Annotated in this window: 72 protein-coding genes and 2 pseudogenes; 44 read left to right on the plus strand and 30 right to left on the minus strand. The window is 43.8% G+C overall.

Going from position 1 to position 84,533, the window contains the following annotated elements:
- Positions 1 to 144 precede the first annotated feature (144 nt).
- From AB6E08_RS06955 to AB6E08_RS06965, 3 genes are all read right to left on the minus strand, one after another.
- Positions 145 to 1,506 carry an L-serine ammonia-lyase gene (locus tag AB6E08_RS06955; RefSeq protein ID WP_009847036.1) on the minus strand — a complete coding sequence of 454 codons (1,362 nt, stop codon included), beginning with the start codon at positions 1,504 to 1,506 and terminating at the stop codon, positions 145 to 147.
- Between the two features lie 120 nt (positions 1,507 to 1,626).
- Positions 1,627 to 2,880 (minus strand): aromatic amino acid transport family protein, encoded by a 1,254-nt coding sequence (locus tag AB6E08_RS06960; protein WP_009847035.1) that lies wholly within the window; start codon positions 2,878 to 2,880, stop codon positions 1,627 to 1,629.
- A gap of 309 nt (positions 2,881 to 3,189) precedes the next feature.
- Complete coding sequence (locus AB6E08_RS06965) at positions 3,190 to 3,789, minus strand: CoA pyrophosphatase (protein WP_009847034.1); 600 nt, start codon at positions 3,787 to 3,789, stop codon at positions 3,190 to 3,192.
- 324 nt (positions 3,790 to 4,113) lie between these two features.
- On the opposite strand from AB6E08_RS06965, the gene AB6E08_RS06970 reads away from it, so the two are divergent.
- The 3 genes from AB6E08_RS06970 (at position 4,114) to AB6E08_RS06980 (ending at position 7,150) form a co-directional block, all read left to right on the plus strand.
- Positions 4,114 to 4,656, plus strand: a complete 543-nt coding sequence (locus AB6E08_RS06970) for a heme NO-binding domain-containing protein (protein ID WP_017096742.1) — start codon at positions 4,114 to 4,116, stop codon at positions 4,654 to 4,656.
- A gap of 1 nt (position 4,657) precedes the next feature.
- Positions 4,658 to 6,355 carry an ATP-binding protein gene (locus tag AB6E08_RS06975; protein ID WP_017101485.1) on the plus strand — a complete coding sequence of 566 codons (1,698 nt, stop codon included), beginning with the start codon at positions 4,658 to 4,660 and terminating at the stop codon, positions 6,353 to 6,355.
- Between the two features lie 150 nt (positions 6,356 to 6,505).
- Positions 6,506 to 7,150, plus strand: a complete 645-nt coding sequence (locus AB6E08_RS06980; protein WP_012604211.1) for a porin family protein — start codon at positions 6,506 to 6,508, stop codon at positions 7,148 to 7,150.
- 121 nt (positions 7,151 to 7,271) lie between these two features.
- On the opposite strand, the gene pabB is transcribed toward AB6E08_RS06980, so the two are convergent.
- Positions 7,272 to 8,678 carry an aminodeoxychorismate synthase component I gene (pabB, locus tag AB6E08_RS06985; RefSeq protein WP_372063714.1) on the minus strand — a complete coding sequence of 469 codons (1,407 nt, stop codon included), beginning with the start codon at positions 8,676 to 8,678 and terminating at the stop codon, positions 7,272 to 7,274.
- A 254-nt stretch (positions 8,679 to 8,932) separates the two neighbouring features.
- On the opposite strand from pabB, the gene AB6E08_RS06990 reads away from it, so the two are divergent.
- The 8 genes from AB6E08_RS06990 to AB6E08_RS07025 all read left to right on the plus strand — a co-directional run bounded on the left by AB6E08_RS06990 (position 8,933) and on the right by AB6E08_RS07025 (position 16,931).
- On the plus strand, positions 8,933 to 10,450 hold the full coding sequence (locus AB6E08_RS06990; protein WP_029222862.1) for a fumarate hydratase: 1,518 nt from the start codon (positions 8,933 to 8,935) through the stop codon (positions 10,448 to 10,450).
- A gap of 164 nt (positions 10,451 to 10,614) precedes the next feature.
- On the plus strand, positions 10,615 to 10,800 hold the full coding sequence (locus AB6E08_RS06995) for a hypothetical protein (protein ID WP_004734731.1): 186 nt from the start codon (positions 10,615 to 10,617) through the stop codon (positions 10,798 to 10,800).
- 223 nt (positions 10,801 to 11,023) lie between these two features.
- Positions 11,024 to 12,397 (plus strand): YcjX family protein, encoded by a 1,374-nt coding sequence (locus AB6E08_RS07000; protein ID WP_372063716.1) that lies wholly within the window; start codon positions 11,024 to 11,026, stop codon positions 12,395 to 12,397.
- A 14-nt stretch (positions 12,398 to 12,411) separates the two neighbouring features.
- Positions 12,412 to 13,464, plus strand: coding sequence for a YcjF family protein (locus AB6E08_RS07005; RefSeq protein WP_372063718.1), 1,053 nt, complete (start codon positions 12,412 to 12,414; stop codon positions 13,462 to 13,464).
- Positions 13,465 to 13,651: 187 nt separating this feature from the next.
- Positions 13,652 to 15,196: a transcriptional regulator TyrR gene (gene tyrR, locus AB6E08_RS07010; RefSeq protein ID WP_102249796.1), complete on the plus strand. Its 1,545-nt coding sequence runs from the start codon at positions 13,652 to 13,654 to the stop codon at positions 15,194 to 15,196.
- A 71-nt stretch (positions 15,197 to 15,267) separates the two neighbouring features.
- A complete protein-coding gene (gene rimJ / locus AB6E08_RS07015; protein WP_372063720.1) occupies positions 15,268 to 15,861 on the plus strand; it encodes a ribosomal protein S5-alanine N-acetyltransferase in 594 nt (197 codons plus the stop codon).
- 114 nt (positions 15,862 to 15,975) lie between these two features.
- Positions 15,976 to 16,449, plus strand: a complete 474-nt coding sequence (locus tag AB6E08_RS07020) for a DUF2947 domain-containing protein (RefSeq protein ID WP_260810775.1) — start codon at positions 15,976 to 15,978, stop codon at positions 16,447 to 16,449.
- A gap of 266 nt (positions 16,450 to 16,715) precedes the next feature.
- A complete protein-coding gene (locus AB6E08_RS07025; protein WP_009847023.1) occupies positions 16,716 to 16,931 on the plus strand; it encodes a hypothetical protein in 216 nt (71 codons plus the stop codon).
- A gap of 172 nt (positions 16,932 to 17,103) precedes the next feature.
- Here AB6E08_RS07025 and AB6E08_RS07030 read toward each other — a convergent pair whose 3' ends face one another.
- From AB6E08_RS07030 to AB6E08_RS07040, 3 genes are all read right to left on the minus strand, one after another.
- Complete coding sequence (locus AB6E08_RS07030) at positions 17,104 to 19,944, minus strand: Hsp70 family protein (protein ID WP_372063723.1); 2,841 nt, start codon at positions 19,942 to 19,944, stop codon at positions 17,104 to 17,106.
- Between the two features lie 138 nt (positions 19,945 to 20,082).
- On the minus strand, positions 20,083 to 22,077 hold the full coding sequence (locus AB6E08_RS07035) for an Hsp70 family protein (protein ID WP_372063725.1): 1,995 nt from the start codon (positions 22,075 to 22,077) through the stop codon (positions 20,083 to 20,085).
- Complete coding sequence (locus AB6E08_RS07040; RefSeq protein ID WP_009847020.1) at positions 22,077 to 22,709, minus strand: DUF2760 domain-containing protein; 633 nt, start codon at positions 22,707 to 22,709, stop codon at positions 22,077 to 22,079. The genes AB6E08_RS07035 and AB6E08_RS07040 overlap by 1 nt, the downstream gene beginning before the upstream one ends.
- Positions 22,710 to 23,057: 348 nt before the next feature.
- Here AB6E08_RS07040 and AB6E08_RS07045 point away from each other — a divergent pair, with 348 nt between their 5' ends.
- The 6 genes from AB6E08_RS07045 (at position 23,058) to AB6E08_RS07070 (ending at position 28,199) form a co-directional block, all read left to right on the plus strand.
- Positions 23,058 to 24,596 (plus strand): sensor domain-containing diguanylate cyclase, encoded by a 1,539-nt coding sequence (locus AB6E08_RS07045; RefSeq protein WP_102258584.1) that lies wholly within the window; start codon positions 23,058 to 23,060, stop codon positions 24,594 to 24,596.
- A gap of 87 nt (positions 24,597 to 24,683) precedes the next feature.
- Positions 24,684 to 25,214 (plus strand): exonuclease domain-containing protein, encoded by a 531-nt coding sequence (locus AB6E08_RS07050; protein WP_372063727.1) that lies wholly within the window; start codon positions 24,684 to 24,686, stop codon positions 25,212 to 25,214.
- Positions 25,215 to 25,561: 347 nt separating this feature from the next.
- Positions 25,562 to 25,918, plus strand: a complete 357-nt coding sequence (locus AB6E08_RS07055) for an antibiotic biosynthesis monooxygenase (RefSeq protein ID WP_004734744.1) — start codon at positions 25,562 to 25,564, stop codon at positions 25,916 to 25,918.
- Between the two features lie 16 nt (positions 25,919 to 25,934).
- Entirely contained in the window at positions 25,935 to 26,630 is a 696-nt protein-coding gene (locus AB6E08_RS07060) for a hypothetical protein (RefSeq protein WP_004734745.1), read from the plus strand.
- Between the two features lie 418 nt (positions 26,631 to 27,048).
- Positions 27,049 to 27,759, plus strand: a complete 711-nt coding sequence (locus tag AB6E08_RS07065) for a transcriptional regulator (RefSeq protein WP_372063771.1) — start codon at positions 27,049 to 27,051, stop codon at positions 27,757 to 27,759.
- Between the two features lie 2 nt (positions 27,760 to 27,761).
- Entirely contained in the window at positions 27,762 to 28,199 is a 438-nt protein-coding gene (locus AB6E08_RS07070) for a hypothetical protein (protein ID WP_372063728.1), read from the plus strand.
- Positions 28,200 to 28,232: 33 nt separating this feature from the next.
- Here the strand turns inward: AB6E08_RS07070 and AB6E08_RS07075 are convergent, their stop codons facing one another.
- The 3 genes from AB6E08_RS07075 to AB6E08_RS07085 form a co-directional block, all read right to left on the minus strand.
- On the minus strand, positions 28,233 to 28,682 hold the full coding sequence (locus AB6E08_RS07075; protein WP_372063730.1) for a TerB family tellurite resistance protein: 450 nt from the start codon (positions 28,680 to 28,682) through the stop codon (positions 28,233 to 28,235).
- A gap of 113 nt (positions 28,683 to 28,795) precedes the next feature.
- Entirely contained in the window at positions 28,796 to 30,841 is a 2,046-nt protein-coding gene (locus tag AB6E08_RS07080) for an alkaline phosphatase family protein (protein WP_372063732.1), read from the minus strand.
- Positions 30,842 to 30,865: 24 nt separating this feature from the next.
- Complete coding sequence (locus tag AB6E08_RS07085; RefSeq protein WP_017101161.1) at positions 30,866 to 31,351, minus strand: hypothetical protein; 486 nt, start codon at positions 31,349 to 31,351, stop codon at positions 30,866 to 30,868.
- 81 nt (positions 31,352 to 31,432) lie between these two features.
- Between AB6E08_RS07085 and AB6E08_RS07090 the strand changes: the two genes are divergently transcribed.
- From AB6E08_RS07090 to AB6E08_RS07100, 3 genes are all read left to right on the plus strand, one after another.
- Positions 31,433 to 32,746, plus strand: a complete 1,314-nt coding sequence (locus AB6E08_RS07090; RefSeq protein ID WP_372063734.1) for a MipA/OmpV family protein — start codon at positions 31,433 to 31,435, stop codon at positions 32,744 to 32,746.
- Between the two features lie 227 nt (positions 32,747 to 32,973).
- Complete coding sequence (gene hrpA / locus AB6E08_RS07095) at positions 32,974 to 37,041, plus strand: ATP-dependent RNA helicase HrpA (RefSeq protein ID WP_372063736.1); 4,068 nt, start codon at positions 32,974 to 32,976, stop codon at positions 37,039 to 37,041.
- Positions 37,042 to 37,184: 143 nt separating this feature from the next.
- Positions 37,185 to 37,679 carry an outer membrane beta-barrel protein gene (locus tag AB6E08_RS07100; RefSeq protein ID WP_009847008.1) on the plus strand — a complete coding sequence of 165 codons (495 nt, stop codon included), beginning with the start codon at positions 37,185 to 37,187 and terminating at the stop codon, positions 37,677 to 37,679.
- Positions 37,680 to 38,027: 348 nt separating this feature from the next.
- On the opposite strand, the gene AB6E08_RS07105 is transcribed toward AB6E08_RS07100, so the two are convergent.
- Together AB6E08_RS07105 and AB6E08_RS07110 are read right to left on the minus strand one after the other, a co-directional pair.
- Entirely contained in the window at positions 38,028 to 38,804 is a 777-nt protein-coding gene (locus AB6E08_RS07105) for a hypothetical protein (protein WP_372044118.1), read from the minus strand.
- Positions 38,725 to 39,504: a hypothetical protein gene (locus AB6E08_RS07110; RefSeq protein ID WP_102579977.1), complete on the minus strand. Its 780-nt coding sequence runs from the start codon at positions 39,502 to 39,504 to the stop codon at positions 38,725 to 38,727. The genes AB6E08_RS07105 and AB6E08_RS07110 overlap by 80 nt, the downstream gene beginning before the upstream one ends.
- Before the next feature lie 207 nt (positions 39,505 to 39,711).
- Here AB6E08_RS07110 and AB6E08_RS07115 point away from each other — a divergent pair, with 207 nt between their 5' ends.
- The 7 genes from AB6E08_RS07115 to pheT all read left to right on the plus strand — a co-directional run bounded on the left by AB6E08_RS07115 (position 39,712) and on the right by pheT (position 49,554).
- Positions 39,712 to 39,894, plus strand: a complete 183-nt coding sequence (locus AB6E08_RS07115; RefSeq protein ID WP_372044116.1) for a hypothetical protein — start codon at positions 39,712 to 39,714, stop codon at positions 39,892 to 39,894.
- Positions 39,895 to 40,117: 223 nt separating this feature from the next.
- Positions 40,118 to 40,903, plus strand: a complete 786-nt coding sequence (locus AB6E08_RS07120; protein ID WP_017099755.1) for a TetR/AcrR family transcriptional regulator — start codon at positions 40,118 to 40,120, stop codon at positions 40,901 to 40,903.
- Between the two features lie 120 nt (positions 40,904 to 41,023).
- A complete protein-coding gene (locus tag AB6E08_RS07125) occupies positions 41,024 to 43,636 on the plus strand; it encodes an RND family transporter (RefSeq protein ID WP_372044115.1) in 2,613 nt (870 codons plus the stop codon).
- A gap of 44 nt (positions 43,637 to 43,680) precedes the next feature.
- Entirely contained in the window at positions 43,681 to 44,502 is an 822-nt protein-coding gene (locus tag AB6E08_RS07130; protein WP_372044114.1) for an outer membrane lipoprotein-sorting protein, read from the plus strand.
- A 9-nt stretch (positions 44,503 to 44,511) separates the two neighbouring features.
- On the plus strand, positions 44,512 to 45,744 hold the full coding sequence (locus tag AB6E08_RS07135; RefSeq protein ID WP_372044113.1) for a hypothetical protein: 1,233 nt from the start codon (positions 44,512 to 44,514) through the stop codon (positions 45,742 to 45,744).
- Between the two features lie 387 nt (positions 45,745 to 46,131).
- Positions 46,132 to 47,115, plus strand: a complete 984-nt coding sequence (pheS, locus tag AB6E08_RS07140) for a phenylalanine--tRNA ligase subunit alpha (RefSeq protein ID WP_004734764.1) — start codon at positions 46,132 to 46,134, stop codon at positions 47,113 to 47,115.
- Between the two features lie 18 nt (positions 47,116 to 47,133).
- The gene (gene pheT, locus AB6E08_RS07145; RefSeq protein ID WP_372063740.1) at positions 47,134 to 49,554 is read left to right on the plus strand and encodes a phenylalanine--tRNA ligase subunit beta; all 2,421 of its coding nucleotides are present in this window, start codon (positions 47,134 to 47,136) and stop codon (positions 49,552 to 49,554) included.
- Positions 49,555 to 49,889: 335 nt separating this feature from the next.
- Here pheT and AB6E08_RS07150 read toward each other — a convergent pair whose 3' ends face one another.
- Both AB6E08_RS07150 and AB6E08_RS07155 read right to left on the minus strand, forming a co-directional pair.
- On the minus strand, positions 49,890 to 52,028 hold the full coding sequence (locus AB6E08_RS07150; RefSeq protein ID WP_372063742.1) for a glycoside hydrolase family 3 N-terminal domain-containing protein: 2,139 nt from the start codon (positions 52,026 to 52,028) through the stop codon (positions 49,890 to 49,892).
- A 419-nt stretch (positions 52,029 to 52,447) separates the two neighbouring features.
- Positions 52,448 to 54,118 (minus strand): P-loop ATPase, Sll1717 family, encoded by a 1,671-nt coding sequence (locus tag AB6E08_RS07155; protein ID WP_108083334.1) that lies wholly within the window; start codon positions 54,116 to 54,118, stop codon positions 52,448 to 52,450.
- A gap of 414 nt (positions 54,119 to 54,532) precedes the next feature.
- Here AB6E08_RS07155 and AB6E08_RS07160 point away from each other — a divergent pair, with 414 nt between their 5' ends.
- On the plus strand, positions 54,533 to 55,405 hold the full coding sequence (locus AB6E08_RS07160; RefSeq protein ID WP_372063744.1) for an alpha/beta fold hydrolase: 873 nt from the start codon (positions 54,533 to 54,535) through the stop codon (positions 55,403 to 55,405).
- A 299-nt stretch (positions 55,406 to 55,704) separates the two neighbouring features.
- Complete coding sequence (locus AB6E08_RS07165) at positions 55,705 to 56,631, plus strand: hypothetical protein (protein ID WP_372063746.1); 927 nt, start codon at positions 55,705 to 55,707, stop codon at positions 56,629 to 56,631.
- Positions 56,632 to 56,745: 114 nt separating this feature from the next.
- Here the strand turns inward: AB6E08_RS07165 and AB6E08_RS07170 are convergent, their stop codons facing one another.
- A complete protein-coding gene (locus tag AB6E08_RS07170) occupies positions 56,746 to 58,254 on the minus strand; it encodes a DUF3360 domain-containing protein (RefSeq protein ID WP_012604176.1) in 1,509 nt (502 codons plus the stop codon).
- A 412-nt stretch (positions 58,255 to 58,666) separates the two neighbouring features.
- Here AB6E08_RS07170 and AB6E08_RS07175 point away from each other — a divergent pair.
- Both AB6E08_RS07175 and AB6E08_RS07180 read left to right on the plus strand, forming a co-directional pair.
- Positions 58,667 to 59,118 (plus strand): annotated as a pseudogene (locus tag AB6E08_RS07175) (hypothetical protein).
- 335 nt (positions 59,119 to 59,453) lie between these two features.
- Complete coding sequence (locus AB6E08_RS07180) at positions 59,454 to 60,326, plus strand: patatin-like phospholipase family protein (RefSeq protein WP_029222870.1); 873 nt, start codon at positions 59,454 to 59,456, stop codon at positions 60,324 to 60,326.
- Here AB6E08_RS07180 and folE read toward each other — a convergent pair.
- From folE to folK, 3 genes and pseudogenes are all read right to left on the minus strand, one after another.
- Positions 60,324 to 60,476: pseudogene (folE, locus tag AB6E08_RS07185) on the minus strand (GTP cyclohydrolase I FolE); the annotation flags it as partial. The gene AB6E08_RS07180 and the pseudogene folE sit on opposite strands and share 3 nt — an antisense overlap.
- Positions 60,477 to 60,486: 10 nt before the next feature.
- A complete protein-coding gene (gene folX, locus AB6E08_RS07190; RefSeq protein ID WP_017102704.1) occupies positions 60,487 to 60,864 on the minus strand; it encodes a dihydroneopterin triphosphate 2'-epimerase in 378 nt (125 codons plus the stop codon).
- 142 nt (positions 60,865 to 61,006) lie between these two features.
- The gene (folK, locus tag AB6E08_RS07195) at positions 61,007 to 61,504 is read right to left on the minus strand and encodes a 2-amino-4-hydroxy-6-hydroxymethyldihydropteridine diphosphokinase (RefSeq protein WP_372063749.1); all 498 of its coding nucleotides are present in this window, start codon (positions 61,502 to 61,504) and stop codon (positions 61,007 to 61,009) included.
- Positions 61,505 to 61,675: 171 nt separating this feature from the next.
- Here folK and AB6E08_RS07200 point away from each other — a divergent pair, with 171 nt between their 5' ends.
- A complete protein-coding gene (locus AB6E08_RS07200) occupies positions 61,676 to 62,014 on the plus strand; it encodes a hypothetical protein (protein WP_009846986.1) in 339 nt (112 codons plus the stop codon).
- Positions 62,015 to 62,205: 191 nt separating this feature from the next.
- Here the strand turns inward: AB6E08_RS07200 and AB6E08_RS07205 are convergent, their stop codons facing one another.
- A complete protein-coding gene (locus AB6E08_RS07205; RefSeq protein WP_372063751.1) occupies positions 62,206 to 63,213 on the minus strand; it encodes a tetratricopeptide repeat protein in 1,008 nt (335 codons plus the stop codon).
- A 285-nt stretch (positions 63,214 to 63,498) separates the two neighbouring features.
- Positions 63,499 to 63,954: an Lrp/AsnC family transcriptional regulator gene (locus AB6E08_RS07210; protein ID WP_012604166.1), complete on the minus strand. Its 456-nt coding sequence runs from the start codon at positions 63,952 to 63,954 to the stop codon at positions 63,499 to 63,501.
- A 142-nt stretch (positions 63,955 to 64,096) separates the two neighbouring features.
- On the opposite strand from AB6E08_RS07210, the gene AB6E08_RS07215 reads away from it, so the two are divergent.
- Positions 64,097 to 65,908, plus strand: coding sequence for a PLP-dependent transferase (locus tag AB6E08_RS07215; protein ID WP_372063753.1), 1,812 nt, complete (start codon positions 64,097 to 64,099; stop codon positions 65,906 to 65,908).
- A gap of 140 nt (positions 65,909 to 66,048) precedes the next feature.
- Here the strand turns inward: AB6E08_RS07215 and AB6E08_RS07220 are convergent, their stop codons facing one another.
- Complete coding sequence (locus tag AB6E08_RS07220; protein WP_012604164.1) at positions 66,049 to 66,552, minus strand: YcxB family protein; 504 nt, start codon at positions 66,550 to 66,552, stop codon at positions 66,049 to 66,051.
- Between the two features lie 280 nt (positions 66,553 to 66,832).
- On the opposite strand from AB6E08_RS07220, the gene AB6E08_RS07225 reads away from it, so the two are divergent.
- The gene (locus AB6E08_RS07225) at positions 66,833 to 67,279 is read left to right on the plus strand and encodes a NifB/NifX family molybdenum-iron cluster-binding protein (RefSeq protein WP_372063755.1); all 447 of its coding nucleotides are present in this window, start codon (positions 66,833 to 66,835) and stop codon (positions 67,277 to 67,279) included.
- Positions 67,276 to 67,473, plus strand: coding sequence for a (Na+)-NQR maturation NqrM (gene nqrM / locus AB6E08_RS07230; protein WP_009846971.1), 198 nt, complete (start codon positions 67,276 to 67,278; stop codon positions 67,471 to 67,473). Before AB6E08_RS07225 ends, nqrM begins: the two co-directional genes overlap by 4 nt.
- 64 nt (positions 67,474 to 67,537) lie before the next feature.
- On the opposite strand, the gene AB6E08_RS07235 is transcribed toward nqrM, so the two are convergent.
- Positions 67,538 to 67,816, minus strand: a complete 279-nt coding sequence (locus AB6E08_RS07235) for a DUF134 domain-containing protein (protein WP_372049571.1) — start codon at positions 67,814 to 67,816, stop codon at positions 67,538 to 67,540.
- A 44-nt stretch (positions 67,817 to 67,860) separates the two neighbouring features.
- On the opposite strand from AB6E08_RS07235, the gene AB6E08_RS07240 reads away from it, so the two are divergent.
- On the plus strand, positions 67,861 to 68,334 hold the full coding sequence (locus AB6E08_RS07240; RefSeq protein ID WP_372063757.1) for a PaaI family thioesterase: 474 nt from the start codon (positions 67,861 to 67,863) through the stop codon (positions 68,332 to 68,334).
- Here the strand turns inward: AB6E08_RS07240 and AB6E08_RS07245 are convergent.
- The 4 genes from AB6E08_RS07245 to AB6E08_RS07260 all read right to left on the minus strand — a co-directional run bounded on the left by AB6E08_RS07245 (position 68,315) and on the right by AB6E08_RS07260 (position 70,368).
- Positions 68,315 to 68,518: a hypothetical protein gene (locus AB6E08_RS07245; protein WP_012604160.1), complete on the minus strand. Its 204-nt coding sequence runs from the start codon at positions 68,516 to 68,518 to the stop codon at positions 68,315 to 68,317. The genes AB6E08_RS07240 and AB6E08_RS07245 overlap by 20 nt on opposite strands.
- A 317-nt stretch (positions 68,519 to 68,835) precedes the next feature.
- Entirely contained in the window at positions 68,836 to 68,979 is a 144-nt protein-coding gene (locus tag AB6E08_RS07250; RefSeq protein WP_009846967.1) for a hypothetical protein, read from the minus strand.
- A 26-nt stretch (positions 68,980 to 69,005) separates the two neighbouring features.
- Entirely contained in the window at positions 69,006 to 69,281 is a 276-nt protein-coding gene (locus AB6E08_RS07255; protein ID WP_009846966.1) for an HU family DNA-binding protein, read from the minus strand.
- Positions 69,282 to 69,672: 391 nt separating this feature from the next.
- On the minus strand, positions 69,673 to 70,368 hold the full coding sequence (locus AB6E08_RS07260; protein ID WP_372063760.1) for a VC0807 family protein: 696 nt from the start codon (positions 70,366 to 70,368) through the stop codon (positions 69,673 to 69,675).
- A 435-nt stretch (positions 70,369 to 70,803) separates the two neighbouring features.
- Here AB6E08_RS07260 and AB6E08_RS07265 point away from each other — a divergent pair, with 435 nt between their 5' ends.
- Positions 70,804 to 71,520, plus strand: coding sequence for a DUF1826 domain-containing protein (locus AB6E08_RS07265; RefSeq protein ID WP_372063773.1), 717 nt, complete (start codon positions 70,804 to 70,806; stop codon positions 71,518 to 71,520).
- 87 nt (positions 71,521 to 71,607) lie between these two features.
- Here AB6E08_RS07265 and AB6E08_RS07270 read toward each other — a convergent pair whose 3' ends face one another.
- On the minus strand, positions 71,608 to 72,231 hold the full coding sequence (locus AB6E08_RS07270) for a cytochrome b/b6 domain-containing protein (RefSeq protein ID WP_372063762.1): 624 nt from the start codon (positions 72,229 to 72,231) through the stop codon (positions 71,608 to 71,610).
- A gap of 168 nt (positions 72,232 to 72,399) precedes the next feature.
- On the opposite strand from AB6E08_RS07270, the gene AB6E08_RS07275 reads away from it, so the two are divergent.
- From AB6E08_RS07275 to AB6E08_RS07285, 3 genes are all read left to right on the plus strand, one after another.
- Positions 72,400 to 72,915: a cytochrome c gene (locus AB6E08_RS07275; protein ID WP_372063764.1), complete on the plus strand. Its 516-nt coding sequence runs from the start codon at positions 72,400 to 72,402 to the stop codon at positions 72,913 to 72,915.
- A 72-nt stretch (positions 72,916 to 72,987) separates the two neighbouring features.
- Positions 72,988 to 73,131 (plus strand): hypothetical protein, encoded by a 144-nt coding sequence (locus tag AB6E08_RS07280; protein ID WP_017102713.1) that lies wholly within the window; start codon positions 72,988 to 72,990, stop codon positions 73,129 to 73,131.
- 477 nt (positions 73,132 to 73,608) lie between these two features.
- Positions 73,609 to 75,495 carry a methyl-accepting chemotaxis protein gene (locus AB6E08_RS07285; RefSeq protein ID WP_029223812.1) on the plus strand — a complete coding sequence of 629 codons (1,887 nt, stop codon included), beginning with the start codon at positions 73,609 to 73,611 and terminating at the stop codon, positions 75,493 to 75,495.
- A gap of 106 nt (positions 75,496 to 75,601) precedes the next feature.
- Here AB6E08_RS07285 and AB6E08_RS07290 read toward each other — a convergent pair whose 3' ends face one another.
- Complete coding sequence (locus AB6E08_RS07290; RefSeq protein ID WP_017096972.1) at positions 75,602 to 76,003, minus strand: ACT domain-containing protein; 402 nt, start codon at positions 76,001 to 76,003, stop codon at positions 75,602 to 75,604.
- A 521-nt stretch (positions 76,004 to 76,524) separates the two neighbouring features.
- On the opposite strand from AB6E08_RS07290, the gene AB6E08_RS07295 reads away from it, so the two are divergent.
- The gene (locus tag AB6E08_RS07295) at positions 76,525 to 77,340 is read left to right on the plus strand and encodes a TauD/TfdA family dioxygenase (RefSeq protein WP_017096971.1); all 816 of its coding nucleotides are present in this window, start codon (positions 76,525 to 76,527) and stop codon (positions 77,338 to 77,340) included.
- 271 nt (positions 77,341 to 77,611) lie between these two features.
- Complete coding sequence (locus AB6E08_RS07300; RefSeq protein WP_017096970.1) at positions 77,612 to 79,660, plus strand: response regulator; 2,049 nt, start codon at positions 77,612 to 77,614, stop codon at positions 79,658 to 79,660.
- Between the two features lie 153 nt (positions 79,661 to 79,813).
- Here AB6E08_RS07300 and cqsA read toward each other — a convergent pair whose 3' ends face one another.
- Together cqsA and AB6E08_RS07310 are read right to left on the minus strand one after the other, a co-directional pair.
- On the minus strand, positions 79,814 to 80,995 hold the full coding sequence (cqsA, locus tag AB6E08_RS07305; RefSeq protein WP_012604149.1) for an alpha-hydroxyketone-type quorum-sensing autoinducer synthase: 1,182 nt from the start codon (positions 80,993 to 80,995) through the stop codon (positions 79,814 to 79,816).
- Positions 80,996 to 81,308: 313 nt separating this feature from the next.
- Complete coding sequence (locus AB6E08_RS07310) at positions 81,309 to 82,691, minus strand: PLP-dependent aminotransferase family protein (protein ID WP_372063767.1); 1,383 nt, start codon at positions 82,689 to 82,691, stop codon at positions 81,309 to 81,311.
- A gap of 103 nt (positions 82,692 to 82,794) precedes the next feature.
- On the opposite strand from AB6E08_RS07310, the gene AB6E08_RS07315 reads away from it, so the two are divergent.
- Entirely contained in the window at positions 82,795 to 83,688 is an 894-nt protein-coding gene (locus AB6E08_RS07315) for an EamA family transporter (protein WP_372063769.1), read from the plus strand.
- A gap of 468 nt (positions 83,689 to 84,156) precedes the next feature.
- Positions 84,157 to 84,453 (plus strand): integration host factor subunit alpha, encoded by a 297-nt coding sequence (gene ihfA, locus AB6E08_RS07320; protein WP_004734853.1) that lies wholly within the window; start codon positions 84,157 to 84,159, stop codon positions 84,451 to 84,453.
- Positions 84,454 to 84,533 lie beyond the last annotated feature (80 nt).

Raw genomic sequence — 84,533 nt, forward strand, 5'->3', positions numbered from 1 at the left:
AAATACCCAGCAACTCGCTGCAAAAATCAGCTCGAAAGATCAACACGCCCTAGTCACCAAGCTTTAGCGACAAAAGCTTAAGATACAAAAAAAGGAACGCATCGGCGTTCCTTTTTTATTATCGGTTTATTAATTCAGAAATGATTAACAAACAACCTTAACTGCCAAACCACCTTGAGAAGTCTCACGGTATTTAGCGTTCATGTCTTTACCGGTTTCTAGCATTGTTTCGATAACTTTATCTAGAGAAACAGTAGGAGCCGAAGAACGACGAAGTGCCATACGAGTCGAGTTGATTGCTTTAACTGCAGCAATACCGTTACGCTCGATACATGGAACTTGTACTTGGCCAGCAACTGGGTCACACGTTAGACCTAGGTTGTGCTCCATGCCGATTTCTGCAGCCATACATACTTGCTCTGGGCTACCACCCATAAGCTCAGCAAGACCAGCAGCAGCCATAGAACACGCCACGCCAACTTCACCCTGACAGCCAACTTCAGCACCAGAGATAGAAGCGTTACGCTTGTAAAGACCACCGATCGCGCCAGAAGCTGCGAAGTAACGGATGTAGTCTTTCTCTGTCACTGTTTGAATGAACTTATCGTAGTAAGCCAATACAGCAGGGATGATGCCACATGCGCCGTTTGTTGGTGCCGTTACTACACGACCGCCAGCTGCGTTCTCTTCGTTTACTGCGAAAGCAAACATGTTCACCCAGTCAACAACCGTCATTGGATCGTTAGTTGTTTTTTCTGACGTGATCAGTTGTTGGCGAAGTGCTGCTGCACGACGAGGTACACGCAGTGGACCAGGCAGGATACCTTCAGTATTCATACCGCGATCCATACACTCACGCATCGTTTTCCAGATGTTAGCGAAGTAAGTGCGAGACTCTTCGTCTGAGTGGAAAGCCGCTTGGTTTTTCATAACCAGTGTACTGATAGAAAGACCACTTTCTTTACACTGATTAACCAGCTCTTCCGCTGTTGTGAATTCGTAAGGTGCTTTAATTGGGTTTTCTTCTTCTTTGCCGAAGTTCTCTTCGTCAACGATGAAACCACCACCAATTGAGTAATACGTTTTTGAATATGCGACTTCGTCATCAACCCAAGCATGAATGCTCATGCCATTCTCGTGCAGAGAAAGGTTGCTAGTGTGGAAGTTCATTCCGCCGTCGCGAGGGAACGAAACAGTATGACAGTGCATACCGACAGGTAGACGTTCAGTTTCTTCTACTCGAGCAATGAAGCCTGCAATAGAATCGATATCAACACGCTCAGGAGTATTGCCAGCAAGACCCATGATGATTGCGATATCTGTGTGGTGACCTTTCCCTGTCAGTGATAGTGATCCATATACGTCCACGGTGATTTTAGTGATGTCGCGCAATTTTCCCATTGAACGTAGGTCATCAATAAATTCTTTACCCGCTTTCATTGGTCCAACTGTATGTGAGCTCGATGGACCAACACCGATTTTATAGATATCAAATACACTAATCATAGCGATTACCTCAAAAAGAGAGCCTCCCAAGGGGAGTAGGGAGGCTCATTTATTATCATTATATTTTTTGTCTAACCTCGCCATATAAGATGAATGTCATCTTATAAAAAGGGCTTGAGATTAAAGAGCGCCGTAGATTACAGAACTAATAGCCGCTAGACCACATAAAGCTGTAAAGATTTGCACAGGTGCTGAAGTTTTGTACTTAGCCATAGCTGGTACTTTGTTCATTGCGAATACAGGCATTAGGAACAGGATAGCTGCAATCATTGGAGCACCCATTGTTTCAATCATACCTAGGATGCTTGGGTTAACTACCGCAACAATCCAAGTTGTAACAACGATGAACGCTAGAGAAGCTTTCTCAATCGTGCTGATTGAAGAACCAGAGCGAGACTTGATTAGACCAACAAGACCTTCATGAGCACCTAGGAAGTGACCGAAGTAGCTAGAAGTGATTGCTGCGAACGCTACTAGAGGACCCATGTAAGAGATAAGTGGAGACTCGTGAACGTTAGCTAGGTAAGAAAGTACAGAGATGTTTTGAGATTGCGCTGTTGCTAGTTGCTCTGGAGATAGAGAAAGTACTACAGAGAAAACGAAGAACATTACAAAACCCATCAGCATCATTGCTGCGCCACCAGTGATCGCGTCAGTTTTCTTAACCGCGTCTTCACCGTACACACGACGTTGCTCTTTAGAGAACTGTGAAATGATTGGGCTGTGGTTGAAAGAGAACACGATGATTGGAATCGCAAGCCAGATAATAGAAGGCATTGCTGACCATTCTGGGCTTGTTTCCATCATTGAAGTGTTCCAATCAGGAACTAGGTAGAAAGACAATGCTAGTAGGATGAATACTAGTGGGTAAACCATTGCTGAAGTTGCTTTAAGCATCAGCTCTTTACCGAATACAACACCTGCTGTCATAGCAAGGATAAGTGCACCAGAAAGAAGAGGACGAGGAATAGATTCCATGCCCATTTGGTTTACTAGGAAAGAGTCAACTGTGTTTGTAATACCAACACCGTAGATAAGAACGATTGGGTAGATAGCGAAAAAGTAAGCGAAAGTAATAAGGTTCGCGCCAGTCTTACCGAAGTGTTCTTCAACTGTGTCTGTAATATCTGCTTCTGGGTTCTTAGAAGACAGTACGAAACGAGCTAGAGATTTGTGTGCGAACCAAGTCATTGGTGCCGCGATTAAAGCTAGGATAACTAGTGGCCAAAAACCACCCGCACCAGCTTTGATTGGAAGGAATAGTACACCAGCGCCAACTGCTGTACCGAATAGTGATAGACACCAGGTAAAATCTTTATAGTTAAACTTGCTTGTATCTGTAACGGCATTTGCCGAAGAAGTTGTTGTGTTCATGTTAAATTACTCATTTTTTGGGAACAGGAAATAAGTCGGGGCTAATTCTGCAGAATTTTCTTCTACAAAAAATAGATCTAAATCATGTAATGAAACGGCGTGTCACATGATATGCGAAAAACGGATTTTTGATCACGAAAATAGCGTGCCACAGGTGATTTATGTTTATGCGTGCTATTAGTTTATCTTATGCGAAAGGCGGGGTTGTACAGAATTATACCAGGGAAACGTTTGCGTAAAATTGGATTAATAAATCTGTTCCATGGAAAAGGCTGTGTTTGTTAACAAGGATTAAACAAAACGTAGTTTCTATGTAATTTGTTGCACTACGTGTTGCTGCAGTGATTGGATGATTTGAGCCGTAACGCCCCAAATTAGGTGCTCTTGGAAGGGCATGGCAAAAACACGATGCTTGATTTTTTTTAAGTTAACAGTGTGGCTGTGTAACTTGGCTTGGTCTAAAACATAGGTGGCGGGCACCTCAAAAATCGAAGCAACTTCGTTCTCATCGATGATGGGTTTATAGTCCGAATCGACCACTACAACAATCGGTGTAACTAAAAATTTACTAATGGTACTCAAAGTGGGTAATTGCCCAACAATTTTAACCTGATCCGATCGAATTCCGACCTCTTCGTGAAGTTCTCTAAGTGCGGTGAATTGCATAGAAGGATCGGAGAGTTCGTGTTTCCCTCCAGGAAAGCTGATTTGACCAGGGTGATGTTTTAAATGAGCGGCTCTTTTCGTAAAAATAACATGTAAACCATCCTCTCGTTCCACTAAGCCGACTACCACTGCTGCTTTACGCAATTGATCGTCATTGATGTGTGAAACGCGCTCAACGGATTCTGGGTGATAGCCAACGGTAGAGTTGAGCTGGAATTGTTGAAGGAAGTTATCTTTGTTCATATAAAGCCAATATATTGATTATTATGATTTTAAGTATAGTCATAACCGTGTGTTGATTACCAATTTCGAATTTGCCTTCACTTTCCTCCGTTAGTACCGGCAATAACTGGAAATAAGAAGGGACTGGGTAGCGGCGTTTTTCAAGGTAAATGTTCCCAATCTTCTAAGAGTGACGGATTTTGCTATATTTGAATATGTGTACTTCTACTAGTAAGCGTTATCCATGTCATAAATTGGGTGATGAAACGTACATTTTCTGTTTAAGAATTTGATAACAATGACTTAGTGGACCATTCTAAAAAGAAATAGAAGAAAAGGTATGAAATGAAAGGAATCATATTCACCGAATTTTTAGAGCTTGTTGAAGACAAGTTTGGGTTAGAGCTTTTGGAAGAAGTTCTAGAGATGTCAGAAGATGAAGGGATCTACACATCAGTCGGAAGTTACGACCACAAAGATCTTGTTCGATTGATTATAAACTTGAGTAAGAAAACCGATATTGATGCAGCGAGCCTGCAACGTGTTTTTGGACAATCGGTTTTTAAGAACTTACTGGCCTCATTACCGAATAAAGCGAGCCTCGCCCATAGCAACACCACTTTTCAATTTATTCAGCACGTAGAGCGTTACATTCACGTAGAAGTGAAGAAGCTCTACCCAGATGCTGAGCCTCCACAATTTAGCTTTATCACCACGACCGAAGCGCAACTTGTTTTTGACTATAAAAGCGCACGATGTATGTCTCACGTTTGTTTGGGATTAATCGAGGGGTGTGCTGACTATCATGGTGAAACCATCGTGGTAGAAATGACACCTCAGAATGATGACCAAAGTGTGGTTAGGTTTAATCTCAAAGTAGAAAAGTGATATGGATCTGGCATCTGCCCAAGAGAAAAAACTTAAACGTCAAATAGCAGCACGGAAAGCGGCTGAAGCCTTGTTGGAGCAAAAGAGTCTCGAGCTGTTTGAGGCCAATCAACAGCTTGAACTTGCGTTGCGCCAATTAGAAAAGCGTTCAAATGCGAATATTCGACGGATTGAATTCCAAGAACAAATCGACAACCTGTTGATTGATTTCGGACGCGCGTTTCTGAGGAGTGATCTCGATGATGTGATGTTGTCCCAATTGACGGCGAGTGTAACTAACAGTTATCTAATTGAAGCCAGTCGCTTGGTTTTACCCCCCAATCTAATACCTCAGTTACAAACCCATGACTATGGTGATGAAACAGTCGAGGTAATAGAGAAAGATATTCAAGAACCTCATTGGCAAGGTTGCTTGCTTACCGTGCCATTAGAGGTCGAAAAAGTGAGTGTGGGCGCGTTAATCGTTCAGGTCAGGTTGTTAGATCAAGACTACGAATTCATCCAAAGCCAACTGTTGTTAGTGACGGACCTTATCTGCAGTGCGTTAACTCATCAACTTGCGATTAACCGAAATATAGAATCACGTAAACGAGCGGAAGAGTCCGAAAGGGCAACGCGTGACTTTGTCGCCATGATTAACCATGAATTGAGAACCCCACTCAATGGTCTTCTTGGTAGTGCGGAGTTGATTAGCGACACCGAACTGAGCAGTTCTCAACGTGAGATCGTGAATAACTTGAGCCAATCCGGTGAGTTTCTTAGAACCATCATTAATGACCTTCTCGATTACAGTAAAATCAATGCGGGTATGCTGGAATTAATTCCCAAAACATTTGCACTCCAAAATTTGAAAAATACCATTGATAGTATTTTTACCAATCGAGCGATTGAAAAGCAGATCCAGTTTGATGTCAATGTAACCGATGGGGTACCCAGTCACTTCTACGGTGACTTAGAGCGTATTACTCAATTGTTCGTGAACTTAATCGGCAATGCAATTAAATTCACCGATCAAGGCCATGTGAGCGTAGAGATAAAATGGCTTAACGACCAATTTATTTTTTCTGTTGAGGATAGTGGCGTTGGTATTGCTCAATCTGCTATTAAGACACTGTTTGAACCTTTTACACAGGCCGATAACTCAAGTAGCCGAAATTACGAAGGGACAGGGCTTGGTTTAGCGATTTGTCGCAAGCTAGCTGCGTTAATGAGGGGAGACATTGAGGTGAGCAGTATTGTTGGTTCGGGTACGACATTTACCATTTCACTCCCTCTTCAAGTTGTCGATACACTGGCTGAGCGCGATAGTGTCGCCAAAGGTTTTGAGTCTGAGGTTGAATTGACATTGCTTAAAGTGCTGGTGGTTGATGATATTAAGATGAACCAGATCATCATCCAACAAATGCTACGCAAATACGAAATAGAGCCAGCGATTGCCGGTAATGGTATAGAAGGGTTGGAATTAGCGTCGAATAATGAGTATGACATTGTGTTTATGGATTGCCGGATGCCAGTCATGGATGGTTTTGAAGCGACGAAGAAACTGCGAAGTTCAGGATATAGCCAACCAATTATTGCATTAACCGCTGGTACGACAAAAGAAGAGCGAGAGTTGTGTATTGAATCTGGTATGGACGATATATTGAGTAAACCCTATACCGCTAACGACTTAGTGATAATGCTGAATAAGTGGGGCTAATAAATATCATTGCCTTTGTAGTGAGTGAATATGCAACGTTATTGATTTGTCTCTAATGTCTTGAGTATATTGTCAATGTAACAAGTGAGCTGACAATGCTATACGTTCACTTACTTTATTGGTCGCTTTTATTAATTATATTAAGGAGGTTTGAAAAACTATAAAAATGGATTCGATATGAAAAAAATGATAGTGACGCTTGCTCTAATTGCACCTTTATCTGCAGTGGCTGCACAAAAAGACCCAAATGGTTTCTATATCGGAGTAGGAGCTGGTTCAACTGAACTTGATGATGGTGGTTTTGGTAAGGCCATAACTCGCAAAACCACAACAACTGAAACTGAATCACCTTCTTATAAACTCATTGCCGGTTATCAGATCAACCGTATTATTGGTATCGAAGGCCAATATACTAAATATGGAACGTCTACAACAAAAGTAGGCAGTTCAAAAGCATTCACAACAGACTTTAGTTCAATTAGCGTTGCTGCGAATGTTGGTTATACGTTCGATATTGGTCTTCGACCTTATGCACTTTTAGGTTATAGCTTTTTAAATTCAGAAATTGAAAACAGTGGTAATAATAAATACTTTGCGACTAAGTCATCAACCGTATCTGGTATAAAAATGGGGGTGGGCGTAGAGTATGCAATTCCTGCTGCACCAGCTCTAGCATTACGTGCAGGTATTGATTGGGAAGCAGCTGATATCAAAGTGAAAGATGAAAAGAACAAAGAGTTATCTAACGTTCACACGCTAGGCTCATTCTATTTGGCTACAACATACACCTTCTAGGCTAGTGTTATTGAAAAGCTAAGTAGGTGATTGCCCACTTAGCTTTTTTAATATTAAAGTACTTTCCAGATTGGCTTTTTAGCTGTTTTTAATAACCCGTTTTAATAAATCTAGATTAAATTTATCTATCAGCCAGTACAGGCAATATTCTACTCAGCTTATCAAGAGTCTCTTGGTACTCAGAAGTACAATCACTATCAAATACTACACCTCCTCCAGCCCAAGCATAAAGTGTATTGTTTTCTGCCACTAACGTACGAATCGTAATGCTGGTGTCCATTCTGCCATTACGGCTGATATAACCAATGCTACCGCAATACGCCGAGCGACGATGAGGCTCTAGCTCCTCAATGATCTGCATCGCGCGAACTTTTGGAGCGCCGGTAATCGACCCCCCGGGAAAGCAAGCCCTTAATAGGTCATGTGCTGAATGATGGACATCAAGCTCTGCCCTTATCGTGCTCACTAAGTGGTGCACAGCAGGGAAACTCTCTATATCGAATAGCTTTGGTACATGAACCGATCCCGGCCTTGCGACTCGGCCAATATCATTACGAAGCAGGTCGACGATCATCAGGTTTTCTGCCTGATCTTTCTCAGCATTCAACAGGTCTTGAGCATTGGCGTCATCAATCATGGAATTTTCAGAACGAGGACGTGTCCCTTTGATTGGCTTGGTTTCAATGGTGCCACTATTGAGCTCTAAAAAACGCTCAGGTGAGACACTGAGAATGGTGCAGCCTGCTAAACGGATAAAACCAGAGAATGGAGCTGAGTTGTACTTCTCTAACTTTTCATAAGCGAGCCATTCACTGCCTTGGTATTGGGCATTGAAGCGCTGAGCAAGGTTTATCTGATAACAGTCACCCGACAACAAGTACTCTTGAACGCTATCGAATTTATTGGCATAACTTTGTTCAGTCATATTGGATTGCCATGGGGTGGTTAATCCAAACTTCTGATGAGTTCGTTCTGCTTGTTCTGCTTGTTCTGCTTGTTGGCTTGGCGATTGTTGTTGAGTTAACCAATCCCAATGGGTATCAATGTTTTGCCCAACAAGGAACGCAGCTTTAAGCTTATGATCAACAATCACAGCCCATTCATACAATCCAACCGCCATGTCTGGTGCAGAAATATCACGCTTAGCAAGAGAGGGAAGAGCTTCTACTCGTCGCCCTAAATCGTAACTAAAATACCCTAAAGCACCACCAACGAAAGGCAGTTCAGGGTGCTCACTGATTGCGGGTAGTAATTGCTGCTGATATTGGTCGAGTAGTTCGAAAGGGTCTGACTCTGAAACCTCGCACGTCTCGTTAACATTAACGGTCGTTTTTACACCGATTGTCTCAAAGGTGGCGATGGGTTGAGCAACTAAAATGTCGTATCGACTATCAACGTGGCTTTCTGAGGCCGACCGTAATAGCATTGCCCACGGCACGCTTTCAATATGAGAAAACAGCTGTTTAGCTAAAGTTGATTGATATTCAAGCTGCTTGATTTGGATAGAGCGAAATTCGTTGTTATTCATTTGTTTAATTTGTGACAAAGAGTTCGATCACTGCATGGCGTGTGAGAGGAAGCAAGAGTATCATAAATTGAAAATAAAATGGGTTCTTGATTAGAACGGAGTAATCCAAGTGGTTTAGTTTACAGCTATGCAAGCGATTGCTAAAGCAACTAAATACAGCTCAACACAATAAAAGGCTAAACCATCTAATCCGATTCGGCACACATAGCCAAACAATGAACCCACATGGAACCAGAACAATAAAGAGGCATGCAATGACGGTTATTCGTAAGCAAGATGTGATCAGCAGTGTCGCTGACGCACTTCAGTACATTTCTTATTATCACCCTTTAGACTTTGTCCAAGCCCTAGAAAAAGCGTACGAGAAAGAAGAGAGCCAAGCAGCTAAAGATGCTATTGCTCAGATTCTTATCAACTCACGCATGTCTGCGGAAGGCCATCGTCCAATTTGTCAGGATACGGGTATTGTTACTTGTTTCGTGAACATCGGTATGGATGTTAGGTGGGAAACGGATCAAACAGTACAACAGATGGTTGATGAAGGCGTTCGTCAAGCTTACAACAATCCAGATAACCCATTGCGTGCATCTGTCCTAATGGACCCTGCAGGTAAGCGTATTAATACCAAAGACAACACACCAGCGGTTGTTCACATTAATATGGTTCCAGGCAACAAAGTTGAAATTCAAATCGCGGCAAAAGGCGGCGGTTCTGAGAACAAAACCAAGATGGTAATGCTTAACCCTTCTGATGATATTGCAGAGTGGGTAGAGAAGACGCTACCAACAATGGGCGCGGGCTGGTGTCCACCGGGTATGCTAGGTATAGGTATTGGCGGTACGGCGGAGAAAGCCGCGGTACTCGCTAAAGAATCTCTGATGGAACACATCGATATCCAAGAGCTTATCGACAAAGGCCCAGAGAACGCAGAAGAAGAGCTTCGTTTAGATATCTTCAACCGTGTAAATAAACTGGGCATTGGCGCACAAGGTCTTGGCGGTCTAACGACAGTGGTTGACGTGAAAATCAAAACAGCACCAACGCACGCAGCCTCTAAGCCTGTTTGCTTGATCCCGAACTGTGCGGCAACGCGTCACGTACACTTCACTCTAGACGGCAGCGGCCCTGCAGAGCTAACACCACCTAAGTTAGAAGAGTGGCCAGATATAACTTGGGAAGCAGGCGCAAATACACGCCGTGTTAACCTTGATGAAATTACTAAAGAAGACGTTCAAGATTGGAAGACCGGCGAAACGGTTCTTCTATCAGGAAAGATCTTAACGGGTCGTGATGCAGCGCATAAGCGTATTCAAGGCATGCTTGAAAGTGGTGAAGGTTTACCAGAAGGCGTCGACCTGAAAGGTAAGTTCATTTACTACGTTGGCCCTGTTGATGCTGTGGGTGATGAAGCGGTAGGTCCTGCTGGCCCGACAACGTCTACTCGTATGGATAAGTTCACCGACATGATGCTAGAAGAAACTGGCATTATGGGCATGATTGGTAAAGCAGAACGTGGCCCTGCGACCGTTGAATCAATCAAACAACATAAGTCAGTTTACCTAATGGCTGTTGGCGGCGCCGCTTATCTTGTTGCAAAAGCAATTAAGAAAGCACGTGTGGTTGCGTTTGAAGATCTCGGTATGGAAGCGATCTACGAGTTTGAAGTTGAAGATATGCCGGTAACGGTTGCGGTTGACTCTAATGGCGTGAACGCGCACCAGATCGGCCCTGACACGTGGAAAGTGAAAATTGCTGAAGCTGAAAAAGCATAATTAACCGACGCCAAAAAATTGTAATTGTCGCTAACTTCAGCGTTTGAATTGCAAATCTTGACAGAAAGTTGAAGACAAAAGTGCAGCATTATTTGCACTTTTGTCTTATTATCAATGATATAGTGATAAACACATAGTTTGATATAAGAACATAGGAGAGAGGAATGCCTCGTTTTATTCAGATCCTACAGATTATCTTGGCAGTGGTGATTGGTGCTTTTGTTGGTTACGACCTGATCTTGAAAGGGATCAGTATCTTTGATAATAAATACGTGACGATTACTTGTGCGCTTTGGCTAATTGCAGAGATTGCACTGTTTGTTATCTACAAGTTGATTGAAGACGATTAAGAGTCAGATACCGCAGACAAATTCTAAAGCCCCTGATTATGAATGTAGTCAGGGGCTTTTATTCATCTAGCATTGAGAATGGGTATTGCATACTCACCACTATTAGTAAAAGAACAAGCAAAAGAAAAAGCAAAAGCATACAAACAACCCTAATAGGGAAAGAACATAGGCTAGCCTATCTATTATCATAACCGACTGGCCTAATTATCACGGAGTCGTTCAAATGAAACACCTAACTCAAGAAATGAGTGACTTTATAAGCAGAGGAACGGATTCTCACATTCGAGTAGCGGTCACGGGGCTTTCTCGTGCGGGTAAGACAGCATTCATTACTTCGCTGGTTAATCAGCTTCTTCATACGTCTACCCACAAAAATCTGCCTCTACTTGCATCGGCGAGAGATGGCAGAATTATTGGCGCAAAGCGCATCCCGCAACAAAACATGATGATCCCACGTTTCTCTTATGATGAAGCAATGGAGTCGTTGAATGCACAACCACCAGAATGGCCAGTGCCAACGCGAGATGTTAGTGAGATTCGTCTAGCAATTAAATATAAGCCAGCTAAAGGCGCAAAGAAGCTGCTGAGCAAAAACAGCACCCTTTATCTCGATATTGTTGATTATCCGGGCGAATGGCTGCTTGATTTACCTTTGTTGGACATGGACTTTGATACTTGGAGTCAATCTCAATTTACCGCGTTGAAAGGCGATAGAGAAACCTACTCGCAACAGTGGAACACAATACGTGGCGACATTGACTTGCTAGCCGAAGCAGAAGAAAAGAAACTGGTCGCGATTGCCGATAGCTATACTCAGTACCTTCATACTTGTAAGGATAACGGATTGCACTGGGTACAACCGGGTCGATTCGTATTGCCGGGTGAGCTTGAAGGCGCGCCTGTGCTGCAATTTTTTCCGTGCGCTGCTCCCGAGGGTAAGTTCTCAAAAACCAGCAACTATGCGGTTTTAAAAGCGCGTTATGAAGAGTATCAACAGAAAGTCGTGAAAGCGTTCTACAAGAATCACTTTGCCACGTTCGACAGACAAATCGTGCTGGTGGATTGCTTACAACCACTTAACGCAGGCTATGACTCTTTCATGGACATGCGTGGTGCGTTAGAACAGTTATTGAAGAGCTTTAAGTACGGGCGAAGCAATATGCTAAGACGTTTGTTTGCGCCGAAGATTGACAAGATCTTGTTTGCTGCCACTAAGGCTGACCATGTGACACCGGATCAACATCCGAACTTGGTATCGCTGTTACAGCAGATGGTACACCCTGCTTGGCAACAGGCGGCGTTTGAACACATCGATATGAGTTGCATGAGCATTGCGTCTATTCAAGCGACCTGCGCGGGTTATATCTCGTCAGGTTCAAACAATGTTCCGGCGTTGCAAGGTGTGACTTTGGATAATATCCCTCAAACCATGTATCCGGGAGAGGTGCCGCGTAAACTGCCAAACAAACAGTATTGGGAAACCAACCAGTTTGATTTCACGAGCTTTAGGCCAATGGAGCAACACTCCGATGAGCCTTGTCAGCATCTAAGAATCGACAAGGTTTTAGAGTATCTCATTGGCGACAAGTTGAAGTAATTGAGGCAATCAAAATGAGTGAATTGAAAACGAAACAGGTCTTTGATGAACCGTTGAAGACCTCGTTCGATGAGCCGGATAAGAATGAAGTTACCCAAGATTTGGGTGCTCAAAAGTTATTCACGGAACAAGAGAAGTTTGTGCCCGTCGCTCCACAAGTGGAAACCGGCCTTGATGGTGACGCTGAGCAGCAACTGGAACAAGTGATTCGACCGAGTAAAAAGAAGAAGTGGTTTGGAACGGGCTTACTTGTCGCTTTCTCTGGCCTAGTCGGATGGCAGGCGATTGACTCTGTCATTACAGCTATTCAAACCGCTGACTGGCTAGCTTTAGGTTGGGCAGGTTTCATCGCTGCCATTGCTTCATTAGGTTTAGGCGCAATAGGCAAAGAGTTGTGGAAGCTGCGTTCGCTGAAAGACCATTTCAGTGTACAAGAGCAGAGTGAAGAGCTGTTACAAAGCCAGAGTGTTGGTAAAGGCAAAGCATTCTGTGAAAACATTGCCAAGCAGGGCGGTATTATTGCTGAGTCACCTTCGTACGATAAGTGGCGAAACAGCATTAACCCAGCGCACAGCGATGCTGAAGTGTTGGATATGTACGATGCGTTGGTCGTGAGTCAGCAAGATAAGGTCGCGACTCAGATCGTCACTAAGTTCTCGACCGAATCCGCGGCTTTGGTTGCTGTGAGCCCATTGGCGGCAGCAGATATGTTGCTGGTGGCTTGGCGAAATTTCACTATGATAGACAAGCTTGCTGATGTGTATGGCATTGAACTGGGCTACTGGTCTCGTATAAAGCTATTTAAACTGGTGTTAATCAACATGGCCGCTGCAGGAGCCAGTGAACTCGCGATTGATGCGAGTATGGATCTCGTCTCGATGGATCTTGCAGGTAAAGTCTCAGCTCGAGCAGGGCAGGGGCTCGGTGTCGGTATCCTCACTGCGAGACTGGGCTTAAAAGCCATGACATTGCTGCGTCCTATGCCTTGGCATAGTGAGCGAAAAGTAAAACTATCCGACCTTCGCAAAGCCGTCCTTTCTGAAATCAAGCGCATTACCTTAAAGTAAAGCGAAGTGCTCAAAATTGAAATGTAGGAAATAAAGCGAATTACTTTCCTATAAAGTCTATATACACAAGGAAGTTGAGTGATTTGCGAGCGAAGAGTAAACATATGTTTACTCTTCTTCTTGACTGAACTTAGAGCTTAATTCACACTACTGTCAACTTATCCTGACACCTATAATAGGACTATTTGTGCGTCTTGAAGTATTGTGTGAAGACAGACTCGGCTTAACGCGTGAGTTGCTCGATATCTTGGCCTCAAAAAGCATTGATTTACGAGGAATCGAAATTGATGTTAAAGGTATTATTTACCTAAATTGCCCGGATATTAATTTTGATGCTTTTAGTGAACTTATGGCTGAAATTCGCCGAATTTCAGGTGTGAAGGATGTACGTAAAATCCAGTTTATGCCAAGCGAAAGGCATAACACAGAGTTGATTGCCCTGCTGGCAAACCTACCTGATCCTGTGATTGCGATTGACCTTAAAGGCTCAGTCGACATGGCAAACCACGCTGCATTGAACCTCTTCAACAAACAAGAAGAAGAAGTGATCGGTGAGCCACTAGCGACCTTCGTCCCTAGCTTTAACTTCGCTCGTTGGATTGAAGGCGATGTAACGCGCCATCGTGAAGTCGTGGTGCTAGATGGCCTAGATTTCTCTATTGAAATTCTGCCTATTTATCTAGGTGGTGATGTCAACGAGGCGGTACTGGCGAGTGCAGTAATGACGATTCGTTCTTGTAACCAAGAAATGAACGCGCCAGACGCCATCCCTGAACAGAATAACCTAGGTTTTGAACACTTTGTTGGTGTCTCTAATCGCCATAAAGCCTTGATCAGTCAAGCTAAGAAACTGGCTATGCTAGATCAACCTCTGCTTATTGAAGGGGATACAGGTACGGGTAAAGAGATGCTGGCGAAATCGTGTCATAACCGTTCAAATCGATCTTCTTTTCCATTTTTGATTCTAAGCTGTGCATCAATGCCTGATGACGTAGCAGAAACGGAATTGTTTGGACATGCACCGGGCTCATTCAACCATGAGCAAGGTCATAAAGGCATCTTTGAACAAGCGAATGGCGGTACGGTATTCTTAGATGAAATCGGCGAAATGAGCCCGCATCTACAAATCAAACTGCTGCGTTTCCTACAAGATGGTTCATTCCGTCGTGTTGGTGAAGAAGAAGAGATGCACGCGGATGTTCGTATTATCGCATCAACGCGCCATCGCCTTTCTGAATTAGCCGACTCGGGCTCGTTTCGTGAAGATCTGTTCTACCGCTTGAACGTACTGACTTTGTCGATTCCTGCTTTGCGTGAACGTTCAAACGATGTTGCGCCATTACTGGAGCTATTCGTTGCAAAGTACGCACAGCAGTTAGGTATGTTGAAACCAAAGTTGACTCAAGAACTAATCGATCAATTAGGCAACTACCAATGGCCGGGCAATATTCGTCAGTTAGACAACATGGTTCTACGTGCACTAACAGAGTTGGATTCAGATACGTTAACGGTTGAGCAATTCCACCTGCCACAGCTTGACACTATGACTGCTGGAATGGCGAACTTAAGCTTAGACGGCTCGCTTGACGAGATCATGAAAGACTATGAATCTCAGATTTTAGAGAAGCTTTATCAGTCTTTCCCATCAAGCCGTAAGCTTGCTAAACGTCTGAATGTTTCTCACACCTCAATAGCGAATAAGCTTCGTGATTACGGTATCAGAAAGAGTTGATGATATTAGACTGCTAAATTCGGTAAGAGTGAGGCGGTAACGTAAAAAGAGACAAAAATAAGAACAAGACTATGGAAGATTCGAGTACGCAGCAACGTATTGATAAACGTGATGGCAACCTAATTTTACGAACGGCTGAGATCTATGATGCGAGCATGATCAGTGAGTACTTTCAGGTGAACAGAGAGTACCTTAAGCCTTGGGAACCGACCCGAGAGGATGCGTTCTTTGACAGAGCTGATTGGGCTCAACGGCTGATTAAGTTAAACGAACTCCATAAATTGGGGCTAGGCTATTATTGCTTGTTGATTAATGCCGATTCAAATGAAATGTTAGGTACCATATCGTTCAGTAATTTGTCTCGTTTCCCGTTCTACGCTTGTAATGTCGGTTACTCATTGGCGCAAAGTGCACAGGGCCACGGTTACATGCGCAGAGGCTTGAGCATGGCTAAAGACTACATGTTTGATGTGCAGAACATGCACCGCTTAATGGCGGGCTACATGCCTCACAACGAACGAAGTGCGGGTGTATTAGAGCATCTTGGTTTTGTTCGAGAAGGTTTTGCCAAAGATTACCTACAGATTAACGGTAAATGGGAAGATCACGTGTTGACGGCACTGGTAAACCCAAACTGGCAAGATAAACGCTCCGTGTCAGTGTAAAACATTGAATTTAGATACAGCGGAGAACATAAATAAAATGAAGTCATCGCTGTATCGAAAGAACATATAGGCATGGTAAGCCCATAAGCCTGAGAAGATATTTGAGGAATTTTGATGTCATATACAACTTTGGACGAATACCAAAGAAAATGGATTTTCACTCACCAGTCAATGCCACTACCCGCTGAAGATTTGGAAAAGATAAAACCAATGACACAGGCGAGAGCATCTCAGTTTTGGAAAGAGAACGTGAGCCCTCAAAGCCCGGATGCAGAAAGACTAAGTTCGCAAGATTGGCCAAGCAAAGCGTCGAACTGGAATGAAGAGATCAGCTGGATGGCAAATTGGGAAGCCGATGAGCCTGAAATGCCAGAAGAAATCCTTAACTTCATTGATTGGCAAGATGACGTAACTGTTTATTTTTGCTACGAAAAATACAATGTTCTTGAAACCAAATGGTCGATTTTCAAGAAGCATTGGAAAAACTTTTTGTTCTACGATGATGGCCCTATCTTACTCGGTCGCCGTCGTTCAGAAGCACTTTGGTTTGCTACAAATGGTACGGTTAAAATTGGTAACCGTGCTTAAGTTGGTTTGATTTAATCGTGCGAGTGTTGGCGATCCGATCAACAGATAGACAGACAAGAAGCGAGCATTAAGCTCGCTTTTTTTATACCTGATGATCTTTGAAGATCATGGGGAATACCCACTGTCTGAGCTCAATTGAAAATGAGCGCTTCCACTTTTTTAAAGTGGGCAAATTACGAAATTGAGATCGCTATCTCATTGGGTTAGTTGAAGTTTTGTGTGTTTGAGCTATCTTAATATTACTGCCTTAGTGGAGGTGAAGTATTATGATTTGGGATACTCTCGAACGTGTAAATAAACTTCGCAAGGAAGCAATGGAAGATCCAGAGTTTTTGGATTCAGCAAAAATGCATGAGGAATGGCTTTTAAGCGAAACTCATAATCAATTGAACCAAGGAGCTAAAGAGAAGAAACCGAAAAAGTTATCTGATATTTATGAAAATACGGATTTTCCTATCAACCCAACAGGTACGAAACATTAACAATGATGAACTGCAATACGGCTAAGGCTCTTAACCAAGATGCGATAAGTCGACTAAACATACCAGCCTTAAGCCACCAATAAAAAAGCCACTTTCAACGAATCGAAAGTGGCTTTTTCTTTTCTCGTTAGCTTCTTTACTCATTAACAACTAAAGCTAATCGTTTTTAAACCTAGTTATTAATCAGGCTTAACCCGCTTGGTAATGCATCACCAAATACGCGTTTAGACTCGCTCTCAGAAAGTTCAGTGACTTCACTCACTAGCGTTAGCCATGAATCAGGTACCTTGCTTTGCTTTAATTTATCAAGAACTTGAGCACGGTAGTCATCAGAGATATCGAACTGTCGGTCACCTGTCTTGCGGCAAATCATCACTGCCGCGAAGGCAATCATCTGCTCTTTCTGCCAATTTTGGTCAAGCAGCTTTGGTAACCACTGTTCTGCTTGCTCTCTTGGAATGACGCTGTGTTGGCTTCCGTATAAAGGTGTACGAGACGCTAAGCGACCCAGAGCCCACCAGTGAGCCTGTTCGAACTGATTATGGTTAATTGCTTTGCTCAAGAACCATGTAGCCAATAGAACTTTATCTTCCACCTCGAGTTGCTCAAGGGACGCTGCCAATCTCACCATGGCTTCATAGCCATTGTCTTGCGCATCTTTCGCTGTCTTAGGGTTCTTCATTGCACCTGGGTGAAGGTACTTCGCGATATCAGCCAAGATGGTTTCTTGCTGTTCTTGATTCAGGCCACCCGCAACACGACGCCAGAATACCCACCAGTCCGTCCAACCTTGGTGGTTCTGGAACTGAATGTTTTGTTGGTAAAGGCCCCAAATTTGTTCGATACGCCATGAGTCAGTCGGATCGCCAAAGCCTGGACGCATCGAGTAACCCGCCAAACGCAGCCAGTTCTTCTCGTGTGCTTCTGAACGACGACGGCGTTTACGACCTAATGAAAAGGTATCAAACAGATGGCGAAGGGTCGTGAAGTCCCATTCATCACGCTTACCGAGTCGTTTCTCAAGATCTTTCGATAGTGTTTTGATCTCTTTCGATTCAGCACTCTTCTTGTTGCCGCTGTACAGACGAGAAATCAATTCCTTACATTCATCCAGCCTTGGGTGAAGTTTAGCGGTATCAGACTCATCGCCTTGCTTGTTTCTGACTTCAAACTCGAGCAACCAACGTTTAGAGTCATCTTCTGTACTCACACACTCCATTTTCAGTGTGCCGACTTCTGTTAATTGACACGCGAGCAATACTTCGACGCGTTCTTTTTGGTTGGCTTGGAGCTCTGCAGTACCTGAACCTTCCAGTGTTGAAATATACGGTGGAAGAGGGGAGAACAAGTCAGCGTCGACATTGACCATCACACCATTTTGAATAGCGGTGTCATGAGCAATTTGATCGTGGGTTGAAGTCAGTAGATTAAATCGTACTGGCTCACCTAAAGTCAGCGAGAAACGACGGCTGTTTAAGCGTATCTCTTGGCCTTCTTCAGTACCTTTGGCAAGCAAACAAAGCGCTTTGCCCATCTTGTTCTTCTCTTGTAGATGCAAGAAGTAAGAACGAGCGGCACCGCCACCGATTTTCAGTTGTGCACCACGGCGTGCTTTACCAAAAGCTACAGCACCAAGGGCTACAGACCAGTCAGGGTGAGGGTTATCTAAGACGGTGATTGGTGCACCGTTCCAATTGCCAAGTAACTGAGTAATTCGCTCTGTTACCAGTTCACTGTTGAACACACCACCATTGAGTAGCACACCAACAGGAATTGCAGGTTTGGTATCATCAAACTCAACAGAGTCTGACTTTTCCAATGCGGCTTTAGATACTTGCTGGTGGGTCGCTAGGAATTCGGCAACGTGCTTACTTACAGCAGGATCTGCTGCGTAGGGTAGACCGAACTCAACCACCGCGCTACGTCGTTTGTCGGGTACTTCCGTAAACTCTGAAAGCGGGAAGAAACCTTCTAGTGCAATCTGATGAACTTCTTGTTTGGTTAAACCAATACTCTTCGTTCCGCCAAGCAGTTTTGAACCGCTGCCCAGCATGGTGATCTTCACATCGTCTGGCGCATTAGCAGAAAGCAGGCTCTCTTTTGCGGCGCGAGTCTGCTGAATAAGCTTGGTTAGGCTAGAAGCATTCAATTTTTTGTTTTGATTGAAGCGCTGCTCTGCAAGGTGGGCAAGCGCTAAATCGAGGTTATCACCCCCGAGCATCAAGTGTTCGCCAACGCCGATACGGTCGAGTGCGAGCTCTTGATTGCCACCGTTATCCGATTTGAAGCTCGCTTCGATCAAACTTAAATCGGTAGTACCGCCACCAACATCACACACTAGAATCAGCGGGATCTGTTGAAGTTCGTCTGTAGCGGTTTGTTGGTGACGGGCATACCAGTCATAACAAACGGCTTGCGGCTCTTCGAGCAATAGAATCTTACCTAAACCAGCAAGTGCTGCCGCTGCGAGTGTCAGCTTACGTGCTGTCTCATCGAATGAAGCAGGAACGGTGACTACAACGTCTTGGTCTTCAAGCTTATTGCTTGGGTTACGGTAGTTCCATGCTTGACGGATGTGGTTAAGGTAGCTTGCGCTTGCGACAACAGGAGACACCTTATCGACGTCAGTTGCGCCTGCCCAAGGCAGAATGTCGGAGTTACGATCAACCGCTTGGTGAGATAACCAGCTCTTTGCACTGGATACTTGGCGGCCTTCGACTTTTGCGCCCAGTTCGCGAGCCCATTCACCAACGATGACATTTTGAATATCGCCTTCAACTAAGCTCGGTTCCCAAGGCATGGTGAGATCGGAAGGGGAGATCTGACCTTGTGCGGGATGATAACGAAATGATGGAAGTAGAGGCTTGCGAACCACTTCACCGGGGCCGATGAGTTGGTCAATATCGAAAAGAGAAACGGGAGCATGTTGTAGGTCGTCGTTGATTTCACAGTAAGCGACAACAGTATTGGTTGTGCCTAAGTCAATGCCGACTAAAAAACGAGGAGATGCCATACAAAACCTTATTCTGCCAAAGTGATGACCAGTTAATGGATAATTTTGGTCTTATTATTGTCTTTGGAATGCTTTTAATACAGGGCTAGGGAATCGCATTGATAAAGTAACGGCACCCGCTAAGGTGCCGTTGATTCATTATGCTTCTACGTTTGAGTCGTTATTCGAGTCTTCACGAACGTCGAACTCAACATGCCATTTCTGACCATTGTCAGTGGCTATCGCTTCTAGGTATAACGTGCCTAATTCAGTAACACGAGACGCCAAAGTCACCGGAACCACTTCACCTTCGCGACGACCTTCAGAAACAGGCAGTGTCACTTGGATTTCAGGAAGCTCATCAAGATCTTCTGGAGCCCAGTGATCAAGGTGCGTACCTGCTTGGTCTTCACGACGTGTTGTTGAACCGAAGAATTGGAAGTGTACTGGCTGGCCAATCACTAGACCAAACTCTTGACTCGGAACTTGAACGCTTGAGCCTTCTTCCATGCCAAATGGTGCAACACACAGTGCTTCCATTGGAGGAGCCATACCTGGGATAGCTGGCATCGCGCTTTCAATTCCTACGTAATAAGAAGAAGCGATACCACCGCGGATACGAACGCCTTGGCCACGACGAACTGCGCCGTAGTATGAAGCGCCACTTGCAACCGCTAGGTCTAAGTCTAGGCCTGAAAGCTGTTTAGCGAATTCTGCGTCTGCATTAATTAGCCATTCATTGATCGTGTCTGAAAGACGATCAGCAAGTAGGTTAGATTTTAGAACACCACCATTGAACAGTACCGCTGTTGGTTTGATGAAGTCTGCTGCTGGCGCTTCTGTACCGGGCATACCGGGCATGTTTGCAAACGGGTTGAAATCTTGTTGAGCGGCTTCGCTATTTCCAGAAAGCGCATTGGCTTGCTTAGAAAGGAATGCAGCAATATGACGAGTAATACCCGCATCTTGAGCGTAAGGCAGACCCATTTGAGTCAGTGCACCACGAGTTTTCTGTACTGGGTGATCCGTTACAGCGACTTGTGGGAAGAAGCCATCAACCAATGTTTGTTGTACTTCTTGCTGAGTCAGTTCTGTTTTCAGTGTTGCGCCAAGTAGCTTAGAGCCACGGCTTGGAACAACGATCGGCACAGATTGGAGTTCTGCATCGTTTAGCAATGCTTCTTTCGCATCACGACATGCATGAGTCATCGCTTGAACCTGCCAAGGAGCCAGTTCTTTGCCTTCTTGAGCCAGCTTCATTTTCAGGCGGTAAGCGAGCGCTAAGTCCATGTTGTCGCCGCCAAGTAGGATATGTTCACCTACTGCGATACGGTTCAGACTTAGGTTGCCTTCATCTTGTGTTACTTCAACCAACGAAAGGTCAGTCGTACCACCACCGATATCGACAACAAGAACGATGTCGCCAACGTTCACTTCATCGCGCCAAGTATCGTTGCTGTTATCAATCCAGCTGTAAAGAGCTGCTTGTGGCTCTTCAAGAAGCGTTAGGTGAGTAAAACCAACATTACGCGCAGCTTCAGCCGTTAGGTCTCGAGCCGCAGGATCAAACGAAGCTGGAACGGTGATCGTTACATCTTGGTCTGCCAGTTTGTGTTCTGGGTTAGCGTGGTTCCAAGCATCTTTAAGGTGCTCAAGGTACAACTCAGTTGTCTTAAGCGGAGATACCTTTTCAACTTCTTCAGGGCTGCCTGCTGGAAGGAACGCATCACGACGGTTAACACCACCGTGGCATAGCCAAGATTTTGCACTTGCTACCAAACGGATAGGGGTTTTCGAACCTAGGTTACGAGCAATCGCACCGACTAGCGCTTTAGGTTCAGAAGACCAAGGAAGAACGCGAGAGCCCGCATTCATTTCATGTTCGTGCGGCTGGTATAGGAACGAGCCAAGTTGGCTGCGAGTTTCTACGGTACCTGGAGCCGTCAATTGAGGGATTGGCATCACCTCAACGCGAGCGTCTTCATTTGTTGTGTCGATGAAAGACAAAACACAGTGTGTAGTACCTAAATCGATACCGACACTGAACTTAGGCGCTTGCTGTTGCTCTTGAGAAGATAGCTCTTGTGAATGCGTCTGCGGCGTATGTTCTTGAGAAGAAGACTCGTGTGATGATGGCTGAGTTTGGTGTTCCATTATAGCTCCACCTCTGCCGGTGCAATCACAGATGCATCGTAGTTCTCAGCAAGCTTAGGCAGGTTCATGTCAGTTGCTTTCCAACCTTTGTGAACCAATGTGCCATTGAACGGTGCATTGCCCGTTACGTTGCCTGTTAGGCGAATTTCTTGTGGGTTGAAACCTTCAACAACCGTGATGCGCGTTTCTTCATCTTCAGTACGGATGTGAGAAAGCGTCACGTAATCGGCTAACACTTTTTTACCGCCAGTGTGAATTACACGTGCTGCTGCGCCAACTTCTTCGTCAGAGAATGAAGTTAGGTCTTCTTTTAGGAAGTCAATTAAACGAGCTTCTTGCTGCATGATAGACAGTAGCTGCATTGCAGAATCTGTTGGTGCTGTTGCCAGCTTAGATTCAACTTCTACGATTTTTTCGATTACACGTTCAACTTCAACAACTTTCTCTACTTCGACAATTTTCTCAACTGGCTTTTCAACTTCAACGATCTTTTCTACTGGCTTTTCTACGACTTTCTCAACCACTTGGGTTTTACGAGAAACGGCAATAAGCAGTAGTAAAACGCTTGATGCAGTTAGGCCTGCGTGAAGCATATCAAACGTTTGTGGGATTAGGTTCAAATCAACGATCATAGTGATTTCTCTTTAAAATTGATTTAACGGTATATTCGTCGGTTTAAAGGAATATACAGATTGGAAAGAAACTCGGTAGCACGAGACTGAAACGGTCGCTTTCAAGCTATAAATATGGGTGGATACTAGCATATTCAAGGCTTAAGAGGTGTATTTAATGTTTTCAAACAAGTGGCTTTTTAGTGTGTTAGCTTGAAATTTAGTCGAGATTTGTCTGGTTATTGGTCATGGGGGTCAGTAAAATTTACAAAATGCCCGTTTAATGTGACATTTAGGACTAAATATGAATGGAGCATTATTTCCGTCCGTTATATACTTTTCATTCAATAGAGCCTATTTGGAACCCGCATGCCCCAAACTACTGACCCACTAACAGGGTTGAAGAGACAAACTCTCCCGTTGGTCGTATTTTCGGTCAGTTTTTTGATTACTGTTTTGTGCTTTGTATTAGTCATGCTTAATCAAAAGCGTGCGCTGAATATGAATTTGGATAGTTTTGCTACTCACCAGACATTGAGCTTGGAAGCCTTTATAGATAATGATGTTGCATATATTGGGTCTGGTGCTAATTTTTTCTACGCAAATGACCCTGAAAATTGGGATAAGTTTGATCGCTTTGCTAAGCAAACCATAGATGATTCAAAGAGTTTAATTGCCTTGCAGTGGATGCAAAAAGTGCCCGCAGACGAGATAGCTGAGCACACTGCGAAAATGAAAGAAAAGTACCCATTCTTTAAGCTGTATACCATTCCTAAGAACCAAGCAAAAACCTATGGCTACATTTTGGATGGTCAGCCAGCTTTCGTTGCTAGCGATATTTTCCCCAATACAGAACCAAACAACAAAGTTCTTGGCTTTTACTCTTCTAGAGAGCGATTTGATCTCGTTCTAGATAATATCAAACAGACACGTAAGGCGAATATTTCAGACAAAGTTCGCTTGATACAAGATGGGCTAGATAAAGGCACAAAAAAGAGTGGCATGTTGGTGTATCACCCTGTCTTTGAGGGAGAGAGTGACAACTTACTCGGCGTTGTAATTGGTGTGGTTCGCACCACATACTATTTTGAGAACTTGCTGGCTTCGACGGTTGGGGATATGAATGTTTATGTCCGCGTTAGTGATGTCGGTTTTGAAGCCGAAGATGCACCTGTCTTGTTCGAAACGAAAGGTTATGAGGGTGTGACTGGACAACATATCACCAAGAAAATCACACTCACTAACCGTGAATGGGTTGTCGACTTCAAGATAGACTCATGCATTTCGTTTAATGGTTACCTGGTGTTGGCCGGGATTGCCCTCGTGGGCACGACTATTTCACTGTTGCTTTCTTATATCGTTAAACTGCAAGTCCAAGAAAAAGTACGCCTGTATAAAATGATTGATGAAAGAACGGAAGAACTCCGTTTTCTTGCCAATCATGACAGCCTCACAGAGATTTATAATCGACGAGCCTTTAATAAGGTGCTCGATAAAGCGATACAAGGTGACAAGCCGTTTAGCTTGATTGGATTTGATGTCGATAAATTTAAAGGGATTAATGATCAATTTGGCCACCCGGCTGGTGATGCCTTACTGGTTCATGTAATTCAGTTGATTTCAGGCAGTTTGAAAGAGGGCGATCATGTCTTCCGTATGGGAGGAGATGAGTTTGGTATCATTTCGAGCGTCATTGAACACGACGCACTGGCTCGTTATTTAGAATGCATTTTAGATACGGTGAGCGAGTCTCACTGTGAGCATAAAGGTCAACTATTGAGTTGTACTCTAAGTATCGGTGCTACCATCCGCAGTAAAGAAGACATCGAAGAACTCCTTCAAAAAACCGATAGTATGCTTTACCTAAGTAAGTCAAATGGCCGAAATCGCGTTACAATTGCAGGCTAAATGAGCACTTGATGCAACTAGGGTCGAGTTCTGTATTGGGCTCATGTACAATTTGACAAAATTTTTGACGAGAGAATTAGGCGACGTATGAATCACAATCGAGTGGTATGTTTCGATTTGGAAATGTGCTGTTGGAGCGAAGACGGTGTGGGAACAACAGGCGAGATCATTGAAGTTGGTCTTGCTGAAATTGATCTAGCATCTGGCACTATCGTCAAGCGCGCGCAATATTACGTTAAGCCCGAAAAAGACGAAGTCTCTCTATTCTGCGCCGAGTTAACGGGCATTACACCTCGTAAAATCGAAAAACAGGGTCGCCCATTAGAGTCTGTTATCAAGTCGATGATTAAGAACTTCGGTGGTCCAAAGAAAATCTATGCAGCGTGGGGACGCGACGATCTTATCTTACACAAAGAGTGTATTGAGAAAGGCATCGAACCTCCGTTCAGCGAGTTCTTGAATATCGCCACGCTTTATCGAGTTCAGAATCGATTGAAAGAGAAACGTATTGGTCACCGTGCTGCTCAAGAAGCGAAAAACATTGAGTGGGAAGGTCGTCAGCACTCTGGTTATATTGACGCTTATAACTTGGCAAAGCTTGCGCTGACGATGTTGTAATCGTTTGTATTTCAGAGAGGCGCTTGGCTAAATACTGAAAGGTTAAACACTTAAAGTTAGCCTGAATTTTGTGAGTCATTAAAATGAAGAGCCACCTACTTATTAGGTGGTTTTTTTGTGCCTGTTATTTGAGGGTAATGACGATCCAAATTGAGCGCAATGACTATTCCAAGAAACCTAATTTCAACAAGTGGTTTATCAATAGTGAATGGCTACATCGCTTATTTTACGAGTGAATAATATTCGTTTGAAATTTAGCTTTTTAATTAATATTAAATCTCAGGTCTCGACCTTGATTGGGTAGGGCTAGGTGGTAGCGTTAGCTCACCCAAAACAAGGAGAATAGGATGAAGAACATTATTAAGTATGGATTGGCACTGGGGGCGCTAAGCGTAAGTGCGTTGGTTTCGGCACAACCCGTTGTATTGATAAACACTTTTTCAGTCGAGCCAGCCCATGAAGCCGCTACGTTAACGTATTGGGAAGATGCGCGAGACGTATTGGTGAAGCAACCTGGATATATCTCTACCAAATTGCACCGCTCGTTAAGCTCGGATGCGACATACCGTTTTATTAATGTTGCAGAGTGGGAAAGCAAAAAGCATTTCCATGATGCGATACAAGCGATGAGAAAAGAATTACCACCTTTAAAAATTGAAGGGGTTTCTGCTGACCCTAACTTGTATGAAATTATTCGCGACTAATTAGGAAGCCACCACAATGAAAACAACTCTAGGAACCTTTTTAGCTATTTTTAGCTTTCTATTTTCAGCCATTCTTTTTTCAACCCATGCCCACGCAGCGGCATACGGCGTGTCAGTGGCTTGGAAAACCGATGACGCCCAAGCCGTATTTGAGGCAATGCCTCATCAGAAAAAAGCATTTGCCAACCTGATTGATGCGGGCTTGGTACACGATATGTTCGTATCACAAAGCTTTATTGGGGATAAAAAGTTTCCGATGATTAAGTTTGTGATTGAAGCGGACAGTGAGCAGCACGTTAGAGACTTGATTGGTAACTTACCATTCCAATTTAAAGAGCTTGTAGAGGTGACTGAAATCCGAGACATCGGTAATAAGTGGTTAAACACGGATGTCGCTTTCACAAACTACGCAGTAGAACTCGCTTGGAAAGAGCCTGAGAATCAATTCATTGTCGATGAGGTTATTAGCAAAGATTTACAAATGGTTGTCGATTGGAGTGCTCAAGGTGTGATTACGTCTGCTTACTTAAAACATCAAGAAATAGCAGAAGAGAAGCCAAACCAAAAAGCGATGATCAGGCCAGTCTATTCAATGGCAATATTGGCTAAAAACGAAGAGCAAGCGCGCGAAGTTGCTAATCAGTTGAATGCAGTAAAGCTAGGCTTCGCTGAAGTTATGGTAAGTGAACTTGGATTCAAACTGGAACTCTAATTTCGCTAGAACAGAATTGTGACCTCGTTTTCAGATAGCGTAACGACGAGGTCTTAATATAGGACCATGACAAGTTTAGAGTTAAACTTGGCTATGTTCATAGGTGAGTGAGTTTTCGTGACTGGCTCACCTTGTTGTTATTTTATCTTGTTACTTGCTGAGCTTATATTTGGCTTAATTATTGACTAAACTTATTACTCTTCTTTTCCATGTATGGTTTGGTATTAGCTCGACCAAATAAACACCTTTTTGATGACCTTTTATTTATGAACGCCTCGCCGAAATGAACGCCAATAGCCCTGATAAGATCACCTTAGACGCTTCGGGTATCGAATTGAATAACAATACTCTCATTAATTCGAGCTCTAACAAGCAGGTCACCTTGTCTTCATCCGAAAGTTTGATCCTTGAACATTTGGTGATGAATAGCCCGAAAGCGATTGGCCGAGACTTCCTTCTTGAACATTGCTGGCCTGGGCGGGTGGTGACAGGAAGCTCGCTAAACGTAGCGATAAAGAACATTCGTACAGCGTTGAATGAACTGAACTGTGAGTGCAAAATTTTAACGGTTCAGAAGCAAGGGTACAGTTTTAGCAGACCTCAACAGCTTGGTGGTTATCTATCAACACCCATTTCTGCTATTCAAACTCAAGTAGCTCAAGTTAATGTTCCTAATGAAACCGTTGAGCTAGAGGTTTTTAATACTGACAGTGATCGCAGTGATCGCAGTGATGACAGTAAAAGCGAGTCTGTATTACCCCAACAACGGGAACTTCATAAACAGCGAAGGGTTAAGAGTTTTCTCACTCGTCACCAATCTCGTATTGCCGGAATGGTAGTCAGCGCGCTTCTTCTCATGTTGTTTTATCAGTTTGCTTTTTTTATAGATAAGAGTGCCTACCGAGGTATGGATGTTTATCACGATAGTTTGAATTTTGATGAAGCCGTTATAAAAGAGCTGGATGCCGTGTCAGAGCTCGGTGTTGATTCGCTCTATCTGCATCGCATTGGTGTTGGGTGTCAAAATATCCAAGCCGTCGCCTTGATAAATGGACATTGGAAAGAGATAAGCCATCAGTTTAAAACTGTCTCTTGCGAAGGCGACAATAACAATGAGCGAGGGCAATAAATATGAATCGTAAGTTTTGGATGCCTATCTTATTGACGCTGTTTGTGATTCTAAATGTAGGCTTGATCTCTGGGCTCGCAACCAAAAGTACCTATCGATTTTCTGCGGAATACCCGATGGTTGGGTGGGAGAGAATCTCGCTCCGATTGGAAAATGGTCGAGTCAAAATGCAGTACATTGGTTACGATATCGATGGGAATATCGCTCAAACTAAGCAGATGTTTGGTGTGTTCTTGCGCTGGGGGAATCACTACTACCTTTATCAATTGGACCAAGATCAGGCCCAAGATAAGCAGACATTCAATATCAAACACTTATACATTCAACAAACGCAAGGCAAGCGCAGTGTGTTGGTATCGAATCAGCGCGGCCTTTATGTCACTAAGAAGGGCACGCCGTTAGAGCTCAAAGGCATCATGCATGGCGATCGATTACGCTGATACAAAGGCTTAACGCGAATAGAAAACCTTTGGTTAGCTTTTACCGAGTACGTTCAGCTTAGTCTTGATAAAGTCACTGTGGTCAACGTAGAGCAGCTCCGCTGTTTTACGGATCACAGAATCTTCGATAGGGTCAATTTCACCGTCTGCGTGCGCCACTTCCCACATTGCTTTGATTAAGTCGATTCGTACTGGCTGAGAAAGATCTCGCAGTTGAGAAGTGAAATCGTACAGAGAAACAGATTGTTCAACTTGAGGCTCAGCTTGTGTTAATAAAGCTTTTGATTCTTCATCGGTTATGTTCAGTAAACGCTGAAGTAAGTGCAGTTTGGCTTGTTGCTCTGATTCGTTGATCGCGTGGTCTGCACCAGCGACTTCGCATAACAAGCTGGCGATGGCTAAGTTAGGTGAGGCAGTGGGAGTTTTGCCTAAATCAGAGCCGTCAACTAATTGTTTAAATAACGAGGTAAGTGAGTTAAACATAAGAGCATTCCAGTTATGGTGAATATTATTACTATTGGGCCTACGGAGTGTGATCGCAAGCGTCTTTACTTAAAACTGACATTACGGTTAGGCGAGCGATAAGGAGCATTTTATCAATCGGGCTCTGGGAAGCGGGTGGTTTTACCGTCACCACTAAGTGTTGTGATCGACTGTGGTTTACCATCTTCATCTAGCCTTAATTCACCAATCGCACTTCGGTTTGAAAGGCGATAGAAGGTTTGATTGTCTGGGCTTCGCTTCTCGATCTTTAAGCGCTTTCGCTTGGTGAAATAGTTCAAAACTGAGCGAGGACTGTATAACAGGCGGTCCCACACATCACAGAATTTAAGCAGCGGCGCTGGGAATTGATTTTTAATGCCACTACAGGTGATTTGATAAATGTTCGGGCTATTTCGGCGGTATCTAAGCTTGATATCGTAAGCAAAGGAGTAGTGGACATCGCCCGAAAGCACCACGAAATTGGTCGGTGTTTTGGTATGGGTAAAGATACTGATCAGCGTATTGGCACTGCCCGGATGTGCCATCCAGTTTTCAGCGTCAATCACCAATGGCTTACCAATTGTAGTCGCCATCTTTTGCAATGTTTCAATAAACTTAACGCCGAACATTGGCGCAGCAGAAACAATCACGACTTTATCTTGATGCATCAATTGATGTTGAAATTCAATCAAGGCCTCCCAGTCCATCAAACCTGAAGGTTTATTCATACGAGATTCCGAACGCCAGCGACGGGTTCGGGTATCCAACACAATGACTTTGGGTGAAGTATCTATTGTGTAATGCCACTCCTCAAAGCGACTCAACATCTCAATGAAGGCTCGATGCTTGTTTGGCTCGATGTCGCTAACAGAGTGAGTAGTCGCGGCATCGCCGGTTTCACTGTTCGTTTGTTTAAGGTTGTCCGTTTGTTCAACGTCATGCGTTTGTTTAAGAACGCGCGGTTGATCGACAAAAAGCTGTTTTGCTTGCTCGATGAATGTCTCGTCGAAGCTCTCCGGTTTATTACCCCAGCCCTGACACATCCAGTAAGCCGCAAGGCCGTTACCAATGACTTGAGTTGCGAACTGGTTTTGGTCTACGGCATGTTCCCAACCCACGGTAAGGTTCCAATCATCGGTCACATCGTGATCATCAAAGATCATGTACGTAGGGATATGTGCGAACAGACGTTGTACTTGCGGTAAGCCAGCAATGAAATCATCCATGATGACGCTTTCATCACGCCACTGTTGCTGCTCAGTCGGTGTTAATTGGCGTCCACCTTGAGTGAAGTTATTCTCAATTAAGCGCTCTCGATTGACACACTGCCACAGTGTCGGCGACCAAACTAACAGGTACATCGCGATAAACTCAGACAGCGTGACCAAGTGGTTTTCACAATCGGTAGAGTTAAAAATCGGTACGCCACGATTCGGGAAGAACTTATCGAGCATGGATTCTGAAGTGGTGTGGTGTGGCAAGTACTGATCACGTTGATATAAGTGATATTCGCTCTCAAATAAGGCGTCACTGCTGTTGATTCGGTTAACTTGCGAGTCAGTCGGTAAGCTCTCTCCCACTAGGCCAAGCAATTGAATCACTTGCTGAATAGCATCAAGTGTTGGGCCTGCCACATGGTCAGCGTAGATCTGATCGCCGCTCATCATCAGCATATCGGGTCTTTCAGCGACGGTTTGATCGGCAATCTTGTTATCGGCTGCGACTAGGCTGTCTTTGCTTGGATGATGTGGATTACGGCAAGAGCCATGAAGAATGTAATCAGCCGAGGTCGATATCTTAAACTCAACGCGAGATTTACCGTTGTAAACAAGGTGAGGTGCGAGCTCTTTTAATGAGCCTGACTCTGTGTGAACGTCATACTCTAGAGGTGTATTCGTCGGGAACTCACCTTGTAAGCGGATGAGCGTTACCCACGCATGTGTACCGATTTGAATCGAATCATGATCTTCAAGCGATGAGGTATAAAACGGCTGGTCTTGTGCTGCTTCAGAATCGTCTATTTCTTGAGTATGAAGTTCGGCTCTGCCTGTCAGAGGCGAGCTGGTGGCTAACCAAAGTACGACTTCAGTTGCAGTCGTTTTTCTTAAAATGGGTCCGGCGAGTAACAGGGGAAGAGATGATGTCGTAGAGGGTTTCAATACGGTACCTAAAATCGTTGGTGGCTAGTCGTCGTGGTGTTGTTTTGTTTCGAGCTTGTTCGTTTCAGGCTCTGTTATGTCAGGCGCGATCATTTCAGACTCAGGTGTTTCAGAACCATCTGCTTCAAGGAGTTCGATAACTTCCGAGCTAGAAAGTTCATGGCCCATTAGAAATATTGCCAATAGGGCATCGGCTTTGGTCTTGGTATCGGATGTGTCATCTAACACTTGCTCCAGTTTTTCACGAATCATAGCAATTTCGTGTTCAACAAAACCACGGCCTTCTTCATCCCCTTGATTGTCTTCAGGGGCATTATCGAACTCAAGAAATAGCATGTCGCCGTCTAGGTTGGTATTCACCAAACGCTCGGGCAACCATGCCTCACCAATAACAATATCCGGATCGGAATCTTTGGGTAAGTGATCTATAATGTTTTGTAATTCGGAGACTTTCACAATGCTTTCATTTAACCGAGAATATTCTACATTGTAACGGTCAATGCCGCTCAAACCTAAAATTAGTTAGCCGTTATGGCTAATAAATGTCTATTCAGTAACACAAAATTTATTACAAAGAGTAATTACATAAGAATGAAGCTCAAATATTTACCGACTCTCGCTTCGTCGGGCGCGGTTTTCCTAAGTAGCATTTTTCTAAGTGCTAATGCGTGGGCTGCTGAAGAGCAAGAGTGGGGGATTGCCGCGATGTTTCGTACGGCAAGTATTCCTTACGACACGTCAGGTGGTGACCAAACGGTTAGCTCTTTTGTTCCAATGCTATTTTTCAAGAACGATTATGTGTTCATTGATGGGACTGAGATGGGGGCTTACCTTTACCAACCCGACGACGAGAAATGGTCTCTGAATGCTATATCTCGCCTGCGCTTTATTGACATTCCAGCTTCTGAACAGAACGCTATTGAAGGCGATACAGCGGACTTTGGTGCTCAACTGACTTACCAACTTGATGGGCCTTGGTCTGTTGAAACGGAGTTAATGAGCGACAGTGAATTCAATTTTCACGGTAACTTACGTGCGAAAGCTAAGTATGAAACCGGAGACTGGGAGTTCACTCCGCGTGCGACACTGCGCTATAAAAGTGCGGATTTCAACAGCGAGTATTACTCAGCAGCCAATGAAACCATCGGCGCAGGTGTGGACCTGAATGTCGGTGTAGAAGCGCGTTACCATGTGTTTTCGAACTTGTATTTATTGGGTTCAACCAGTGTGACTCGACTGGATGATAACGCCTATGACTCGTCGATTGTCGAAGACCGTTATCAAGGCGAACTTTACCTTGGTTTTGGCTTTTTCAACGATAAAACCAAAGCGCCAAAACCTAAGCTGAGCAATGCGCCGTATTTACGTGTCGCACACGGCTGGGCGACGCCATCGAATATTGGCGACATCATGAAGTTCAACAGAGAGAAAGACGAATACAACAACCAGTTGACCTCATTCTTCTATGGCCACCCGTTAACCGATGAGATCTTCGGTTTCCCATTGGACATCTACTTAACGCCAGGTATCGCGCATCACTGGAGTTCAGATGTTCAGTCAAGCAGCACCGAATACATTGTCGCAATTAAAGCGTATTACACTTTCGACTGGCCAACTCAATGGCGTGTTGGTGTGGCAGAAGGTATGTCTTACATCGATTCGCTGACTTACATCGAAGCGAAAGAGATGAAAGAGAAGGGTTATAACGGGAGCCACTTGCTTAATTATCTCGACTTTTCGTTCGACGTAAACGTAGGTGATTTAATGAGTAAGAATGACCTGAACAACTTATGGTTCGGCTATTCGTTGCATCACCGCTCTGCTATTTTTGAAAACGCCTCTCAGTTTGGTCGAATCAAAGGCGGCAGTAACTACAACACGGTTTATCTACAGTACGAGTTTTAAGCGCGTTTTTTAGCAGGCAGTTTATAACAGGCGTTTTTAGCGTTTAGTTTTTAACTGTGATTTTTGAAACATTCGGTTTGCGTTCGTCACGCTTCCATCGCTTTTACTAACGTGAGAGTGACTAATCAGCCTGATAGCAAAAGGTTTTCCCTTTGTTGTCAGGCTTTTTTGTTTGAGACTTGTGATATAATCGCGCGAGTTTAATAAGTACAAGAATAGGACACGCTTTGACTTCGTCTCCGGAAAAAGCAGATAACAACAAGAATGCAGCACAGCCAAGTTCTCCACAGAACGAAGCGAAATCAAATAAGCCTGCATCGAACCGACCTGCTGAACAATCAAATACCAAAAAAGCTGAACAATCAGCGACAAAGACAAAATCATCTCAGAATAGTCCAGTATCTCTTCGTAAAGCGCTCCACGAATGTATGATGCGTGATCGCTTCCGTTTGAGTAAGCGAATTACTGGCGCGAGTAAAATCAAGAACGAACAATCTAAGCACGCTGTCTTCGATGAGATTGCGTTAGATATTGCCAAGTCAATGATGACAGCAACTCAGCGTGCTGCGCAGAAACCAACCATCGAATACCCAGAGATTCTCCCAGTAAGCCAAAAGCGCGATGATATTGCGAAAGCCATTGCTGAAAACCAAGTGGTTATCGTGGCGGGTGAAACGGGTTCGGGAAAAACTACTCAGTTACCCAAGATCTGTTCTGAGCTTGGCCGAGGTCGTTTTGGCCTAATTGGTCATACTCAGCCTCGTCGCCTTGCGGCGCGTTCGGTTGCAAACCGTATTGCGGAAGAGATGGAAACGCAGTTGGGTGAATTCGTTGGTTACAAGGTTCGATTCAACGACCAAATTTCTGAAAACACCCAAATCAAATTGATGACCGACGGTATTCTACTGGCGGAAATTCAACACGACCGTTTCTTAAGCCAGTACGACACCATCATTATCGATGAAGCGCACGAACGTAGCCTGAACATCGACTTCATCATGGGTTACTTGAGAGAGCTTCTACCAAAGCGCCCAGACTTGAAAGTGATTATCACGTCGGCGACTATCGATCCTGAGCGTTTTTCGAAGCACTTTAACAACGCACCGATCATCGAAGTGTCAGGCCGTACTTACCCAGTTGATACGCGTTACCGCCCACTAGGTGGTGATGACAGTGATTCAGACCGCGATCAAATTGAAGGCATTTTTGAAGCCGTTGATGAGCTGTGTGATGAAGGCCAGGGCGATATCTTGATCTTCATGAATGGTGAGCGTGAGATTCGTGATACTGCCGACTCTTTAAGTAAACGTAACTTGCGTGACACCGAAATTGTTCCGCTTTACGCACGTCTATCGGCGGGTGAACAGAACCGTATCTTCCAGTCTCATACAGGTCGACGCATCGTTCTGGCAACCAACGTGGCAGAAACCTCGTTAACCGTTCCGGGTATTAAGTATGTCATCGACCCGGGTACGGCGCGTATTAGCCGTTACAGCTACCGTACTAAAGTACAACGCCTACCGATTGAGCCAGTGTCTCAAGCGAGTGCTAACCAGCGTAAAGGTCGTTGTGGTCGTGTTGCTGAAGGTATCTGTATTCGCCTGTACTCTGAGGAAGATTTTGAATCACGCCCAGAGTTTACTGACCCTGAGATTCTTCGTACTAACCTAGCATCGGTTATCCTTCAGATGACAGCGTTAGGCCTAGGCGACATTCAAGCATTCCCATTTGTTGAAGCGCCCGATAAGCGCAATATTCAAGATGGTGTAAGGCTACTTGAAGAGTTGGGTGCGATTGCGACAGTTGAACCGTCAGCGAACAAAAACAAGAACCATGGCGACGATAAGAAGAAGCTAACGGCAATTGGTCGTAAGCTCGCTAAGCTGCCGATTGATCCACGTTTAGCGCGTATGGTGATTGAAGCGCCAAGCAACCGCTGTTTGCACGAAGTAATGGTGATTGCCTCTGCATTGTCGATTCAAGACCCGCGTGAGCGTCCATCAGACAAGCAACAATCATCTGACGATAAGCACAAGCGCTTCTTCGATAAAGAGTCGGACTTCATCACGTTTGTGAACCTTTGGGATTACGTTAAGCAGCAACAAAAAGAGCTGTCGAGTAACCAGTTCCGCAAACAGTGTAAGCAAGATTACCTGAACTATTTACGTATCCGTGAATGGCAAGATGTGTACTTCCAAATTCACCAAGCGATGCGTGAATTGGACACCAAGCTGAATACAGAACCGGGCAGCTACGATGGCATTCACATGTCATTACTATCAGGTCTGCTTTCACACATCGGTATGAAAGACCAAGAGAAGAATGAATATCAAGGTGCTCGTAACGCACGCTTCCATATCTTCCCTGCGTCTGGCTTATTTAAGAAACAGCCTAAGTGGATCATGTCTGCGGAGCTGGTGGAAACCTCAAAACTTTGGGGCCGTGTTATCGCCAAAATTCAGCCTGAATGGATTGAGCCATTAGCGAAACACTTGATTAAGCGTAGCTACAGCGAACCACATTGGTCGAAGAAACAAGCGGCGGTAATGGCTCACGAAAAAGTGATGCTTTACGGAATCCCAATCGTACCTAAGCGCCTTGTGAACTACGGTGCGATTGACGCAACCGTCAGCCGTGAGTTGTTTGTACGTAGCGCACTTGTTGAAGGTGAGTGGGAAACTAAACATGCCTTCTTCAAACAAAACCGTAAGCTTCTACAAGAAGTGGAAGAACTAGAACATAAATCGCGTCGTCGTGACATCTTGATCGACGATGATGAACTGTTCGATTTCTATGACCAGCGTGTGGGTGAAGAGGCAGTTTCAGGACGTCACTTCGACACATGGTGGAAGAAGACCAGCCAGAAAACACCGGAACTGCTTAACTTTGAAAAGTCGATGCTGTTCCGAGGCGATGCTAGCCACGTTACTGATTTGGATTACCCGAACTTCTGGCATCAAAATGGTATCAAGCTGAAGCTGAGCTACCAATTTGAGCCGGGCGACGACAACGATGGTGTAACGGTACACATTCCGCTGCCTATCTTGAACCAAATAGACCAGAACGGTTTTGATTGGCAGATCCCAGGCCTACGTCAGGAATTGGTGATTAGCCTAATTAAGTCACTACCAAAAACGCTACGCCGTAACTTTGTGCCTGCGCCAAACTATGCAGATGCGTTCTTGGCTCGTGTTACGCCGCTTGAAGCTCCACTATTGGATTCCCTTGAGAAAGAGCTGCGCCGTATGACCGGTGTGGAAGTGGTACGTGATGACTGGAAGTTAGACCAGATTCCAGAGCACTTAAAGGTAACATTCCGTGCTGTGGATCATCGCAAGCGCAAACTGAAAGAGCAGAAAGACCTGCATGAGTTGAAAGAAAGCCTGAAAGACAAGGTTCAAGAAACACTTTCTAAAGTGGCAGACGATGACATCGAGCAGCAAAACCTGCATACGTGGAGCTTTGGTGAGTTACCAAAAGTCTACCAACAGAAACGTGGTGGCTATGATGTTAAAGCCTTCCCAGCACTGGTGGACACCAAAGACAGCGTAGAGATCAAATTGTTCGAAACAGAACAAGAGCAGATCACTGCAATGAAATCGGGTCAGCGTCGTTTAATTCTGTTGAACGTACCATCGCCGATCAAATACTTGCACTCGAATTTACCGAACAAATCTAAGCTCGGTTTGTACTTCAACCCATACGGACAGGTGCTCGATCTTATCGATGACTGTATCGCTTGTGGTATTGATAAGCTGATAGAGCAGAAGGGCGGCATAGTTTGGGAGCCAGAGCAGTTTGAAGCTCTAAAAGAACACGTACGTGCAGAGTTAGATGACACAGTTGTTGAGATTGCTCAACAGGTTGAAACCATCTTAACCACGGCATTCGCCATCAGTAAGAAGCTGAAAGGGCGTGTCGATCTTTCAATGGCATTTGCGCTTTCAGACATTAAAGCTCAAATAGAAGGTTTGATTTTTAAGGGGTTTGCCACAGAATGCGGCTGGAAACGCTTGCCGGATATTCTACGCTATATGAAAGCGATAGAGCGCCGAATGGAAAAACTGCCGATTGACCCGAATAAAGATCGCCTTCATATGATCAAAGTGGACTCTGTAATGAATGATTACAAAGAGCTGCTGAATAAAATTCCAAAAGGGATCGCGGTTCCAGAAAATGTAAAAGAGGTGCGTTGGATGATAGAAGAGCTTCGTGTAAGCTTCTTCGCACAGCAACTCGGTACACCTTACCCAGTATCAGATAAGCGTGTTAAAAACGCGATTGATGCTTGCTAAACGAATAAAGCTAGACGCAGTGGCAAGGTTTGGGTATAAATCTTGCTTATTGCATTACTAATTGAATAGTTATTACATACAGGGCGACTTGGTGGCAATTCATTACCACGCAAGGCCTGCCAACAGGACGAAAAAGGTCGAATATGAAAAAAACGTTATTGGCTCTAGCACTGCTAGGTGCATCTTCAACAGCGATGGCTGATTCTTGGTTGTACGGCGGCGCAATGGGCGGTCAAAATTCATTAGGTAATCAAGAAGAGACAGCGATGGGTATCCACGTGGGTACGGGCATCCTTCCATTTATTGGTGTTGAAGCGGGTTACTGGGATCTAGGTTCTTTCGACAGTGTTAAATACGGCAACCAAACACTGACTAAACTAGACGCAAGCACAACTTACCTAGCAATCAAACCAAGCATCGACTTTGGTCCTCTTCACGTATACGCGAAGGGTGGTCTTCACTCTTACGAGCTTAAAGCGAACGGCTTCAAGCAAGACGAAGTTGATATCATGTACGGTGTAGGCGCAGAATACTTCATCTTTGGCCCACTATCTGTAGGCGCTAGCTACCAAAACTTCAACATGAAAGATGACGACTCAGGCGTTTTCTCTCTAAACGCAACTATCCACCTACTGTAATTAATCAGTAAGGCGATCGTAAATGGCGGTCGGATAATTGTTTGATGGGTTTATAATACCAATCGTAGTAAATAACTGTTCATCCTAGCTAGTTAAAACGCTCGATAACTTCGTTAGAAATTTTGATTGTAGAATAACTACTTATCAAAAATTGCTGCCTTGTTCTCAAGCCTTTTTCCGGCGCTATTTATGATCATTTACTTACTGTGATTGGTATAAAAACTCATAAAAAATGCCAGCTTGATAGCTGGCATTTTTGTATCTATTGACTGGGTAATCTTGACGGTATTTTCTGACCGTAGACCGTAGACCGTAGACCGTAGACCGTAGACCGTAGACCGTAGAAGGCTACTTTTTACTGTTTAGAATTTTTTGAATTCTTGGGTTAATCGCTTTGCCGTGTTGGCTTTCGTACTCTTCACGTTTTAAATCGTTCAGGTTCTTTACGGAGTTAGCAGCAAGAAGGAACTGCGGTAATTCAGTTTCTAGCATGCCTTTCTCATCTAAACGTTTTGCTTCCAAATAGTACTTCTTAAACAGACCATCAAGCTTGTTTTCAGCGGTGCGTTTCAAGTCGTACAGCTTGTTTTGGATAAGCCACTTTTCAATGTTGTTAACAGCTGTGCGTGACAACACACGAATACGGCTATCAAGCAGCTCTTCTTCTGTTAATGAATCCTTGAGAATCCAAAGCTCACCCATTTGCGGCGGCCAACTGTTGCCAAGTTGAATACGTTCATGACAGTGCATTAGCACGCGGTTAAGGCCGTCTGAGTCTACAGAGTGTGCAAACTCAAGAAACTTTCCGCTTGGCTCACTACCGTATTGGTATTCCCACTGAGTTTCGTACACGCTCAAGAAAGAACCGAAAACATGGATACACCAATCTGTAAGCTCCAACTCAGCGGGATCTTGGTCAACAACAGGCACTTGTTGAGACGAACCCGTGCTAGCAGCATTGGGTGTCGCTACTTCAGTGCTCTGTGCTTCAATAACTTCAGGTACTACTGAGCCTTTAGAGTCAGGAACAACAGGTGAAGCGGGCTCAGAAGGTTGGCTTTTTGCCTTTTTGAATGAGCTGCTGCCTGAAGCGTTCAGATGGGCTAAGCTTTTGTCGATACCCATTTCCTTGAGCTTGTCCTGCATTTCCTGAATATTGAGAGGTCTTCTGCTGTTGTTGTCTTTCATTTTGCTTCTCGTTAACTAGCCAGTACTGCAGCTTGGATTCAATCCGAGATAGTGGCATTAATTCATTGGCTTTGGCTTTATACCAGAGGACAAATTTCTTCCATACTAAACTATGGTCACCGGTCAAACCGGAGAATTTAAACGCACGTTCTGCCCATGATGGTATCTCTTCTTCGTTGAGATCATGAGTAGATACGGTGTTGCTGTTCATTGAGCCTCGGCCTTGTGGGCGAGGGGCATGCTGCATGTGTTGCATCGGTGCCGGAGCAGGCTGAAACTTGGGTGCAGGTGCAGGTGCAGGTGCAGGTGCCGTAGAGTAGACAGGAATACTGTTGGTCGGTTGAACCTCAACGTGCGCCGTAGCTTGCTCTTGCTCAATGAGCATTTTGAAAACGTGAATCTCTTTTTGATCTCGATAATCTACTTTTATCTTATCGAGAAAACCTTGGTCGACTAAACACTTAAGGCAGTCGGCTAAACCAAACGTAGAGAGAGCACAAAGTTGACCTGCTGTTTGTAAGCACACATTGGTGTAGCCGAATTCGTCAGCACCGTCTGCAAGCATCAATAAAACAAGCTTTTCTGCTGGGCTAGAAGTATTCACTTGCCAAGCTAAATAAGAATATTTGGCGCTCAATATCGTGTTCTCAAAAAAGGTAAGTCGTTGTCACTATTGTAAGTCACCCCTTACCTAATTTATAGCAACTTAGTAGAAAACGGCATTAGTAAGCCAAATATTAACCATAAGGAGAGGTCTGCACCAAAAAGTGAACCTGAACTCACTCATTCTCGTGGTTTACGTACCCCTCCATTCGGCTCGAATAGCTGACTGTCCTAAACCATCATGCTCTATTTAGATGAAGACAGCGTAATGGGCTTGTATTGGTTTCGCCAAACTAAGGCGCTTCTTGCTGTGTTGGTTAGTGATGCCGCGTTGGTTAGTGATGCTGTGTCGGTTATTGATCTTATGTTGGTTACTGATGCTATGCCAGTTAATGACGGCAGGCAGGTGAATAACGCGATGTGATTATTGATGGTTTTCTCATCTATTCATAACGTGAATTTAATTTTATGAAACACCTTGATATGATCAATATTTGCGCTATTATGACGATAAGTCAGAAATGACGAAGCGTCACAAAATGGTTAACTACATGAATTTACTATTCGTGTTAATATATTGGATAGGAGCGTTTTAAATACTGGCGAAGCTTAGATGATAGCTAAGCTCAAATACGGACTGAGAAATTATGTTTGGCTTTGGTTGTAAAGGCGATAAACAAGGTATCTTTGGTTGCAAAGGCGTGTTGTCTAAAAAGCAGCAGTCTATAGCAGACCGAGAAGTAGAATTGATGTTGTTAGCAAAAGATCTGGTTCGAGAACAAGGGTTCGGAAACCTCACGATGGATAGGCTAACGGCAGCAAGTTCTTATTCTAAAGGTACGATATACAATCACTTTTGCAGCAAAGAAGACGTGGTTTTAGCCTTGTGTATTCACTCTTTAAAGACCGAGGCATTAATGTTTGCTCGCTCTGGAGAGTTTGAAGGCAACACACGTGAAAAGATTGTCGCACTGCACGTTGCTTACCGAATCTATGTTCGCATGGAACCGGTACTATCAACCTGTGCGATCATGGCGAAAAGCCCGTGGGTACTAGAGAAAGCGTCTAGTGCACGTGTAACCGAGATGAATGAACTGGAAGAGTTGGTGATTGAACAAGCCGATTCAATGGTAAACCGAGCAGTAGAAGCCGGTGACCTTAAGTTCTCTTCTGGTGTGGGTTCAGATGCCATCGTGTTTGCTAACTGGTCAATCGCATTTGGTTCAAATGCCTTGTCTCAGAACGCATCAAACAGTCATTGTATCAAGCGGTTACAAGACCCGTATTCAGTATTACATAACGCGAACATGCTACTAGACGGCCTAAATTGGCAGCCCCTTTCTAGCGATTGGGATTACCGCAAAACCTGGCGCCGTGTAGAACAAGAACTGTTCAGTGAAGAAGTCGCTTACCTAGAGTCAGTAGGTCGATAATCTTCCATTAAGCACACTCGTGTGGGTTTATTAATAACCATTAGTGACGATTCGTCATAAACTTAAGTTTGCCTAGTGTGGTTTTGGTTTTCTTGAGTGTATGACTAAGAATTGTGTCTTTTGTCAGCTCCGGCTGGCTTTTTAAGACACAACTATGACGAATCGTCACAAATGGAGACTGTGATGGAACATGACAGCCAGAAGCCCAACTTAGCTAATAGCTCTGATTTAATGAGTAACCCTGATTCAACTAGTCACCTCGATCTAGCTAATAACCCCGATTTAGAGAGTCAATCGTCCAACTCAGGTCAACAGGCTCATAATCTAGATAACAGTTGGCACTCAATACCGACCAAGCGTTCGTTTATCGTTTTGCTGGTGGTTTTTTCAATCATCATGCTCTCTGCTCTAGGGGCCAAGAACCTCTACTTTAGAGGGGACTACAACATCTTCTTCGAAGGCACCAACAAACAGTTGATGGCGTTCGACGAAATCCAAACTACCTTTGCGAAAACCGACAACCTCGCGATTGTCGTCGCGCCTGAAGGCGGCAATGTCTTCACCCCAGAAACCCTCACCTTAATTCAAAACCTCACGGTCGATGCGTGGCAGATCCCGTACTCAAGCCGTGTTGATTCGCTGGCCAATTATCAGCATACCGAAGCCGTTGAAGATGACCTCTTAGTGGAAGACCTTCTTTACGAAGAATACGAGCACACACCAGAGCGAATCGCCAAAGTAAAACAGATCGCGCTCAACGAACCACTGCTTAAGAATGCATTGGTGTCGGCCTCTGGCGATGTGACCATTGTTAACGTCACCGTGCAATTGCCTGAAGTGGACAAAACCGCCGAAGTGCAAGAAGTGATCGCGGCCATCAATACTATGATCGCCAAGTACCAAGCCGATTACCCGAGCGTCGAATTCCATAAAGCGGGCATCATTGCCATGAACAACGCGTTTATGATGTCGGCTCAAGAAGACAGCTCAACACTCGTGCCGTTAATGCTGTTGGTGGTATTGGTGTTCCTGACCTTTATGTTGCGCTCGTTCTTTAGCGTGGTGGCTACCTTAGTTGTGATTATCTCTTCGATTGTTGCGACCATGGGTTTGTCTGGCTGGGCAGGGATGTTCCTCAGCACCGCAACGGTCAACGTTCCAACCTTAGTACTAACCCTTGCCGTTGCTGATTGTGTTCACGTGATTGTGACCATGAGACAAGCCATGCAGCGCGGGATGGAGAAAGCACAAGCCATTCAATACAGCATCAAGCTTAATGCGATGCCGATCTTAATTACTTCTGTCACCACCGCGATTGGTTTCTTGATGATGAACATGTCGGATTCTCCAGTATTGCGAGACTTCGGTAACTTGTCGGCATTGGGCGTGCTCATCGCATGTTTCCTCTCTGTGACTATGCTGCCTGCGCTGTTAAAACTATTGCCAGTGAAGACCTTGCCAGCGAACTTATCTACGCAAGGAAAAGGGGCGGCACAAAACAAAGTCACTTTCATGGATAGACTGGGCGACTTTGTGGTGACCAACCGCAAAGCTCTGCTGCCTATTTCGACTCTAGTGATTGTGGGTGCAGCCGCGTTAATTCCATTGAACAAAGTGAATGATGAATCGGTGAAGTATTTCGATACCTCAAGCGAATTCAGACAAGCAGCGGACTTCATGGAACAGACCGTAAGTGGCATGACCACCATCAGCATTGCGGTCAAAACCAACGAGTCTCAAGCGATTGCTGATCCTGTATTCTTACAAGCGATTGGTGACTTTTCCGATTGGCTACGCGTACAACCAGAAACCGACCATGTGGCAACGCTTTCTGATGTTTACATGCGTTTGAACAAGAACATGCACGGCGATGATGACAGTTACTACCAACTGCCACTTAACCGTGAACTTGCCGCGCAATACCTGCTGCTTTACGAAATGTCTTTGCCGTATGGCTTGGACTTGAACAACCAGATCAACGTCGATAAGTCATCGATCAAAATGGTACTCACGGTCGACAACCTAGGCAGTGTGGAATTGGTAGAACTCGAAGAGCGCATTTACTCATGGTTTGCAGCTAATGCACCTCAGTATGAAGTGGTCGCGTCGAGCCCATCACTGATGTTTGCTCACATTGGCGAAACCAACATGGCGAGCATGTTATCAACTTTGCCTATCACCTTAGTGCTTATCTCTGGCCTGATGATCTTCGCATTGCGCTCGGTTCGCTTAGGCATCATCAGCCTAGTGCCAAACATTGCCCCGGCAATTATCGGCTTTGGTTTGTGGGCGTTGATCTCAGGTGAAATCAACTTGGGTTTGTCGGTCGTAGTCACGCTTACATTGGGTATCGTGGTCGATGATGCAGTGCATTTCTTAAGTAAATACCAACGCGCCAGAATGGAAGGGAAATCAGCAGAAGAAGCGGTTCGTTACGCTTTCCACACCGTTGGCCGCGCATTGTGGATCACCACAGTCGTGCTTGTGGCGGGTTTCTCTGTATTGGCGATGTCGAGCTTCAGACTCAATTCCGACATGGGCTTGCTCAGCGCGATTGTGATTTTCATTGCGCTGGTGGTCGACTTCATCTTGCTACCGAGCTTACTGATGATCTTCGACAAACAGACTCACTATGCAGATAAACCTCAGCACGAATCACAATCATCTAAAACAGAGCCATCTAAATCAGCGCAAGCTAGCCCAACGGGTGAACTGACTACTTCAACCAAATAAGGAATCGTCAGCCTGCTGCGGTGGGCTGACTCAAGGAGAAATTTATGAAAAGCGTTAAACAATCATTCGTTACTACATTACTTACTGTCAGCTCATTAAGCGTCGGCACCTTAACAATAGGTACATTCGCAGCTTTCCCTGCATTAGCCGACCCTGCGAAAGGCCTAGAGATTGCCGAGCAACGTAAAACCGTTGATATGGGGTGGGGCGATTCTGTCGCAACCATGGAAATGCTACTTCGCAACAAACAAGGCGAAAGCAGCACACGCCTAATGCGATTGAAATCGTTAGAAGTGGATGACGATGGTGACAAAGGGCTGACGATTTTTGATGAGCCTCGCGACGTAAAAGGCACGGCTTTCTTAAACCATTCACACATCTCTAAATCGGATGACCAATGGTTGTATTTACCTGCGTTGAAGCGTGTAAAACGTATATCTTCACGTAACAAATCGGGCCCGTTTATGGGCAGTGAATTTGCTTACGAGGACTTGAGCTCGTTTGAGCTAGAAAAGTACACCTTCAACTACATTGAAGACGCCAAAATTGAAGGTGTTGATACCTTTGTTTTAGAGCAAGTACCGACCGATAAAAACTCTGGCTACACCATGCAGAAAGTATGGCTAGACCAACAATATTACCGCCCCGTTCAAGTGGAGTTTTACGACCGTAAAGGCGCATTGTTGAAAACCCTGTCATTCCAAGACTACAAACAATACCTAAACCAATACTGGCGCGCGCACACCATGTCGATGCAGAACCACCAAACAGGCAAAAGTACCGTTTTAACCACGACAGATTTAGCCTTCCAAACCGGTCTTAAGGACAAAGATTTCCAGAAAAACACACTGAAACGTGCAAAGTAAGGCAAGAATATGAAAAGGATTGTGTTAACAGGAACGCAGTTATCTTTAACCTTGGCAGCGACTGTTGGGCTTATGCAGGTGTCTTTGCCATGTGTGGCGGCTGGATTTAGCTCTGAGTTCGTAGAACAGGTCACCACGGAACTCGCAGGGCAGGTTAACCTCGAACACAGGCAGTTCTTTAGCAACGGCTTGCAAGGGCAAGATAAAGGGCAAAGCTCACTGGTGTTGCAACCAGAGTTTTATTGGGAGCAACAAGAGGGCAATGGCAGCTTTACCTTCACGCCGTTTTACCGTCTAGACAGTGAAGATGATGAGCGCACCCATGGCGACGTTCGTGAAGCTCTGTATCTCAATTATTGGGACGATTATGAACTGCGCGCAGGTGTTGGCAAGGTGTTCTGGGGTGTCACTGAATCGGCGCACTTGGTGGATGTGGTAAACCAAACCGATGCCATTGAATCGGTCGATGGTGAATCCAAGTTAGGTCAGCCTATGGTGCACTTCACCTCAATCAAAGACTGGGGAACCATCGATGCCATGTTACTGCCGTATTTTCGTGAGCGTACCTTTGCAGGGGAAGACGGTCGATTAAGGCCAACCGTGCCTGTATCGGATGATGCGCTTTACGAATCTTCGAGAGAAGAAAAGCACGTTGATGTCGCGCTGCGCTATAGCCAAATGTACGGTGATTGGGATGTCGGTTTAAGCTACTTAGGCGGCACAAATCGCGACCCTTATTATCGTGTTGAAGGTAATGAGCTCAAGCCGTATTACGCACAAATGCAGCACTTCGGACTCGATGTGCAAGGTATTATTGGTGACTGGTTATGGAAGCTTGAAAGCATTTATCGCGACAGCTACGACAACCACACAGGCGTCGCGACAGGCTTTGAATACACATGGGTTGGGGCGCTTGAATCGTATTGGGACATTGGCTTCATTGCTGAATACTTGTATGACAGCAGAGGTAACAATGCCCAAACCATCGGCCAAAACGATGTGTTCCTCGGGGCTCGCTTCGCCTTGAATGATGAAGACGGCACCGAAGTGCTTACAGGCATCACTCAAGACTTAGACAGCAGCGATGTCTACAGTGCAAAGCTGGAAGCATCAAGCCGAATCAATAACAATCTCAAGTGGCGATTAAACGCTTGGTTGTTTGAGAACGAAACCCCAGAGGATTTGCTGTTCTTCGCTCGCAAGGATGATTTTGTTGAGGTAGCGTTGGAGTACTATTTCTAAAGATTCGCGATTTTGATTCGCCATCTATTTTGCAAACCGATCTCATCAGAAAACCAGGGAGCGATGGCTTCAAACCTCGCTCTTTGGCTTACTTCCTCAGTTCCACTCTCCATATCTATCTGTTGTGAACATCACAGCCTCAGCTAAGGTTCGCCGAATGTAATCAAACTGTCTCACTTGGTGACGTTTATGTATCCGTTTCTCTTTGATTTTGCTGATTTGAATGAATTTCTGATTCCTAACGTTAAATTTGCCGTGTTTTTAGTCAATAACTTGCTCTTTTAACGATTCAATTTGGCATTGGTAGCGTGTTTGATTACTATGTGTAGCTATCTAAAAAAACTAATCATCCGATACGGACACTACCAACTGGTAGATGAGGAAATGATGCAACATCTAGAAGAGATCATTGCTAATGCAACGACTGCTATTGATACAGCAGATTCGTTAGTCGCACTTGATGAAGTGCGAGTTCAGTATTTAGGTAAGAAGGGTGAATTAACTCTTCAACTACAAAGCCTAGGTAAACTTCCACCTGAAGAGCGTCGCACTGCTGGTCAAGAGATCAACAAAGCGAAAGGTGCTGTTCAACAAGCGATCGCAGCTCGCAAAGACGCACTTCAACGTGCAGAGCTTGAAGCGAAACTAGCTGAAGAAACTATCGATGTGAGCCTACCAGGTCGTCGCATTGAGAACGGTGGTCTTCACCCAGTAACTCGCACAGTTGAGCGTATCGAACAGTTCTTTGGTGAGCTTGGCTTTAGCACTGAGTCTGGCCCTGAGATCGAAGATGCATTCCACAACTTTGATGCACTAAACATCGCAGACGATCACCCAGCTCGTACTGATCACGATACTTTCTTCTTCAACCCTGATCTAATGCTACGTACGCACACTTCTGGTGTTCAAATCCGTACGATGGAAAACGGCAAACCGCCTTTCCGCTTCATTGCTCCGGGTCGTGTTTACCGTAACGACTACGATCAAACTCACACGCCAATGTTCCACCAAGTGGAAGGTATGTTAGTTGATGAGAACGTAAACTTTGCACAACTTAAAGGCATTCTTAACGATTTCCTTTGTAACTTCTTTGAAGAAGAAGTTGAAGTGCGTTTCCGCCCTTCATTCTTCCCGTTCACAGAGCCTTCAGCTGAAGTTGACGTGAAACGTAAAGATGGCAAATGGCTAGAAGTTCTAGGCTGTGGCATGGTTCACCCTAACGTACTTCGCTCTGTTGGCATCGACCCTGAGAAATACTCTGGTTTTGCATTCGGTATGGGTGTAGAGCGTCTAACGATGCTTCGTTACGGCGTAAATGACCTTCGTGCGTTCTTCGAGAACGACCTTCGTTTCCTTAAACAATTCAAGTAATCCGGGGCAGTCAAAACTATGAAATTCAGTGAATCTTGGCTACGCGAGTGGGTTAAACCTGCAATTAACAGCGAAGAGCTAGCTCACCAAATCACTATGGCTGGTTTGGAAGTTGACGATGTAGAACCTGTTGCTGGTGAATTCACCGGCGTTAAAGTAGGTAAAGTGGTTGAGTGCGGTCAGCACCCAGACGCAGACAAACTACAAGTAACTAAAATTGATATCGGCGAAGAAGAGCTTTTAGACATCGTATGTGGTGCATCTAACTGTCGTCTTGGCCTAACTGTAGCAGTAGCAACAGTTGGCGCAGTACTTCCTGGTGACTTCAAAATCAAGAAAGCAAAACTACGTGGCGTTCCATCGCACGGCATGCTTTGTTCTTTCTCTGAGCTAGGTATCGACGTAGAGTCTGACGGCATCCTTGAGCTGCCAGAAGGCACAACGCTAGGTATGGACGTACGTGAGCTTCTTGAGCTTAACGACGTAACTATCGACGTAGACCTAACAGCAAACCGCGCAGACTGCTTCAGCATCCGTGGCCTTGCTCGTGAAGTTGGCGTACTAAACCGCGCAGACGTTACAGAGCCAACAGTTGAAGCTGTTGCAACAAGCATTGAAGACACAGTATCTGTTGAAATCAAAGCAACTGATGCTTGTCCACGTTACCTTGGCCGTGTGGTTAAGAACGTAAACGTGAAAGCGGAATCTCCAATCTGGATGCAAGAAAAACTGCGCCGTTGTGGTATCCGTTCAATCGACCCAGTTGTAGACATCACAAACTACGTGATGCTAGAGCAAGGCCAACCAATGCACGCATTTGATCTCGCTAAGATCGAAGGCGGTATCGTGGTTCGTCTAGCAGAGCAGGGCGAAAAGCTAACACTTCTAGATGGCAACGAAGCTGAACTAAACAGCAGCACACTTGTTATCGCTGACCAAAAAAAAGCACTAGCAATCGCTGGTATCTTTGGCGGTCAAGATTCAGGTGTTACTACTGAAACGACTGACGTACTTCTTGAAGCAGCATTCTTCGCACCGGATCACATCCGTGGTCGCGCACGTGCTTACGGCCTTCACACTGATTCTTCTCTACGTTTCGAACGTGGTGTTGATTCAACACTACAAGCAGCAGCAATGGAGCGTGCAACACAGCTTCTAGTTGAAATCTGCGGTGGTGAAGTTGCGCTAGTAAACGGCAGCGAATCTGAAGCTGATCTTCCTAAAGCAAACGTAGTTGCTCTACGTCGCGCTAAGCTAGATAGCCTACTAGGTCACGAAATCCCATCTACAGACATAGTGGAAATTCTTACTCGCCTAGGTTGTGAAGTAGCTGTTGTTGAAGAGAGCGAGAGCACAGACGCAGGTTGGACGGCAACGTCTCCATCTTGGCGTTTTGATATCGCAATCGAGCAAGACCTAATTGAAGAAGTAGGTCGTATCTACGGTTACGATAACATTCCAAACCAAGCGCCTAAAGCGGCACTTAAAATGAATGACCACAAAGAAGCTAACCAACCGCTTAAGCGCGTTCGTGACCTTCTTGTAGACCGTGGCTACCACGAAGCAATCACATACAGCTTCGTAGAACCAGAGCAGCAAAAACTTGTTGTACCTGGTGTTGAGCCGCTAATCCTGCCATTCCCAATCTCTGCGGACATGTCAGCAATGCGTCTTGGCCTAATCCAAGGTCTACTAAACACAGTTGTTCATAACCAGAAGCGTCAACAGTCTCGCGTTCGTCTATTCGAATCAGGCTTACGTTTCATCCCTGAAGCAACGGCTGAAAACGGCATGCGCCAAGAAATGATGCTTGCGGGCGTTATCTCTGGTACTCGTGGCGAAGAGCACTGGGACATTGCAACTAACACTGTAGATTTCTTCGATCTTAAAGGTGACCTAGAAGCCGTTCTTGAGCTTTCTGCAAACGAAATCGCATACAGCTTCAAAGCAGCGAAGCACCCAGCACTTCACCCAGGTCAAACTGCGGCTATCGTAGTAGACGCTGGTTTAGAAACAGAAAGGGAAGTGGGTATCATTGGTACTGTTCACCCAGAACTAGAGCGTAAGTTTGGTCTTAACGGCCGTACTATCGTATTCGAAATCGAATGGGCAGCTATCAACACTCGCGTGCTTCCAGAAGCAGTAGCCGTATCTAAGTTCCCTGCAAACCGTCGTGATATCGCCGTTGTTGTTGACGAAGCAGTAGCTTCTGGCGACATCGTTGAAGCGTGTATCGCTGCGGGTGGCGAATTCCTAACAGGCGCTAAACTGTTCGACGTATACGTTGGTCAAGGCGTTGAAGAAGGTAAGAAGAGCCTAGCAATTGCACTTAGCCTACAGTCTGTAGAGCGCACACTTGAAGATGCAGACATCGCTGGTTCAGTAGATGCTATCGTAGCTTCAATCTCAGAGAAATTCGGCGCAGCACTTCGCGACTAATTTCTTCTGATAGAGTGAAAACCAAAGGCCTCGCATTGCGAGGCCTTTTTTGTTTTGATAGAAAATAAATAGTAAGCAATTTAGTGAAAGGCTGCTAGGGTTTAATTTGCAACTTCATGTTATTTGAGTAAAGGACTGGGACTCTACTACTTGTCATATTAAATTAATCATAAAGACTTATATGGGTTTGGATTCACTCACATTTAAGTTCATGAAAAATTTACCACAGTACCTTACCGCTAATCGCACCTGACGGACAGAAAATCAAAGACATAAAAATTGCTAGGTCCTTGGTTTAAGTAATTATTTGAAATAATATTACCTGCACTTGAGGTTTAAGGGAGGAATGACATAAGGTTAACAAGTTGCTTGTCTAGCCATACCAGAAAATCAAATAGCTTTTTTACCATAGTTGTTTGTACTTGATAATCTGATGATGTTACAAATTCGCTAAAATCCCCTGGGCTGGCAGCTAAAATCGGTAATGAAAAAGAGCATATTATTAATAGAGCTACTAAGCCTTTTCGCTTATAGTAATTTTTACTAACGATTGCTTCCTTCCAAAAAGCTTTCCTGCTAATTGTTTCCTCATGGCTTTTTGCATGACAAGAAAATATACTAAGAGATATAAATGTTACAAAAATCAAAGATAGAATTATAAAGACATATACTAATATGTTGTTTTTTTGAGTAGCCAAATTCTTTTCAGATAATTCTTTTGCTAACTTACCATCATCTATATTTGATGCTATTTTTTTTCTGTCATCAAGCTTAAATATAGCTCCTGAACCTATCTCAATTGGTGAGTTATGAAGTTTTCTTGGTTCAATGATCCCTTTTAAGATAAGAGCTAGTGGTCGTGTGGAGTGTGGTGCATCGTCAAAGTTACTGATAACTTGAAAGTGTAGTAAGGTTTCAGTTTTGATTGGCATCGTTGTTCCGTGTACGGAAATTAGTACTCGATTGGAATCAATGTTATTAAATCGTAATGAGTCTAAAATATTAAATGAATCTAAGTTTGATACAAGAAAAACAAGATAGTTACCATCCTTAACTAATTCGGATATATCCATACCTATTTTTGATATTTGACTTTTTGATTTGGAATGTTTTGATTTAAATGAAGATAAAGTTTTGTATTCAATTAGTCCATCTTCACTAATTATATTTTTCATTTCCGGAAAGTATTTTTCTTCCCCAACTATAAATATCTTGTTTGATGACTCAACATCATCTATAAAATTATAATTATTTGTTTCATTGGAAGAGCTTAGCTTTAATGTGCCAGCTTCTAAAACTGCCATAAACCTATTATTAATATCGTCTATATCTTTTCCAGTAACATTAGCTTTTATAGGCTTAGATACTGATTCTTTCATAGATAATACTTTTTCTAGAGAAGACTTAATTCTCTTTAACCCTTGGTCACTTTTACTATAATTTGCCAGTTCATCGATCGACTCTTTTACATCATCCACTGTGAAATTATTGTTACTATGATGTTCGAGGTGACTGATTAGGATGATGTCATGGCCTGCTTCAAAAGCGCTAATTACTAGCTTTGCGTTGTTTAACTTTGACTTGTTTTTATAGTCGTTAATAGAGCGCATGTTTGATATGTCATCGGTCATGATGACTCTATTTCTAATTAGGCTAAGTGATTCGTTGTCAATTAGAGTCTGTAAGCTTTTTTTGCTTACGGTTAGAGGTCTATATGATTTATTTAAATATAGGTGTGAAGTCATTACTCCTGAAATTATATTTATAGTGTTTTTAAAAGGTAGTAAGTTGCTGATGATTGTTTCACTAGTCGCATTTATTCCGACTTCATTTGTATAGTGTGGATTACTTTGAGCAAACCTATATCCTGGGAAGTGTTTTGCTATAACAGCTATATTATGGTTTTTAGCTCCTCGGATAAATTCAGAAGCTATGATAGAAATTATTTTTTCAGAGCCACCAAAGCTTCTATTTCTCAAGGTAGTGTTTCTCACACCTTGAGTATTGACATCTTTATCAAAGACAGGACCAAGGAGCATGTTAACTCCCACACTCTTTAGTTGTTTTCCAGCATCATTTCCAACGTCATAAGCAACTTTAGTCGAATTGTTTGCTGTAATTGTCATTGCACTAGGTGGGGGAACTAAAGGAAATCTTATGGATGAAAATCTATAGCTTTCAAAATCTGCAGCAAACAACAAATTGTTTCCGTCACGGTGCATTCCTCTAACTGACTCCGTAAAGTCTCTAATAATCTGGAGGGCTTTATCTCTGCTATCAGTTTCAGATAGGCTTTTCGCTGGTAGATTGTATGCATTGAGCATAATACCGCCAACGTTTAAGTTGAGCAGCTCTTGAGTTTTTCTGTTAGTTCTAAAGTTATTGTAATCTGCAATGATTCCTGTCACTAGAAGTTGAGCAACTGAGTTTTTTATTCCATGTTGGTCAATGTAGGCATCAGCTAGTGGTGTCAAAGACTCTTTAGGAGTTGCGATGGCTTGGGGGATTGTTGGTAACAGTAGGAAACTGAGGAATAAAAGGAATCGATGCATCCGCGTTTTTTCTTAATTTATTATTAATATAGACAGATAGTATCTTATCATATGAATTTAAAAACCTATATGAATAACTAATAAATGATAATTTACTCAATTAATAACTTTGTTAGGCAGAGTTTGTTCGGTTGTAATAGTTAGGATAAATATAATGTGGTAATTGTTGCTTTTAATTGTAAATTTATGGTCTATTGATAAATCAAACTCAAGGTTTTTCTAGGTGTTGGATTGTACTTATGCTCAGTGTTTCTGGTTATTCTTTATAAATATGTGCTATTCAGCCACAAGCGTTCGTAATTAAAACATGACATCAACTATAGCTCGTGGCAAATGTTACATTAATGATATTCTTCTTCGGACTCTATCGATTCAAATCTTTCGGAACCTGTTACTTCGATATCTAATGAGCGATATAGCATTTTGTGTACTTTGATTTGAGAGGCTCGTCTAACTTCCCCTCGACTTACGGTACTTTGGTCAAAGAAAGACCACATAAATGTGCTTAATGCACTGATTTTTATTCCAATAGCGCCAACCCGATAAAGACAAATTAGAATTTTGTTTAAAATCTCTGTTTGCTTAATATCTCCCGTGTTATCAAAGTACTCTTTGGCTGCAAGTACGCAAGGGTCATCCGTTTGTTGGTCATAAAGATCCGTAATTATATGTTCTAGTCGTGCATCAGAAAGGTCGGACCGTTTAAAAGACGTTTGCAATCCTCTTACGATCTCAATCGTTTCGTCAAATGAAGGGTAGACTTCGCCCCATTCTTCTTTGAGTGACTTTAATCGTTTTTCTGAGTACTGAGCTTCGGCTGCATAAATTGATCGCCAAGAAATTCGTTCTCTTCCATATGAAACTTTAAAGCACTCATTTATAAATTGAAGAGCATCTCTCGGACGAAAAAGTGTGCGTTCCATAATAAAGTCAATCGCTAATTGACCTCCTCCCTTTGTAGCAGATGGGAATATGTCTTTGAATGCAACTTCTTCATTAGTGTACTGGCGCTTAAAAACTTCTTTGACGCGTCTTTCTACCAACTCAGTTAATTCATCTCGCGTCCACTGTATTGGCAATATATACGATTCATACTTTTCTTCTTGGAAACCGGCTCCACGTGTTTTATCAAATACCAAATCTAATAAATCCTTACGCATTGCAGCAATGATTTTAATGTTTTCAATTTTCCTAAAAATCTTTATTTCTTCTATTAGAGCTCTAATGAATTTACACCTTGTAAGCGTATTGGCCCAACTTTCATCAAGTTGGTCAATCACGAGGTAAAACTTTTGTTGAGAGTCATTGAATGAGTGTTCAGCGATCAGGTCTAACATCTCATTTAACTTTTTTATTTGAAGACTGCTTACTACTTGACTTGCTCTTTGTTTTATCTCTGTCTTTTGTTCGTCGGAGAGTTTTTCAGCCCCACTAACACTAAAAGAGATGCTTTTGTACTTTGCACCTAAATTGGCTTTAGTATCATTTTCTAGCTTCTGAGTGATTACTTTCAAATGTTCGTCAGTGTCTAACCAAAACTTGTCACCCCATTCTCTGAAGTATTCAATAGCTTTTTTCTTAACCGTGTCTCTACGGAAGTAATCGCTAATGCTGTCAAAGAAATTGCGGTTATCATTTTCATTTTTTATATTGTATCGAAGCTTCAATAATTCAACTATAAGGATATGCCGCCATAATAGGCGGTAGAAAAGATCTAGGTTAACGTCTAAAGTATCGAGGAATTGGATTATATCTGAATGCTCTAAAAATCTAACTGATATATCATTGGGATCTATTTGCTTTGATTTTTCGGCCAACTGAGATATTTTATAAATCAGAGCGCTTTTACCTGCGCCAGTTCGTCCTAATACTATAGATAACGGGTCTCTCACGTCCATTAACTGACTTATATAGCCTTTATCTATAAAACACGTTTCTAGTAGACTGGTATCAGTTTCAGCATCAAGGTCACCAACTTTTAAGTTGTTTTTAATGATTATTGGATTTGCCAAGTGTTATTCCTTAACCTTATGTTGTCGTTGTATCTTTTATGATTACACTATTCCCTTAAATTAGTAGGGTCAAACTGCTAGGTTAGGTAATGAGACAGACAACTGAAATTATTTGATCTTTGCTTCTCATAATTGTCGAGCATGGCACTTTAATATGCGTCCGCCACTGACGATAAAGTTAATATTTCTAAGGTTTACTATATGTTCCCTTTTGTTGTAACTGAATCGAGTATTAAACTAGTCGTGATATGGTTTGGGACAACGAATTAACTGTTAACCAAAGACGTTTTCTTCCCCCAACTTAGTTATTGCTATAGGTCTACTTGACCCGACTACAGCTTCACACTTTATAGTGACTATATTGATTGAGAGGGACGCTTTCTGTGTTCCGTCTAAAGTAAGTAGAGAGACACTATGAAACGTTTAATTCGAAACATCACACTCTTGGTATTTATGACACTTGGTAGCTTTAATGCCATGGCTAATGATTCAACGGTTAAGTATGGTATTGCGATATCTCACGATGGTGAGCAAATTGCGTATGGCAAAAGTGGGAGTGGGGATACAGCGTTGATCTTCATTCACGGCTGGAGCTTAGACAGGAGGCTTTGGCAAAACCAAGTGAGTGAGTTTTCAAAGCAGTATCCAGTGATCACCATGGACTTAGCAGGGCACGGTAACTCGTCATTCAACCGCGAAGAGTACACCATGGTTGCGTTCGCTGAAGACATCAAAGCAGTCATCGAGAAAGAACAACTCGAATCCGTCATCTTAGTCGGCCATTCCATGGCGGGTGGCGTAATTGCAGAAGCCGCTAAACTGATGCCAAAAAGAGTGAAGGGCATTATTGGTGTCGATACATCGCAAAACGTCGCACTAGCCGTTTCACAAAGCGACCTAGATGCAATGACCAAACCGTTTGAAGCAGACTTCCAAGCGGGCATTACTGCGTTCGTGAAAGACTCGCTACCAAAAGACGTAGACGCGGATTTACTTTACTGGGTAACGCAAGACATGGCCTCAGCACCGCCAGCTATCGCGATAAACCAGTTCCGCCATTATCTAGGCCAATACGTGACACGCGAAGCCCACCGCGTGTATGAGAACGTGAATGTACCAGTAATATTGGTTAACGCTCGCCTATGGCCAACGGATTCAGAAGCGAACAAAAAACACATTAAGGATTACAGCATTTACTACATTGAAGACTCAGGCCACTTCCCAATGCTAGAGCAACCTGAGCAGTTCAACACAACGTTGATGAAAGCGGTTAAGTCAGTGAAGTAGGGCGCCGTAGTTGTTAAATGATAGATGTAATCGTTGATAGATAAAACTAAGGCCTCGCGTTTGCGAGGCCTTTTTGGTAGTTGGAGGTTTTGCTAGCTACATTCATTTCAATTTGCGAGTAATGATCGCATCGTTCATTCGTTTATGGTCCTTAAACGGCGGCCTCATAGTTATATAAATGCTCTATCAACCATCCCTAGATATGTAATCAGCATCACTGTTATTAGTAAGGGCTGACCGAATCTAGTAGGTGTTTTCTACTGATAATCACTTTAACTATGTGTTTAGGACGTTCTGCTATGGCTAAGAAAATAATATTCATTCATGGTCGCGCTCAAAAGCCCGATAAAGATTCCCTTCAAGCACTTTGGTACGAGGCTATAGAACATGGCTTACAGCGAGATTGTGAAGACTCAGGTTCATTACAAGCTTTTAAAGATGTCGATAAACGGTTTGTCTACTACGGAGAACTATCAAACACATTGTTAGAGAAACCAACGGAAGACCCTGCAAGTCGACAGCAAGCGTTGTCTGAACTCAAAAAGTACAAGACAAGTCAGTTCAATAAAACAACGTATAACAAGGTATCTAAAATTGGTTTTCTAAAAGAGGCGTTAGCAGATACTTTTTCATCGTTATTTGGAAAGCTGGGTATGGCTGAGACACTGATAACGAAGGTCGCGCCGGACATGGCGCATTATTGGAATGAAGATACCTATTTTGGTAGCGATGTCAGACATAGGCTAATGGTTGAACTGAAGGAAGCACTTGATAATCAAGATGATGTGATGATTGTATCGCACAGTCTCGGGTCGATGATCAGTTATGACGTGTTATGGAAGTTGTCTCATTACGGAGAGTATAGACACGACTATGGTGCGGATAAGAAGGTCAACTTATTGCTGACGCTCGGGTCACCGTTAGGCGATGAAAACGTAAAAGATAGGCTAAAAGGGAGTCGCTTGAAAGATGAGAAGAAGTACCCTTTAAACATTCAGCAATGGATAAACATATCGGCAGAAGATGATTTTATCTCTCATGACAGCAAAATTAAAAATGACTTCAAAGATATGCTCAAACTGGATCTGATACCCGGTGGAATGAAAGATATCCACCCAATTTATAATCTCAATATTCGTAACGAAAAAAGCAATCCGCACGCTTCCATCGGTTATCTCATCAACCCCCAATTCATCGCAATATTGGATGAATGGCTCTCTAGTTGATTTGGTTTGCCATCGTCAATTGTTAGCTGCTTGTTCGTTGGAACGCAGATAAAACAAGACCTCGCGTGTGCGAGGCCTTTTTGTGTTCCAGCTAAAACTAAATATTAATCGAGCTTAACGAAAGCTTGGGATAATCGCTGGAATCCCCGGTAGAAGGCCAACCAACGCCATTACACCACTTAGCACAATAAACATAATGCCAGGCAACACCCAACGGCTCATTTTACTAAGCTCACTACTACGTTCTTTACAACCGACTAAGCCTAAGTTATCCAATAGCATGGTGAGAGCCCAACCAAATGCAGGGTTAACGAGCGCTGAAGAAAATACAACAATCGCTGCTGATTGTGTGGTTTTCCCTTCACGCGTCATTTCCATTCCAGCTTCTAGCAATGGCACAAATACCCCAACAATCAGTGCTACACACAATACAGGTTGCCAGATAGCTAAATCCATTGGGTAACCCCAAACTGCGGCGATGATACAGAACAGAGCTGTGAGCAATGCGCCGGCAGGAATAGGGCGTTTAGCAATCGCCGCTGGTACGATGTAAGTACCCCATGAAGACGTAAAGTTAGTACCACCGAGCAGAGAACCGAACGTTTGGCGAATTGAAGCCGTGGTCATGGTGTCGTCAATGTTCATGTGTACTTTCTCGGTACGTTCTGGATAGCTGATTTTTTGAAACACTTGATGGCCTAAGAAATCTGGCGACCACATCGCCACGGCTAGAATTGCAAACGGCAATACCACCATGAAGTGTTCAATCGTCGGTAGGCCTAACATCCAGCCTGTATCTTCTCCCCACCAATACATAGGGTTCATGTTAGGCAAACCTGGCTCTGTGTGGAAAGCAAATGGGGCACCCATGGCAAATGCAATCGTACCACCCAGTAAACAACTAAGAGGTACGGCTAACCAACGTTTGCGGAAGTGTTCCAATAACGCGTACAAGATAATGGTGCAAAAGATGACGACAAACGCGATGTGGCTCATGCCAATTCCTTCAGCCCAAGCGAACAGCTTTTTCACTTGAGAAGCGGTTCCAACAAAGCCAAGGTAGAGCAATAATCCGCCACATACGCCTTTACTGGTGAGGTTGGCCAACATACTGCCACCTTTACTGATGGCTAAGATTAGGCCAAAAGCGCCAATCAGCAATCCAAACGCCATAGGGTGTCCGCCTGCTGCAACCACAATCGGAATTAAAGGAATGAGTGGGCCGTGTGTACCTGCGAGGTTCGCGGTCGGCAACAGGAAGCCAGAGAAAATAATAATGAAAACAGAGGCGATGAGGAGTTCATAACGAACGTTTTCTAGAATGAAGTCTTCATTTAATCCGAGAGCCCCAGCAAAGGTGGCTGCAATAGCGCCCACCATAACCACTTTACCAATGGTCGCCGCCATCGCTGGGATGGCGTCTTCTATCTCAAATCGATAATCTTTAAACGGCAAATTTGGACGCCAGCGCTTAGGCGACATGATTTGCAATTCGTGTTCTAGATACTGTTCTCGGGAATCAAATTCCGATCTTGGTTTATGTTGTTGTTCATAGGTGAGTTCATCCTCATGGACTTGAGGCTTCTCTGTTTGTATATGTGCGGACTCTAAAGTAGTGCTCATTTTGATTCCTTTCGTTCACACTCTGAGGTGTGTTATTCCAACAAACGTTGTTGACTCACGGCATGAAGTGAAAACAATGCGTCAACTTATCATTAAAAATTCATTAACATTTAGTTGTTAGTACCTTATACCAAACCAAAAAAAACAAATAGACTCAGTCGGTTAGACATTAGTCGTAGAGTCGGACGACTAGTATTAGACCCTGTAGATAGTATGTGTCTGTTTATTTGTAGGCGATGAGCTTTATTGGTAATAAATGAATATCTAACAAGAAATGCTTGGCGTTAAAGCATCAGATAGCATCCATCGATGAGTGGTTTCTGGGGTAACGTTTTTGGTTAAAAACTATTGATAATAATTCTCATTACGTTGCCTTGTGGGCTCAAACACACTCATTGTTGCGGAGACCAACATGGAACACTCGGATATTACTCAACTGCTTATTCCAAAGAGCGATTGGGCATCGCCTGATCTCTTTCTCTATGAAGGGGAAGACAAACTTCATCTGAGCTTAGAAGGCGCAATTCAATACAGTGGATTGAACAGCATTGGTGGCGTGGTGCTCAAGATGCTTTTGAGTACACATGCCGCGCACTGCGTGATAGGCGCTATTGCTGTGATACCACATTGCACCATCCAGCAGCGCAAACCGGACAACGTGGTCAGTTCTTGTTTACGCTTCGCTTGAATGAACAGTCTATGGTGATGACGCCAGCAGACGGGCTTCCAAGAAAGAGCTATTTTGAGGCCGACAGACACGCACAAGAAGGTCGAGAGGCAGCATTGAGATGGCGCGATGAGAAGATCAACTTCGCCAATACGCTCTTGAGCTTGTCGCCAGAAGAGTGCTTACGCGTGTTGTAACTCTTTGTTCTCACTTACAGGATGAGTTAAAAAACACAATGAACAACAAGAGGTCGCTCGCTTTCAAGTGGGCGACCTTTTTTGTATCAAGCGCTCGTGGAAACCAGATTCCTAGTCGCGCTTAGGCTTGCTGGAATGACTCACTTTTAGTTTAGTGCGGTAGTCTAAAGTCTATGAGTTTCAGCAATCAACTTAAGCTGCCCGATCTCAATCCGCGACACATTTAGGCACGCAGGTGGTGCAGTTTTCAAAGCATTACACAGCTTACACTGACACGAAGTGATATAATTTTTGCCCAAAGCTTTGAAGAGCTAATGAATTAAAGGATGAGTACGATGGAAAAAACGATCTCGTTGGTACTTGGCAGTGGTGGCGCAAGAGGCTTGGTTCACGTTGGAATCATCCGTTGGTTAATTGAGCATGGCTACCAGATAAAATCCATCTCTGGTTGTTCAATTGGCGCACTTATCGGTGGTGTCTATGCGGCGGGTAAGTTGGATGAATTTGAAGAGTGGGTCACCAGTATCGACCAATCGGATATGGCGATGATGTTGGATTTTTCATGGCAATCGAGTGGTATCTTCAAAGGGGACAAGATCATCGATACACTGCGTGGATTGATCGGTGAGATTTCAATTGAAGAACTGCCTATCCCTTATACCGCGGTTGCCGCTAACGTCGCCGATGAAAAAGAGGTTTGGCTGCAATCAGGCTCTCTGTTTGATGCCATTCGCGCTTCTATCTCTTTGCCATTGTTCTTCACGCCTCATGTGATTAATGGCGAAGTGCTGATTGATGGCGGAGTGCTCAATCCCGTACCGATTGCGCCTACCTTTAGTGATAAGACAGACTTTACTCTGGCTGTGAACTTAGGTGGTGAACCTGAGATGCTTCAACAGGAAGTGATACCGGTTTCCCTACCTACCAAAGAGAGCAATTTGCATGAGAAGGTTGTTCACTTTATCGATAATCTAGGTAGCAGTGTAAAAAGTAAAATGAGCTTTAACTTTGCAGCCTACGACATTGCCAACCAAGCGTTTGATGCGATGCAATCGACCATTGCTCGCCAAAAATTGGCCGCTTATCCCGCCGATATTACGCTTGAGATCCCACGCAATGCTTGTGGCACCTTAGAGTTTGATCGTTCACAAGAGATGATAGACAGAGGATACCATTTGGCACAGGCTAAACTGGGCAATCGACTTTAAATCCAGCCCAAGCGTACTGACAACTTCCGTCAACAGTCCTTTGATGCGGTTGTACTTCTGGTTGGGATTCATTTCGCTCGGTGTCATCGGAGTTTCAAGTCCTCTTGCGAGCAAAGCTTCTCTTACTTTTTCGGCTTCTGTGTTCAGCATGACGCACTCCTTATGAATTATTGTCGTTGTCTGCTTCATAGCTCAGAGTGAGCGAAACAGAGTCAGCAAAACGTAGCGCATGAGGCTTGTCGATTCTCACTTGAGCGTATTTCACCCATGGATGATCGATACAGATGCCGAGTACGTCGCTGGTCAATTTTTCCAAAAGCAGGAACCTTCCGGATTCGACATGTTGAATGATCTTCTTGCAGATGTTTTTGTAGTTAAGCGCGTTGTCCACATCATCTGAGAGACAAAGGTTGTTCGCGGGGTAGTGGATTTCTGCATTGATAACGATGTCTTGCTGCTTAGATTTTTCTTCTTCGTTGAAGCCGATGAAGGTTCTTAGTCTGAGGTTTGTAATGGTGATAATGGCGTTGTGATTCATAACAGTGTCCAATCCTTAGAAAGTGAAGTCAGTTACGTGCTTGTTTTAAGAAAAGATCAGTAAAGCTCAGGTGATTAAGAGTTCAGTCGTTCCTTTAGCCGTTGTTCATTTTGTAGCCGTTCTTTTTTCAGTCATGTACGGGCTAAGTGAAACTGAGCTCGAACGGGATGGGTTCGGTTTTCTGACTTAACTGATCGAAGTTTTCCCAGAGCCGCTGAAACGAGATGTCTAGAGTGGGGTGGCGTTCTTGCGCGGCAACATCAACTAACGGCCTGAGCACAAATGCGTACTCGGTGATTTCGCCTCTAGGCAGCTCTACGCCATCAATAATGCCGACTTGATTACCATAAAGAAGGATGTCGATATCCATCGTGCGTGAAGCATAGGCTTTGGTCTGACGCTTGCGATCATTCTCTGCTTCGATTTGATGTAGAACCTGAACCAACTCTGCGACAGGGAGGTCACATTCAAACCCAACGACAAGGTTTAAGAAGTTGTCCCCCTCGAAACCGACAGGCTCGCAATCGTAGAAATTAGAAATGTGCAGCGGTGCAAAGCGGTCATTCAATGCGTTGAGAGATTCTGTGACGTGGTGTTCGCGGTTAATGTTGCTTCCGATGCTGACGTAGACGTTGGCCATAGTATTTCCTTTTTGTTTAAGAAACCTATACGTCCAACTCACGATGAAGATCAGCTATGCATCCTCTTAAAAACAGGAAGATAAAAGAAAATAGGGTTCTGCCGCAAATCGCCTCTGATAGTGATAGAATCCCCGCATCAGAATTATCGAGAATCTAGGTATTTATAAACAATGTTTATCCATCACGTTAACGGCATCGACTGGCTGGTGATTACAGCTTTTGAAGAACTGAAAACTATGTTTATCGAAGATGCAGGCCCCATCCCATCTTACTTCTCGACCGCCAGTGAATTGAGCCTGATTGATCAAGCCAAGCGCAGCTATGGATTTTTACCTAAACTCCGCGGTGTGATCACCGATACCGGCACGTATCAAAGTGAAAATCTTGACGAAGATTTGAACCCACAGCTTGCGTGCATAGTGGAAGGGCGAGGTCGGGTGTTTATCTATCACGGCGACTATGTGGCTTTTGTCGATGACGAACAAACCTTCATTACCCGCATGGACTGAGAGTGATTCAGTGGGTTTGGAGCGGTTGATTGGTTAATTGAATAATGGGTTGCGAATAAGCTGCTCTGTAGATAAAACTAAGGCCTCGCGTGTGCGAGGCCTTAGTTTTGAGGCTGTTACAATAAACCGATCTCTAACGGGTAATTGGATAGAAGTGTTCTAGTCCATGACAATTAGAGTCGTTACTATCCTTACCAGATATCTTCGATTAAAGAGTCTTTAAGCTGCGCAGCTGCGGCAATGTTTTCTTTCGACATGTACTGTTTCACGTCGATTATCTCTTTCTCTGCATCCGAGTTTCCGTATTCCTGTGCGACTTCAAACCATGCTAGCGCTTTAACAAAATCGCTCCATGTACCGTGACCATTACGGTAGGCGTAACCAACGGAATATTGACCATAATCGTTGCCCTGCATTGCGGCGTGAGTGTAATACTCTAATGCTTTTTTTGCGTCTGTAGTTTTGAAACCACACGGTTTTTTGTATCGCGTAGAAGAGTAAATATCACCCATCTTCACATAAGAAAGTGTATGTTCATCTTCTTCAATGGCTTTGCTAAATAATTGCATCGCTTTAGAGCAACTCTTTTCAACGCCTTGTCCATTTAGGTAAGAAATACCCAAATTGTACATAGCACTTGCATCGCCTAAGTTAGCCGATTGCTCAAACCAATACGCAGATTTGGAGAAGTCTTGAGCGACGCCTTGACCTTCATCGTATGAAAATGCGAGTTGATACATAGCGTCAGAATACCTCGCTTTTGCAGAAGCTAGGTAATAATCGTTGCCTTTCTTTAGGTCGACAGGTGTACCTTCACCATCAAAATACATTACGCCTAATGAGTAGAGCACATAAGGGTCTTTGCTGGTTTCAGCTTTGTGGTACCAAGCCAGTGCTTTTTCGTATTGCTCTTCGTAGTAATAATTATCTGCCAAGGTAATCATCGCTTTTACCTCACCAGATTCCGCTACTTGATTCATGTACTCATATCCGCGTTGTAAGTTCTCTTCATACATTGAATCTTCAATTAAAAGGTTAGCAGCCTGCATTAGCAATTCGTTATCGCTAGACGTTTCTGCGTTCTTTAAAAGTGCGAGTTCTTCGCCTTCAAAAGCTTCTATCTCAAGATCGTATGCAAAAGTACTAGCGGATAGCAGCAGCGACAGTGACGTTAAAAAAGTACAACTTTGTTTTATCATTTAAGCCATTTCTTATATTAGTAATGTTTCACATGAATATAACAAAACAGCTTTGAAAATAAAGGAAATTTCGGGCTATCGAAAACCGAATTCACGACAATGAGACCTAGGGCATCTCAATATACTGGAAGCAACCAAGACTGGTTAATAAACGTTGACCCAAGCGATTAACTCTATGGCTTAGGCGCGGAAACTAGGTGGCACTGACTCAGTAGCAATGGACAGAGCTCTATATGTGCCGATAATGATCTAGAGGTCTTTAAACCCAAGTTATCGTGACACTCATTACCTGACTGGCAGCTTGGTCTTTGTTTTTACCTGACCGAAGGCGAAGCTGGATTCAATCGAAGCAATATTGGGCAGGCGGGTTAATTGCTTGCGGATAAACTGCTCGTAGCTTTTTAGCGACTCGCTGACTACATGCAATAGGTAGTCGTGATTGCCCGTCATTAGAAAGCACTCTAACACTTCATCAATCACTTCGATGTGCTGTTCAAAGTCTCGCATGTTCTCTTCTGTCGGCTTTTCAAGTTTCACCAACACAAACACATTGACTGGCAGGCCACACGCTTCTTGGTCAACACTGGCGTGATAGCCGCGAATAATCCCTTGTTTCTCTAATGCTCGAACTCGGCGTAAGCAAGGAGAGGGCGACAGTGCTACTCGGTCGGCCAACTCTTGATTAGTCAGTCTAGCGTTGCTTTGCAGTTCAGCCAGTATTTTCTTATCGATCTCGTCCATTGGCATATTCCATCAATATTGATTTTAATTTGGCAATATTATTGCTCAAAGTGTATGTCTTACTTCGCAAATAGCAATTTTTAACATCCGCGCAAAACTAAAATTAAAGGAGGAACAACCAGCATGGAATGACTTAGGAATTATGAATACTTCAACTCAACTTAGCCCGCTGCGTAAAACTACCAAACTCGAACAAGCAGAAGCCCTTGCCATTGAGCAAGCCAAGCATTTTGGTATCGACCCAAACAGTGATTACGGCGTCACGCTTATCGAACTGGCGACGACACTGTACAAAGCCAATACCAAGACACACGATCTTTGGGCATTGACGGTTGATGGCCTTTCAGAGCTCGATAAGAGCGACCGAATCGCTTGGTTTAACGCCAAACGTTTTTTGTCATTCCAGATCGCTAAGATCCTCGACAATCTGCAAAACCCAATGCGCGCCACTTACCAGTCTATTGCCACCAATAATGGTAATTTTGCATCCAAAGGTGCGTATCCTATCTTCGATAATGTCGCTGCTATTTTCTCTGCGAGCCCTGTGATTACACGTACCGCGACCTATTTGTTTGCGTGTACAGAATGGATTGAAGATGCGTTTAATGGTAAGGAGCCGCTGCACGATATTTACTCTCGACTGCTTAACCCAACATCGATTTCACTGGCTAACCACATGGTTGATATTGAGGCAGGATCTAGAGCCAATGAGTACCTCGCATGGAACTTTAACTCGGGGATGGCGGCCATTGATGGGTTGTTGAGCCATTTACTTGGCCATGAAGACATTGTCTTGGCTTCACGCAATATCTACGGCGGTTCTTACCAGTTGTTGGAAGATTGGTTTGGTAAACCTTCTAATTTGAATGTCGCGGTAGAGTGGGTGGATGGTTACTCCGGGGATGAGTTTGCGACGCGACTTGATGAGGTTGCCGATAAATACGCAGATCGCATCGCTGCGGGTAAGAAAATCTACGTCTACCTAGAGTCACCGTGTAACCCGCATGGATACGTGTTAGATGTTGCTAGTATCAGTAAAGCAGGTCACGTTCGTGGTTGGGATGTGATTGTTGACTCGACAGTGGGCACGCCTTTATTACACCCAGTACTGAAACGTGATGATGTGATGGAAAGACCCGATTATGTTATTCACTCTTACACCAAAGAACTGGCGGGTTCTGGCACCACAACAGCTGGAGTTGTGATTGGCCGCAACGAGACCATGTTTATTCCAAAAGGAGAGGAGGTCACTTTCACCAAGTCCAACGGCGATGAGGTCACCATTCCATGGAACGAAACGCTGTTTTGGAATGTGTACTACATTAAGGGCGCATTCCTAGACGCAGACAAAGCGTTTGAAGTGCTCAATGGTATGAAAACGTATGAGATGCGAGTGGTGCAAAAAACGATTAATACCCTGGCTCTGGCGAAGATCTTCGATGCCCACCCAGACATCAATGTGTCATGTCCAGCTTTGCCAGACAGCGATAACTATGAACACTGCCAGAACAACATGTACTTGGGTTTACCAGCGGCGCTTTTCACAATCGATATGGAAGGTAACGGCGACCGTGCACCAATCAATCGAGATGGGTTTAAACAGTTCTTCGACATGCTTGAGCCAGCAATCGGCATGCAAGTGAGCTTAGGGCAAACCAACACAGTGGCCTTGTGCCCAGCACTGACCACGCACTCAGAGCTCAGCGATGAAGCGTTAAATGAAGCAGGCATCAAGCCAACCACAATGCGTATCTCTATCGGCTTGGAAGATCCGCGAATGTTCATCGCTCACATTATCGAGGCCGCTAAATTGTCGATTGACCGCAAACACGCAGACTTCTCATCGAGTTTCCCGAGTGGTGAGAGTATCGATGAAATCTATATGCAAACCTATATGGATGTACACCAGAGGTTTGTGAAGAGCTTGCCGAAGTTTGAGCAACTTACTCAGTAAGCTGAGTTATTAAGGAAAGGTGACAATCACTTATTTGGTATACGGTGGCCACTGTTGTAGTCCAGTCATGACACTTAGGGGGATGTAAAAATGCCTTCTAAGTCAGCAGGCATTCATAGATGCTAATTTGCTTAGAAAGCTTAGGAATCTTTGGATGTTTTGGAAACTTCGTGTTGTTCAATCATGAAGGCAATGGCTTCATCGCTTAAACAAGATTTACTCACATATTGGCGCTGCTTTCCAATATGAAGGATAAAACCTAAATCGGTTTGTTCAAGTTGGTCGATGTCACGCCAAGCGATAGTATTGGTGGCTTTACGGTTTTTATAACTCACACCATCAGTATCCCCTGAAAAGACCACTTTGCTGCCAGCACCTGAGCTGATTTTTTGTCGCCATAACCACCAGGTTCTCTTGCAATATACACTGAACGCTTCAATCACACTCAAAACGATAAAAAACCAGCCTACGTAGCCACTAGGTAACAGTTCAAACTCCAATAGAACCCAACCAAAAATAAGAAACAAAAATGCCTTTAAATAGGCTTTTGGAAACTGAGTCGGAAGGCTAGTTTGATCATAACACTCTGCGAAAAACGTTTTGTCGAGGGTGTATTCTGTGGTGAAACCGGGATCTTTAGGCATGTGTGGCTACTTTGTAGTTCTTTGTTGAGGCGCATTATATCGCTTCACGCTGGTTTGTCTTAGCGGTTTCAATCCTCTTTTGTAAATCAATAATACTGAATGCGCTTGTTCATGCCAGAGTCAGTTGTTATTTCAATTGGTGTTAAATGATGTTGTTGAGGATTTACTTCTTAACTTAAGTATCCATTCTGTAAATCTTATTTCTCATACGATAGTTATTGGCATATGCCAGTAATGGGGCGTATTCTGAATTCCTGATCATCAATAACAGGAAGTTACCATGTTATACGCAATACCTTGTCGTGACCTTCATGTCGGCAACCATTTTGCCCGTTCTCCACAGATCGCGATTGTCGATGAGCAACAACAAATAAAGCATCTTATTCCTTTGGTTGAGTCAGACAGCCCGTGCAATAACAAGAAGCAATGGATGTCCGTCGTTAAATCTTATGATGTGAAAGCTGTTGTGGTTCGTAACATCGGTAAGAAAATGCTGTCGCACTTGTTCAATCATGATGTTCGCGTTTTTGCATCTAAAGCAAAGGCGGAAGTTACCACTCTGGATTTCAGCAATCTACAAGAAGTAACCGACCTCGATTATGGTCGCGAGTCGCGAAATAGCGGGTGTAGCAATAAAACTTGCGGCGAGAATGGGCACAAAAAACAAGCTACGATTTTAATGGCACAGCCTAATCAGCTAGGCGCTATTCGAGGGTTCCGTAAATGACCTTTTTGTTGACGCTATTGGGGTTTGTCGGAGTCGTTACACTGATGGCGATAGGCGTGATTTTTTCGCGCAAGCCAATCAAAGGCAGTTGTGGAGGACTCGCACAATTAGACATTGAGCGCGAATGCAATTGCAAGGATGTGTGTGAAGGGCAAAGTCGAAAGTTGTATCAGATTACTGAGCCATCAAGCTAAGTATCAAGTTAAGCATCAAGAGTTCTCGCTCGCTGAGTTAAATAACTTCTGGCTAACACGTGAATTAACTGCCTTGAATCACCAACGCATGGCCGTTGACGATGCACTTGGCTACTTTGGTACGTGCTCGCTTAATGATGTTGCCGAACGTTTGGCGAGACACCTGCATCTGCTCGGCGGCTTCAAGCTGGCTCAATCCTTCTTGATCAGCTAAGCGTAAGGCTTCCAACTCTTCTAATAGCAGTTCTTCTTTATGAAGCTGGCCCATAGGAACGCCATTAGGCTTAAAACATGAGTAAGCCGCACGGGTACATAATTGACGATGTTTTTTTGGTCGAGCCATATCAATCTCTAGGAATCTAAGGGTTCACAGGAATAAGGGTAAGTATGAAGGTTTTCATTCCTCACAACCATCGCCGTTGCCAAGTGTGCAGCCAAGGTTTTTTCACAGACAGTCCCATTTGTTTTGAAGCTATTGGCGAAGGTGAGACTTTGGCTAAGCATGAAACGCCAATAAAGCATGAAAATTTAGCTAAGTATGAAGCTATAGCCAAGATTGTACCAACAGATAAAGCTGAGGGCTACGACGGTATTATGCAGGGGGGCATTGTTACCGCGTTACACGACAGCGCGATGTTGTATTGCTTGTTCCATAACAATATCAATGCGATGACGGTGAGTTTAACTTCTCGCTTTCACCATCCAATAGCCATTGGTCAGGAACTCGAAATTTGCGCTCAATGGGTGAAAAGCAGACGTAATCTTTATTTCCTCGAAAGCCAAATTACGCAGTGTGGGAAGTTATGTTCGTCGGCAAAGAGTCAGTTCATGTCAGCCCCGCCTAGATTTGATCTGAACTAGAAGCTTTGTTCTTTTTGAAGTATTTGAACGCTGTCCAGACGGCATAAGCCGAAACACCTACGATCAACGCTGAGCGAAGTAGAATAGGTGCATCATGCTCAAGTTGACTAACATGCGGCACAATACTAGCGAACAATCGACTGGTAAAAAGCAGCCCCATTACTAACATAACAATTTTATTCATGTGACCTGCCGTTCAATAGGGTACGTTGCACAGAAACAATTATGGGGTGGGTTACACGGCCAAAAAACTATTCTGCTCGAAATAAAATCATGCGCTTCTCAAGCTTGGTCGTCAACGCGATATCAGCTTAAAGCCAGTAAGCTAAAGTTTCGTTTTTGAAAGCGAGGGGGATTAAAAGTGAAGAGGGGATTGAAAGGGGGAAGAAGAGTGATGCGCTAGGGCTTGTTCTTCAAACTAAAATGCCACCGCAAATCTGCAGTGGCATTTGAATGACAACAAACCATCATGTAAATCTTTAATTACAGCTCGAATACAAACTAAAGCTCTAACAGTTTGGCTAATTCACGCTCTTCGAGAAGCTCTTCAATGCGTTGACGAGCCTTAGGCCCTTCAGCTTGTGCTTTGGTTGACTTGCCGGCTTTTTTACTGCGGCTCGTTTTTGTTTTTTCCTTAGTTGTCATCGGTAACCTTCCTTGTATTTTCTATCTTACAGGTTGCATGTCTCTTTTAGTGCTTTACCTGCTTTAAATGCTGGTGTTTTTGACGCTGAGATTTGAATCTCTTCTCCAGTTCTTGGATTGCGACCAGTGCGAGCAGCGCGGCTATTCACTTTAAAGCTACCAAATCCAAGGATAGATACATCGTCGCCATTAGCAAGCGTAGTCGAGATGCCTTCAACGAGTGCATTGAGTGCTGTGCCTGCTTGCTCTTTTGAGATGTCAGCAGAAGTTGCGATGTGTTCAACTAATTGAGATTTGTTCATGTTTTAAATTCCTTGTCGAGTTCGTCTGGCGTTTGGTTTTTGCAAACTATTGGTTAAATATGACCAATATGAACTGAAGTTATGTCATTGCTAGGATTGAACTTTGTAAAGTAACAAACGAAGTTGATTATAAAAACATATCACGCCTCATTCAATGCAAATCATTGACTATTACTTGTTTTCGGCCAGTTATGGACAGTGAGTCATGAAAATGAACATCGTTTTGTTTAAATTAATTCATGATATCAATCGAAAGTTAATATTTTTCTGTATGCAGAACAGACAAAAAAGCCCAGCGTGTGTGCTGGGCTCATGCTTTTTTGAAGCAATCTGATTTTGGAAACTATCGAGTATTTGAAGTGATTTTGTACTCGAGCTAACGCAACGAAAATTATTTAGTAATAAAAATCTGTTCCGTTTCTAGCGAAGTCATCGAGCGAACTTGGCGCCAAATGTAGTAGAAGATACCTAACATCATCAACATACTTGGTATAGCGATGGCCGGGTAGCTGTAAAGTGTCAACTTACCCAATTCTTCATTAAAAGCTGCAGTACCTGCTGGGCTAGTCACAATCCAAGTCGCTAGAAAGTAGTTCATCGCAGAAGAAAATGCGAAGGTACTAGCGAATAGGTAGTTTGACTTCATTAGGCAACGATTAAACTCTGCTTGGTTACCAAACTCTCTTAAACGCTCTTCGATTAGAGATATGTTTAACAGTGCAGGCGTGAAGATAACTTTTTGGATAAACGGGTAGCGAGTGAAGGTTGAGCCAAGAACCGCTAAACCAATTAGGCCGGGTATTAATGCTTCTTTTAATGCTAACCAACGAGTATCAAGTTCGAAGAAGCCGATACCGCCGGTTAATAATACGCTGACAAAGCCAAGTGCCGCGATGAAGTTAAACTTCTTGTTGCGGACTAACTCCATACCACCGTAAGCAATAGGGAAGGCAAGCGCGACAAGTAGTGCTAAGCCAGTTCCTAGGTGTTCCTCTCCACTGAACTTCATTAAAATGAATGAAGGAAGAAAGACGTTAAATACGACTTCGAAAAGAGGACTCGATTTTTTGTTTTCTGTGCTGCTCATAATTTCTAAATACATTATGTTATGGATTTATTCTCAGGGATTGTTGTTTACCTCGCTCAAGATGTAAAGCCTTAAGACGTCATGCTGTGTAACGACATGTGACATCAACGACATCTCTGAACTTATAGAACGCGTAATTCAACACTTTCGTGTCTGAGTTCTCGACCAACTTGGGGCTTATGATGTGAAAGCAGTTGTTTGGTGAGTCAATTTATATGAACGCCATAGCTAAGCTTTCGCGTTTTTCTGCAGTGATCCACATTCATCAAGTTCCCTAAGGCTGCAAAGGCATATCCATATAATTGGAAACATGTATGCCAAGTTGCTTGTGATATTTTGGTTGTGTTATAACATAACCAAAATATCACTCTTACTGAGAATAACGTTCGTATCGGTAAGAGGAAAACAACAAGCATGTATCAAGGAGATGACGTAATGAATGCCGTGTTAACGAAACCTGTGACAACCGATAATAATCAGCCACTTAACATTGGTTCTGCTGCAAGTATCAAGGTTCATGCGAATCATGCTCCATGCTATAGCGCTTCTGAGCAGCCAACGGTGCTGGCAGACATCTATCAAAGCAATGTCAATATTGCGATTTGGCAGCGTACATTTGATGAAGATTTAACAATGGCAATCAGTGAATTTATCGCCTTGAATCCAAACTTCAGTAAATCTATGAGCCTGTCTCCAGACAACGCCTATGAGAAATTGGAGTTTGCTACCGACGAAACCGCATCTAAAGCACTACTAGAAAACATGGTAGAGCTGGTGGATATGTTCTGTTGTTTGTTTGATCTTGAAGAAGTAGGGCTCCGTTTAGCGGTTCTGAATAAAGCGATGTGCCCACGCTTCCATGTTGACCAAGTCCCTTGCCGTTTAGTGACTACCTATCATGGTGTTGCCACTCAATGGCTGCCAAACGACTTGGTCGACCGTTCGAAGCTAGGAAGAGGAAGTAACGGACAGCCAGATTCAGAGTCGGGCTTGTACAGTCATGACTCGGATATCGAGCAACTTTCGAGTGGTGATGTGGCATTGCTTAAAGGGGAGCGATGGAGTGGCAACGAAAACGCGGGTCTGGTGCATTGCTCACCCGTAACTTCATCTAACGAGACGCGATTGTTGCTGACGTTAGATTTTGGTTAGTCGCGCTCTATTCGCGAGACGATTTTTAGAAGTCGTCGGCTTATCCCTTTTTGTACATCCGGTTTTATACTCATCAAACCAATTAATTTACGCCAACACTGTCAGCATAATGATGAGCAGTGCCGCTAAAGCTAGTACGCCTAACGCACGCCATTGAGAAACAAACGCAACACTGCCATTAAGTTCGATTTTTGTTTGAAAGCCAGTGACCATTGCCCAAGTTAATGGTTTAGAACGTAATTTATAGAACAAAACGGCAAGGACGTGTACCGCGACCAGGGTCGGAAGCACTTTTATCATAGTGAGGTGAATGTTTTCTAATAGTGAAAATACGGAGTCATTCAACCAGATATTTGCATAGGGTAAGTGATCAAGAAGCCCAGCTAAGGCTAAACCAGAAACACACTGAATAGTTAAAGCTGATAACAGTGTAACAACCATCCAACCGCCAGCAGGATTATGGCCTGGCTTTTCTTTTTCTTTTCCTAATAAATAACGAACCATTGATTTAGGTGATCGTAAAAACTGTCTGAACCGGCTCGTTTCGCTACCCACCCAACCCCAGATCAATCGCCAAACGATTAATGTCATAAGTGCTAGCCCAAGTTGAACGTGGGGTCCATTACCTGAAATGCCCGATGCCATTAACCCCATGAAAAGCGCCGCTTGCGTCCAATGGTATAGGCGAGTTGATAGATCCCAAATCTTCATAGTTTCACTCTCTCTTTTGTTTATTTAATCTCTGTTCGCTTTACAGTAATTTACACAGCAATAGTTGCAATTGCAACTATTGCTGTGTAAATTGATTTCATCAAGGAAACGCAGGCATCAAAGAAACACAGACATCAGAGAAAAACGGAACATCGAAACGAATCATCGATGTCTGTATCGAAACCAGACAACAAAAGCTATATGAAGCGAGGAGAGATCAATATGAACAAGAGAATGATTCACAAGAGATTGGTGAGCCTACTGTGCACTACAACCGTTTTACTTAGCACCCACGCTTTGGCATCACAAGATCATTCGAGCCAAATTGAACAGCGCCAATACGCATTTACACAAGTTGAAACCTTGATTGAGCAAGCCAAAGACTTATTAGATGGCAACGATACGAGTTGGCAGGTATTAGAAGAAACGAGTTTAGAGCTAACAGCTCATAGCGAATTGTTATTGACGTCATTTCCGGTAGGCAGTCAAGAAGGAAGTAAAGCTAAAGAGAGTGTGTGGAGTGAACCTGAAAAATTCCAACGACTACTAAGTCAAATGAATCAAGGGTTCCAAGAACTCTATCAAGGTAGCCAACAAGGTGATGTATCACTGGCGGAATCAGGATTAGAAGCAGCGCAGGCGACTTGTAAAAGCTGCCATCGTTCATATCGCTCACGTTGGTAATAACATTCAGTCCGCTCAATTAACTAACCCCATTTAACCAGTTAAAATTATTTAGCCAAAAAGGAACAAAATATGAAAATGAGTATGTTTATAACACTAGCCGTTTCAATCATGTTTTCTGCTTTCACAAACGCAGCAGACTATGCCGTTGCTCTAGGCTACGCTGATGTGAATGTTCAACATTTGGGCTACAAACTTTCTGTGACGAACAACTAGTAGTCGTTGGTTGTTGAGTTAGTATTGGGTAAGTGAAAATACAATAACTGACAAAACTAATAGTTAGTAAAGTAATTAAAGCGATTATTAACTAACCCCAACTTCGGTGAAATCTAAGTAATCGAATATAAATATTGATCTGATGGAAATAAGAATGCCGTTGGGTTTAAATGACGAGAAATAAAGGGCTGAACGTTATGTGTTGGGTCCTTTTCTATTTTTCGTCTAGTTAACAACGCTATGTTGAGCGTATTTAACTTAATTATCCTCCAACAGGCCGTTCGGTATAATTTCTCATGCAATCAATAATTTACTTGGTGAATGTCTCGCTATGCGTGCCCCTACTCACATATATTGCTGATATTAACCTTGGATGGTTTATTAATTTATTTTAAAGCGTAAAATAAATGATGCTTGCAAACTGTGTTGGTGACAAATTTGTCACCGCGGTTTTTACTTCCAAATTATAGGTTTCCTATGTTCAAGAAACTCTCGCTTAAAAATAAGCTGGCGATCTCTGCTAGCATGGCCATTATCCTGGGGGGGATTTTGGTCGAGGTATTGTCTTTTCGTGCTTCATTGCAACGGTTGGATATTGAAGTTGAACAGCGCTTAGAAGGTGCGTCAGCTTCTTACAATCAATATGTATCGGATTGGATCTTATCCAAAGAGCGTGCGCTTACTTCACTTTCGAAGGAGTCACAACAAGAAAGCTTGGTCACTCACCTGAAGCAGGTTCGTGATTCAGGCTCGTTTGATAATGTGTTCTTAGCGTTCCCTGATGGCTCGCAAAAAAATGCGAATGGCGTAGTGTTGCCACCGGGCAATGATGATCCACGCGTATGGGGTTGGTACACCAATGCGGTTGCGAACCCAAGTAAGGTGTTCATGGATAACCCAACGGTTGCCGCGGCAACTGGGGCGAACGTTGTGTCGTTGGGTACTGCAATGCAACTGCATGGCCAGCAGGTCGTTTTAGGTGCTGATGTAGAAATTACCGACATTCTAAACAGCCTTGAAAAAGTGATTCTTCCAGGCGAAGGCTACATGTTTATCGCGACCAACAAAGGCACGGTTTACACGCACGCTGATACAAAGTTGCTGAATGAGAACATTAGCTCGCTAGGGCTAGATTTTTCTGATGTACAGAAGGCACTGACTAGCGGTAAAGACACGGCTATCGAGTTAAATGGCAGCGACTATGTTCTGTACGCACGTGCGATTGATGGTACAAGCCTGATTACTATCAGTGTTGTTAATCATGACTCTTTGGTTGCACCGTTATTTGATGCGGTGATCGGTCAAGTGTTGGTGACACTGTTGGTTGTGATTGTATGTACCATATTGTTTAACCTGCTGTGTACTATTCTGTTCCGTCCGTTGAACCATGTGTCTCAAGCATTGGCGCAGATCGCTAATGGTAGTGGTGATTTAACTCAGCGTATTCATGTTGAGAACCAAGACGAAGTAGGAGAACTAGCACAGAACTTCAACACTTTTGTAGGAAGTTTACAGCAGTTGATTGGTCATATTCGTGGGCAATCAGAGCAGCTTAACAGCCAGTCAGAGAAAAGTACTCAGCGAGCGAATCGTTCGGTGGACGAGCTTAATCATCAACAGCAAGAGATCACCATGGTGGCGACGGCTGTAACGGAAATGGCGAGTGCAACGCAAGAAATTGCATCGCATGCTGAGCAAACCGCAAAAGCGGCACAAGACTCTGCGACAAGCACTAATAGCGGTCACGCCCTGGTTGTCGATACTAAAGGTTCTATCAATAACCTCGCCAATGAAGTGAACGAGGCGGGCAACGTGATCAGCGAGCTAAACAAGCATGCTCAAGAGATTTCGACGGTACTTGCTACGATTCAAGGTATTGCAGAGCAAACTAACTTGCTTGCTTTGAATGCTGCTATTGAAGCGGCGCGTGCTGGTGAACAAGGTCGTGGTTTTGCTGTAGTTGCAGATGAAGTACGTGTGCTTTCTCAACGAACTCACTCTTCAACAGAAGAGATAAAGTCAACGATTGATGTTTTACAACGCACAACGGCTCAAGCGGTTGATCTTATGGAGAGCAGCTCGAAACTGGCAATACATTCCGTCGAAGATGCCGACCGAGCTTCACATGCGCTAGAAGAGATCAACACAGCGGTGGCTTTGATTAGTGATATGGCGACTCAAATTGCTACCGCAGCAGAAGAGCAAACGCACGTGACGGGTGAAATTACTCAGAACATTACGACCATTAAAGATGTTACGGACCACTTAGTTGTGGGCGCACAGGACAGCTTAACTGAGTCGAACGAACTTAAGAGCCAAGCCGCTGGTTTAAGTGACAAAGTGGCGACTTTTAAGCTTGCTTAACTGTGTCACTCACTGATGCCTGATCAGTGAGTGATTGTTAAGCAATAAGCCAAAGCGACGTAGATTACGTCGCTTTTTTTGCGTCTGTGAACAATAGAATTCTTTACTAATCTACTTCTGAAAATTCTCTTAGCGCACTCATTGCGGCTTCAGCTTTGTCTTTCTGAACGAAGATATGGTCGTGATAGTAGCCTGCAACAACGTTAGCGCTAATGCCGTATGAGCCAAGCTTTGTCGCAAAAGCAGCCGTCAATCCAACCGCTTCAAGGCTCGAATGTACCGATAAAGTGATCAGGCTAAACACAGCGTCGAAGTTTAGCTGAGCTTTGGTCGCAACGTCTTCTTCCAGAACCAGTGTTAAACCTTCTTTTTCACGAAAAGTCGAGATTGGATTGAGCTGAACATAGTCTGCTAGCGCTCCGTCGACAGTGCAAAAAACATAGTTACCGTCGATTAATTCTGGTGACATGGATTTCAGTAGAAGGTCTAGATCGGTAATGGCAGTCATAGTCAGTTTCCCAGCGTTAATAAGTTTATTGAAGATGCATGCAGTCACGATAGAAGTAACTGGCAGTTAAGTAAAATTAATGATTTTAATTCAGCATCAGTTTTACTAATGGCAAGTTTTCCTCTTTATTGATGGCATCGAACAAGTGCTGAGTGGTGAGATGCAGTGGGACTAAACTCATTATCTCTGTTGTGTTTTAGAAAATCCTGGAGATTGTGTTACATTTAAGTTGATACACAACTGGAGATATCGATGATCTGGCTTTCAGTGAAAGTACTACAGATTGGACTTGTCTATGGATACAGGAAGTATCAAAAAACGAAAAGAGCGCCTATTTAGGGGCTCTTTTTTTAGATGGCCTTGTTCTTATTAAAGTGAGACTTTCTTTTGGAACGTACAGTGTTGAAAGAAATGTTGTATTTGTCCGGTTTAATAACAGGCTATTCCTCTCAGTCTCAGTCTCAGTCTCAGTCTCAGTCTCAGTCTCCAACTCAACTTAGAGAAAACCAAAAAGAAAAAGTATGTTGAAAATAGAACAAGTTACCCCTCATATCGGTGCGCGAATCCATGGAGTCGATCTCGCCACATGCAGTGTGACTGAGCTCGATGAGGTTTATCAGGCGCTGATTACCCATCAAGTCATCTTCCTAGGTGATCAAGTACTCTCACCAGAACAACACTTGATGATTGCAGAGCGATTTGGACAGCTCGAGCTTGCGCATCCCTTCTTTCCTCGCGTCGAAAGCGCACCTCAGGTGAGTGTCATCGAAACAACCCGTGGTAATGCACCCATGGAAAGCTATTGGCATACGGATCTAACCTGGCGCAACGTGCCATCGAAAGCTTCTTTGTTGCATGCTCAACATATTCCAAGCACCGGTGGGGATACGATTTGGTGTTCGATGACTGCGGTTTTCGAGTCATTAGATGAAGACATGAAAGCAAAATTGAGAGGGTTGTCTGCGACTCATTCGCTGGTGGCTTTCGAGGGAGTTGAGCCAGATCAGATAGAGCTTGATTGGCACAAATCACTACTTAAAACCGCGCAGCAAAATCCACCTGTAATTCATCCTGTTGTTCAGAGCCATCCGGAAACCGGTAAAGAAACACTTTATATCAATGAGCAGTTTACCCGTTATATCAACGAACTTGACCGACAAGAGAGTGATATTTTACTTAACCAACTGTTTGAAATTGCACGACGCCCTGAGTTTCAAGTCCGTTTCAAATGGGACAGGGAATCAATGGCTATTTGGGACAATAGGGTAACGCAACATTACGCGGTGATTGATTACGGCGATACTCCAAGAAAGATGCATCGCGTTACAGTGACATAATGCAAACGAAGAGGCGCAGCACTTGCTAAGGCGCGTTATTGGTGTAGGCGTGAGCGTATAAATCTGAATCACTTAGGGATGTTGTCTGAGTTAAAGTATGAAACCGAGACTTTATTCATCTAAGTCATAATAAAATCAAAAGCGTTGATACATATTTGATTGAAAGCTCACTGCTCTGAGGTGATGTGTAATATACTCAGCGGAAAACATAAGAACCAACATCAAATTTTAGACTTTGTAAACGTTAGGGCTTAGTAAATAAAGTATTTGTATGAACGCGATTCGTAAAGTTTATCAGTACGCAGAACCTAACCTAACCCTTGTGGGTTGGATGGGCTTTGTCGGTTTCCCTGCTTACTACATTGTATGGGAATTCTTGTTTCCGCAACCCTATGAAAATTTAGCCGTGCGTCTGTTTTGCTCGGTATTGTTCCTTGGGATTGTTGTTCGTAATCGTATTCCATTTGATTGGCGAAAGTACCTTCCGGCTTATTATCAAGTCGCTATTACCCTCTGCTTACCGTGTTTTTTCTTTTACATGCTGCTGATGAATAACTGGTCCAACGTATGGGTTATGTCTTTCATGTCGGCTATTTTCCTCCATATTCTATTAGTTCACGTCACCCGAGTGATGTTTGCACAAACCTTCGCCGGGATAGGGATTGCTACCTTGTGTGCATGGGTGGCACAAGGCTTCTACTTAGAGCTCACTATGGATTGGACGCATGTGCCAATCTTCTTATTTATCTATTTGTTCGGTAACTTATTTTACTTCCGTAATCAGGTGGAACATGAGAATAAGGTGTCATTGGCGAAATCTTTTGGGGCCGGTATCGCGCATGAGATGAGAAACCCACTAAGTGGTTTACTGACTTCTATTGATGTTATGCAGTCCATATTGCCGAATCCGAAAAGTGGTGGCCACCAAGGGCAATACGCTTTGAGCAATGAAGAAGTTATACAGTTACGTGAAGTGGGTGATGAAGCGATGGAGATTATTCACTCAGGTAACGAGACGATTGATCTTCTATTGACTTCAATTGATGAAAACCGAGTATCTCGTTCTACGTTCAAGAAACATTCAGCTCAAGCGGTGGTTGAAGGGGCTATAGATAGCTTTAACTATAAGCGCTCAGCTGATAAATCAGCGATCTCTTTAGATGTACAAAGCAACTTTGATTTCTTGGGCAGTGATACCTTGTTGAAGTACGTGATGTATAACTTGTTCAAGAACGCATTCCATCATCGCAGCCCTGAAGATTTTCATATTCATGTCACCATGTGCAGTGATGACGTGACCAATCAAATTATGGTTACCGATAACGGAGCTGGTATTTCAAACGATGTCATTCGACGTATTTTCCAGGATTTTTACACCACCGGCCAATCAGGTAACTACGGCTTAGGTTTGCCATTTTGTCAGAAAGTAATGCGGTCGTTTGGTGGAGAGATTAAGTGTAAGTCTGAGGTGGAACAGTGGACGCAGTTCACGATGACTTTTCCATCTTTGACTTCTCACTCTGTGAACGAAATTAAGAGTGAGCTCACTAAGCTAAAGACAGTGTTGATGGTGAGTGACCAGAAAGTACTCTCTGATAAAATTACTGAGACATCACGTTCTATGGGGTTTGACCTCACCGTATTAGACGTTGTATCAGCACTTAAAAATAAGGAATATCAATTTGAGTTCGACTTGATTTTCGTTGATATGGAGAGCTTAGATTTAAGAGCCAATTACCTCGATAGAATTGAATCTTTGCTATCGTTCACTGAAGCGAGAATCATCTATTTGTATGAGCATCATCCCATTAAGCGTGTTCGTAACGTTGCTTTTGAACCGATTTGGGTGGAAACACAAGTTTGGCTACTGAATACCAAAGCCACCATCGAGCGCTTACTTTTCGATTCTAATTACGTGTTGCCATCGGTTGCTGTGAAACCACTAGATGCGACTAATAAACGTACGATAATGGTGGTGGATGACAACGAATCTTTGCGCCGTTTTACCGCAATGTTATTGGAAAAACAGGGCTTTGACGTTGTACAGAAAGAAGATGGCCAACAAGCGTTAGATGCTTTGGATACCGAGGATGTTGATTTGATTCTGATGGATATCGAGATGCCAATTATGGATGGTATTGAAGCTTCTCGTCGAATCCGTAGTGCTGCCAAAGAATACTCTACAGTGCCGATTATTGCTCACACAGGCGACAGTTCCCCAGTGACATTGGAAAAAATGGAATCGTCAGGCATGTCAGATTTTATTGTGAAGCCAGCAGATAAAACCCGACTGTTCGATAAAATTGCACACTGGATTTGATTTGTTGTACCGTCCGGTTATCCAGCTGAACTAGATGAATAGATGAACACAAGAAAGAGCTCAGCAATTCGCTGGGCTCTTTTTGTATCGCGACATGATAGCGTCTATTCAGTCCTGCCGTTTGTGTTAGTTATAGAATTGGTGTGTACAGAGTTATACGAACTCTAACTCTGGGTGATGGTACGCTTCGTGACAAACGGTGAGCACATGGTCAATGTCTCGTGGTGTCATATCGGCATTCACTGAAAATCGGATGATGTTCTTGTTCTTGCCCGTAGCGGGGCGGCAGAACACCGCACCGAACACATTCCGTTCTTCGAGGAAATCGCGAACACGTTCAGTGTTTCTTTCACTACCACATTCTAATGCCACAATTTGAGACTCGCTGCGGATATTAAAGCCAATTCGTTTTAGACCCGTAGTCAACGATTTAGCACGCTGGAACAGAGCCTGTCGTTTATCATCTGCACTTTTGATTACCTCTAATGTTTTCTCTAAACGGACCACCTCTTGTGGTAACACGGTCGAGCTGAAAATCGCGGGATAAGCAACAAACGGTAAGGTTTCTGAAAGTAGTTTTGGTCCAAGGATCGCGCCTGCACGATAAGCAAAGGTTTTAGCCAAACTTACGGTGATGAAGTCGACTTGCTTTGTAAGGCCCAATGCGTGAACTATGCCGGCACCATTTTCCCCATGCGTGCCCAATGAATGCGATTCATCAACGACGACGGCACAATCAAACTCTTGCGCCATTTCGTAGATGTCGCGTAGTGGGGCGATGGTCCCAATGGTACTGTAAACCGAATCGACCACAATAACGCCTGAGCCGTGGCGCTCTAACTGTTTACGCAGGTGATTCATATTGTTATGCATAAACGGGTGGGCGATGCCGCCAGCGGCACGAATGCCTTCCCATAGCGACATATGGGCAAAAAAGTCGATATACACCGATGTGTCCGGCGGGCAGATGGTTTGTAATAGTCCAATATTGGCCGCCCAACCTGACTGAGAAAGCAAACAGCTCTCCATTCCGACATAGTTCGCGAGCTCGGTTTCAAACGCAGGTTTAGACTCTTCATCTTGTAAAAAAATTGCAGACATCACTACGTTGTCATCGTGTTCAATAATCGCTGCTTGATGGGCGTCTTGGATCGGTTTGTTGTGTGACAGTGCTAAGTAATCATTGCTCTGCATCACGACGGCATTGCGCTGAGGTCGTTTACCCAATACCAAGTGCTTTTGGCTTTGGTTCTGGGTAATGAGGTCTTGAATATAGAAATTCAAGCGTTCTTCGATAAAGGAAGGTAGTGGTTTGTTTTTTGTTGTATCACTCATAATTATTCTCTTCAAATACGGGAAAACGCCAGCGCCGGCGGTTGTATATTGAAGTTAAAAAGTGATGTGTCATTAGTCAGTTTGCATAATTTTGTATGTGCTAGCAAACTCAGTATTTAAAGGTATCGAAGCGAGTCATTTTCCTTACGGTGCGGGGCTTTAACCTAGATCAGATAGGAATGATAGCCTTCTTTTTTATGATAAAAGGCTATTAAAATTCGGTGTTCTAATGACCATGAAAAAGTCGATTCTGAAAAGCTTTGATGTCCTAGCTGCGTATTATGAACTGGCACGTATTAAGAACTGGAACGTATTAGCTATGAACGTGAATCAGTTCGATTAAGTCGTTCAATTCCTGCTTGGCTTTTCCCTCTAACGAGTAACCAATATTGATGCGTAAGCAATTGCTGTAAAGGTCATGAGTGCTAAACAGGTGCCCAAGCCTGATATCAATGTTGTGGTCGGCAACTGCCTGAGCAAAGCTTGATTGGTTCAAATTTGGTATTTGTAGCCAAAGTACCATGCCACCTTGCGGGTTACTTATCTTTACTCCTTGAGGAAGGTGCTGAGCCAAATAACTTAGGTATTGCTGGCGCAAAGAGAGAAGCTGAGTACACCTTCTTCTAACGTGTTTTGCGTATTGACCAGATTCGATAAAGTCAGCAACTGCAAGCTGAGTGGGTAGGGCGACGCCATAGCTTGCAGCAGAAAACTGAGCCTTGTATTCGTTAATGAACCTCCCTGGTAAGCACCATCCTAATCGGTAACTCGGTGACAAGCTTTTCGATATTGAACCACACCATAGTACATAGCCGCCTTTGTCGTAGTATTTCGCGGGGAGTGGAGTGTGTGAGGAATAAGAAAGTTCCAGATACACATCATCTTCAATGATCGGTACTTGATAGTGATTCGCTAATTCAGCAAGCTTTTGTTTTTGACTAGCCGACATGTTGATCCCTTGAGGGTTCATATGAGAGGTACAAAAAATCGCGGCATCGACTTGTCTATTCTTCAAATGCGCTTCCAATTGTTGCAAGTCGATACCGTCATCCAGAGATGGGATCTCGATGATTTGTCGCGACATCTTTCCGAGCAACTCCAGAATGCCGTTGAAACAAGGTGAACTAATCGCGATGGTGTCGCCTTCTTTGGTGCACGATTCAAGTGCAGCCTTAATCGCAGACATACAGCCTGCCGTAATCACCATCTCTTCAGGTGAAAAGTGTACATCGAGCTTGGCAAAGTGAGTGGATAATGCCTGACGTAACATTGGCTCACCTTGTGTATCTGGGTAATGGTTTAGCCTGCTGCTCATACGCCGAATAGCGCGGCGAAAACTGCGTTCCAGTTCACCAATCGACTGTTCATCATTGGCGGTGCTAGACACCCCTAAAGGTCCATTGATTGAGTTGTGAGTCGATGAGGTTAGCTTGACGCTCGACACTTTACTTTCAAACTGTGCCCACTCTGGGGTTGAACGAGCAGGTTTATGAGGAGAAACAAAATACCCTGCTTGCGGTCGAGAGTGTATCCAGCCTTGTGATTCCAGTTCTTGGTAGCAGCTCACCACGGTCGACATGCTGATGGCTTGTTGTTTAGCTAATTGACGCAGCGAAGGCATGCGTCCACCTTCGGGTCTTTTCCCCGTTTCAATCTCACCGATAAACTGATTGGCTAGCTTTCTGTAGATGCTCATGGTCACGACCGTTGTTAACTGTACTGGTTTTTATTGTAAAAATTGTATCTGTACTGGTTTTGTTGATCAAGGGATACTCATTCAAAACAAAGGAGGGGTCAGTATGAAAAGAAATGATTTGTTGTTAGCGGTGTTCGTGATGGCAATTTGGGGATTCAATTTCTCGATGATCAAAATGGGTGTAACCAATGTTCATCCGTTGTTGGCAACCGCCGCGCGTTTCTCGCTAGCGGTGATTCCGGTGATATTTTTTGTAGCAAGACCGAATGTCGCGTGGCGTTGTTTAGTGAGTTATGGCTTTGTGTTTGGTGTGGGCATCTGGGGCATGGCTTCATGGTCAATCACCGCTGGGCTCTCATCGGGGCTTTCGTCGGTGTTGCTTTCAACCAATGTGCTAATTGGTATGGCGGTTGGCGTGTGGGTTTTCAAAGAAAGTGCGTCGGTTCGCAAGTTAATGGGTGCGATGTTAGCGATGTGCGCGTTGGCGGTGCTGGTTTCCGCAGCAACGGGCAATGTCACTGTTAATGGCGTGATTCTTATTATGATCGCAGCGTGTAGTTGGACGTTAATGGGCGTGATTGTTAAAGCGTCTAAAACCACTCAGGCTTTTGCGTTTAACGTGTGGGGCATGCTATTTGCGCCAGTTCCATTAGTGTTGTTTGCGGTGATGCTGCACGGTGACCAAATTATTTGGCAGGCGATAGAACAATGGGATTGGAACGCAACGATTGCTGTGTTGTTTCAGGCTTACCCAACCACGCTATTCGGTTACTGGGTGTGGAATAAACTGTTAATTCAATATCCGTTAAGCACGACAGCGCCGTTAACCTTGCTAGTACCTATATTCGCATTGATCAGTGGTTACTTTATGTATGACGAGGTGCTATCAGTCGCTCAAGTTGTGGCATCTGTACTGTTTCTAGTCGGTATAGGTTTGATAGTGAAGCCTGCTAAGACAACCGTAAGACCTCTTAGGGAAATAAAGACGATTGATTGAGCGTTTTCTAAAAACACAGCAGAATAGCATTGTCGAAAGGATTGACTAATTCGAATTAAATTCTGAAATGATACAAATATCATATTTAATGATGGTTACTTAGTAACCTCTGTTGAGTTTGATATCAAATCAAGTGGCTGATTTTATTGGGTATAGGATAGAGGTCTCAAAAATTATCTTTTAGAACACTAAAGTTTTAAATTCTTATTATGTTGGATTTTGCGGGATATAATATCACATCGTACCTGTTGGCTAGGTGTTTTTTAGCTATATATGTGACTTTGCAAGGGAGTTATCTTCCTGATTTGAAAGAATAATTAAATTGATGAGATAAAAAAGTTGGCGAAAATCAGAAGCTTGGCATACACTTTCCTTGTAAATGACCTTATCTCATTGATTGAATAGGGTAAATGCTTTGGCGCTACTGAAGATGGTAGCAATGTATAACATAGCTTTGAGGAAAGTTTTATGGCACTCACTAAAGCCGATTTGGCTGAGAACCTGTTTGAAACACTCGGATACAGCAAGCGGGATGCCAAGGAAACGGTTGAAGTGTTTTTCGAAGAAGTTCGTAAGGCACTTGAAAATGGCGAACAGGTAAAACTGTCTGGTTTTGGTAACTTTGATCTTCGTGAGAAAAACGAGCGACCTGGTCGTAACCCGAAAACTGGTGAAGACATTCCAATTTCTGCTCGACGTGTTGTTACTTTTAGACCGGGACAAAAACTGAAGGCCCGAGTCGAAAATATTAAAATCGAGAAGTAGCCAAGCAATAGACCACGCCTAGCGTTAATGCCGTTCACTTAAGAGTGAACGGCATTTTTGTTCTTAGCATACCGTTGTGG

It is taken from the genome of Vibrio sp. 10N.247.310.24 (assembly GCF_041467175.1).
Classification (GTDB): domain Bacteria; phylum Pseudomonadota; class Gammaproteobacteria; order Enterobacterales; family Vibrionaceae; genus Vibrio; species Vibrio tasmaniensis_A.

Coding starts and splice junctions, on each gene's coding strand:
- AB6E08_RS06955 (WP_009847036.1), bottom strand. CDS start 1,506: ATGATTAGTGTATTTGATATCTATAAAATCGGTGTTGGTCCATCGAGC.
- AB6E08_RS06960 (WP_009847035.1), bottom strand. CDS start 2,880: ATGAACACAACAACTTCTTCGGCAAATGCCGTTACAGATACAAGCAAG.
- AB6E08_RS06965 (WP_009847034.1), bottom strand. CDS start 3,789: ATGAACAAAGATAACTTCCTTCAACAATTCCAGCTCAACTCTACCGTT.
- AB6E08_RS06970 (WP_017096742.1), top strand. CDS start 4,114: ATGAAAGGAATCATATTCACCGAATTTTTAGAGCTTGTTGAAGACAAG.
- AB6E08_RS06975 (WP_017101485.1), top strand. CDS start 4,658: ATGGATCTGGCATCTGCCCAAGAGAAAAAACTTAAACGTCAAATAGCA.
- pabB (WP_372063714.1), bottom strand. CDS start 8,678: ATGAATAACAACGAATTTCGCTCTATCCAAATCAAGCAGCTTGAATAT.
- AB6E08_RS06990 (WP_029222862.1), top strand. CDS start 8,933: ATGACGGTTATTCGTAAGCAAGATGTGATCAGCAGTGTCGCTGACGCA.
- AB6E08_RS06995 (WP_004734731.1), top strand. CDS start 10,615: ATGCCTCGTTTTATTCAGATCCTACAGATTATCTTGGCAGTGGTGATT.
- AB6E08_RS07000 (WP_372063716.1), top strand. CDS start 11,024: ATGAAACACCTAACTCAAGAAATGAGTGACTTTATAAGCAGAGGAACG.
- AB6E08_RS07005 (WP_372063718.1), top strand. CDS start 12,412: ATGAGTGAATTGAAAACGAAACAGGTCTTTGATGAACCGTTGAAGACC.
- rimJ (WP_372063720.1), top strand. CDS start 15,268: ATGGAAGATTCGAGTACGCAGCAACGTATTGATAAACGTGATGGCAAC.
- AB6E08_RS07020 (WP_260810775.1), top strand. CDS start 15,976: ATGTCATATACAACTTTGGACGAATACCAAAGAAAATGGATTTTCACT.
- AB6E08_RS07025 (WP_009847023.1), top strand. CDS start 16,716: ATGATTTGGGATACTCTCGAACGTGTAAATAAACTTCGCAAGGAAGCA.
- AB6E08_RS07030 (WP_372063723.1), bottom strand. CDS start 19,944: ATGGCATCTCCTCGTTTTTTAGTCGGCATTGACTTAGGCACAACCAAT.
- AB6E08_RS07035 (WP_372063725.1), bottom strand. CDS start 22,077: ATGGAACACCAAACTCAGCCATCATCACACGAGTCTTCTTCTCAAGAA.
- AB6E08_RS07040 (WP_009847020.1), bottom strand. CDS start 22,709: ATGATCGTTGATTTGAACCTAATCCCACAAACGTTTGATATGCTTCAC.
- AB6E08_RS07045 (WP_102258584.1), top strand. CDS start 23,058: ATGCCCCAAACTACTGACCCACTAACAGGGTTGAAGAGACAAACTCTC.
- AB6E08_RS07050 (WP_372063727.1), top strand. CDS start 24,684: ATGAATCACAATCGAGTGGTATGTTTCGATTTGGAAATGTGCTGTTGG.
- AB6E08_RS07055 (WP_004734744.1), top strand. CDS start 25,562: ATGAAGAACATTATTAAGTATGGATTGGCACTGGGGGCGCTAAGCGTA.
- AB6E08_RS07060 (WP_004734745.1), top strand. CDS start 25,935: ATGAAAACAACTCTAGGAACCTTTTTAGCTATTTTTAGCTTTCTATTT.
- AB6E08_RS07070 (WP_372063728.1), top strand. CDS start 27,762: ATGAATCGTAAGTTTTGGATGCCTATCTTATTGACGCTGTTTGTGATT.
- AB6E08_RS07075 (WP_372063730.1), bottom strand. CDS start 28,682: ATGTTTAACTCACTTACCTCGTTATTTAAACAATTAGTTGACGGCTCT.
- AB6E08_RS07090 (WP_372063734.1), top strand. CDS start 31,433: ATGAAGCTCAAATATTTACCGACTCTCGCTTCGTCGGGCGCGGTTTTC.
- AB6E08_RS07100 (WP_009847008.1), top strand. CDS start 37,185: ATGAAAAAAACGTTATTGGCTCTAGCACTGCTAGGTGCATCTTCAACA.
- AB6E08_RS07105 (WP_372044118.1), bottom strand. CDS start 38,804: ATGGGTATCGACAAAAGCTTAGCCCATCTGAACGCTTCAGGCAGCAGC.
- AB6E08_RS07115 (WP_372044116.1), top strand. CDS start 39,712: ATGCTCTATTTAGATGAAGACAGCGTAATGGGCTTGTATTGGTTTCGC.
- AB6E08_RS07120 (WP_017099755.1), top strand. CDS start 40,118: ATGTTTGGCTTTGGTTGTAAAGGCGATAAACAAGGTATCTTTGGTTGC.
- AB6E08_RS07130 (WP_372044114.1), top strand. CDS start 43,681: ATGAAAAGCGTTAAACAATCATTCGTTACTACATTACTTACTGTCAGC.
- AB6E08_RS07135 (WP_372044113.1), top strand. CDS start 44,512: ATGAAAAGGATTGTGTTAACAGGAACGCAGTTATCTTTAACCTTGGCA.
- pheS (WP_004734764.1), top strand. CDS start 46,132: ATGCAACATCTAGAAGAGATCATTGCTAATGCAACGACTGCTATTGAT.
- pheT (WP_372063740.1), top strand. CDS start 47,134: ATGAAATTCAGTGAATCTTGGCTACGCGAGTGGGTTAAACCTGCAATT.
- AB6E08_RS07160 (WP_372063744.1), top strand. CDS start 54,533: ATGAAACGTTTAATTCGAAACATCACACTCTTGGTATTTATGACACTT.
- AB6E08_RS07165 (WP_372063746.1), top strand. CDS start 55,705: ATGGCTAAGAAAATAATATTCATTCATGGTCGCGCTCAAAAGCCCGAT.
- AB6E08_RS07170 (WP_012604176.1), bottom strand. CDS start 58,254: ATGAGCACTACTTTAGAGTCCGCACATATACAAACAGAGAAGCCTCAA.
- AB6E08_RS07180 (WP_029222870.1), top strand. CDS start 59,454: ATGGAAAAAACGATCTCGTTGGTACTTGGCAGTGGTGGCGCAAGAGGC.
- folX (WP_017102704.1), bottom strand. CDS start 60,864: ATGAATCACAACGCCATTATCACCATTACAAACCTCAGACTAAGAACC.
- folK (WP_372063749.1), bottom strand. CDS start 61,504: ATGGCCAACGTCTACGTCAGCATCGGAAGCAACATTAACCGCGAACAC.
- AB6E08_RS07200 (WP_009846986.1), top strand. CDS start 61,676: ATGTTTATCCATCACGTTAACGGCATCGACTGGCTGGTGATTACAGCT.
- AB6E08_RS07205 (WP_372063751.1), bottom strand. CDS start 63,213: ATGATAAAACAAAGTTGTACTTTTTTAACGTCACTGTCGCTGCTGCTA.
- AB6E08_RS07210 (WP_012604166.1), bottom strand. CDS start 63,954: ATGGACGAGATCGATAAGAAAATACTGGCTGAACTGCAAAGCAACGCT.
- AB6E08_RS07215 (WP_372063753.1), top strand. CDS start 64,097: ATGAATACTTCAACTCAACTTAGCCCGCTGCGTAAAACTACCAAACTC.
- AB6E08_RS07220 (WP_012604164.1), bottom strand. CDS start 66,552: ATGCCTAAAGATCCCGGTTTCACCACAGAATACACCCTCGACAAAACG.
- AB6E08_RS07225 (WP_372063755.1), top strand. CDS start 66,833: ATGTTATACGCAATACCTTGTCGTGACCTTCATGTCGGCAACCATTTT.
- nqrM (WP_009846971.1), top strand. CDS start 67,276: ATGACCTTTTTGTTGACGCTATTGGGGTTTGTCGGAGTCGTTACACTG.
- AB6E08_RS07235 (WP_372049571.1), bottom strand. CDS start 67,816: ATGGCTCGACCAAAAAAACATCGTCAATTATGTACCCGTGCGGCTTAC.
- AB6E08_RS07240 (WP_372063757.1), top strand. CDS start 67,861: ATGAAGGTTTTCATTCCTCACAACCATCGCCGTTGCCAAGTGTGCAGC.
- AB6E08_RS07245 (WP_012604160.1), bottom strand. CDS start 68,518: ATGAATAAAATTGTTATGTTAGTAATGGGGCTGCTTTTTACCAGTCGA.
- AB6E08_RS07250 (WP_009846967.1), bottom strand. CDS start 68,979: ATGACAACTAAGGAAAAAACAAAAACGAGCCGCAGTAAAAAAGCCGGC.
- AB6E08_RS07255 (WP_009846966.1), bottom strand. CDS start 69,281: ATGAACAAATCTCAATTAGTTGAACACATCGCAACTTCTGCTGACATC.
- AB6E08_RS07260 (WP_372063760.1), bottom strand. CDS start 70,368: ATGAGCAGCACAGAAAACAAAAAATCGAGTCCTCTTTTCGAAGTCGTA.
- AB6E08_RS07265 (WP_372063773.1), top strand. CDS start 70,804: ATGAATGCCGTGTTAACGAAACCTGTGACAACCGATAATAATCAGCCA.
- AB6E08_RS07270 (WP_372063762.1), bottom strand. CDS start 72,231: ATGAAGATTTGGGATCTATCAACTCGCCTATACCATTGGACGCAAGCG.
- AB6E08_RS07275 (WP_372063764.1), top strand. CDS start 72,400: ATGTCTGTATCGAAACCAGACAACAAAAGCTATATGAAGCGAGGAGAG.
- AB6E08_RS07280 (WP_017102713.1), top strand. CDS start 72,988: ATGAAAATGAGTATGTTTATAACACTAGCCGTTTCAATCATGTTTTCT.
- AB6E08_RS07285 (WP_029223812.1), top strand. CDS start 73,609: ATGTTCAAGAAACTCTCGCTTAAAAATAAGCTGGCGATCTCTGCTAGC.
- AB6E08_RS07290 (WP_017096972.1), bottom strand. CDS start 76,003: ATGACTGCCATTACCGATCTAGACCTTCTACTGAAATCCATGTCACCA.
- AB6E08_RS07295 (WP_017096971.1), top strand. CDS start 76,525: ATGTTGAAAATAGAACAAGTTACCCCTCATATCGGTGCGCGAATCCAT.
- AB6E08_RS07300 (WP_017096970.1), top strand. CDS start 77,612: ATGAACGCGATTCGTAAAGTTTATCAGTACGCAGAACCTAACCTAACC.
- cqsA (WP_012604149.1), bottom strand. CDS start 80,995: ATGAGTGATACAACAAAAAACAAACCACTACCTTCCTTTATCGAAGAA.
- AB6E08_RS07310 (WP_372063767.1), bottom strand. CDS start 82,691: ATGAGCATCTACAGAAAGCTAGCCAATCAGTTTATCGGTGAGATTGAA.
- AB6E08_RS07315 (WP_372063769.1), top strand. CDS start 82,795: ATGAAAAGAAATGATTTGTTGTTAGCGGTGTTCGTGATGGCAATTTGG.
- ihfA (WP_004734853.1), top strand. CDS start 84,157: ATGGCACTCACTAAAGCCGATTTGGCTGAGAACCTGTTTGAAACACTC.